Here is a 114,109-nt window from a genome sequence, read left to right as displayed (position 1 = left end):
CACCAGCATGTCTTCCTCCTTTTTCTAGCGTGCGCTTCCGCCGACCGGCTCGGGATGCGCTCCCGGGGCCGAGCGGAACGGCCACGCGTGGGCCGGAACCAGGTCGCCTGCCGCCTCCTGGCGGTGACGCCGGCGCCAGAGCGCCGCAACGGTCCACCCCAGTATCACGAAGTACATGACGTTGCGCACGGTCAGCACGGCGACCATCCCCGGGTCCGGCACGAGCAGCCAGTCGTACAGGAAGGGATAGAAGACCTGGGTGAGCCCCGCGGTGACCAGCACCAGGAGCGCCGGGATGCGGAACCCCCGGCCCTGATAGACCAACCCGATGACGACGGGCGCGGCCAGCCACACGACGTACTGCGGTGAGCCGACCTTGTTGAAGGCGATGAATGCGGTCACCAGAGCGAGCGACAGCTCCGGGAGGATCCGCGTGTACGGGGTGCCCCTCCGGTACGCCCGGACGCCGATCAGCAGCACGACGATCGCGGTCGCCGCGAACAGCGGGTTCATGAGCGCGCCGGCCGCGGCGGTTCCCTGACCGCTGACCTGGAACGTGAGCAGCTGGCGGTCGTAGTAGACCTCTGCACCCGGGACGTGGAACGCGGCCTGCCACATCCAGAACGTGCTAACGGGCGCCTCGATCTGGAGCCCGCGGTCGGTCTGCATGGTGATGAAGCTCAGGATGTGCCAGCCGGCACCGAAGATCAGAGGCACGGCCGCGATCACCGCGGAGGTGACCACGGCGACGAGCACGATGTGCCGGCGCGAGCGCAGGGCGACGACCGCGGCGAGCAGGACGGCGGCCGGCCACACCTTGATCCACGTCGCCGCGGTCAGCACGACGACCGCCGCGCGCTCGTGCAGGGTCAGCCAGAGCAGCCCGACGATCGCGAGGGAGGCGGAGACCGAGTCCAGGCGCCCGACGGCGATCGGCCCCAGCAGGAGCAGGAAGGCCAGCCACCACCAGGCCGCGATCAGACGGCGCGGCTCGCGGCCGACGATCAGCACGGCGAAGGCCGCCGCGTTCAGCAGCAGCACCATGTTGAGCCACGCCCAGACATAGCCGTCCGCGCCGAACAGCAGCGGCAGCATGACCGGCACGATCGCGCCGAAGGGATACACCCAGTCGGAGTCGACGCCGACGATCTGGGTGCCCTGCGCCGCGAGCTGGGCCCAGGGCTTGTAGACGAGAAAGACGTCGCCGAGGCCCTTGCCCTGGTCGAGGGCGAGGCCGCTGATGATCAGGTGGACGGCGAGGAACGCGATCCACAGCGACAGCGGGCTGTAGGCCACCCGCTGCAGCAGGCCGGGCTGTGCCCGAGGGGTCGGCGCGGCGCTCAGCGGCACCGCATCCATCCCCATAGCGCCACATCCTAGGGGATGCGGTGGGCGCCTTCCTGAACCGCGCTGCGCGGTCTCTCAGCCCGCCGCACGCACCAGCTCGCGCACCACCCCGGGGAGCTCCCCAACGATGTCGAGGGCGACGATCGGCCCGCCGTCGGACGCCCGCTCCCCCGCCCGACCGTGCACCCACGCGGCGGTCGCGGCGAGCGCGGCGAGCGCCGTGTGGCCGTCCTCGTCGATCTCGCGGGCATGCGTCGCCACAAGGGCGCCCAGCACGCCGCCCAGCACGTCGCCGCTCCCGGCCGTCGCAAGCCACGCAGGACCGGCGGTGACGGCGTACCGCGGCCCGCCGGGCGCCGCGACGTACGTCGTGTGTCCTTTGAGCAGGACGGTCACGCCCAGGCTCTCAGCGGCACGGATGGTCCAGCCGGCCGGGTCTGCCGCGATGTCGTCGGCGGTCACCGCATCCGAGTCGTCGTCCGCCCCGGCGGCGAGCACCGTCGCCAGCTCGCGGAAGTGCGGCGTGACGACGACCGGCGCGGAGGCGCGACCGACGAGGTCGAGGGCTCCTGCGTCGATCACGAGCGGCGTCCCGTCGCGGAGGGCCGAACGCAGGCGCTGCGCGTCGTCCGCTGGACGGCTGGCCGCATCCATGCCGGAGCCGATCAGCCAGCCCTGCACGCGTCCGGGGGCGGTCACGACCTCAGGTCGGCGGCGCATCACCTGCTCGGCCGGGCGGTCGGCGCCGAGGTAGCGGATCATGCCGACACCGGTGCGCGAAGCGCCCTCCACCCCGAGCACCGCCGCGCCGGGGTAGCGGTCGGATCCGGTCACCACCCCGAGGACACCGCGCGAGTACTTGTCACTCGACTCCTGCGGCACGGCGATCCATGCCGCGGCATCCCGTTCGTCCCAGTTCTGCCAGTCGGTCATCGGCGCCTCCCGTCGTCGCTCCTGTCGGCCGCACACCGGCCCAGGCCCATCGAACCCCTACCGACCTCACGATAGGTTGTGAGCATGGCGATCAGCATCCCCGGAAAGGTGATCGTGTTCGACTACGGCGAGGTCATCTCGGTGACCCCGTCCGACGAGGACCGCGCTGCCCTGACCGAACTCGCGGGCGGCGACCCGCACGTGTTCTGGCCGGCGTACTGGCGACACCGGGATGCGCTCGACCAGGGCACACTGAGCATCCAGTCGTACTGGCGCGGCATCGAGCGCGAGCTCGGCGAGAACTGGGGCGACGCGAAGATCCACCGGCTGTGGCTCGCCGATTTCCGGAGCTGGCTCACGATCGACCACGACACCCTCCAGGTCCTCCTCGACCTCAAGGAGGGCGGCACGCGGATGGCGCTGCTCTCGAACGCGGGCCGCGACTTCGGCTCCTACTTCCGTCACGGGACCCTCGGCGACCTGTTCGAGAAGGTGTTCGTCAGCGGAGAGCTCGGCACCATCAAGCCCAGCGCGGAGATCTTCCAGCACGTCCTCTCCGAACTCGGGGTGACGCCGGAGCAGACGGTCTTCATCGACAACAAGGAGGCGAACGTCCGCGGCGCCGAAGCGCTCGGGATCTCCGGGCACGTGTTCACATCGCCGAGCGGCCTCCGGGCATATCTGGAGGGTCTCGGCGCTTAGATGGAGGTATGCCCTCTCTCTTCGATCCCCTGACCCTGCGCGGCGTCACCGCCCGCAACCGCATCTGGACCTCGCCGATGTGCCAGTACTCGGTGCTCGACCAGTCGGGCGTCCCCGGCACGTGGCACCTGATCCACCTGGGATCGTTCGCGACCGGCGGCAGCGGCATCGTCTTCACCGAGGCGACCGCGGTCAACCCGGAGGGGCGGATCAGCCCGCGCGACACCGGCATCTGGACGGACGAGCAGCGGGACGCCTGGAAGCCGATCACCGCGTTCATCGAGAGTCAGGGCGCCGTTCCCGGCATCCAGCTCGGGCATGCCGGCCGCAAGGCGTCGTCGTGGCCGGCGTGGGGCTTCGAGGGCCGCACCGGCTCCGTCCCCGAGGCGGAAGGCGGCTGGCGGACGGTCGCACCGTCTCCCATCGCTTTCGACGGGCTCGACACTCCCGACGAGCTGGATGCGGCCGGTCTCGACACGATCGTGGACGACTTCCGCTCGGCCGCGCGCCGGTCGGTCGAGGCGGGCTTCCGGGTGATCGAGCTGCACGCGGCACACGGCTACCTGCTGCACCAGTTCCTCTCCCCGATCTCCAACCGGCGGACCGACGAGTACGGCGGATCGCTGGAGAACCGTGCACGGCTGCTCCTTCGCATCATCGCGGCGGTCCGCGAGGAGGCGCCGGACGCGCCTCTCTTCGTCCGCTTCTCCGCGAGCGACTGGACCGAGGGCGGATGGGACGAGGACCAGACCGCGACGGTGGCCGCGTGGGCCGAAGAGGCCGGAGCCGACTTCTTCGACATCTCCAGCGGCGGCATCCAGGCCGGCATCCGCATCCCGCTCGGCCCCGGCTACCAGGTGCCGTTCGCCCACCACGTGCGCAGCACCTCCGACGTGGATGTGAGCGCGGTCGGGCTCATCACCTCGCCGCAGCAGGCGGCGGAGATCGTGGAGAGCGGCCAGGCGGACGCGGTCATGCTTGCGCGCGAACTCCTGCGCGACCCGCACTTCCCGCTGCGGGCCGCTCACGAGCTCGGCGTCGAGATCGGCTACTGGCCGCCGCAGTACCTCCGCGCACGCTGGCGCTGAGCTGCGCGCCGGCCGTCGCGCCGGTCGTTGCGTCGGCGGTCAGGCCGGTTCTGTGAGGCAGAGGTAGTTGCCCTCGCTGTCCTGGAACCACGCCGACCGGCCCATGTCGTCCGTCGCGATCCCGTTCTCGGTGTGCAGACCGGGGAAGTCGTAGTCCGCGAACGTGACTCCCCGCTCCCTCAGGTGGGCCATCGTGGCCTCGATGTCCGGCGTCAGCCAGCACATCGCCGTGTTCTGTGCGGTGCCGGCGTTCCCGGTCTCATACACGAAGATCTTCGCCTCAGACCCGGTGCCGTACAGCACACCGCCCTCGGTCGTCCGCTCCGGTTCGAGTTCCAGCTTGTCGCGGTACCACTCGATGGCCCGCTGCAGGTCGGAAGCAGGAAGGACGGAGTACGTCACATAAGACTCCAACATGGGGATCCTCCTTCATCCAGGCGGCACCATACGCGCGTGCGACGCGTTCGGGGCCACTGGAATCGAGGGTCTACGCCGGCTGGGAATCCGCCCCGGAAACCCCGGCTCCAGCGCATCCCGCCTCGATATACTGGCGGGCAAATGGACGACCCTCCCTCTGCCAGCCCGTTGCCCGTGTCGAGCCCGCTGGGATGCGAGCGAGGTGACGGCCGTGCTCTATGAGTGGATCATGCTCGCCGTCGGCCTGCTGCTGACCGTCGGGACCGGGCTCTTCGTCGCCAGCGAGTTCGCCCTCGTCAACCTCGATCGCGGTGATCTGGAGGCACGTCGCGAGCGGGGCGAGTCGCGCCTCAGCATGACCATCGCCGCGCTGAAGATCACCTCGACGCACCTGTCGAGCGCACAGCTCGGCATCACGCTGACAACGCTGCTCACCGGTTACACGATGGAGCCGGCCATCAGCTCGCTGCTGCGCGGACCGCTCACGGCGACCGGGCTGCCGGAGGGCGCCGTCACGCCGATCGCGTCCGTCGTGGCGATCGCCGTCGCGACGCTGCTGTCGATGATCCTCGGCGAGCTCGTGCCCAAGAACTTCGCCCTCGCCCTTCCGCTCGCGACGGCCAAGCTGGTGATCCCGTTCCAGACGGTGTTCACGACGGTGTTCCGGCCGTTCGTCGCCCTGCTGAACGGCACCGCGAACGGGATCCTCCGTCTGCTCGGCATCGAGCCGAAGGAGGAGCTGTCCGGTGCGCGCACCGCCGACGAGCTGTCGTCGCTGGTGCGCCGGTCGGCGAGCGCCGGTGTCCTCGAGGAGGACACCGCCACCCTGCTCAGCCGCACGCTGGCCTTCTCGAGCCGCACCGCTTCGGATGTGATGACGCCCCGGCCGCGCATCGAAGCGGTGCAGCGCACCGACCCGGCCCAGGCCGTCAGCGAGCTGGCCAGGAAGACCGGGTACTCGCGGTTCCCGGTGATCGGCGACGACATCGACGACGTGCTCGGCGTCGTCCACGTCAAGCAGGCCGTCGCCGTCCCCCGGCAGCGACGCTCGCGTGTGCCCGCTTCCGCCCTGATGACCGACCCGCTGCGCGTTCCCGAGACGATGGGTCTCGACACGCTGCTCGGCGAGCTGCGCGCCCGCGGGTACCAGCTCGCGGTCGTCGTCGACGAGTACGGCGGCACCTCGGGCATCGCGACGCTGGAGGACCTCGTCGAGGAGATCGTCGGCGAGGTGGCGGACGAGCACGACCGCACGCGAGCGGGCGTCATCCGCGGGCGTGACTCGATCACCTTCCCCGGCATCCTGCGCCCGGACGAGCTGGAGGAGCGCGCCGGCGTCACCGTCCCCGAGGAGGGGCCGTACGAGACCGTGGCCGGCTTCGTCATGAACGAGCTCGGCCGGCTGCCGAAGGTCGGCGACGAGGTCGCGATCGACGGCGGCACCCTGCGCGTCGAGCGCCTGGACGGCCGCCGGGTCGACCGCATCCGCTACACGCCCGATCCGGTGCCCGTCACCGAGGGCATGAACGGAGAGGGGGGCGGCTCATGAGTGACTGGGCCGGAATCGCCTGGCTGGTCGTGCTGCTCGCGGTCAACGCCTTCTTCGTCGGCGCCGAGTTCGCCGTGATCTCCGCACGCCGCTCCCAGATCGAGCCCCTGGCGGAGCGCGGGAAGCGCAGCGCCAAGACCGCTCTGTACGCCATGGAGCACGCGACGCTGATGCTCGCCACGACGCAGCTCGGCATCACCGTGTGCTCGCTGCTGATCCTGAACGTCTCGGAGCCGGCGATCCACCACCTGCTGGAGGTGCCGCTGCACGCGACCGGGTGGTCCGAGGAGGTCATCGGCACCATCGCGTTCATCGTCGCGCTGATCGTCGTGTCGTTCCTGCACGTCGTGTTCGGCGAGATGGTCCCGAAGAACATCTCGTTCTCGATGCCCGACAAGGCCGCGCTGCTGCTGGCTCCGCCGCTCGTCGGCATCGGCCGTGCCGTCCGCCCGATCATCGTCGCCCTGAACGCGACGGCGAACGCGGTGCTGCGCCTGTTCCGGGTGGAGCCGAAGGACGAGGCGGCCAGCACCTTCACCCTCGACGAGGTCGCGACGATCGTGTCGCAGTCGACCCGGGAGGGCGTGCTGACGGACCGCACCGGCGCCCTGACGGCGGCATTCGAGTTCACCGAGAAGAAGGTTCGGGATGTCGCGGTCGCGCTCGACGCGCTCGTGACCCTTCCGTCCGCCCCGACTCCCGCCGACGTGGAGAAGGCCGTCGCCAAGCACGGTTTCTCGCGCTACGTCGTGCCGGACGCCGACGGCGAGCCGACCGGCTACCTGCACCTCAAGGACGTGCTCGACCTGGAGGAGACCGGCTTCGAGCTCCCGGTGCCGGCCAAGCGCATCCGTCGCCTGGTGACCGTCTTCGCCGGCAGCGATCTGGAGGACGCCCTGGCCACCATGCGCCGGTCCGGCAGCCACCTGGCCCGGGTCGTCGACGCGGAAGGCGCCACCGCCGGAGTGCTGTTCCTGGAGGACATCATCGAGGAGCTCGTCGGCGAGGTCCAGGACGCGACCCGGCGCACCTGAGCCGGCTCTCCCCCACAAACTTCTTGACCTCGTCGCAAGAGTGAGTGTACAGTCACTCACATGGCACGAACACTCTCCACCGCAGACGACCGACGCGAGGCGGTGCTCGACAGCGCTATCGCCGTCTTCGCCGTCGGCGGTTACCTGGGCACCCCCATCGCGGCGGTCGCCAAGGACGCGGACATCTCCCCGGCTTATGTCTTCAAGCTCTTCCCGAGCAAGGAGGGTCTGTTCGTGGCCGCGCTGGAGCGCTGCTTCGAGCGGATCGAGAACGCGCTGGAGTCCGGCGCCCGGAGCGCCGACGGCGAGACGCCGACGGTGATCCTCGACCGGATGGGCGACGCGTACGCGGAGCTCATCGGAGACCGCTCGCTCCTGATGCTGCAGGTGCACGCCCAGTCCGCCTCGGACGTCCCGGAGATCCGGGAGGCGCTCCGGCGCGGACTCGCCCGGATCACGCGCTTCGCCACGATCCGATCAGGCGCCGAGCCCGACGCCGTCCAGCGCTTCATCGCCTACGGGCAGCTGTGCCACCTGGTGGTCACGGCCGGCCTGGAGGACGTGCCCGAGGAATGGGCACGAACGCTCACGAACGGCATCCAGCACCCCTGATCCCCCCTTCGACCCCACCGCCATCACCCGGCTCCCAAGAGTGATTGATCGATCACTCACAACGAAAGGACAGTCCCATGGAAACGTCTCTCGCCACCGCGGCGGCACCTGCCGCCGCGACCACTCCCCGCAGCACGCACCGCTGGTGGGCGCTCAGCGTGCTCGCCCTCGCACAGTTCCTGGTGGTGCTGGACGCATCCATCGTCAACATCGCGCTACCGACCGTCGGCACCGCCCTCGGTCTGGACACCGCAGCGCTCGCCTGGGTGGTGACCGCCTATGTCCTGCCTTTCGGCGGTCTCCTCCTGCTCGGCGGACGTCTCGCCGACCGGTTCGGGCACCGCCGGGTCTTCCTCATCGGCGTCGCCGGCTTCGCATTGGCGTCGCTCGCGGCCGGTCTCGCCGTGAACGGCACCATGCTCCTGGGGGCACGAGCCGTTCAGGGCGCGTTCGCCGCCCTGCTGGCGCCCGCATCCCTCGCTCTCCTCACGCAGCTCTTCCCCGACGCCGAGGCGCGCGGGAAAGCACTGGGCCTGTGGGGTGCGGTGGCCGGGATGGGCAGCGCGGCCGGCGTCCTGCTCGGCGGTGTGCTCACCGCGGCCTTCGGCTGGTCCGCCGTCTTCTTCGTGAACGTGCCCGTCGGCATCCTCGTGCTCGCGGTCATCCCGTTCCTCATCAACCGCGACCCGGCCGGCGATGCCGAGCGGATGGATGCGGCAGGGGCCGCGACCGCGACCCTCGGACTCGCGGCGGCCGTCGCAGCCCTCAGCGAGGGCGGCACGCTCGGCTGGACGAACCCGATCGTCCTGGGGCTCGCTGCCGCCGCGGTCGTCCTCCTCACCGCGTTCGTGCTGATCGAACGCCGTACCGCCCACCCCCTGCTGCCGTTCTCCTTCTTCCGCAATCGCGACGCCCTCGCCGGCGACATCGTGATGCTGCTGGTCGGCGGCGCCACGGTCGCGCTGTTCTTCGCGCTCTCGGTCTACCTGCAGGAGGTGCTGCACCTGGATGCGCTGTCCGCCGGACTCAGCCAGCTGCCCCTCGCCATCGCGCTCGTCGCGATCGCCGGTGTGATCCCGGCCGTCGTCGCCCGGGTGGGTCTGCGCACGACGCTCGCCGGTGCGCTCGTCGTGCTCGCCGCCGGGGTCGTGTGGTTCGCCCTCGCCGGGAGCACCGGATTCATCGCCGGGTTCATCCTGCCGAGCATCGTGATCGGTCTCGGTCTGGGCGCCTCCTTCGTCACTGTCACCCAGCTCGCCGTCCGTGGTGTGCCGGAGTCGGAGTCCGGCCTCGCCAGCGGTCTGGTCAACACCGCGCAGCAGATCGGCGGCGCGCTCGGCCTCGCCGTCCTCGGCGGCATCGCCTCCGCCCGCACCTCCGCGCTTCTGGACGCGGGAAGCACCGGGTCCGACGCCGCCGCCGGCGGATTCCTCCTGCTGTTCCTGGGCACCGCGGTTCTCGCGGTCGTCGGTGCGGCGATCACGGCACTGGTCCGCTCCCGCTCCAACTGACCCTCCGGCCTCCGACCCTCCGACCCTCCGTCGAGTACGCACAAACTGCACGCCAGCCACACGCTCGGCGTGCAGTTTGTGCGTACTCGACGGTGGGGGGATGGAGGCGCCGGGGGCTACCAGCTGACGGGGAGCGCCTTGCCCTCCTCGTAGCCGGCGGCGGACTGGATGCCGACCAGTGCGCGCTCGTGGAACTGCGCGAGGGTGCGCGCGCCGGCGTACGTGAACGAGCTGCGCACGCCGGTCGTGATCATGTCCAGCAGATCCTCGACGGACGGCCGCAGCGGGTCCAGGTAGATGCGCGAGCTCGAGATGCCCTCGGCGAAGAGCTCCTTTCGGGCGAGCTCGTAGGCGTCGAGCCGCTCGAACCGGCCCTTCACCGCCTTCGTGGATGCCATGCCCCAGCTCTCCTTGTAGAGGCCGCCGTTCGCGTCGCGGTCGAGCATGCCGGGCGCCTCGATCGTCCCGGCGAACCAGGAGCCGATCATGACGGATGCGCCACCGGCGGCGAGCGCCAGCGCGACGTCGCGGGGGTAGCGCACACCGCCGTCCGCCCAGACGTGCGCCCCGAGCTCGCGCGCGGCGGCGCTGGTCTCGAGCACCGCGGAGAACTGCGGACGGCCGACGGCCGTCATCATGCGCGTCGTGCACATCGCGCCGGGGCCCACGCCGACCTTCAGGATGTCGGCGCCCGCCGCGACGAGGTCGCGGACGGCCTGCTCGGTTACCACGTTCCCCGCGACGATCGGCAGGCCGAGACCCAGCTCCTTGACGGTGCGGATCGCGCGGATCATGCCGTCCTGGTCGCCGTGCGCCGTGTCGATGACGAGCACGTCGACGCCCGCTGCGGCGAGCGCCTTCGCCTTGCCTGCCACGTCGCCGTTGATGCCGACTGCCGCGGCGACGCGGAGCCGGCCGTGCGCATCCAGCGCCGGCGTGTAGATGGTGGAGCGGAGGGCGCTGCGCTTCGACAGCGTTCCGACGACACGGCCGTGGTCGAGGACCGGCGCGAAGTCGATGCCGGCCGCATCCATCACCTGGAACGCCGCGCGCCCGTCGGACAGGTCCTCCGCATCGAGCGAGGTCAGGGCGCCGTGCAGCAGATCGCCGACCCGCGCGTCGGCGAGCGCCGACCCGAGCTGGACGGCCGCGAGGCAGCCGAGGTACGCGCCGTCGTCGCCCGTGACGACGATGCCGTGCCCTTCGACAGCCGGGATGCGGCGGAGCACGTCGGCGACGCTCTCATCGGGGTGGGCCTCGTACGGGGTGTCGAACATCACCGGCTGCGCCTTCACCCAGCGGATCGCCTCGTCGAGGTCCTGCAGGTGCATGTCCTGCGGGAGGACGCCGAGACCGCCGCGGCGAGCGAGGGTGGCGGCGAGCCGCTTCCCGGTGACCGAGTTCATGTTCGCGGACACGATCGGGATGGTCGCACCGGTGCCGTCGTTGGGAGCGAGGGACACGTCGAGACGGCTCGTGACGTTCGACCGCGACGGCACGAGGAAGACATCCGAGTAGGTGAGATCGTGGCGCGGCGATGTTCCATAGAACTGCATGGGAATAACGCTATCCCGCTCGGCTGAGCGCCCGCACGCGAGTACCGATGGGATTAGGCTTGAGGATCGGATGGAAGCGGGCGGTGACAGGCCGCCCGCTCACGACGAAATCGATGGAGAGAGTGGGCGATCGGCTGTGTCGAGCCAATTGACCGGAGTAGGGACCGAAGACGGCGCCGCGGGCGAATTCGGAGCCAACGAATGGCTGGTGGACGAGCTGTACGAGCAGTTCGTGCACGACAAGAACTCGGTCGACAGGTCGTGGTGGCCCATCCTCGAGAACTACCACCCGGCGGTGAAGGACGAATCGATCCCGTCGCCCGGTGAGACCCCGACGGAGACGCCGTCGGAGCCCACCATCCCGTCCCCGTCGGAGCCGACGGCCCCAAGCCCGGCCGAGCCGACGGTCCCGACCCCGTCGGAGCCGACGGCGCCCGGCCCGTCCGAGCCGTCGACACCGGCTCCCCCGACGGGCGGTGCCCCGGCCCCGCACCCGAACGAGCCGAAGCCCGTCACCACGCCCATCCCGGTGATCGGACAGCAGCCCGTCGCCCGCACGACCTCGGTCGCGCCCAAGCCGCAGCCGGTTCCCGCCGACGCCCCGGTGACCGCCCCGAACGCGACCGTCGAGGCCGCCGAAGAGGACAAGGTCACCCCGCTGCGCGGCATGTCCAAGACGCTCGCCACCAACATGGATGCGTCGCTCACGGTGCCCACCGCGACCAGCGTCCGCACCATCCCGGCGAAGCTGATGATCGACAACCGCATCGTCATCAACAACCACCTGAAGCGCGCCCGCGGCGGCAAGGTCTCCTTCACCCACCTCATCGGCTGGGCGCTCATCCAGGCGCTCAAGGAGTTCCCGAGCCAGAACGTCTACTACGACGAGGTCGACGGGAAGCCCTCCGTGGTGGCCCCGGCCCACATCAACCTCGGCATCGCGATCGACATCCCGAAGCCCGACGGCACGCGCGCGCTGCTCGTCCCGAGCATCAAGCGGGCCGACACCATGCGCTTCGGCGAGTACCTCGCCGCGTACGAGGAGCTCGTCAGCAAGGCCCGCAACAACAAGCTCGCCGCCGGCGACTTCGCGGGCACCACGCTCTCGCTCACCAACCCGGGCGGCATCGGCACCGTCCACTCGGTCCCGCGTCTCATGAAGGGGCAGGGCTGCATCATCGGCGCCGGCGCCCTCGAGTACCCGGCCGAGTTCCAGGGCTCCAGCGAGAAGACGCTCGCCGGCCTCGCGATCGGCAAGACGATCACGCTGACCAGCACCTACGACCACCGCGTCATCCAGGGCGCCGGCTCGGGCGAGTTCCTCAAGATCGTGCACGAGATGCTGATCGGGAAGCGCAACTTCTACGAGGACATCTTCGCCGAGCTGCGCATCCCCTACATGCCGATCCACTGGAACCCGGACATCAGCGTCGACCTGGCCAGCGCCGTCGACAAGACGGCCCGCGTCCAGGAGCTGATCAACTCCTTCCGGGTGCGCGGCCACCTGATGGCCGACATCGACCCGCTCGAGTACAAGCAGCGGTCGCACCCCGACCTCGAGATCGAGAGCCACGGCCTCACCTTCTGGGACCTCGACCGTGAGTTCGTCACCGGCCAGTTCGGCGGCGACAAGCGCAAGATGAAGCTGCGCGACATCCTCGGCGTGCTGCGCGACTCCTACTGCCGCACCGTCGGCATCGAGTACATGCACATCCAGGACCCGGCGCAGCGCAAGTGGTTCCAGGACAAGCTGGAGCGGCCGTACGAGAAGCCGACCCACGACGAGCAGCTGCGCATCCTCGGCAAGCTCAACGAGGCCGAGGCGTTCGAGACCTTCCTGCAGACCAAGTACGTCGGCCAGAAGCGCTTCAGTCTGGAGGGCGGCGAGTCCACGATCGCGCTGCTCGACTCCATCCTGCAGGGCGCTGCGGAGGCCGGGATGGACGAGGTCGCCATCGGGATGGCGCACCGCGGCCGCCTCAACGTCCTCACCAACATCGCGGGCAAGACCTACGGTCAGATCTTCCGCGAGTTCGAGGGGACGCAGGACCCGCGGACCGTCCAGGGCTCCGGCGACGTCAAGTACCACCTGGGCACCGAGGGCACCTTCAAGGGTGCCGGCGGCGAGGAGATCCCGGTCTACCTGGCCGCGAACCCCTCGCACCTGGAGGCCGTCGACGGCGTCCTGGAGGGCATCGTCCGCGCGAAGCAGGACCGCCGCCCCGCAGGCACGTTCCTGACCCTGCCGATCCTCATCCACGGCGACGCGGCGATGGCCGGTCAGGGCGTCGTGGTCGAGACCATGCAGATGTCGCAGCTGCGGGCGTACCGCACCGGCGGCACCATCCACGTCAACATCAACAACCAGGTCGGCTTCACGACCCCTCCCGGCGAGGCCCGCAGCTCGGTGTACTCGACCGACGTGGCCAAGACCATCCAGGCGCCGATCTTCCATGTGAACGGCGACGACCCCGAGGCCGTCGTCCGTGTCGCGGAACTCGCGTTCGCCTACCGCCAGGAGTTCAAGCGCGATGTCGTCATCGACCTCGTCTGCTACCGCCGCCGCGGTCACAACGAGGGCGACGACCCCTCGATGACCCAGCCGCTGATGTACAGCCTCATCGAGGCGAAGCGGTCCGTCCGCCGCCTCTACACCGAGGCGCTCGTCGGCCGCGGCGACATCACCGAGGAGGAGTACGAGCAGGCGCACCGCGACTTCCAGGACCGCCTCGAGCGCGCGTTCATGGAGACGCACGCGGCTCAGACCAACTCCACGCCGGTGCTCGACTCCGACGAGTCCGCAGACCTGGAGAAGCCGGCGCAGTCGGACGCCAACGACAACGTCGGCGAGCCGGAGACGACCGCGGTCAGTGAGCAGGTCATCGGCATGATCGGCGACGCGTTCAACAACCCGCCTGCCGGCTTCACCGTCCACCCGAAGCTGCAGCAGCTGCTGAACAAGCGCAGTGAGATGAGCCGCAACGGCGGCATCGACTGGGGCTTCGGCGAGCTGCTGGCCCTCGGCTCGCTGCTGGTGGAGGGCACGCCGGTGCGCCTCGCCGGACAGGATGCGCGCCGCGGCACCTTCGTCCAGCGCCACGCGGTGCTGCACGACCGGGTCAACGGCCAGGAGTGGCTGCCGCTCGCGAACCTCAGCGACAACCAGGCGAAGTTCTGGATCTACGACTCGCTCCTCAGTGAGTACGCGGCGATGGGCTTCGAGTACGGCTACTCGGTCGAGCGCGCGGACGCCCTCGTGCTGTGGGAGGCGCAGTTCGGCGACTTCGCCAACGGCGCCCAGACGATCATCGACGAGTTCATCTCCTCCGCCGAGCAGAAGTGGGGCCAGCGCTCGTCGCTGGTGCTGCTCCTCCCCCACGGCTACGAGGGACAGGGACCGGACCACTCCAGCGCCCGCATCGAGCGCTACCTGCAGATGTGCGCCGAGAACAACATGACCGTCGCGCGTCCGTCGACGCCCGCGTCGTACTTCCACCTGCTGCGCCGACAGGCGTACGCCCGTCCGCGCCGGCCGCTCGTCGTCTTCACCCCGAAGGCGATGCTGCGACTGCGCGGCGCGGCGAGCAACGTGGAGGACTTCACCAACGGCCGCTTCGAGCCGGTGATCGACGATGCGCGCATCAGCGACAAGGGCTCGGTGAAGCGGGTGCTGCTGATGGCCGGGAAGCTCTACTACGACCTCCTCAACGAGCTCGAGAAGAATCCCAACCCGGAGATCGCACTGGTGCGGGTGGAGCAGTACTACCCGCTGCCCGCCGCCGAGCTGAAGGCGGTCGTCGACTCGTACCCGAACGCCGAACTGGTCTGGGTGCAGGACGAGCCGGAGAACCAGGGCGCCTGGCCGTTCATGATCCTCGAGACGTCGAAGCTCGGCCCGCGCCCGCTCGGTGTGGTGTCGCGTCCGCCGTCGGCATCGCCCGCCGCCGGGTCGGCGAAGCGTCACGCTCAGGAGCAGCAGGTGCTGATCCAGCGGGCGCTCACGCTGTAGTCCGCACGCGCGTCACGGGAGCCCCGGTCCGATCAGGACCGGGGCTCCCGCCGTTGCGCCGCGTGCCGGCGACTCAAACGTCGGCCGCACAGCGGAACCCGATATGGGTGGTCGCCGTGTCCTCCGCCTGCGGCGACCGTGCCGCCGGCCGGAAGCGGAGGCAGTACTCGGGGCTGCACAGGTACGAGCCGCCCTTCAGCACCCGACGAGGGATGTCCGACCCGGGCTCCGCACTGCTCGCCCCGAGCAGGTTCAGCCGTCCGCCGGCGTCCGGTGCGCTCTGGCCGGGGATGACATGCCGCGGCGTGTAGTAGTCGCTCGTCCACTCCCACACATTGCCGATCAGGTCGTGCAGCCCGTAGCCGTTCGCCGGGTACGACCCGACGGGCGCCGGGGTCGCCCCGAAGCGTCCCTGGTTGTCGTAGGGGAAGTGCCCGATCCACGAGTTCGCCTGCGCCTCCCCGCCCGGGTAGGCCTCGTCGCCCCACGCGAAGCGCGCGCCGTCCACGCCACCTCGGGCCGCGTACTCGTACTCCGCTTCGGTCGGGAGGCGCTTCCCGGCCCAGGCGGCGTAGCGGACCGCATCCTCATAGGCGACCTGCACGACCGGCCGGTCCATCCGCTCGTCGATGCCGGACGTCGGCCCCTCGGGATGCCGCCAATCCGCTCCCGGCTCCCATCGCCACCACTGCCGCCAGTCGGAGAGGTCGACCGGCCCGGCCGTCGCCGTGAACACCAGAGCACCCGGGAGGAGGTCGTCGTCGGGCAGCTCGGGGAACTCCGCCGCGTCGAGGGGACGTTCGGCGACAGTGACGTAGCCGGTGTCGGCGACGAACGCGGCGAAGTCGGCGTTCGTCACCTCGAACCGGTCGATGCGGAACGCGGCGACAGAGCGCTCGTGGACGGGCTGCTCGTCCGGATAGAACTCGGCGGAGCCCATCCGGAACCGTCCGCCCGGCAGGGGAACCATGTCGTCCATGGCCTCACGCTATCGACCCCGGAGACTCGCGGACAGACCGCCGTCACCGCTGGCCGGTCCGGCGGCCTGCGGCGTATGGTGAGCGCATGACCGTCGTCACCACCCACCGCCTCGGCGAGCCCTGCTGGGTCGACTACACCAGCTCCGATGTGCCGCGCGCGACCGAGTTCTACACGAGCCTGTTCGGCTGGACGGCCGAGACCGCCGGCGAGGAGTACGGCGGCTACGTGACGTTCCGGCGAGACGGACGTACGGTCGCGGGCCTCGGTCCGACGATGGGCGACGCCCAGGCGAACACGTGGCTCACCTACCTCCTCGTCGAGGATGCGGACACGGCCGAGAAGGCCGCGCTGGATGCCGGCGCACAGGTGATCGCACCGACCATGACGGTCGGCGACCAGGGCCGGCTCGCGGTCATCGCCGACCCGGGCGGAGCGGTCGTCGGACTGTGGGATCCCGAGCAGCACCGGGGCTTCGAGCTGGTCGCCGAGGTCGGGGGCATCGCCTGGCACGAGCTCTATGCGCGCAACTACGCTGCGCAGGTCGATTTCTACACCCGGGTCTTCGGCTGGAGGACGCAGGTGCTCGGCGACACCGCCGACTTCCGGTACGTCACCTTCGGCGACCCGGACTCGCCCGCCGGCGGCGTCTACGACGCGGACGGGATGCTCCCGCCGGGTGTCCCGTCGCACTGGGTCGTCTACTTCGGGGTCGCGGACGCGGCGGCCGCCTCACAGCGCGTGATCGAGCTGGGCGGGACCGTCATCCGCGATCCGTGGGACAGCGAGTTCGGCCGCTTCGCGCAGGTCACCGACCCGCTGGGCGGTCTGTTCTTCCTCCACGAGGTCGGGACGGGCGGCTCCGCTTAGGCGATCGCCGCCGGGCGCACCGCGCTGACAGCGCTGAATGCGCTCAGTGCACGCTCGCCTGGAACGAGCGGATGCGCAGCAGCACCTCGGTGCGCAGCGTCTCGGGCGCCGTCTCCTTGCACGCCCGCTGCACCACCTCGGTGAGCACCACGTTCAGGTGCGCCTCGTCGGAGCACCCGGTGCAGTTCGCCAGGTGCTCGCGCACGTCGGCAGCATCCTCGCTGCACAGTTCGTTGCGCAGGTACTCTTCGAGTTCGGCCTTGGCCTTCTCACAACCGCAGTCGGTCATCTCGTGCTCCTGGGGGTCTGCACGGCCCGGTCCCCCTGGACGGCGGAGAGACCGCGCTCGTGCGCGTAGTCGGTCAGAAGCTCCCGGAGCATCCGGCGGCCGCGGTGGAGGCGGCTCATGACGGTGCCGATCGGGGTCTTCATGATGTCTGCGATCTCCTGGTAGGAGAATCCCTCGACATCGGCGAGGTACACGGCCAGCCGGAAGTCCTCCGGGATGGCCTGCAGCGCGTCCTTGACGGCGCTGTCCGGCAGGTGGTCGATCGCCTCGGCCTCAGCCGAGCGGCTGGACGACGAGGACATGGACTCCGCGCCGCCGAGCTGCCAGTCCTCGAGCTCGTCGATCGTCCCCTGGTAGGGCTCACGCTGCTTCTTGCGGTACGTGTTGATGAACGTGTTGGTGAGGATGCGGTACAGCCACGCCTTCAGGTTCGTGCCCTGCTGGAACTGGCCGAACGCCGCATAGGCCTTCACGAACGTCTCCTGCACGAGGTCCTGCGCGTCGGACGGGTTGCGTGTCATGCGCAGGGCAGCCGCGTACAGCTGGTCCATGAAAGGCAGGGCCTGATCCTCGAAGAGGTGGCCCAGATCCTCGGTCTCGGTGCTCATCACCGGCCAGTCTAGTTGCGACGCCAGCGACGCGCTGAGAAGGCCTTCGGGGTCGACGAGGTCGTGCGATGCGACGCTGGGGGCGTCGAGCACGGCGGTGGCGGCCACGGGCGGATCCTTCCTGATACCGGGAACACGGATAATCTGGACAACAATGCTGATCTCGAAATATTCCGCCCCCGACTTCGACCCCTACGGCGACAACCGCGTCGAGGAGCCGAACACGCTCTGGCCCGCCCCGGTGGCCGGCGGTCCGGTCGCCGCGACCGTGTCCCTGCCCGGCTCGAAGTCGCTGACCGCGCGGGAGCTGGTGCTCGCCGCCCTCGCCGACGGACCGTCGCTGCTGCGGGCGCCTCTGCACTCGCGCGACAGCGCCAACATGGTGGAGGCCCTCCGCGCCCTGGGCGTGACGGTCGAGGAGAAGCCGGGCGACGGCGAGTTCGGCGCGGACCTGCTCGTCAGGCCTGCGGAGGAGCTGCTCGGCAGCACGACGATCGAATGCGGTCAGGCCGGCACCGTGATGCGGTTCGTCCCGCCGATCGCGGGGCTGGCGCTCGGTCCGACCATGTTCGACGCCGACGACTCGGCCCGCGGCCGTCCGATGGGCGCGATCATCGCCGCCCTGCGCGCGCTCGGCGTCGACGTGAACGACGACGGCCGCGGCTCCCTCCCGTTCACCGTGCACGGCACCGGCCGGGTCGCGGGCGGCGCGGTCGAGGTGGATGCGTCCAGCTCCAGCCAGTTCGTCAGCGCGCTCCTGCTGTCGGCCAGCCGCTTCGACGACGGTCTCGATCTGACACACGCCGGCGAGCGGCTCCCCAGCCTCCCCCACATCGAGATGACGATCGCGGCCCTCGCCGCCCGCGGTGTGACCGTCGAGTCGCCGGAGGTCGGCCGCTGGATCGTCTCGCCGGGCACGATCGCCGCCCGCGACGTCGACATCGAGCCGGATCTCTCCAACGCCGCCCCCTTCCTCGCCGCGGCCGTCGTGACGGGTGGGACGGTGACCATCACGGGATGGCCCGCGTCCACCACGCAGGTCGGTGCGGACCTCGCCGACCTGCTGCCTCTCTTCGGGGCGACGGTCACACGCGAGGGCGACCGCCTCACCGTCACCGGGCCCGATCGCCCGACGGGCATCACGCTCGACCTCACGACGGGCGGCGAGCTCGCGCCCGCCCTCGTGGCGATCGCCGCCCTCGCCGACGGCCCGAGTGAGATCACCGGCATCGGCCACATCCGCCACCACGAGACGGACCGCCTCGCGGCCCTCGCCGCCGAGATCAACGGCCTCGGCGGCGCCGTCACGGAGCTGGAGGACGGCCTGCGCATCGACCCGCGCCCGCTCCACGGCGGCGTCTGGCGCAGCTACGAGGACCACCGCATGGCGACGGCCGGCGCGATCGTCGGGCTCGTCGTCCCCGGCGTCGAGATCGAGAACGTGGCCACGACGGCCAAGACGCTCCCGCAGTTCACCCAGCTGTGGAGCCGGATGCTGCAGAAGGGCGCCGACGTCGCGTGACGGACAACAGCGGCTCCTGGTGGGCGGACGACGACGAGGACGACGACGAGCTCGACCTCTACGACGAGTCCAGCATCCGCAGCCGCCCGAACCCGAAGGGCAACCGCCCGCGGACGAAGACCCGGCCGGAGCACGCCGACGCGCAGATCGCTCGCGTGCTGGGCGTCGACCGCGGCCGGTACACGGTGCTGCTCGACGAGGACACCCCTGAGGAGCGGCAGGTCACCGCGGCCCGCGCCAGCGAGCTGCGGCGGAACCCGATCGTCACCGGCGACCGCGTGGCCGTCGTCGGAGACACCACCGGAGAGGAGGGCACCCTCGCCCGCATCGTCCGGGTGGAGCCGCGCACGACCCTGCTCCGGCGGAGCGCCGACGACACGGACGAGGTGGAGCGCATCGTCGTCGCCAACGCCGACCAGATGCTCATCGTCGTGGCAGCAGCCAACCCGGAGCCGCGCACACGCCTCGTCGATCGCTACCTGGTCGCCGCCTACGACGCCGGCATCGACCCGATGCTGTGCGTGACGAAGACCGACCTGGCCGACCCCGAGCCGTTCCTGTCGAACTTCGCCGGCCTCGACCTGCCCGTCTTCACCAGCCGCCAGGACGACATCCCGCTGCACGACATCACGGCGGCGCTGATCGGGCACGACACGGTCGTCGTCGGGCACTCCGGGGTGGGCAAGTCGACCCTGGTCAACGCGATCGTCCCGAGCGCGCACCGCGCCACCGGTCACGTCAACGTGGTCACCGGTCGCGGACGGCACACGTCCTCGTCGACCGTGTCCCTCCGCGTCGAAGACGACGAGGGACGCCACGGCTGGGTCATCGACACCCCGGGCGTCCGCTCGTTCGGGCTCGGGCATGTGAACACCGACAGCATCCTGAAGGCCTTCACCGATCTCGCGAAGCTCGCCGAGGACTGCCCGCGCGGGTGCACACACCTTCCCGATGCGCCGGATTGCGCGATCATCGAGGCCGTCGAGGCCGGGAAGCTCGGCGAGGCCGGGCGCGCGCGCCTCGACTCGTTGCAGCGCCTGCTGGAGACCTTCGCGCGCTGAACCGGCGACTCAGGGCGTCGAACTGGACTGAGCGTCCGTCCGCGACCCGCGGAACGCCGCGCGGTGTACCCAGACGCCGCGCGCGAGTCCGGCCCAGAAGACCGCACCGAACGGGATGACGTAGAGCAGGAACGACAGCACGGCGCGCCCCGCCGCCGCTCGCGCCGCCGAGACGAGCACCAGGGCGAGGATGCCGGAGACGGCCAGGGCCAGCACGACGATCACCAGCCACCAGAGGCCGAACGCGATCGCGAGCACGAGCAGGATGAGCGCGACGACCGGTGCGACGACCAGAGCGACGAGGACCAGGTTGCGGAGGAGGCCCGTGCCTGCGTAACTGTCGACGAACAGCGTGCCCCGCACGAAACCGTGACGGAGGAAGCCGCCCACCGTGATGCGCGGACGGTAGAGCGCACGGAAGCCCGGGTCGATGCGGAGGGCGCCGTGGTCGGCGACGTACCGCAGCAGCCGCGTGTCGTCCGATACGAGATCGGCGTTCTCCTCCGGCCAGGCCGCACGGCAGGCGTCGGCGAAGGCGGCACGGTCGATCACCAGGCACCCGGTGCCCTTCGGCACGCGGTCGAAATTCTCCGGAGTGATGTCTGTCGGCGCGGGATGCGCCAGGTACCCGCCCCAGAAGACGTGGGTGGGCACCTCCCAGAAACGTCCGACGAGCGGTGCCGCAGGGTCCGTCGGCACGTGCCCGACCCACGCGCGGGCGTCCGGGCGGAGCGCATCCACGCTCTCGAGGTAGGCGAACGCGTCCGGAGCCATCAGGAGCCGCGAGTCGAACAGCAGGATGCGGTCGGCTCGCGCCGCCTGGACGCCCTCCCAGCGCGCGAGGAACCGCCCCTTGTTGGGCTGGGAGATCACGCGGAGCGGAACAGGGGACGACGCCGCGATGCCGGCGAGCACGGCGGCCGTGTCGTCGGTGGAGCCGTCATCGACGACCACGATCTCCGCATCCACCGAGCTGTTGCCGAGGGCGGTCGTCAGCGATCCGATCGTGGTGGGGAGCCAGGGCGCCGAGTTGTATGACGCGATGACGATGCTGAGGGCAGGCGAGGTCATGGCGCGGGCTGCTCCTCGACGACGGCCGCCCGGCCGGTGCGCCTGCTGCGGAGCAGGAGCGCCCAGTGGATGCCGTACAGCGCCAGGAAGGTCACCAGCCCGATGAGGCCGTTGCCGACCAGCCAGGCATCGACGTCGGGCAATGTCGCGGAGGCGACGAGCCACTGGGCGACGGCGGCGAGCAGGAAGACGGCGAGCGCCGCCTTCGACGCCGCGGCCGTGATGCGCACGAGCACGCCCTGCGCCAGCGCCCACGGGATCCACGCCAGAGAGAAGCCGACCACGATCTGCGCCGTCGCGGCGTAGTGTGAGCCGAACAGCAGGCCGACGATCCACGGCCCGAACAGCACGACCAGGAGGAACATCGCCACCCCGGTCAGCAGCGTCACTCCGAGGATCACGGTCACACCGAGGTTCGTCAGCGCGGCATTGCCCTTGCTGCGGACGAACCGCGGCAGCAGGTACAGCGAGAACGTCGCCGGGATGATGAGGGTCGTCTTCACCAGCACGGCGGCCGCTGCGTACGCTCCGGCCAGCTCCTCCGGCGTTCCGGCCCGGACCAGCACAACGTCGGCGTTCGTGAGCCACGCGAACCCGACGGTGAGCAGCAGCACGACGGTGCTCTGCATCGTGAACGGCGACCGGCCGACCGCCAGGGACCGGCGACGGGCCACGGCACCTGCGCCGATCGCGCCGGTGAGGGCGGTCAGGACGAGGATGGCAAGGATGGCCGCGGAGCCCGCGTGGGCGAGCATGGCGATCAGGGCGAGCACCGCCTGCGCGACCTGGGCACCCGTCGACCACCAGACCACGGAGCGGGAGTCGCCTGCCCCCTGCAGGCGCCCCTGAGCGAGCGCGAACAGGAAGTTCGGGATCATCGCAGCGGCCGTGAGGACGACGGTCAGGACACCGGTGGCGCCGGGAGCAGCGAGGGTCGACGACAGGGCGAAGACGCCGAGCGTGCCGATCCCTCCGAGCACGAGCGCCTCGACCAGGGCGCCGTCCACCCGGCGGACGCGATCGCCGGGGATGCTGCGCGGCGCGTGCAGCGCCTCGGCCGTCGTGACCGCGACGGAGTTGCGGAGCGCCGAGCTGCCGATCGCCGCGACGTTGATGAGTGCCAGGGCCGCAGCGAGGAGGCTGTACGAAGCGGGCCCGAGACCACGGATCGTGATGAGCTGGAACGCGGTCGTCGCCACGATCCCCACGATGCTGACGCCGGCGATCTCGGCGAGCGCGCGACCGTGACGGCTGATCATCCCCGGCGCCCGACGCTGCGGCTGCTCGCCGCCCCCGCTAGTCGGCATACCCTCGGCTGATCAGGTCGTTGACGATGATGTCCGACGGCGACCGCTCCGGGCGGTCGGGCTCGTGCCGGAGAGATTCGTAATCTCTCAGGAACGAACGCAGCCGGCCGAGGTCCCATTCGGACAGCACGATGTTGCGGCCGATGCCTTCACCCTGCTCCGTCGTCTTGCGGTGGATGAGCGTCGGGACGCCGAGCAGCGCCGACTCGGCCTGGATTCCGCCGGAGTCCGTGACCACGAACGCGGCGTTCTCCAGCAGGGCGACGAACTCGTCGTGCCGCAGCTTGGGGAGGACGGTGATGCGGTCGCCGCCCTGATTGGCGAGCAGCTTCTCCAGCGTCTCCCTGTTGTAGGCGTCGACGATGAGCCGCAACGGGACCTCGCTGGTCGCGAGCACCTCGAGGGTGTCGTCGACGAGCTGGCTGTTGGAGATGAACTCGAACCGGTGCAGCAGCACGACGCCGTACGGCGCGTCCGTGCCGGCAGCGCGCATCCCGTGGTCGAGCACAGCGTCGAGGGCCGTGTTGCCGTGCGTGTACACGACGTTTGAACGCTTCTTCAGGTTCTCGGTCGCCTCGATCGACGGCGTATAGTGCACCGTCGCCATGGTCCCGACGATGCGCCGGTCCAGCTCCTCCGGGAAGGGGTGCCGCCAGTTGCCGCTGCGGAGACCCGCCTCGATGTGGGCGCAGTCGAAGCCCATGCGCTTGGCGATCCAGGCGCCGACGACGCTCGTCATGGTGTCGCCGTGCACGACGATGACCGTGTTCTTCGGCAGCGATGCCGCGACCCGCTTGCGGTTCTTCCGCAGCCAGCCGAGCACTGTCATACCCCAGCGGACCACGTCACCGGTGCCCCGGAGCGGCTTGCCTGCGGCACCGTGGGCGATGACCTGATCGGGAGTACCGAGTCCCAGCTGCTCCATTGCGGTCATCAGAGCCTCGGTGTGCTGCATCGTCACCCACTGCTGGGTCGCAACACCTCGCTCACGGAGCCGGCGGATGACCGGGGCCAGTTTGATGGCCTCCGCCGTCGTTCCGTAGATGAACACGATCATGGTCGAGTGTTGCGCCTTCTGGGTCGGAGAGCTTCATGTCGCGAGCTGACCGCTCCACCGTTGGGATCGGCGCTGTGACACCTGGGTGATCCCACACCATCCGCCTGCGTCCGTCCGACCGCGCAGATGCTGTGGAGAGCCCGAGCCTCCAGCCGAACCGGAAGCCACTCGATGATACATTCTATTTGGTCTGCCCGACGTGGCCGGACGACGCGCGCCGAGACGGAAGACTCCCCCAGGGAGCCCGGGCGCAGGGGAGGAAGAAACTCGTTGTTTGTTGCCGAGAATGCCGATGTCGCCGTGTCCGCCGCGGTCGGTGACGGAACGAAGATCTGGGACCTCGCACAGGTGCGAGAGAACGCCACGATCGGCGAGGACTGCATCGTCGGGCGAGGGGCGTACATCGGTTCCGGCGTGAGCATCGGCAGCAACTGCAAGATCCAGAACCAGGCGCTCGTCTACGAGCCGGCCGTGCTCGAGGACGGCGTCTTCATCGGGCCGGCCGTGGTCCTGACCAACGACACGTTCCCGCGCGCCGTGAACCCGGACGGCACGCTCAAGTCGGCCGCCGACTGGGAGCAGGTCGGCGTCGTGGTGCGCTCCGGAGCATCCATCGGCGCCCGCGCTGTCTGCATCGCGCCCGTGGTGATCGGCTCCTGGGCGACCGTGGCCGCTGGGGCGGTCGTGACGCGGGATGTGCCAGACTTCGCCCTGGTCGCCGGCGTCCCCGCACGGAGGATCGGCTGGGTGGGCCGCGCGGGCATCCCGCTGGTCCAGGACGCCGATGGATGGGTCTGCCCGACGACCGGCGAACGCTACCGCGAGAACGACGAGAAGCTGGAGGTGGTCGCGTGACCGATCTGGAGTTCATCCCGGCCGCCCGGCCGCTCATCGGCGACGAGGAGCGCGCGGCGGTCGACGCCGTGCTGCAGAGCGGGATGCTGGCGCAGGGCCCCGAGGTCGCCGCCTTCGAGCGCGAGTTCTCCGACGCTCTGGTAGCGGGCCGCCCAACGGCGGCGGTGAACTCCGGCACGTCCGGTCTCCACCTCGGCCTGCTCGCCGCGGGCATCGGCCCGGGCGACGAGGTCATCGTCCCCTCCTTCACCTTCGCCGCGACTGCCAACGCCGTCGTGCTCGCGGGCGCCGTTCCGGTCTTCGCTGACATCGAGCCGAACTCGTTCAACCTCGACCCCGATTCCGTGGCGCGAGCGATCGGTCCGAACACCGCGGCGATCATGCCCGTGCACCTTTACGGCCACCCTGCGGACATGGGCCGCCTGTCCGCCCTCGCAGCCGAGCACTCGCTGGCCCTGTTCGAGGACGCCGCGCAGGCCCACGCCGCGACCATCGACGGACGGCAGGTCGGCACCTTCGGCGACTGGGCGATGTTCAGCCTCTACCCGACCAAGAACATGACCTCGGGCGAGGGCGGGATGGTCGTCTCCGCCTCCGCTGCCACCGACGAGCGCGTCCGCCTGCTCCGCAACCAGGGCATGGCCCGGCCGTACGAGAACGAGATCGCCGGGTTCAACGCCCGCATGACCGACCTGCACGCCGCGATCGGCCGTGCCCAGCTCCGAAAGCTGGCCGGCTGGACGGAGCAGCGGCGCAGGAACGCAGCCCGCTTCGACGCCGAGCTGACGGGCGTGGTCACACCCCCGGTCGCCGAGGGTGCAGAGCACGTCTACCACCAGTACACGATCCGCGTCGCAGAGGACCGCGACGGGTTCGCTCGAGCGCTCCGCGAGGAGCACGGGATCGGCACCGGCGTCTACTACCCCACTCCTGTGCACCGGCTCCCGGTCTTCGGGCTGGAGCTCGACCTGCCGGAGACCGAACGGGCCGCTCGCGAGGCGCTCTCGCTCCCGGTGCATCCCTCGCTCAGCGAGCGTGACGTCGACCGCATCGTGTCCGCTGTGAACACGCTCGCGAAGGCGGGAAGCTGATGGCCGCGCTGCGGGTCGGCGTCGTCGGCCTCGGGGTGATGGGATCGCACCACGCGCGCGTGGTCCGCGAGTTGGACGGCGTCGAGCTCGCCGGCGTGGTGGAGACGGCCCCCGAGCGCGCCGCCTCCATCGACGCCCCGGTCTACCGTTCCGTCGCCGAGCTCATCGAGGCGGGCGTCGACGCCGCCGTCGTCGCCGTGCCGACCACGCTGCACGAGTCGACGGCACTCGAGCTCGCCGACGCCGGCGTCCACGCCCTCGTCGAGAAGCCGATCGCCGCCGATCTGGATGAAGCACGCCGGATGGCCGACGCCTTCCGCCGGAACGGTCTCGTCGGAGCGGTCGGACACATCGAGCGGTTCAACCCGGCCCTGCAGAACCTGCGGAGCCGCGTCGAGGCCGGCGAGCTGGGCTCGGTGTACCAGATCGCCACGCGCCGACAGGGACCGTTCCCGATCCGCATCGCCGACGTCGGCGTCATCAAAGACCTCGCGACGCACGACATCGACCTCACCTCCTGGCTGGCGCAGAGTCCCTTCCGGGCCGTGCACGCCAACACCTCCCGCCGGAGCGGCCGACCGCACGAGGACATGGTCGCCTTCAACGGCCGCCTCGACGACGGGATCATCACCAACCACCTGGTGAACTGGCTGTCGCCGATGAAGGAGCGCATCACGGTCGTCACCGGCGAGCGCGGCGCGTTCGTCGCCGACACGCTCAGCGGCGATCTGACCTACTACGAGAACGGCACCGACGCGACCGAATGGGACGCCGTCTCTAATTTCCGTGGGGTCGCCGAGGGATCCGTCATCAGGTTCGCGCTGAAGAAGCGCGAGCCGCTGCGCATCGAGCACGAAGCCTTCCGCGATGCCATCCTCCACGGCCGACCCGGCATCGTGACGATGGACGAGGGTCTCACCACGCTCGCGGTAGCCGAGGCCGTGATGCGGTCCGCCGACGAGCAGCGGGAGGTGGAGATCGACCCGGAGACTCTGCCCAGCGCTCTCGCCGGCCGCCTCGCCGGGAACGGCACGACACGATGAGGCCGGCGTGGAGGCCGTGGCGGATCGTCGTCGCAGCGCTCATCCCCGTCGCACTTCTGATGAGCCTCGTCAGCTGGGCATTCGCTTCGCCCGTCGGTGCAGCGCCCGACGACGACTACCATCTGGCGAGCATCTGGTGCGCCCAGGGCGACCGCCCGGGGCTCTGCGAGCCGGGAGCGGACGCGAACGAGCGCTCGGTTCCGCGCGGGACCGTTCTGGCGTCGCTCTGCTACGCGCATCACTCCGAGATCCCGGGCGACTGCCCCGTGGCGAAGTCCGATCAGCTGGTCACCACCGACCGCGGCAACTTCAACGATCACGGCTACCCGCCGATCTACTACGCCGTCATGAGCGTCTTCGCTTCGACGCATGAGGCCACGGCCGTCCTGACGATCCGCATCTTCAATGCGTTCCTGTACGTCGCGATGCTCACCGCGCTTTTTCTCCTGCTCCCAGCACGGCGGCGCGGTCTCCTCGTGTGGTCCGCTCTTGCCACGCTGATCCCTCTGGGGTTCTTCCTCATCGCCAGCACGAACCCCAGTGGATGGGCGATCACATCGGCGACGACGCTCTGGCTCGCCCTCCTGGGCTACTTCGAGGTGAGGGGGCTCGGCAGACGGATCGGACTGGGGGTGCTCGCCACGGTCAGCGTGCTGATGGGCGCAGGCGCCCGAGCGGATGCTGCCACCTACGGTGTCCTGGCGATGATCCTGGTCGTCATCCTGAAGGCGGAACGCACCCGGGCGTTCTGGCTGCGCACAATCCTGCCGGCCGCCCTCTCCCTCGTCAGCGTGCTGCTGTACTTCAGCGCTTCGCAGGGCGGGATCGTCACGCGGGCCACGACCGCGCTCTCCCCCTACGACTTCGTCTGGCTGCTGTGGAAGGACCTGCTCGACCTCCCCTGGTTCTACGTGGGGGCGTTCGGCTACGCGCCGCTGGGGTGGCTGGACACCTTCATGCCGGTGACCGTCTGGGGCACGATCTCGCTGGTGGTCTGCGGTCTCATCTTCTGGGGCATCGGGCGGATGACCCGCCGAAAGCTCTGGGCAGTGGGGATCGCGGCATTCGCCCTGGTGTTCGTGCCGATCTACATCCTGATGCACGACCAGATCTGGGTCGGGACCGGCGTGCAGCCTCGCTACCTCTACCCCCTGCTCATTCTGCTCGTAGGGCTCTGCCTGTACGGACTCAATCGGTTCGACCTCGGTCTCGGCCGCACTCAGCTGGTCCTCATCGGAGGCCTACTGATCGCGGGCTTCACGATCGCGCTCTACGTCAACATCCACCGCTACACGACCGGGACGGACGTCAAGACGCTGAACCTGAACACCAACGTGGCCTGGTGGTGGGACATCCCGCTGCACCCGATGCAGTGGTGGGTGCTCGGTGCCTTCGCCTTCGCCGTCGCGGTCGCGGCGGCCGTGGTGCTCGGGCTCTCGACCGCGCGCCGCAACGCGCTGCGCGGCTTCCGGTACCGCGCGCTCGAGACCACCGTGGCAGGAGAATAGACCCATGACTGACGCTCGACTCGAGGCCGGCACTCCGGCCCCCGCCTTCACACTCACCGACCAGGACGGCACCGCCGTCTCGCTCTCCGACTTCGCCGGCGAGAACGTGATCGTGTACTTCTACCCGGCGGCGATGACCCCGGGGTGCACAACCGAGGCCTGCGACTTCCGCGACAACCTGAACTCGCTCAAGTCGGCCGGATACCAGGTGATCGGCATCTCGAAGGATGTGCCGGCCAGAAATAAGGAGTTCCAGGAGCAGGAGGGCCTCAACTTCCCGCTGCTGTCCGACGAAGACCTGGCCGTCCACCGCGCGTACGGCGCCTACGGCGAGAAGAAGCTCTACGGCAAGACCGTCGAGGGTGTCATCCGGTCGACGTTCGTCGTCGACCCGGACGGCACGCTCCGCCTGCCGCTCTACAACGTCAAGGCGACCGGACACGTCGCCTCGCTGCGCAAGAAGCTGGGGATCGACGCCTAAGCCGGCAAGCGGGGCACCGACGCCAGCAGGCGGCGGGTGTAGTCGTCGCGCGGCGTCCTGAGCACCTCGCTCGTGGCGCCCTGCTCGACGACGTGCCCGCCGCGCAGCACGACCGTCTGAGCGCAGAGGGCTGCGACGACGCTGAGGTCGTGCGAGACCATGACGACGGTCATCCCCTCGTTCGCCGCGAGTTCGCCGAGCAGGTCGATGATCTGGATGCGCGTCGTCACATCCAGCGCGCTCACCGGCTCGTCGGCCAGCAGCACGCGCGGCCGTGACACGATCGCCCGGGCGATGGCGATGCGCTGTCGCTGGCCGCCGGAGAACTCGTGCGGGTAGCGACGCGCCGCGTCGGCAGGAAGGGCGACGGAGTGAAGCGCCTGCGCGACGCGTTGCCGCGCCTGTTCGCCGCCCGCGAGGCCGAGGGAGGCGAGTGGTTCGCCGACGATCCGGCCGACGCTCTGCCGCGGGTCGAGGGAGGAGTACGGGTCCTGGAAGACCGGTTGTACGCTCCGGCGGAAGTCGCGCACCTGGGTGCGATCGCGAGGGTTCAGCGGCCTGCCGTCGAAGAGCACGCTGCCGCTGGTGGGCGTCGTGAGCCCCAGGAGGAGCGAGAGAGCCGTCGTCTTGCCCGCCCCGGACTCGCCGACCAGGCCGAGGCTCCGTCCCGCCTCCACGGCGAAGGAGACGTCGTCCAGCGCCGGGCTCGCCGACCGGCGGTACCGGAAGCCCGCGTCGCGCAGTTCGAGGATGGGCGTCATGGCAGCTCCAGCGCGGAATCGAGCTCGCGGGCGCTCCGCACGAGTTCGGCGGTGTACGGGTCGTGCGGGTCGGACAGCAGGCCGTCGATCGCACCCTCTTCGACGACGCGACCCTGACGCAGCACGAGCGCCCGCTGCGCCATACGGGAAACGACGGCGAGGTCGTGGCTGACGAACAGGAGCGCCATCCCGCGTTCTGCAACCAAGCGTTCGAGCAGCGCCAGCACGTCTGCCTGGACGGTCACGTCGAGCGCCGTGGTCGGCTCGTCGGCGATCAGCAGCTGCGGTCGGCAGGCGAGGGCCGCAGCGATCGCGACGCGCTGCCGCTGACCCCCGGAGATCTCCCAGGAGTAGGCGTGCGCGATGCGCTCCGGTTCGGGGAGGCCCACGTCGGCGAGCGCGTCATGCACCGCCTGACGCAGGGCATCGCCGCGCAGCGCGAGGTGCCGGCGGAGCGGCTCGGCCACCTGACGCCCGAGACGCATCAGCGGGTCGAGGGCGGTCATCGGCTCCTGGAAGACGGTCGACGCCACCCGGCCGCGCAGCGCGACGAGCTCGCGCTCCCGCGCGCCGATGACCGGCACGCCGTCGAGCAGGACGCTGCCGGTCGCGTGCAGTCCTTCGGGCAGTAGACCGGTGAGGGCGAACGACGTCAGCGATTTGCCCGAGCCGGACTCGCCGATCAGGCTGAGCCGCTCCCCCGCGTCGAGACGGAACGACACGTCGCGTACGAGCACGTCGCCGTCCCGTGTCGCGATGCTCAGGCCGTCGACCTCGAGGAGGCCGCGCGCCGCATTGTTGTGGGCACTCATCGCGACCTCCTGCGGGTCGGGTCGGCCACATCCCGGAGGCCGTCGGCCACCAGGTTGACGCCGATCACGAGCACGACCAGGGCCACGCCAGGGGCGATCGCACCGGCAGGAGCCGTGGACACCGTCCCCTGAGCCTCCTGCAGCAGGCGCCCCCAGGAGGCGTTGGGCGGCGGCGCCCCGAGCCCCAGGTACGAGAGGCTCGCCTCGGCGAGCACGGCCACTCCGAACTGCAGCGCGAGGTTCACGCTCAGCGTCGGCCAGATGTTCGGCAGGATGTGCCGTGCGATGATCCCCGGCGACGAGGTGCCGGAGGTGCGCGCGGCCGTGACGTACTGCTGCGACAGCACCCGCTTGGCGAGGACGCGCGTCAGCCGGGCCACGACCGCCGACATGGCGAGCCCGATCGCGACGATGGCCGTGCCGAGCGACGCCCCCTGGGCGGCCACGATCAGCATCGCCAGGAGCAATGTGGGGAAGGCGATCAGGATATCGAGCACGGCCGACAGCGTGTCGTCCAGCCATTTGGTCGCGAACGCGGCGAGCAGGCCGAGGGTGCCGCCCACCACCGCACCGATCGCGACGGAACCGAGGCCGACGGCCAAGGCGATGCGCGCCCCGATCATCAGCTGGGTCACCAGGTCGCGCCCGAACCGGTCCGTTCCCAGCCAGTGCGCCGCGCTCGGCTGCTCGAGCCGCGTGCCGGAGGTGTCGGACTGCGCGTACGGCAGCCAGAAGAACGACACGACGGCGACGATCACCACCAGGCCGACCAGGACGAGCCCGATGCCGAGCGTCAGCGAACGGCGGGCGCGGCGCCGCCCCCGCGCTTCTGGTGCGGCCGCCTCGGCCGCCTGCTCGACGATCGCGCTCATGTGTTCCCCGAGATGCTGCGACGGAGGCGCGGGTCGACGAGCCGCTGTGCGATGTCGGCGAGGAAGCCGACGATCAGCACGAGCAGCGTCGAGACGAACAGGATGCCCTGGATGTTCGGGTAGTCGTGCTGCTCGATGGCCTTCAGCAGCATGCTGCCGAGCCCGGGCAGGGTGAAGACGCTCTCGACGACGACCGCTCCGAGGAACGTCGTGGCGAGCTCGATCCCCAGCACGGAGATCACGGGCACAGCGCCATTGCGCAGACCGTGGCGCCACATCGCTCCCGCGAAACCCGACCCCAGTGCGCGGGCGTTGCGCAGATAGTCGCTGCCGATCACATCCAGCGTCGCGCTCCGAACATAACGGGAGATGGAGGCGCTCATCACGATCGCGATCGTCACGACCGGCAGGGCGAGAGAGGTCAGGGCCTCGGCCGGATCGGACCAGTCGTCACGCGGGAATCCGCCGGACGGGAACCACCCGAGGGTGATCGCGAAGACATCGACCAGCAGGATGCCCACCCAGAACACGGGCACGGCGATGCCCAGCTGAGAGAACGCGGACAGCAGGACGCCGTACCAGCGGTCGGCCTTCCACGCCGCGACGAAGCCGATCGGCAGCGCGAGCACGAGCGCCAGGACGAACGAGAGGAGCGTCAGCGGGATGGTCACGGACAGCCGCGCGGCGATCTCGGGGCCGACGGGCAGCGAGCTGATGAACGACTCGCCGAGATCGAGCGACACCAGGCTGCCGAACCACGAGAAGAACTGCTGCAGCAGCGGCTGATCGCTGCCGACCTGGTGCTGCGCCGCCGCGATCTGCTCCTTCGTGGCTCCGACGGAGAGCAGCGCGTTCGACGGGTCGCCCGGCAGCACACGGAGTAGGAAGAACAGCACGACCATGGCCAGCAGCAGCGACACCACGAGGAACGCGGTGCGACGCAGGAGGTAGAGAGCCATGGTGGTTTTCAGCGTAGATGCTCGGGGAGCCGGTCGGCTCCCCGAGCATCAGGGTTGTGGGAAGAGCGGTCCTTGTGGAGAACCGGCCTACTTCTTGACGATGTCGTACGCGAAGAACTGCGAGTTCAGTCCGTTGACCGGGTAGCCGCTTACGTCGCTGTCAGCGACGACGATCTGCGGGTACAGGTACAGCCAGGCGCTGGCGGCATCCTTCGCGATCTGTTCGTTGACCAGCTTCAGCTTGGCGGTCTGATCGGCCGTCGTGCTCGCCTGCTCGGCCTCGTTCACCCACGCGGTCACCTGCGGGTTGTCATAGCCCCAGTAGAAGTCCGGGTTTCCGTACCAGACCACATCGCGGTCGTTGACGTGCTCCTGCAGCGTCGCGGTGAAGTCGTGGTTCTTGAACACCTTCGTGTACCATTCGTCCGCCGAGATGGAGTTGATGTTCACGGTGACGCCGACCTTCGCCAGCTCGCTCTTCAGGAACTCGGCGACCGCGGGGTGCGGGTCGTACGTGGGCGTGTCGAGCGTGAAGGTGAACCCGTTCGCGAGACCGGCCTCGGCCAGCTCCTTCTTGGCGAGGTTCACGTCGTACGGGTTGACCTTCGTGAGGTCCTCGTACCAGGGGTCGCTCGGCGGAACCATCGAGCCGATCAGCGTTCCGTAGTCGCCCCAGATCGAGTTGAGCAGCTTCTTGGTGTCGATCGCCGAATAGACCGCCTTCCGGACCTCGACGTTGTTGAAGGGGGCCACCTTGTCGTTGAACGCCAGGAGCTCCTTGGTCGTCGACTTGCCGTCGGAGATCGTGTAGTCCTTGTTTCCCTTGAAGGTGCTGAGGGCGTCGGGGCTCTGGATGCTCGTCACGATGTCGACCTGCTTGGTCTGGAGCGCGTTCGACAGGGCGGAGGCGTCGGTGAAGTAGTCGAACTCCACCTCCTTGTTCTTCGCCTTGTCGCCCCAGTAGCCGCTCCAGCGCTCGAGGCTGAGCGAGCTGCCGCGCTTCCAGGTGCCGAGCGTGTACGGGCCGGTGCCGTCCTCCGCGGTCTTGTAGTTCGACGTACCCGGGCCGTAGATCCACACGTAGCTGAGGTTGTACGGCAGCGAGATGGACCGCGAGGACAGGGTGATGGTCACCGTCTTGTTGTCCGGGGTGTCGATGCTCTTGATGACCTCGAGCTGCGACTTGCGCGCCGACTGCGAGTCATCGGACGTGACGCGCTCGATGCTGCGCTTCACGTCGGCGCTGGTGAGCGGCTTGCCGGAGTGGAACTTCACCCCGTCACGCAGGGTGAACGTGTACGTGAGGCCGTCGGCGCTCGTGGTGTACTTCGTCGCGAGCAGCGGCTCCACCTTGCCCTCGTCGGTGAGCTTGAACAGCCCCTCGTAGACGTTGCCGTTGAGCGCCTCGGTGACGCCCTGGCCGCCTCCGGCGGTGTTGTCGAGGTTGACCGGCTCATAGAGCGAGCCGATCGCGATGGTCGCGCCGTCACCGCCAGCGGACGACGAGCCGCCCGCGCAGCCCGCGAGCGTTAGGGCCGACGCCAGGCCGATCGCGAGCGCAGCGAACAAGGGGGTCTTTCTCACGGTGGTTCTCCAGTGCTGTGGGGGGGTGGATGCTTCGGTGCTTCGGTGCTTCGGTGCTTCGGTGCTTCGGGCGCTCGGCCCGCTCAGTGCTGTGCGCCGCCGCGGAAGGTCACGCGCTTCTCCCCCGCGGTGACCGCGACGGGGAAGCGGTTGTTGCGCGGCGGCAGCGGACAGTTGTACTGGTCCGAGAACCCGCACGGCGGTACGAAGGCGCGGTTGAAGTCGAGGACGACGTGGTCGTCGACGTGCTCGACGAAGAGGAAGCGGCCGGACGCGTAGGTCCCGTCCTTCCCCTCGGCGCCGTTGGTCGGGTCGCCGAACACCAGGAGCAGCGTCCCATCGTCGTCGAAGGCGCTCAACGTGTACGCGACGCCGTCCCGTTCGAACGTGATGTCGCCGGGCACCACCAGCTCGCGGGTCAGCCCGTTGTCACGGATGTGCTCGAACGGAATGGTGCGGTCGTCGCTGACGGGCGTGAACGTCGCCTCGATGACCCAGCTGGGGTCGAAGGGGAAGACCTCGATGGTCTCGAAGTCGCGGATGGCGGGGGATGCCGCATCCCAGAGCCGAATGCCGCGCTCGACCTCTCCGGTCTCCAGGCTGCGGCGCGTGAGCTCTGTGGCGGTGACCGTCGCCGGATGGCCGGCCAGGGCCTCCTCCGGAGTCGTGGTGTCGCCCTCCTGCAGCCACCGCGTCTCGATGAGAGCGAGGTTGCCGGTGGGCGCCGTCACGCTGCTCAAGCGGTTCGCACGCCAGGCGTCCCAGCCTGCGCGGGCGCGCTCGATGGTCGCGGAGGAGGCGGAGGTCTGTGTGGAGATATCAGTCACGATGCCGGACATAACCATCCGAGTCTCCGCCTTGTTCCCGGTGGACGCTATTCGTGTTGCTCCATGTTGCGGGCCGTGGCCCGGACCACCGCCGGGGAGACGGCGAGGACGCCCGCGACGACCGCCGGCACCAGGAGCGCCCAGCCGACGTCCGGCCGCGCATAGAACCCCTGGAAGCATCCGATGGCGACGGCGAGCTGGAGGATCTGGATGGTCAGCGCCGACGCGCGTGCCCAACTCCGCAGCCGCAGGATGCCGACGAGTGTCGCGATCAGCCAGGCCGCCGCGAGCAGGACGAGGACCACGATCGCTACCGCGGACGGGTACGACTCGGGCTTCTGCGTGAGCAGTTCGTACACCAGCCAGCAGGCGACACCGACCACGAGGACCGTCTCCAGGGCGAGGATGACGGTCAGCACCGTGAGGAGGCGCGGACGCGACGGGCGGCGCTCCGTGGCCGCCTCCGGGGCGTTCTGGGGGTCGGGCACTATAGCATCCTGACGTTTCCGGCTCGTGTTCTCAGCGTTATCCCATACAAAACTATTGATTCGCAATAACCGCTATGGGAGCATATTCAACGGTCGAGTTAACGCTCACAGGGTCGTGGGCAGGTCTGATTCCCCACGGATCTAAGCACCCTGCAACCCGACTGCTTATCTGCATTCTATGGCCCTCTCGGGTCAGGAACCCCAGTAAACAAGGAGCACATCTTCATGGATTGGCGCGACAAAGCCGCCTGCCTCACCGCGGACCCCGAGCTTTTCTTCCCGGTTGGCAACACCGGCCCTGCGGTCGACCAGATCGACAAGGCCAAGGCGGTCTGCGCACGCTGCACCGTGACCGAGATCTGCCTTCAGTACGCCCTCGAGACCGGTCAGGACTCGGGTGTCTGGGGCGGGCTCTCCGAGGACGAGCGCCGCGCCCTCAAGCGCCGCGCTGCGCGCGCACGCCGCGCGTCCTGACGCTCCACCCGCTTCTCACTCGTCGGCGCGGGCCATACCCTCCCGCGCGTCCGACACAGCCGAGGCGGCGCTCACACACCTAGCATCGAGCGCCCCTCGGCATTTTTCATGCCCGGATTCCTACGCGGCTTGGTCGCCGTTCAGATCTTGGTGAGGTAGCGCAACGGGACCTCGATGGTCACCTCGGTGCCCTGCCCCATCATCGTGTGCCAGTCGATCGCACCGCCGAGCTCGCCCTGGATGAGCGTGCGGACGATCTGCGTCCCCAGGCCGGTCCCGACCTTGCCCTCCGGGAGGCCCGAGCCGTTGTCGACGACCTTGACGGTCAGCGACTCCTCGGACCGGTGGGCGACGATCTCGACCTCTCCTTCGCGCCCGGCCAGCCCGTGCTCGACCGCGTTGGTCACGAGCTCCGTGAGCGCCAGTGCGAGCGGCGTCGCGTACTCCGACGGCAGCTGGCCGAAGGTGCCCGACTTCTTCGGGTGCACGGTCGTGGTGTGGCTCGCCGCGACCTCGGCCACCAGCAGCAGCACGCGATCGAAAACGTCGTCGAAGTCGACGATCTGCGCGAGCCCGGTCGACAGGGTGTCGTGGACGACGGCGATGGCCGCGACCCGGCGCATGGCCTGACTGAGAGCCTCGCGTGCCTCCTCCGAGTGGGTGCGGCGCGCCTGGATGCGCAGGAGGGATGCCACGGTCTGGAGGTTGTTCTTCACCCGGTGATGGATCTCGCGGATGGTCGCATCCTTCGTGATCAGCTCGCGCTCCTGGTGGCGCTGCTCCGAGACGTCGCGGCAGAGCACGATGGCCCCGACGCGCTCACCGCGGTTCCGGATGGGGATGGCGCGGAGCGATACCGTGACGCCGCGGGCCTCGATGTCGGTGCGCCAGGGGGCGCGGCCGGTCACCACCAGCGGCAGCGACTCGTCGACGGTGATGGTGCCGGCGAGGAGACCGGTCGTCACCGTGGCGAGGGACTCCCCCTCGAGCTCGCCGGTGAAGCCCATCCGGTTGAAAGCGCTCAGCGCGTTGGGGCTGGCGAACGTGGTGACCCCGTCGACGTCGAGCCGGATGAGACCGTCAGCCGCACGAGGCGCCCCTCGGCGAGGCGCGGCCGGGGCACCGAGGTCCGGGAAGTCTCCGGTCGCGATCATGTTGAAGAGATCGTTGGCGCACTCGTTGAACGTCAGCTCCTGCCGACTCGGCGTACGCGCCTCGCTCAGGTTGGTGTGGCGCGTGATCACCGCCACGGGTTCCGGCGCGGTGTCCGGGGAGTGGACGGTCAGGCGGCGGATCACGGGAACGGCGCGCACCCGCGTCGGGGTCTCCTCGTACCAATCCGGCGCTGACGTGTCGATGATCTGCTTCGACCGATAGGCGTCGGTCACCTGCTGGCGCCACTCCGGCTTGATGCGCTGACCGACGAAGTCGCGGTAGAAGAGTGTGGCAGCCGAGGACGGACGGGCGTGCGCCACCGCGACGAAGTCGTCATCGGCGGTCGGCACCCACAGCACGATGTCCGCGAAGGCGAGGTCGGCGAGCAGCTGCCAGTCGCCGACGAGGCCGTGCAGCCACTCGACGTCCTCTTCCGAGGAGCGGCCGTGAGCGTGAACGAGATCGCTGAGGGTGGACATCACCCCATCCTAAACGGCGCTCCGACAGGCATGACGAGAGTTATCCACAACGCGTTTATGCCCTGGTCCGCCGCGCGCCAACCTGTTTGAGTGAGGCATCGTACATATCACGGGTCTATTTCAGCACCGACCACCGACACACCCCCTCGGGAGAAAAAATGCACCACCTCGCCCTCGCACCCGCGACCCCGTCCACCACCGGAATTCCCGGTGATCGGGCCGCGGATCCCGGCCGTTCCGGCATCCGACCCGGAGACCGCTCCGTGGCCTATCCGGCTCCCCATCCGGGGTTGCCCGAGGCCGTTGTCGCGTTGCCGAACGAGCACCCTGCCGGGCGGCTGACCCCGGGCCGCGCTGACCGCCGTACCCCAATTGCGGTCACCGGGCTCGGACGGCCTCGGACGGTCGGAGGGGCCATCGTCGAGTTCCCCGCGGGCGACGAGCCGAGTCCGGCGACGCTGTGCTCCAACCTCGCGAGATCGGTCGTGGAGATCCTCGCGGGCGCGCGCCCGCTCGATCAGATCGGCCGCTGGGTGAGCGACTCCGTCTACGTCCATCTGCTGCGACGCACCATGCTCACCGTCCAGGCGCGGACCACGGCGGCCGAGAACCCGTTGCGACCGCGCATGACCATCGGCGATCCTGTCCTGGCGTTCCCGGTCGATGGCGTCGTCGAAGCGGTCGTCATGGTCCACCAGCCCGCTCGTTCCCGCGCCGTGGCGATCCGCCTGGAGCGACACCGCGCCCGCTGGCGCGCCACGGCCATCAACGTCCTCTAGCCGGGAAGACGACGATGGCGGCCCCGCAGGGCCGCCATCGTCATGGTGATCGGTTGCGCGATCAGCGCTTCTTCGCCTGCGCGCGACGCTCTGCGCGGTTCGCGGGGGCCTCGTCCGAGGACTCGACGCGCTGGCCGAAGGCACCGCGCTGGTTCGACGCCTGCGCGGGCGGAGCGGCCGGGGCGGCCTGCTGCTGAGCGCGCTGCGCACGGGCGGTCGCTGCCTGCTCGAGCTGACCGCGCTGGTTGCGCACCTCGACGCCGCCCTGCTCGGCGGGAGCCGAGTAGCTGAGCTTCGTGTCGCTCTCGCCCCGCGCGAGGCCCTTCGCGGCGACGGCAGGAGCCTCGACCTCTCCGGGGGCCTGATTGACCTCGACCTCCAGGTTGAACAGGAAGCCGATGGTCTCCTCGCGGATGGCGCCCATCATCTGCTGGAACATGGCGTAGCCCTCGCGCTGGTACTCGACCAGCGGGTCGCGCTGAGCCATCGCACGGAGGCCGATGCCGTCCTTCAGGTAGTCCATCTCGTAGAGGTGGTCGCGCCAGCGGCGGTCGATGACCGAGAGCACGACGCGGCGCTCCAACTCGCGCATCGCCGGAGCGCCCAGCGACTCTTCGCGACGCTGGTAGGCGATCCGGGCGTCAGAGAGGATCTCGCGGCGCATGAACTCGCGGTTGATCTTGCCCTTGTTGCCGGCCTCCGAGATCACCTCGTCGATGCTGACACCGACCGGGTAGAGGGTCTTGAGCTCGGCCCACAGGGCGTCGAAGTCCCAGTCGTCGCCGCTCCCCTCGCCGGTGTGCTGGTCGAGGATGTCGTCGATCACGTCGGTGAGGAACTGCTGCACGCGCTCGTGCAGGTCGTCGCCCTCGAGCACGTGACGGCGGTCGCTGTAGATCGCCTCGCGCTGGCGGTTCAGGACGTCGTCGTACTTGAGCACGTTCTTGCGGATCTCGGCGTTGCGGGCCTCGACCTGCGACTGCGCGCTGCGGATGGCGCGGCTGACGACCTTCGACTCGATGGCCATGTCGTCCGGGACGCTGCTCCGGCCCATGAGGCTCTCCGCCGCGCCCGCGTTGAAGAGGCGCATCAGGTCGTCGGTGAGCGACAGGTAGAACCGGCTCTCGCCCGGGTCGCCCTGACGGCCGGAACGACCGCGGAGCTGGTTGTCGATGCGCCGGGACTCGTGGCGCTCGGTACCGAGCACGTAGAGACCGCCGGCCTCGATGACCTTCTCGGCCTCCTCGGCGACCTGCGCCTTGACGTTCTCGAAGACGCCCTCCCAGGCGGCCTCGTACTCGTCCGGTGTCTCGACCGGCGACAGACCGCGGGCGTTCATCTCGGCGACGGCGAGGAACTCGGAGTTGCCGCCGAGCATGATGTCGGTACCGCGGCCGGCCATGTTTGTGGCGACGGTCACGGCGCCGAGACGCCCGGCCTGGGCGACGATCGCGGCCTCGCGCGCGTGGTTCTTCGCGTTGAGGACCTCGTGTCGGACGCCCCGCTTGGCGAGCAGACGCGAGAGGTACTCGCTCTTCTCGACCGAGGTGGTGCCGACCAGCACCGGCTGGCCCTTCTCGTGACGCTTCACGATGTCCTCGACCACCTGGTCGAACTTCGCCTTCTCGTTCTTGTAGACGAGGTCGGACTGGTCGATGCGCTGCATCGGCTTGTTGGTCGGGATGGGCACGACGCCGAGCTTGTAGGTGCTCATGAACTCGGCGGCCTCGGTCTCGGCCGTACCGGTCATGCCGGAGAGCTTCTTGTAGAGACGGAAGTAGTTCTGCAGCGTGACGGTCGCGAGGGTCTGGTTCTCGGCCTTGACCTCCACGCCCTCCTTCGCCTCGATCGCCTGGTGGATGCCCTCGTTGTAGCGGCGGCCCACCAGGATGCGGCCGGTGTGCTCGTCGACGATGAGCACCTCGCCGTTCATCACCACGTAGTCCTTGTCGCGCTTGAACAGCGCGTTCGCCTTGATGGCGTTGTTGAGGAACGAGATGAGCGGGGTGTTGGCCGACTCGTAGAGGTTGTCGATGCCGAGGTAGTCCTCGACCTTCTCGATGCCCGGCTCGAGCACACCGACGGTGCGCTTCTTCTCATCCACCTCATAGTCCACGTCGGGCGTGAGGCGCTTCGCCAGGTTGGCGAACTCGTTGAACCAGCGGTTCGCCTCGCCGGAGGAGGGACCGGAGATGATAAGTGGCGTGCGCGCCTCGTCGATGAGGATCGAGTCGACCTCGTCCACGATCGCGAAGAAGTGGCCGCGCTGCACCATGTCGCTCGCCTGCCAGGCCATGTTGTCGCGCAGGTAGTCGAACCCGAACTCGTTGTTGGTGCCGTAGGTGATGTCGGCCGCGTACTGCTCGCGGCGCTCCTCCGGGGTCTGGCCGGCGAGGATCACGCCGGTCGTCATCCCGAGGGCGCGGAACACGCGCCCCATCAGCTCGGACTGGTAGCTCGCCAAGTAGTCGTTCACGGTGACGATGTGGACGCCGCGGCTCGCGATCGCGTTGAGGTAGGCCGCGGTGGTCGCGACGAGGGTCTTGCCCTCACCGGTCTTCATCTCGGCGATGTTGCCGAGGTGAAGGGCCGCGCCGCCCATGATCTGCACGTCGAAGTGACGCATCCCGAGGGTGCGCTTGGCCGCCTCGCGGACGGCCGCAAAAGCTTCGGGGAGCAGGTCGTCGAGTGATTCGCCGTTGCCGTAGCGCTCGCGCAGCTCGACGGTCTCGTGCGCGAGTTCCTCATCGGTGAGTTCGCTGAAGTCGTCTTCGAGGGCGTTGACCGCCTTCGCGTACGCCTCCAGCCGACGGAGGGTACGGCCCTCGCCAACACGGAGGACCTTTTCCAGAACTGAGGCCACTGATGCACTCCACTTACGCTCGGTCGGGCTGACAGCCCGGCGCCCCGGCGGACGCACGCCGGACGGCATACTCCGCCGACGCTAGAGACATGCTACTTGTTCCGCCCTGACGTTCGACCTGCCCGGCCTGGGAGGACTCTGGATGCCGGCGGCGAACGCGGTGAGGAGGTGCGCTCCTTCCTCCCAGTCGCCGAGGTTGCTCGCCGAGTTGAGGTGTCCGCGTGGGCCGAGGGAGACGCTGGCGGCACCCCACTGAGCCGCGAACCGCTCCGCGCGCTCCGGCGAGCAGTACGGGTCGTCGCTGCTGTTGATCATGAGGACAGGGGCGGCGGGCGTGACATCGAGCCCTGCCGAGAACGATTCGGCTTCCCGGGGGAACCGGGGACCTGCCGGATCTGGGGCTGCCACCAGGAACAGGCCGGCGACGTTCTCCGGATGGAGATGCGCCCAGCGGACTGCGAGCAGGCAGCCGAGGCTGTGGGCGACCAGGACCGCCCTGGCCCCGCCGACCGCCCGATCGAGAGCACGGGACCAGTCATCCGCATCCGGTTCGTCCCAGGAGGACGGCTCGATGCGGCGCATCCCGGGATGACGGGACTCCCAGATCGATTGCCAATGCTCGCGATCCGAGCCTCCGATGCCCGGCACGATGACTGTTCGCATGCACGCCCTTCCGGTTGTTGTGGATGGTGGAGAGTGCCGTTCGACCGGTCGCTGACCACGATCGTAGGAAACCGTGCGCGTCGGCTGCAATCTCGACGTCGTCTATGCCGGAGGGATGAGTCAGCTCCAGGCGCGTCGACGGAGCTCGTCATGCAGCTCGCGGGCGACGCGCCCCAGGAGCGCTTCGGCGGCGGGCTGCTGCACGGCGGCGACGCTCGACTCGGTCAGCGCCACGACGGCGAACGCCGAGCCGTCCGCGTGCTCCACGGCGCCCGCTTCGTGGCGCAGGGTGAGCAGCGTGCCCGTCTTGGACCACCAGGTCGACGCGTCCGACACGAACTCGGGTGCGAGGCGCGCGCGGTGGACGTTCGCGGCCATGAGCTCGCGCATCCGCGACGCGACGGCCTCCGGCACGCGGGGACGCCAGAGGTCCTCCAGCCAGTCGGCCAGATCGCGTGCGGTCGCACGCGTGGCGTCGGCGGCACCGAGACGGGCGACGGTGTTCCCCCCGCCCGGCGTGCGGCCAGCGATGGCGAGCCGGTGCGCGAGGTGCGCATCCGTCGGCGGGAGCTGCTCCGCCAGCGTCCGCGAGAGCTCCCCCGCATCGTGCCGGATGATCAGCCCGGGACGGCCGAGCTCGGCGAGGAGTTCCGCGACGCGTTCCGGCGGGGTGAGGGCGAAGAGCGCGTCGGAGGCGGACCCGTCGCTCAGGGCGACGCTGAGGTAGACGAGGTCTTCGAGGGCGACGGTCGCGGGATGCCGGAACCGGGAGATCCCGGTCGGACCCGGTGTGGAAACGCGGCCGGGCGGCACGGTGACCGGCTGGTCGGGCGCGAGCTCCCCACGTCGCATACGCTCCAGGGTCGCGATGCCGAGGGGGATCTTGACCAGCGACGCGATCGGACGCGGTGTATCGGCGTCGATCGCGAGTTCGTCTCCGGTGGCCAGGTCGCGCACCAGGAACCCGCCGCTCAACCCGCCCGCCTGCAGCTGCGAGACCAGCCGATCGATGAGCTGCTGCTCGTCGATCACGGGCGGCCCTGCCCGAGGGCGCGTGCCAGCGCACGCTCGGCACGCGAACCGAGGCGGCCGATGAGGTCTGGCTCGTCCGAGGCCAAGCCGTAGCCGCGTTCCAGGTCGAGCTCGGCGAGCAGGCTCCAGGACAGCCCGAGTTCCGCCGCGCGGGCCTCGGTGCTCAGCAGCAGGTCGCCGGCGAGGACATCGGCGATCGTGCTGGAGAGCGACCCGGCCTTCCCGAGCTGGTGCGGCAGGAGCGCGTGAGCGTCCCGGAGCGCGGTGAGGGGGTCCCGGATGGCCGGGATGTCGTCCTCGGCCTCGTAGAGCAGGCGCGTCGGGGCGTCGGCGTCCGACCGCCGGGGTCGGATCGAGCCGAAGAAGAAGGGGCCGGGATCCGCGTGTGCTGAGGCGACCCCGAGTCGGACGCGCCACCGCGCCTCCTCCCGGGGCACGGACAGGACGGCCGCCTGGACGGCCCCCGATCCGAAGGCGTCGGCTCGCGCCTCGGGATCTCCGGACATCGTCTCCACCGCAACGCCGCTCCCCCGGCTCGCCGCGATGAAGGCGCCGACCGCGGTGGGCGCGCAGCCCTCGGGGACTGCGATCCGGAGAACGGATGCGCGCGAGCGGCGCGCCTGAGCCTCGAGTTCGCCGGCCGCCGCGGTGACCTGCCGTGCGGCGCCCAGCACACCGCGTCCGAACGGGGTCAGCTGCGGACGGCGGGTCGAGCGGTCGAAGAGCGCCTCACCGAGGTGTGCCTCGAGCGCGGCGATGCGTCTGCTCGCGACCGACTGCTGCATCCCCGCGGCGGCGGCTCCGACCGTGAAGCTGCCGCGGTCGCTGACGCTCACGAACGCGCGGCAGGCGGCGACGATATCCATGGGGCCGGATACTAGCGAGCGGGGCTTCGTGGGAGCAGACAGAGGTCGGCGGCGACTCATGCCAGATCGTCATCGAACTGCGCGCGGGCGTCTGAGCGCCGCCGGCCGGGCTGCGGTTGCCTGGGAGCAGCACCTCCCGTGAAAGGACTCTTTGTCATGATCCATCGCCCGATCCGCTCACTCACCGCGCTCGTCATCGCCGTCGTCGCGCTCACCGGTTGCTCCACCACCGGTGTCGCGTCGCCGTCGACGTCGCCTCACTCGGCGTCGCCTCACTCGCCGTCGACGCGCGCCGCCGATCCACGCTCCGAGGCGGCGGCGCGCGCGCTGGCCGAGCTGGAGTCGCAGTACGGGGCGACCATCGGCGTGTATGCCGTGGACACCGGCACGGGCCGGTCTGTGGGCTACCGCCAGGACGACCGCTTCGCGTACGCGTCGACCTCAAAGGTACTGCTCGCCGGCGCGGTCCTCGCGCGGTCGTCGGACGAGCAGCTGGATGCCACGGTTCCGTACACCAGCGACGATCTGGTCTCCTACTCTCCTGTCACCGAGACCATGGCGGGCGCCGGGATGCCGCTGCGCGACGTCATCGCGGCGGCGCTGCAGAAGAGCGACAACACCGCGGCGAACCTGCTGTTCCGTCAACTGGGCGGGCCGGCCGAACTCGAGAAGTCACTCCGTGCGCTGGGCGACGAGACGACGGAGGTCGAGCGCACGGAGCCCGACCTCAACGAGGCCGCTCCGGGCGACCCGCGGGACACGAGCACTCCCCGCGCCCTCGCCGCCGATCTGCGCGCGTACGCCCTCGGCGACGAGCTCCCCGCAAACAGGCGGAAGCTCCTCGTCGACGACATGACCGGGAACGCCACGGGCGATCCGCTCATCCGGGCAGGGGCGCCGACCGGATGGACCGTGTCCGACAAGTCGGGTGCCGCGTCCTTCGGAACGCGAAACGACATCGCGGTGTTGACGGCACCGGGCCATGCACCGGTCGTGATGGTCGTACTCTCCCGCAAAGCGGACAAGGACGCCGCCTACGACAACGCGCTGGTCGCGGACACCGCGAAGATCCTGTCGACGGCGCTGGGGCTGTGACGCCGCAGCCGTGACGGAGTCGATGGCGGCCGCCGCCCGGGCGGCCGCCATCGACGCTCCCGCGGATTCGCCGCGGTCAGCCGAGCTTGCGTGCCGCGGTCGCGACCTCCTGCAGCTCTTCGGCCGCCTCGTCGAGAGAGATCACGCCGTAGTCCCAGCCCTTGCGCCGGTAGACGACGCTCGGGCGCATGGTCTCTTGCTCGACGAACAGGTAGAAGTCGTGACCGACGAGCTCCATGTAATACAGTGCGTCGTCCACGGTCATCGGTACGGAGGCGAAGACCTTCTTCCGGATGACGACAGGGGAGTACTCCTCCTCGGCCTCCGATTTCTCCTCCGTCTCATCGGACACGGCGGGCAGTGCGCCGGTTCTCACCTGGTCCAGCACCGCGACGGGAGCCGCCGCGAGGCCGACCGCGCTGAAGCCGTCGGTGCTCGCCTCACGCAACGAGGTCGGTCTGTGCTGACCGCGATGGACCTTCCGTCGGTCCTTCGCCCTGCGCACCCGTTCGAGGAGCTTGCCGAGCGCGATGTCGAAGGCCGCGTACTTGTCCTGTCCGGTCGCCTCGGACCGCACGACCGCCTTCGGGCCGACGAGGGTCAGCTCGACCCGGTCGTCGCCGTTCTGGCTGCCCAGCTTCTCGTTGTGCCTGCTGACCTTGATCTCGAACGAGATCGCCCTTTCGGCCAGGTGCGCCACTTTCTCAGACTTCTCGGTGGCGTACTCCCGGAAGCGATCAGTGATACCCAGGTTGCGTCCGATGATGTTGATGTCCATGGAGACCTCCCTGTTCCGGCGTGACGACCGCCCGGATCACGAAGGGCGGATCGACCACACCTTTTCGACTACCGTAGTGCCGCCGACCTCATTAAGAAACCGGAAAACATACGGCATCCCCCCTGGGTCTTCTGGGTGCTCCCTGAAGACGTCCTCCGGCTCGGAGCGGCGTCCGCGCGATCGCTGCCGCACCCGCTACGCGGCCACCTGCCGCATGGATGGCTCTGGCCGCCTCGGCGATGGTCGCCCCGGAGGTGACGATGTCGTCCACGATCAGGCAGGTGCGGCCCGCCAACCCCTTCGAAGCCACGAAACTGCCCCGCCGGTTGCCGGATCGCTGCGCTGCATTCAGCCCTGCCTGGTCGGCCGTCTGACGCGACAGCCGGAGCGCTCGCCAGAGCGGCGGGACCAGGATGTGCGCACGGGCGAGCACCGAACGGCTCGGGTGGTAGCCCCTCCGGCGCCACGCGGACCGGGTGGAGGGAATGAGCACCGGCAGCAGCGCCGCACCGGCGACGGCAGCGCCTGCTGCATCACCGACTCCGCGGGCGGCCTGCCGTTGCGCCTCGGCCACCGCGGACCGCAGGGCACGCGCCAGCGCTCGCACCACATCCACTCGCCCGCCGTCTTTGTAGGCGAGGAGCACGCGTCGGGCGACGCCCTCGTAGCTGAGCGCCGACCAGACCGGGATGTCGCCGACGGCGTCGAGCCGAGTGACCGGACTCAACTCCGCTTCGCACTCGTCGCAGAGCGAGCGATCGGGGCGGCGGCAACCGGCGCATCGCACGGGGAGGACGATCGCGGCGGCGTCGAGCAGAGATTCACGGACCAGGGTGTGAGCTGTCATGGTTCGAGCATCCCGGTGATGCCGTGTCGGCCGACCTCCGACCACCCGATCTGTGGAGAACCCCCGCGTCGCCGAGGCTGTGAGCACGTGATGGTCGGCCTACGGCTGACCGAGCTGCACCGCCACGGCGCCCACCTTGTCCGTCTGCGCCTGCCAGCCCGTGCCGGTCGGCGCCAGAAGCGTGCCGTCCGCGCTGAGGACGACGTAGGGAGCCAGGCCCGACGCTCCGACGATCGCCCGCCCGCCGGCCGGGCCCGAGGTCGTCGTCTGCTCGCCGCCGACCGTCTGCTGCGCGATGCTGGTCGCTTCGCCGTTCGTCGAGCTGAGCACCGCGATGGTGAGATCGGAGGTCCAGGCAGCTGATCGCGGCTCCGACGTCGGCACCGCGAGCTCGACCGGTTCGGTGAGAGAAGTGGGCGACATGTTGCCCCCTCGCACGATCCCCGCGGCCATGAGCGAATAGCCGGTCTGGGTCCTGAGGAGCGCTGCGATCCGCGTGCCGTCCCGGGAGACCGCGAGCGAGAGGATGGCGGTCGCGTTCGGCCAGACGGCCGTAACGGCATGCGGCTCTGCGCCGGTCGCCGTGGCGACCTGGATGGCGTTCGGCGTGGCGGCGGGCACCGACCAGACCCAGCCGTCGGCGTCGAGCGACGGTCCGATGAGGCCGGGCCGCGCATCCACCCGCACTGGATCGCCGTTCTTGCGCACCGAGTACGCACCGGCCTGCGACAGCACAGCAGCCTGATCGTGCGAGGCGCTGAGGGTGATCGCCGAGGGGTGCAGCGACGCGACCTTGTCGCTGAGGCCGCTCAACGCGCTCACGGTGTCGCCGTTGAGCGGGCCGAACACGTCTCCGCGGTCCACGAACGGATGCGAGTCGACGGACGGATTCCGGATGGGCAGAGCGGCGGCACTGAGCGACGGGACCTGCTGGACATTGCCCTCGATCGACAGCTGGACGCTCTGAGCCAGACTGCCGAGGGACTGCTCCAGCTGGAACTGCATACGCTGCAGCTGGGTGGGATCGGCCTGGGCCGCCTCCGAGCTGAGGTCGACCCTCGCCACTCCGCCCGCGGTCGTCACCGAGGGCACGGCGAGTTGGGTCCCCTTCGGGAACGCGGTCGTCACCGCCCCCGTCAGCCACGGCGCAGGGCCGGCGAGCAGGGAGCTCGCGACGCGTGTCGCGGCCGATGCCACCCGCGCCGGGAACCAGCGCGCGTCCGGGACGAGGTAGGCGTAGCCGGGACTGAAGAAGTACAGGGTCTGCTGCGTGTAGACGGCCCGGAACGTGGGATCGTCGATCACCACGCCGTTCGGAGCGACGGAGATGCGCCACTCCCCGTTCTCCTTGACCAGCTGGTAGTTCAGGCCGACCGGGGCCGTGCTCCCTACGGGGTGGAACGCACCGACGGCGTCGATGTTCGCGACGGGGGTCACATCCACGCGCCACAGCGTGCCCTGATCGTCGTAGCTGCGGTTGCGCCCGTCGTCGACGGTGACCGACTCGTCCGGGTTCCAGTTGGCCGCCATGGACCGGGTCAGGTACTCGCGGGCGATGGCGAAGTTGTTCTTCGGGCTCGAGGCGGCATCGATGAAGCCCTGCACGATGCGCTGCTGGGTCGCGCCCTTCTCGGGCGGCGACGGGTTGAAGTCCAGGTCGAGCGGGTCGTTGACCTGCGCCACCGGCGCTCCCTGACGCACCGGGCCGGAGTCCGGGATGCTCGCGCACGCGGCGAGCGCCACCAGCACCAGTGCCGTCGCCGACGCCACCGCGGCACGCACGCCCCATGACCGCCTGCGCCCGTTCATGCGTGGGCCTCGCTCCCGGTCGTGGCCGGGTTCGCCGCCGGCATGGTCGCACCGGCGTCCACCGGGGGAAGAGGCAGGGGCGACGCGGTGATCTCGCGTCCGACGACGCGCGGAAGGGTCAGCCGGAAGCACGAGCCCGCTCCCGGTGCCGACCAGACCTGCAGCCAACCGGAGTGCAGCGTCGCGTCCTCCAGCGAGATCGCGAGTCCGAGACCGGTGCCGCCGAGGGTCCGCTTGCGCGACGGGTCGGCCCGCCAGAACCGGTCGAACACGTGCCCCGTGTCCTGCGGGCTCATCCCGATGCCGTAATCGCGCACGGTGAGGGCGACCGCGCTCTCGTTGCTGTCGACCATGATGACGACCGGGCGTCCCTCACCGTGCTCGATCGCGTTGCCGATCAGATTGCGCACGACGCGGCGGATGCGGCGGGGGTCCATCGGCACGTCGAAGTAGCCGCCGGGTGCGTCGAGGGTCAGTTCGGATCCGTTCTGCTCGGCGAGCGTCCTGAGCTCGTCGACGCAGTCCTCAGCCAGCCGCACCAGGTTGGTCGGCTCGGCGTCGAGCACGACCGACCCGGCGTCGTACCGGCTGATCTCGAGCAGGTCGGAGAGCAGGCGGTCGAACCGCTCGATCTGGGTGTGCAGCAGCTCGGCCGTCCGGGCGGTGGCCGGGGCGAACCCCTCCCGCTGGTCGAAGATGACGTCACCGGCCAGCCGGATGGTCGTCAGCGGGGTGCGCAGCTCGTGCGACACGTCCGAGACGAACCGCTGCTGAAGTTGCGACAGCGTCGCCAGCTGGTTGATCTGGCTCTGGAGGCTGTCGGCCATCCCGTTGAACGACCGCGCCAGGGTCGCGAACACGTCCTCCCCGCGCTCCGGGATGCGGACGGCCAGGTCACCGGCGGCGAGCCGCTCGCTGGTGCGCGCTGCGACGCGGATCGGCTCGACCACGAACCGAACGATCACCCAGGTGATGGCGCCGATGAGCAGGATGAGGGCGAGGCCGGCCAGCAGCAGCGTGTTCTGCACGAAGAGCAGCGTGTTCTCCGAGTCGCGCAGGTTGTAGCCGATGTAGAGCTCGTATTTGCCGTACGACGGCAGTGTGAGCTGGGATCCGACCACGATCCCCGGGTCTGTGTCGCCCGCGGCGGGCAGAGCGACCGACTGGTAGTACTGCTTCGATCCGCCGTTCTGCACCTTCTCGCGTAGTTCGGGCGAGATGACCGAGTTCATGGCCGGGCTCCCGCGGTCGGGAGGGGCGAGGATGCCGGTGTCCTGCCCGGGCACGCGGTATGCCGCGACGAGGCGGCTCGAGGTCGAGGCCTGCACGCTCTGCAGGACGGTGTTGAGCAGATTCTTGCCCGCATCCCCCGACGACACGTCGGAGGCGTTCAGAGTCGACTGCGCGGTGGTGGTCGCGCGACTGGAATCGCGGAGCGCCTGGTCGAGCCGCGACTGGTACAGGTCGTTGCTGATGCTCAGCGACATGTACACGCCGGTGACGAGGATGGCGACGCCGGTGAGCAGCAGCGTGATGGCGACGGTCCGCAATTGCAGCGAACTGCGCCACAGGCGCGCGAGACGGGTGGGCGCCTGGCGCCACCAGTCCCGAGTCGGCCACCGCGCGCCCATTCGTGGCTCCGGTCGCTAGGCCGCAGCGCCGGCGCGGTAGCCGACGCCGCGCACGGTCATGACGATCTTCGGGTTGTCCGGATCCTGCTCCACCTTGGCGCGGAGGCGCTGCACGTGCACGTTCACCAGACGCGTGTCCGCCTTGTAGTGGTAGCCCCAGACCTGCTCCAGCAGCATCTCGCGCGTGAAGACCTGCTGGGGCTTGGATGCGAGCGCGAGCAGGAGGTCGAACTCCAGCGGCGTGAGCGCGATGCGGGTGTCTCCGCGGCGCACCTCGTGCCCGGCGACATCGACGACCAGATCGCCGACGGTCAGCTCGTCGGTCGGCGGGGTGGCGGGCGCGGGCCGCAGCCTGGTGCGGATGCGGGCGACCAGCTCCTTCGGGTTGAAGGGCTTCACCATGTAGTCGTCGGCCCCGGACTCGAGCCCCTTCACGACGTCGGCGGTGTCGGACTTCGCGGTGAGCATGATGATCGGGGTGCCCGACTCTGCCCGGATGCGACCGCACACCTCGATGCCGTCGAGGCCGGGGAGCATCAGGTCGAGAAGGACGAGGTCGGGCTTGGACGACCGGAAGGTGTCCACTGCGAGGGATCCGTCTTCGCAGAAGACGGGGTCGAATCCCTCGGTGCGGAGGACGATGCCGATCATCTCCGCAAGCGCGGTGTCGTCGTCGACAACCAGGATGCGACTAGTCATGTGCGAAGTTCCCCGAACCCCTCTCGAGCGGCCTCTGGCCGTGAAGTGACATGACCAGCGTAATGGAGCAGTCTGCTACCAGCTTGAATGAAACCATTACGTGCCCTGTGGATGGGACAGCGCGCGCGGGAGCACTGTGCCAGCATGGGAGCAACGCACGGGGGGAACGAAAGGTACGGCGTGAGCGACGAACAGAACTGGCAGGCGCCCGGCTCGAACGGGTCTACGCCGGAGGGCGGGCCGCAGCAGCCACCGCAGTACGGGCAGCAGCAGCCGCAGTACGGGCAGTACGGGCAGCCGCAGTACGGGCAGTACGGGCAGCAGCCGGGATGGCAGCAGCCGCCGGCGGGCCAGCCCGGATGGCAGCAGGCCTACCCGCAGGGTGGCGCGCAGCCGGCATGGACTCCTCCGCCGAAGCCCGGTCTGATCCCGCTGCGGCCGCTGACGCTCGGTCCGCTCCTCGCGGCGCCCTTCCAGGCACTGCGTCGCAACCCGCGCATCACGGTCGGTTCGGCGTTGCTGCTGCAGGGCATCCCGTCCATCCTGGTCAGCGTCGTGCTCGCCGGCGGCATCGGGCTGCTGGCCGTCCGCGTCTTCTCGGGCGAGGCCCAAGACCAGCCGGCGCTCCGGGCGGGCCTCGTCGGAGGCGCGATCCTGCTCGGCGTGCTCTCCCTCGTCATCTCGACGGTTTTCAGCGCCCTGCTGCAGGGGGTGATCGTCGGCGACGTCGCCCGCGAGTCCCTGGGCGACAAGCTGACGTTCCGTGCGCTATGGCAGCTGGTGCGCGGTCGGATCGGGGCCTTGATCGGCTGGACGCTGCTCTATGCCCTCGCCTGGATCGTCGCGATCGCCCTGGTGGTCGCCGTCGTGGTCGCGCTGGGTGCCCTGGGCGGCTCCGCCGGCGCCATCGGAGCCGTGCTCGTCGGCGTCGTCGGCGGCCTCGCCCTGATCCCGCTGGCCTTCTGGATCAACACCAAGCTCGCGATGGTGCCGAGCGTGATCGTGCTCGAACGCCTGCCGCTGACGCAGGCGGTCGCACGGTCGTGGCGCCTCACCACCGGCTACTTCTGGCGGACGCTGGGCATCATCCTGCTTGTGTGGGTGATCGTCTACGCCATCACGCGGACCGTCGCGATCCCCTTCGGCCTGATCGGCGGACTCGCAGGCGGGGTGTTCGCGCCGACGTCGGCGACCTCGGCGGATCCCATGCAGGAGGTCCTCGTCACGCAGCTGAGCGTCAATGTGCTCTCCAGCATCGTGACCTCGATCATCGGAGCGATCGGCAGCGTCATCCAGACGGCGGCCGTCGCCCTCCTCTACATCGACCTCCGTATGCGCAAGGAGGGACTCGACCTGCAGTTGGTGCGCTTCGTCGAGGGGCGGCAGACCGGTCAAGACCTGCCCGATCCCTATCTTCCGCAGGCGCAGCAACCGCAGCAGCACCAGCCTCCGCAGCCGCCCGCCGGGTGGCCGAACGCCTGACCGTGATCCGCTTCGACGTCCCGGTCGACCCCAGCTCGCCGGAAGCGCAGAACTGGCTGCGCGACGAACTGTCGCGCCCGGAATACCAGTCGGCGAAGCCGACGTGGTTCGATCTCGCCTCCAAAGCGGTGCAGGACTGGATCGGGTCGCTGTTCCAGGGCGCGGGCGGTGACGCCGCGCCCGTGCTGCTCCTGGTCGTCGTCGTGGTGATCGCCGGCCTGATCGTGGCCGCATTCTTCCTCTTCGGGCGGCCACGGATCAACCGCCGCTCCGCTCTCGATCGGCGCGCGTTGTTCGGAGCGGACGAGGCGCGCAGCGCCGCCGACCTGCGTGCATCCGCAGAACAGGCGGCACGTCAGGGCGACTGGGTGACCGCTGTCGAGGAGCAGTTCCGTGCGATCGCCGTCTCCCTCGACGAGCGCACACTCGTCCACGTGACGCCGGGAACGACGGCGAACGAGTTCGCCGTGCATGCCGCCCGGATCGCGACCGACGAGGGCGAAGCGCTTCGGCAGGCCGCCCGCGCGTTCGATGAGGTCCGCTACCTCGACCGACCCGGCACCGAGGCGGCGTACCAGCACCTCGTCGCGCTGGATCAGCGGCTCCAGCGCGTGCGCGTCGCCCTGCCGGCGGTGAACGCATGAGCGCACCGACACCCGTCCGAGGCCCGGAGACGGCCCAGCCCGAGACGACGCGCGACCGCCAGGCGACGCCACAGGCGGCGACGGCACAGACCCTGACGGTCCGGCAGACCGCACGCCGAGCGCTCCCCTGGATCGTGCTCGCCGTGATCGCCATCGTCATCGCCCTCGGCGGCGCGCTGCTCACCGGCGGACGCGTCGCGCCGGGCACGACGCTCGACGCGACCAACCCCGCGCCCGCCGGAGCGAAGGCCGTCGCGCAGGTCCTGCGCGGGCAGGGGGTGGATGTGCGGAACGTGTCGACACTCGACCGCGCCACGGCGGCCGCGGCGGACGGTGCCACCGTGCTGGTCTACGACCCGCTCGGCAACCTGACCTCGGACGGTTATCGCGCCCTGACCGGCGACGGACGGACGCTGGTCGTCGTCGAACCGGACTTCGAGGCGCTGCAGACCCTCGATCGCGATGTGACGGCGGCGGGCGCACCCCGCGGGCCCGCTCCCGCCGACTGCACGGTGCCGGCCGCAGAGCGCGCCGAGCGCATCGACCCGCGCACCACGTCCACGACGGAGGATGTCGTCGTCCCCGGGACCTTCCGGGTGGCCGACGATGCAGCCGCGTGCTTCTCGGACACCGGCGGTCGCGCCTCGCTCGTGCGCACCTCCTTCAACGCCTCACCCGTCTACCTGCTCGGGTCGGCCGCCGTGCTGACCAACGACGGCGTCGACCGCCTCGGCAACGCGGCGCTCGCCCTCAACCTCCTCGGCGGCCACAGCACTCTGGTCTGGTACCTGCCCTCCCTCGACGACCGCCCGGTCAGCGGACCACCGGACATCGCCGAGCTCACACCCGGGTGGGTGACCCCGGTGATGCTGCTGCTCGTCGTGGTGTTCATCGCGGCGGCCATCTGGCGCGGCCGCCGCTTCGGCCCGCTCGTCGTCGAGAGTCTGCCGGTGGTGGTGCGCGCCGGCGAGACCCGCGAAGGCAGGGCGCGGCTCTACCAGCGGTCGTCCGCCCGGCTCCGTGCGGTGGACGCTCTGCGCGTCGGCACCATCGGCCGACTCTCCGCCCTCGCGGGTCTGCCGAGTACGGCAACCGTGCCGGAGGTCGCCGACGCCGTCGCCGCGCTCACCCGCCGTGACCGGCTGGCCGTCCGCGACCTTCTGGTCGAGCGCATCCCCCAGACCGACCGCGACCTGATCGCGTTGTCCGACGAACTCGCGGAGCTCGAGAGAGCCACCGCATCCGCCGTTACGCCCTCCACGGGCCCGACCGGAAGAATGGATGAATGACAGACGTCACGACGGGGACGGCGTTCCCCTCCTCCCCCGGCGCACCCGCTGACGCGGCGCGCCTCCGCTCCGCCCTCTCCGCCGTGCGGACCGAGGTGGGCAAGGCGGTCGTCGGCCAGGACGGCGCGGTCACCGGGCTCATGATCGCTCTGCTGGCGCGCGGCCACGTGCTGCTGGAAGGCGTGCCGGGCGTGGCGAAGACCCTGCTGGTCCGCTCGCTCAGCCACGCGCTCAGCCTCGACACCAAGCGCGTGCAGTTCACCCCCGACCTGATGCCGGGCGATGTCACCGGATCTCTTGTCTACGACGCCCAGACCGGCGGTTTCGTGTTCCGAGAGGGCCCGGTGTTCACGAACATCCTGCTCGCGGACGAGATCAACCGGACGCCCCCGAAGACCCAGTCGGCCCTGCTCGAGGCCATGGAGGAGCGCCAGGTCAGCGTCGACGGCGTCAGCCGCCGCCTGCCGGACCCGTTCATCGTGGCGGCGACGCAGAACCCGATCGAGTACGAGGGCACGTACTCCCTGCCGGAGGCGCAGCTCGACCGCTTCCTGCTCAAGCTCACGCTCGACGTGCCCGAGCGGGACACCGAGGTGGAGGTGCTCCGCCGCCACGCCGCCGGTTTCAACCCGCGCGATCTGGCTGCCGCCGGGGTGACGCCGGTGCTCAGCGCCGCCGAGCTCCAGGCGGCCCGCGAGTCCGCCGCCCGCGTCGGCGCGAACGCCGACGTGCTGGCCTACATCGTCGACCTCGCGCGCGCGACCCGCCGCAGCCCCTCCGTCCGCCTCGGCGTGAGCCCGCGTGGCACCACTGCGCTGCTCGCCGCGGCCAAGGCCTGGGCGTGGCTCTCGGGCTACGACTCGATCACCCCGGACCACGTGCAGGCGATGCTCGTGCCGGTGTGGCGCCACCGCATCCAGCTCCGCCCCGAGGCCGAGCTCGAAGGAGTGGGCGCCGACGCGATCCTGCGGTCGATCGTGCAGCAGGTCCAGGTTCCGATCTAGGCCCCGCTGTGACCGTATCCGGACGTTTCGTCGCCCTGCTCGCGCTCGGCGTGCTTCCCGTCGTGCTGCTCGGCGGTGCGACGGGGATGGCGTACGCCGCGCTCGGCGGCTGGCTGCTGCTCTGCGTCATCCTCGGGCTGCTCGACCTCCTGCTGGCAGCGTCCCCGCGTACGGTCGCGGTCGAGCGCACCCTGCCCGGCCGGGTGCGTCTCGGCGCCGAGGCCGTCTCGGAGCTGTACGTGACGAACACCGGCCGACGGACGCTGCGCGGAACCGTCCGCGACGCCTGGGAGCCGTCGGCCGCCGCGGAACCGACGCGGACGAAGGTCGACATCCCCTCGGGCGAGCGGCGCCGGATCGTGGCGTCCCTGCGCCCGTGGCGTCGCGGCGAGCGTCGCGTGAGGAACGTGACCGTCCGGTCGTGGGGCCCTCTGCACCTGTGGGCGCGCCAGGCGACCCTCGACGCTCCCGGCCGCATCCGCGTGCTTCCGCCGTTCACCGCCAGAAAGCACCTGCCGTCCCGGTTGGCCCGGCTGCGCGAGCTCGAGGGCAGCACGAGCGTCCTCCTCCGTGGCCAGGGCACGGAGTTCGACTCGCTGCGCGAGTACGTGCGCGGCGATGACGTGCGCTCCATCGACTGGCGAGCCACCGCACGGCGGCACGACCCCAACGGCGGACACGGCGCACGCGTCATGGTGCGGACGTGGCGCCCCGAGCGCGACCGCCGCGTCATCGTCGTGATCGACTCCGGCCGGACCTCCGCCGCTCGGGTGGCCGACGAGCCGCGCATCGACACCGCGTTCGAGTCGGCGCTGCTCCTCGCAGCCCTCGCCACCCGCGCGGGCGACCGCGTCGACATGGTCGCCTACGACCGCATGGTGCGCGGTCGCGTGCAGGGCGCGACGGGTCCGGAGCTGCTCTCACGGATGGTGGATGCGATGGCCGGCATCGAGCCGGCCCTGATCGAGATGGACTGGTCCGCCATCCCGGCACAGGTCTCCGCCCTGACCTCGCAGCGCTCACTGGTCGTGCTGCTCACCTCGATCGAGTCCCCGGGGGGCTCGCGGGGGCTGCTCTCGGTTCTCCCGCAGCTCACGGCGAAGCACCTGGTCGTCGTGGCCAGCGTCACGGATCCGGACACACTTGCGGCCACCAGCGAGCGCCATGACCGCACCGAGGTGTACCGCGCCGCTGCGGCGGAGCGTTCGCTGCTCGATCTCAGCCGGGTCGCCGCGGCGGTGAAGCGCCTCGGCGGCGACGTCGTGACGGGTTCGCCGGCCGATCTGCCGCCCGCACTGGCTGACCGCTATCTGGCCCTGAAGGCGGCCGGCCGGCTCTGAAACGCGACCGTCGTCAGGCGGCGACGATGCGGCGCGCGCCCGCCTCGAACTCCTCGAGGTCGCCGGTCTCCCCCGCGCGCACCGCGCGCCGGCCGAGCACCAGCATGTACGCGAGGAACGCCGCGAGTGCGAGCGCGCCGATGCTGATCTTCGCCCACACGGGCAGGCCGGACGGCGTCACGAAGCCTTCGATGAGCCCCGAGACGAACAGCGAGATCGCGCAGCCGACGGCGACCGTGAAGAGGGCCCGACCGTCCTCGGCCAGCGCCTGTCCGCGCGTCCGCGCCCCCGGGGCGATCCACGCCCAGAAGATGCGGAGCCCGGCCGCGGCCGCCACGAAGACGCTCGTGAGCTCGAGCATGCCGTGCGGCAGGATGTACGAGAACATCACGTCGCCACGCCCGTAGGCGAACATCACTCCCGCCGCCGTGCCGACGCCCACGGCGTTCTGGATGAGCACGTAGGGCACGTACAGCCCGGTGATGCCGAAGGCGATGCACTGGGCGGCGATCCAGGCGTTGTTCGTCCACACCTGCCCGGCGAACGACGCCGCCGGGTTGTTGGAGTAGTAGTCGATGAAGTCGTGCTCGACGTACTTACGGAGGTTCGCGTCGTCGCCCAGGTTGCGGAGCACATCCGGGTTGCCGGTGATCCACAGGGCGTACAGGGTCGCGATCACGATCGTGGCGACTGCCACCGCGAGCACGATCCACCGCAGCCGGTACAGCGCGGCGGGCAGCTGGAGCACGAAGAAGCGGGGCAGCTGCGTGAACAGGTTGGCTCCGGCGCCGGTGAAGCGCAGCCGCGCGGAGGAGAGCGCGAGCGACAGCCGGTCGCCCGCGGCCGTCGCGCCGGCACTCGTCTGAATGGCCGACAAGTCGGCCGCTCCCGACTGGTAGAGATCGATCAAGCGATCCGCCTCAGGGCCGTCGAGGCGTCGCTTCGACGCCAACCGGGAGAGTTCCTCCCAGTCGGCGCTGCGCGCGGCGGTGTAGGCGTCGAGGTCCATCTGCTTAGATGATATCTATGATGCAGGCCGGGGCGGGGAACGTGTCCCAGGACGACCGCGAACTGGTCACGGGTGAGGCCGTCGCACTCGACGTGAAGCCCGCCAGTTACATCCTCCGGGCCGCCGGCACCATCATCGACTGGCTCACGTACCTGCTCGTCATGTTCGGGTGCATCATGCTTCTCGTCTCCACGGGCAGCGGGCTGGATGAGGCCCTCGCGCGGGCGCTGATCATCCTCATCCTGGTGTTCGGGATGGTGATCCTACCCACCACGGTCGAGCTGCTGTCGCATGGCCGATCCCTCGGCAAGCTGGCGGTCGGGGCACGGATCGTCCGCGACGACGGCGGGGCCACCGGGTTCCGCCACGCGTTCATCCGCGCCCTGGTCGGCGTGCTCGAGATCTTCCTGACGTTCGGGTCGATCGCAGCACTGACCGGCCTCCTCAACAGCCGCTCCAAGCGCCTCGGCGACCTCCTCGCGGGCACGTACAGCCAGCTCGTCCGTGTGCCGCGGCCGACACCGCTCCCCCTCTACCTCGCGCCGCACCTGAGTGCCTGGGCGGCGACCGCGGATGTCGCCCGCCTGCCCGACCGGTTGTCGCGCCGCATCGCCCAGTTCGTCCGCCAGGCGCCCGATCTGACCCCTGCGGCTCGTCACGGGCTCAGCACCGAGCTCGCCCGCGAGGCCGCGCCGTACGTCTCTCCCCTGCCCCCGGTCGATGCCGAGACCTTCCTCGTCGCGGTCGCCGTGCTGCGCCGCGACCGCGATGCCCGCGGGCTGGCGCTCGAGAAGCAGCGTCTCGACCGGCTGGACCCGGTACTCGGCGCCCTCCCCCACGGTTTCCCGGACCGCTGACCGCGCGCCCCGTCGCCGCCCGCCCACCGACTGGAGACGCCATGACGCACCGCCGCCGCATCGTCGACCTCAGCCACCGCATCCACGCGGGTCTGGTGACGTATCCCGGCCTGCCGGCGCCGACGATCCAGCCGCACCTGACGCGCGAGGCGTCCCGGTCCGTGTACACCGCGGGGACCGAGTTCGCGATGGATGTCATCACCATGATCGGCAACACGGGCACCTACCTGGACAGCCCCTTCCACCGCTATGCCGACGGTCCAGATCTCGCCGGCCTCGACCTCGACACTCTCGTCGGTCTGCCGGCGGAGGTCGTCCACCTGACCGGGCGGGAGGAACGCGGCATCCCGGCGTCCGCGCTGGAGGGCCGAGCGGACCCGGGTTCCGCGGTGCTGCTGCGCACCGGCTGGGATGCGCACTTCGGGACGCCCGCGTACGCCGCCGGAGCGCCCTTCCTCACCGAGGAGGGCGCACGGTTGCTCGCCGATGCCGGTGTCTCGCTCGTCGGCATCGATTCGCTCAACATCGACGACACGGAGTCGGGCGGCAGCCGGCCGGCGCACAGCATCCTGCTCGCCGCGGGCATCCACGTCGTCGAGCACCTCACCGGGCTGGGCGCGCTTCCGGAGCGCGGAGCCCTGTTCACGGCGGCGCCGCCCGCGGTCGAAGGGTTCGGTACCTTCCCCGTGCGGGCCTTCGCGGAGCTGCCGACGGCCGAGTGACGCGCGAGCGCGTTCAGTCGTGCAGGATGCGCTGGAACAGGACGTGGTCCTGCCAGCGGCCCGCGATCTTGAGGTAGTTCGGGGCGACCCCGATCCGCTCGAATCCGGCGCGGGTCAGGACGGACTGCGAGGCGTGGTTGGCGAGCAGCGTCGCCGCCTGGATGCGGTGCAAGCCGTACTCGTCCCGCGCCGCATCGATGAGCGCACCGAGCGCCGCAGAGGCGAGCCCTCGGCCCACGTGGTCGCGGTCGAGCCAGTAGCCGACATTCGCCGACTGGAACGCGCCGCGGACGAGGTGGCTGAGCGTGACACCGCCGGCGATCTGGTCGCCGTCGGCGATCACGAGCGGGAGGGCCGCATCCACATCGCGCAGGGCCAGCAGTTCACGGGTCTGCGCGAGCTGCCCGGCCTCCGTGAAGAAGTCCTCGGTGCGGGTCGGGTCCCACGGGGCCAGGTGCCCGCGATTGCGCTGGTAGGCGGCGGCGAGCGCCTCGGCGTCCTGCTCTCTCCGCACCCGGAGGATCAGGCCGCCGGGGAGCTCCCGGTCGGCGAAGTGGAGGGCCATCAGTAGCGGTAGTGGTCGACCTTGTAGGGACCGTCGACCGGCACGCCGATGTAGGCGGCCTGCTCGTCGGTGAGCGTCGTCAGCTCGACGCCGAGGGCGTCGAGGTGCAGGCGCGCGACCTTCTCGTCGAGGTGCTTGGGGAGCACGTACACGCCGATCGGGTAGTTCTCCGGCGACACGTACAGCTCGAGCTGTGCGAGCACCTGGTTGGTGAACGAGTTGCTCATGACGAAGCTGGGGTGGCCGGTGGCGTTCCCGAGGTTCATCAGACGACCCTCCGAGAGCACCAGGATGCTGCGACCGGTCGGCAGGCGCCACTCGTGCACCTGGGGCTTGATCTCCACCTTCTCGGCACCGGGCAGCGCCTCCAGCGACGCCATGTCGATCTCGTTGTCGAAGTGGCCGACGTTGGCGACGATGGCGAGGTGCTTGAGGCCGAGCAGGTGGTCGAGGGTGACCACGTTGACGTTGCCCGTCCCGGTGATGAGGATGTCGACCTGGTCGATCACCGACTCGAGCCGGGCGACCTGGTAGCCGTCCATCGCCGCCTGCAGCGCGTTGATCGGGTCGACCTCGCTGACGATGACGCGGGCGCCCTGGCCGCGGAGCGCTTCCGCCGCGCCCTTGCCCACGTCGCCGTAGCCGGCGACGAACGCGACCTTGCCGCCGATGAGGACGTCGGTCGCGCGGTTCAGGCCGTCCGGGAGGGAGTGGCGGATGCCGTACTTGTTGTCGAACTTGCTCTTGGTGACCGAGTCGTTGACGTTGATCGCCGGGAACAGAAGCTGGCCTTCCTTGGCCAGCTCGTACAGGCGGTGCACGCCCGTGGTGGTCTCCTCGGTGACGCCGAGGATGTCGGCGGCGATGCGGGTCCAGCGGTCGGTGGAAGCGGCGAGCGACTCGCGCAGAGCCGCCAGGATGACACGGTACTCGTGGCTGTCGGACGCGGCGTCCTCCGGCACGGCTCCCGCGAGCTCGAACTCGCGGCCCTTGTGAACGAGCAGGGTCGCGTCACCGCCGTCGTCGAGGATCAGGTTCGGGCCGAGGTAGTCGGCTCCGTCGGCGGCGGCCTCCGTCGACCAATCGAAGATCTGCTGGGTGCACCACCAGTACTCCTCCAGCGTCTCGCCCTTCCAGGCGAACACGGGGACGCCCGCGGGCGCCTCGGGCGTGCCGGTCGGACCGACGGCGATCGCGGCGGCCGCCTCGTCCTGCGTGGAGAAGATGTTGCAGCTGGCCCAGCGCACCCGGGCGCCGAGCGCGACCAGGGTCTCGATCAGCACGGCGGTCTGCACGGTCATGTGCAGGGAGCCGGCGATGCGCGCACCGGCGAGCGGCTTCGCGTCGCCGAACTCGGCCCGGAGGGCCATCAGCCCGGGCATCTCGTTCTCGGCGAGCCGGATCTGGTGCCGCCCGGCGGCGGCGAGGGAGAGGTCGGCGACCTTGAACGGCAGGGCGGTGGTGGCACTAGCAGGCATGGCCTCTATTGTGGCATGCCCTCCCCGCTGCGTCCCGGGGATGACGCTCAGGCGCGGATGAGCGCGAGCACCTCGTCGCGGATGCGCGCCATCGTCGCCTGGTCGGCCGCCTCGACGTTCAGTCGGAGGAGCGGCTCGGTGTTGGACGGGCGCACCGAGAACCACCAGAACGGCTCGTCCTGCCCGACCCGGCCGGTGACCGTGAGCCCGTCGAGCTCGTCGAAGTCGGCGCGCGGCGTGAACGCCTCCACGATGCGGGTGAAGGCGGCGGGCACGTCGGCGACGGTGGAGTTGATCTCCCCCGACATCGCGTACGGCGTGTACCGGGCGGACAGCTCGGACAGCGGGCGGTCCTGCGCGCCGAACTCGGCGAGGAGGTGCATCGCCGCGAGCATCCCGTTGTCGGCGCTCCAGAAGTCGCGGAAGTAGTAGTGCGCCGAGTGCTCGCCACCGAACACGGCGCCGGAGCGGCGCATCGCATCCTTGATCAGGGTGTGGCCGACGCGGGTCCGCAGCGGGACAGCCCCCGCGGCCTCGATCGTCTCGGGGACGATGTTCGACGTGATGAGGTTGTGGATGACGGTGATCTCCGCGTCCGGATCCTCTGCTCGTGCCCGCGCGATCTCCCGCAGGGCGACGATCGCGGCAACTGCGGACGGCGTGACGGCCGAACCGCGCTCGTCCACGACGAAGCAGCGATCGGCGTCGCCGTCGAAGGCGAGACCGAGGTCGGCGCCGTGCTCGACGACCGCGCGCTGCAGGTCGACGATGTTCTTCGGCTCCAGCGGGTTGGCCTCGTGGTTGGGGAACGTCCCGTCGAGCTCGAAGTACAGCGGGATGACGGTGATGGGCAGCGCGGGGAGCCCGGCGGCCTCTCCGAGCACGGCCGGAACGGTCAGGCCGCCCATCCCGTTGCCCGCGTCGACGACGACCGTGATCGGCCGGATGCCGCTCAGGTCGACGAGCGAGCGCAGGTAGGCGGCGTAGCGCTCGAGCACATCCTCCTCGCGGAAGGTCCCCGGGCGGTCGACGGCCGGGATCCCGTCGTGCAGGTACTCGGCGGCACGGTCGCGCACCGCGCCGAGGCCGGTGTCCATGCTGAGGCCCTGGGCGCCGGCACGGGAGAGCTTGATGCCGTTGTAGGTCGCGGGGTTGTGGCTCGCGGTGAACATCGCGGCGGGCGCCTGCAGGTAGCCGGAGGCGAAATACGACTCGTCGGTGGAGCACAGCCCGATCGACACGACGTCGGCACCGCGCGCCTGTGCGCCGCGGGCGAAGGCGGCGGCGAAAGCCGGAGAGGAGTCGCGCATGTCGTGGCCGACGATGACGTCGGTCCCCGCGGCCTGGACCTCGTCGACGAACGCCGCGGCGATGGCCTCGACGACCTCCTCCGTGAGGTCCTTCCCGACCAGTCCACGGATGTCGTAGGTCTTGACGACGGACTGCAGACGCGGGTCGGTGATGCTCATGGCCCTAACCTATCGCGACGGCCGCCCTGGATGCCGGAGCCGGGCGCCGGAGTCAGGCGCCGGAGTCAGGCGTCGGCGACGCTGACGTGCCGGACGATCTGCCAGCCCTGCGGTGCGGACAGCCGCTCGGCGTGGATGGCGCACAGGTCGTACGAGTGCGGCTCGTGCTTCAGGCTCAGCGGTCCGAGCACGGCCATCGAGTCGGCGTAGACGTAGGTGAGCGTCTGAACGGCATCGCGAGGACACGCGACACGGGAACAGGGACGGCTCAACATCGGGCTCAGACTACCCGACGGCGGCCGACGTAGGATGGCGACATGCCCCGCAACCGCCGCACCAGCAGTCAGACCCCGGCGACCAGCCGCTGGCGGAGCAGGCACGGCCGAGGCGCGCGGGGTCCGGTGACCGGCCCGCACCTGCCGATGCTGCAGAACCGGATCGACTTCTTCGACATGACCGTCGCATCCACCGCCGACTACCTCAAGGGCGTCTGGCCGGAGGAGCTGGCGAACGTGCACTTCGAGGTCGCTGCGACTCCGATCGGCAACTCGGGCGCCGACGGCGTCGACCGCTGGCGGGTGGATGCGGCCCACCGGCGCATCGTGCTCTACCGGGTGCCCATCCAGCGCCTGACCAAGCTGCACCACGACGACGAGCTGCACCGGCGCATGTACATCGAGGGATGCGTCTTCCGCGCGGTCGCCGAGCTGCTCGGCAAGGACCCGTGGGACCTCGCCCCCGACCGCTACCGGCACTTCTGATCCGGCACGTCTGATCGGCGAGGGGCAATCCGCCCCTCCGGTCAGTTCGGGTAGACCGTGATAGGTGCGGCGAGCGGACCGGGCGGAGTGAGCGCGAAGCTGCTCGCGCGGCCGTCCGCGGCGAAGCTGATGCTGCCGCGCAGGCCGTCCGCGCCCGTGATGCGGTAGCTGTCCGGTGCGACGCGGAGCAGCGCGCCTCCCTCGGCCGGGACCGTCAGCGTCGCGGGCTTGCTGCCGGGCGCGAGCCCCTGCACCGTGACCGTCTTGTCGGCCTCGCCCGAGTTCGCGAAGTGGAAAGTCGCGGCGCCGTCGGTCGGGACGGCCGCGAGGAGATCCTTCTGAAGCGGCTGAGCCGACGAGAACCAGGTGAAGTCGCGCGTCCTGGTCCCGATGACCGAGGTGCGGACCGCGGCGACGACGGGGACGTTGGCATTCACGGTGACCGTGTAGTTGCCGTCCTTGAGGTGGTCGAGCGGGACCTCGGCGACCGTTCCTGCCTTCACAGTGGTCGCGTAGGAGTCGCCCGCGGCCGTGCCGGCCTCGCCGACGGCGCCGATCGTGATCTGGGCGTCGGTGTCGCCGGGAACGAGGAGACGGACGACCGGGTAGGTGAACCCGACGCCCTCCGCCGACTGCTCCGCCTGGACCGCCGCCATCGAGGCGATCGTGACCCCTGGGATGATCTGCTGGCGTGCCGGGGCACCGGTCGGCCCGGCGAGCTCGGCTCCGCGCGGCTGGATGCCCTGCTCGAAGCTCTGCTGCAGCGATGCGGCGACCTCGCCGCCGGTCGTCTGGACACGGACGACCGGTGCTGATGCCGACGGGACGAGCCCCGCGAGCGGGACGACCTTCTGGGAACCGGCCGGGACCAGGATGCCGGCGGCACCCGGTGCGCTGACCGGGCCCGTCTCGGTGTACAGCGTCAGGTCGACCGTTGCGTCGACCTCGCTCGCGTTCGAGAGCATCACGAGGCTCGTCTGGCCGAGGGAGGTCGAGCCGGCCGCGAGCCAGGTGTCGGCGCTCGGCTCGGCGCAGGCTGCGGCGGCGAGCCCGAAGAGGTCGTCCGCGGCGGCCGTCTGAGATTGGGCGGCGGCGAACAGCGGAGGTTTGGTGGCGCCCTGCGGAGTGGACACGGTCGCCACCAGGGGCGACTCGTCCGACGAGGACGTGTCGGCATCCGATTTCAGGGTGCTGGTGCTCACCTCTGCGTCCTCCGCGTGGGAGGTGTAGGTCGGAGCGCCGACAGCACTCGGGCGGGTCGCCTCCCCCGCGTCGGCCGCCAGCTGCAGGAGCGGTCCGGGGCAGATGCGCTGCTGATCCGCGGGGACGGGCGTCACAACCTGGGCGGGTGCTCCGATCGCGAAGTCGGGAAGGGGGAGCAGGGTGGCTCCGGCGACCGCCACGACGGCGATGCCGACGCCCACCAAGCCGCCGACGGCGCGTGCACCGATACGGGCGATGCCTCTGCGGTCAGCCACGGTCGCCTCCCTCGAAGCTGCGTCGGGGTCGGATGATGGTCTCCTCCAGTCCGTCTTCGAGCGTCGTCGGCGACGGCGGCGTCGTCACGCGCTCCGTTTCCCGCTCGAAGGGGCGATCGGTGTCGTCGCTGCCCATGTCCACGGCCTCATCGCGGCTCGGTTCCGGATCCCCGTCCGACGCGGGCGGCAGCTCGGGCTCAGGCTCCGCGACCGGCTCGTTCTGCGCGACCGGCTCGCTGTCCGCGACCGGCTCGACCTCCGCGACCGGCTCGCCGTCCGCTACCGGCTCGACCTCGGGCACGTCCTCCTCCTCGGCGGACTCCACGATCGCCTCGTCGTCGGGCTCGGCCTCGTACTCATCCAGGCTCTCGTCCGCCACGCTGTCGGCGGCGGCCGGCTTCTCCGGCTCGTCGTCGGGCTCGACAGCGGCCTCCTCGCGGCGTCGACGGTCGGGCCGGCGGGCGGAGAGCTCGGAGATGCGGTCCGCGGACCGGGTGGTCGGGATGGCCATCAGCACCGTGAGGCCGATGACGATGCCCTGCACGAGAAGCACGATGACGCGCCAGATACCTCCGGCGTCCGCGGGGATCTGCGCGGCGGCCGGGACATCGGACGTTCCGCGATCGAACGCCCAGAGCCGGCCAGTGGAGGTGACGCCCACCGGCGCGAGAAGCGGGTTCGCATCCATCGCCACGGCCGCGCGGGTCCGTGTGGCGTCCCCCTCTGTAGCGTCCTGCCCCGGCAGAGCGGTCTGCGGAGGCGTCAGCAGTACGAAGTCGATGCCGAGGCGCTTCAGCTCTGCCGAGGCGTCGTATCCACTGCGGGAGGAGAGGTTGCCAGCCAGCTGTGCCAGCGCCCGCTGGTCGGCCGTGAGCGTGCGCTGCGTGTCCGCGAGCGTCGACTGGTCGTCGAGGGTCTGACCGCTGCCCCGCACGATCTCGGCGCGGATGCCGCCCTCGCCCTGCGGGATGATGCGCAGCGTCCCGGTGCGCGGCTGCGTGGCCGCCTTGGCCGTGACGACGGCGGGCATGGTGCGGCCGTCGCTCTCCGCGACGTCGGCGTGACCGGTGAGGCTGACGATCCCGACCGGCACGACGGCGATCGCGAGCGTCACGATCGCGACCCAGGCCGGATAGACGGCGGCGCGTCCGATGGCGGACAACGCGAGAACGGCGGCGCCGATGAGCCCGAGCCAGTAGAGGCTCACCGCCGTGCCCGGCCAGATCGGGACGACCGTGCCACCGGAGACCGCGACCTGGACGTGGAGGGCGGCGACAGCGGTCAGGAAGCCGACGAGGGCGACCAGGAGGGCGACGATCGCCCGGACCGTACCCCGCAGGAAGAGAGCGAGGATCGCCAGCACGCCGAGCGGCGCCAGCAGGATCGGGACGATCAGGTTGGCCGACGCCGTCGGCAGCTGCAGGGCGGTGGCGAGAGCATGCCAGCCACCGAGGGTGCCGTCCGGGAATCCGAGCGCGAGCTGCCAGGCCGGCGTCTGCCGTGCGTCCAGCGGGACGCCCGGGTCGGCGAAGATCGAGAACCAGGCTCCCCGTGCTCCCTGCTGCGCCACGAGCGGCGCGAACAGCACGAGGGCGGGCAGCGGGATGAACGCGATCCGCGCGGCGCGACGGCCGGCGAAGACCAGGGCTGCGATCCACGCGATGACGAGCGCCGGGATGAGGATCGGGGCGCACGCCGCCGTCGCTGCGGCGAGCAGGGCCGTGGTGGCGCTGGCCGCCCAGGACCGGCGGGCGGCGAGGCCGGCGAAGAACAGCCACGGCAGCAGGATGTGTGCGAGCACCGCCGACGGGCGGCCGCCCTGCAGAGCCACCAGCAAGGTCGGTGCGAACGCGTAGGCGAGGGCGGCGAAGGCGCGCAGCGTCGCGCGGGTCGTCAGCCGTGCGGCCGCGAGCCAGGCGCCGAGCGCCGCGAGCGGCACGGCGAGGATCCAGAGCAGCACGAGGGACTGTGACGGCTGCCAGAACGTGAGCGTCCCCAGGACCGCGAGCACGGCGGAGAACGGGTCCGCGGCGCCGACGAACCCGAGGCTCGTGTCGCGCCACCCGTAGCCGAGATCCGCCCAGAGCTGGCCGACCGACGAATCGAGCGGCAGGAGTCCGCCGCCGGAGAGGGCACCGGAGCCGATGAGGGGGAAGAACAGGGCGACGCCAACCAGGAGCGCGGCGAGCACCGCCCATCCCCCGCCGGTTCCGAAGAAGTCGAGGTCCTGCTTCTCGCCCTGCTGGCGGACCATCGCCGCTTCGCGTTTCAGCGCGCGGGCACGGCGCACCTCGGCGAACGGGATGCGCAGCGGGGCGACGGCGGCCCAGCTCACCTCACGCGCCGCCGCGAGCCGCCTCCGGGCGCTGCTTACCGCGAGGCCGGAGAACGCGACCCGGAACGCAGCCCCGAGCTCACCGCCGACCGAGCCCGGCTCCTTGCGCAGCAGCCGCAGGAGCCCGCGCAGGATGCCGAGCGGCACCAGAGTCAGCCAGTGCAGCGGGACCGCCCATCCCGGGGCGTACACCATCCGGCGATGCAGCTGCGCGCGGCGCCGCTCGCCCGAGAGACGACGGCGCACCGTCCACTTCGACGAGAGATTTGGCCCGGCGACGCCGTCGCCCGCGATGGCGATGCGCGCCTGAGCAACCAGGGTGACGCGGAACCCGGCCAGGCGCGCCCGCGTGCAGAAGTCGAGGCCGTCGTCGACGGTCGGGAGCGCGGGGTCGAAGCCCTCCAGCCGCTCCCAGAGCGCCTGGCGGACGAGCATCCCGGCGCTCGACACGGCCAGGACGTCGCTCAGGCCGTCGTGCTGGGCCTGGTCGAGCTCGTTCTCGACCAGCGGCACGGAGGCGCCGAACGGGGTCATCGCCTCGCCGAACTCGCGGATCAGGGCCGGGTCGTCCCAGTCGACCAGCTTCGGGCCCACCACGGCGACCGAAGGAGACACCTCGAGCGCCGCGAGAAGCGCCTCCAATGCCTCCGGCTCCGGGGCGGTGTCCTGAGCCAGGAGCCAGAGCAGCTGCCCCGAGTCGGACGCGGGAGGGAGGACGCGCACGGCCGTCGCGACCGCGGCGCCGAACGGGAGCTTCTCGGGGACGTTGAGCAGCTGGGTGGGCTGGGCTTCCGAAAGCAGACGAGCGGCGTCGTCGGAGGTCGCACAGTCGACGGCGATCACGGCGTCCGGTCGACGGGTCTGCTCCGCGAGGGCGTCGAGAGTGCGCTGCAGGCGGGGGCCGCCGCTGTGGGCGACGACGATGGCGGTGACTCTCGGATACATCGCCAGTCAGCCTAGGTCGGGCTCGCGCCGATCCCGTCTTTGGGTCGGGCGCGGCGCGGTTTCAGCGAATGAGTCAGCCGGCGCGCTTGCGGAGCTTGCGGCGCTCGCGCTCGGAGAGGCCGCCCCAGATCCCGAACCGCTCGTCGTTGGCGAGAGCGTATTCCAGGCACTGCGACCGCACCTCGCACGAGGTGCAGATGCGCTTCGCGTCGCGGGTCGAGCCGCCCTTCTCGGGGAAGAACGCCTCCGGATCGGTCTGAGCGCACAGAGCGTCGGTCTGCCAGGCCAGCGGGTTGTCTTCTTCGACCTCCGCCGGTCGGACGCCCGGGACCCCGAGGCGGACCGGGTCGATGAACCAGTCGTCGGGTACCCCAGAACGATATTCAGGAACTGGCATATCGGTCTCCCCACCCATGAACTGCTGAAACACGAGATTCCCGCGTTGCCCTAATTACACCGTTGTCATTCGCTCACGTCAAGTCGCGAATCGTAAAGCCTTGACCGCAGGTCGAGAGTTCGCGACGCGCCGGAGAACGACAACAATCCCGACACGCCCGGTCGACCGGGCCTGTCGGGAACGGTGTCAGGACGCCGCCTGGCGTGCTTCCCAGGCGCTGCGCACCATGTCCTCGAGCGAGTGACGCATCCTCCAGTCGAGATCGCGCGCTGCGAGCTCTCCCGATGCCACGATCCTCGCGGGATCCCCTGCGCGTCGAGGCCCCACTTCTGGGGTGAAGGCGATTCCGGTCACCTCGGCCACCGTCGACATGATCTGGCCGACGGAGACGCCGTCGCCGCTCCCCAGGTTGTAGACGGGCTCGATCGCCTCGCCGGCGTCGAGGCGCTTCGCGGCCGCGACGTGCGAGACCGCCAGGTCGGCGACGTGGATGTAGTCACGGACGCAGGTGCCGTCGGGGGTCGGGTAGTCGTTCCCGTTGATGCGAGGGGTGCGGCCGGCGACCAGGGCGTCGAAGACGAGCGGGAACAGGTTGTGCGGGCTGGTGTCGCGCAGCGCCGGGTCACCCGACCCGACCACGTTGAAGTAGCGCAGGGAGGTGTGGCGGAGGCCCGCGGCGACGCCCTGGTCGCGCAGCAGCCACTCGCCGATCAGCTTCGACTCGCCGTAGGGCGACTCGGGGTTCTTGGGCGTCGTCTCGGTGACGATGTCGACATCCGGCGTGCCGTACACCGCGGCGGACGAGCTGAACACGATGGCGTCGACGCCCGCATCCTGCATCGCCGCGAGCAGCACCGCGGTGGCGGTCACGTTCTGCTCGTACGTGTGCAGCGGCCGCTGAACGGACACACCGGCGTACTTGAAGCCGGCGACGTGCACGACGCCGGAGACCGTGTTCTCGGTGAAGATGCGCGACAGCAGCTCGCCGTCGAGGATGGTGCCCCGGTAGAACGGCACATCCGCCGGCACGAACTCCTCGTGACCGCTGGACAGGTCGTCGACGACGACAACGTCGATCCCCTCGTCGCGGAACGCCCGCACGACGTGCGCTCCGATGTAGCCTGCGCCTCCGGTCACCAACCACGCCACGGCGGTCCTCCTGATCGTTCGTTAACGGGATGCCGCCAGACTATCGTCCGCTCGACGGACGCGACGGGGGCCCGCCCCGTCCTACGGTCGGAGCATGCGCACCATCACGGCCGTCCGGGTCTGGCTCGTCGTCTTCGTCGTCGGACTCGTCCTCAGCGGACTGACCGCGTTTCCGCTGGAGGCGGAGGTCCGTTGGGCGTCGCAGGTCCTGCACTCCACTCCGGCGCCCGCGCTGCTGCCCGACCTCGTCCACTGGGTGGACCGCGTCCGCGATGCGCTCACCGACACTGGGACGCGCTACCCCTTCCTCGCCTACGGGACGGACTGGCTCGCGTTCGCGCACCTCGTCATCGCAGTGGCGTTCATCGGGCCGCTGATCGATCCCGTCCGCAACATCTGGGTCATCCGGTTCGGGATGATCGCCTGCGCCGGCGTCATCCCGCTCGCGTTGATCGCGGGTGCTGTGCGCGGTATCCCGATCGGCTGGCAGTTGATCGACATGTCGTTCGGGGTCTTCGGGGTCATCCCTCTGCTGTTCGCCCACCGGCTGACGATGCGGCTGGAGGCCGCGGAGGAGCTCACACGAGGCTAGGCATCCCCCAAGGCTTACCGCTCATTGAGGACATCCGCTCGCTCCATCGCAATGAGCGCTGCCCGCGAGGTTCCTATCCAGACAATCAGGGGCGTTCGTCCTGTCCTACAACTTTCGAAAGAAGCGGCCAGCCGGATTCGGGATAGCTTCGACAACCGCGCGTCCAGCGTCGGTGATCTGGAGCCAGCATGCCCAGTACCAGTCATCCTCGGGACCGTCAGGCTTGTACACCTCGGCCAGGCGATCCATCTGTTCGTCGAGTGTTCCTGTCCACTCCACCCAGCCGCTGTTCTCAAGGTGGTCGGAATCCCGGATCAGTTCGCCGATCCTGAGGTAGCCAGCTTCGGCGAGCGCGCGGACGACACTGAGGACCAGCACGCTTCGGCGTTCCAGGTCATGCTCAAAGAAGCCCGCGTAGTAGTTCGGATTGCCTATCTCAAGCCAGTCATCGTCTGCCTGATGAAGCACCAAATGTGCCAATCCGTCCAGTTCGACGATCAGGCCGCCCGATGTCGCGAAACCTGCATTCTCATTGCTCACCAGTCTCTAAACCGCTCATCGAGCTCTGGGAGCAACGCCTCCGCCTGGCGCCCCTCGTCGGTGATCTCCAGCACGCAGGACCAACCCCACGCGTTCGAGTCCTGTTCCGGCGTGTACACCTGAGAGAGATGCTCAAGCCGGTCATTCACCGTTCCGGGCACGGCTAGATGAGACCCTCGAAAAAGTGGGCATCGGGCGCAGGGAGCGCCTGGACCACCTGTTCACCAGCGTCGGTGAGATCGAGCCAGCACCCGTAGTACCAGTCCTTGTCGTCCTTCACCTCTGGCGTATAGACCTTCTCGAGGCGTTCCATCTTGCCGGCCAAGGTGCCCGGCCACCCCACCCAGTGAAGGCCGGTCTTCGTCGCCGGATTTCGATACTCCAGATCACCAATGCGGATGTAGCCTTCCGCCGCCAAGGCTCTTATTACCGCCAGGAGGCGAGCTTTCCTCTTCGGGATGTCCGATTCGAAGTCGGCTGCGTGGGCGCTGGCGTTACCGATTGGCAACCAATCGTCTTCGGCCAGGTAGAGGACCAGATGTTCCAAAGTGTCCGGCTCGATCTTCACTTTCCCCATCCCTTCGGCAAGTGCACTTTGATTTCCGGGCCTTTAGGCGACTTGATATCGATGGTGAGGCCGCCCGACTTGCTTTCGTCTCGGATTCCGATCTCCGTGCCGTCGGGAAGCCTGCGCTTCTCGCCTTTGTAAGTGCCAACGTCCTCGACGGGTTCGCTGCCGCTAGTGATTTCGTCGTACACGTCGCGGACTTCCTCGGGGGTGTCCACTTCTCGTACGCCGGAGTTCTTGCCTTTTCGGGTTTTCTCCTTGAGGATCGCGCCAACGTCCTCGAACGTTGGCGACTCGTTGAGGTACTGGTCAAACGGCGAGATCGGCCCGATGTGCTGCCGCACACTGCCGTCCAGGTTGTGCGTGCGGTAGTAGATGTCCAGCCGCGCACGCCGGACTCGCTCTTCCGGCGTGTAGAACCGAGATCCGCTCGTGGAACCGGTCATCGTGATGAGGGTGATTGCGGCCATGACGGCCGCTCCCCCGCAAGCTGCGGTCAGGGCGCCGATACTGTAAGCCCCGGTGATCAGCCACTGCGCGATCTGCTGGGCGCTGGCCCCCGGTGCGGGCGCGACCAGAGACGCCGGCTGGACGCTTCCGTTCTGCGGACTTCCTACCCTGGCGCCGCGTGGCGACCGCCGGCGCGACTCGGTGTCGACCAGGTCGTTCTGGAAGAGCCTTTTGGTCGCAGCGTCGAAGGCCCGCAAAGCGAGCAGCCGGTCTTCCAGGTCTCGGATGTCGTTCTCCAGCTGCCCTAGCGCAAGTTCCAACCGGCGATTCGCCACCCCCAACGCCTCGCCCAACGCAGGCACAGCAGACAGCGCAGTCGCTGCCTCGCTGTTGAGCTCGATGAGGCTTTCCGTCGCATCCCGCTGCGCCTTCGTCGCTTTCAGCTGCGCCGTCAGCTCGTCCTCCTTGAGCACACCGAAACGGCTGACCTTCGAGTCTTCCCACCGGTAGGTCTCGAGGTCCTTCTGGAGGGATGTCAGCTGACCCTGTGTCGTCGTCAAAGTCGGCACAATGGCCTGAGAGAACAACGATCCGACTGCCGCATAGCCATTCCCGGACAGCTCGCCGGTGCCCAGAGCGCCCACCAGACGGTGACAGGCGTTCTCCGTGTCTTCCACCATCGACCGAGCAGCCGACAGATTCGCGGAGAGGGCCGTCATCATGCCGCTCGAGTCGGCAGAATCGTAGATCAGGCCCATGCCACCGGCTCTCTCGTGCTATACCCGCCGGCCCCTGTCACCGGGTCGCGCGAAATCTCGTCGATGTGTCTGAGCGAGACTAGCGAGCCGAGCGCCCCGGCCGCTGATTGAGGACAGCAGCCGCCGAGGAGCTCAGACGAACGCCGCTTGCCCCGTGATCGCGCGGCCGACGATGAGCGTGTTCATCTCGCGCGTGCCCTCGTAGGAGTAGAGGGCTTCGGCATCCGCGAAGAAGCGGGCGACGTCGTAGTCGAGCACGATGCCGTTTCCGCCGAGGGCCTCGCGACACCAGGCGACCGTCTCGCGCATCCGCGCCGTTGCGAAGGCCTTCGCCAGGGCCGAGTGCTCGTCGCGCTGCTCGCCGTCGTCGAGCATCTGCGAGACGCGGGTGCACAGGCCGATCGAGGCCGTGATGTTGCCGATCGACTTGACCAGGAGGTCCTGGATGAGCTGGTGGGAGGCGATCGGCTTGCCGAACTGGACGCGCTCCTTCGTGTAGCGCAGGGCGGCCTCGTAGGCGCCGACCGCGACGCCCACGGCCGCCCAGGCGACCTCGGCGCGGGTGAGGCGGAGCACCCGGGCGGTGTCCTTGAAGCTGTTCGCGTTCTGCAGGCGGAACGACTCGGGGACGACGACGTTCTCGAGCGTGATGTCGGCGTTCTGCACGATCCGGAGGGACTGCTTCCCCTCGATCTTTGTGGCCGTGTAGCCCGGCGTCGAGGTGGGGACGATGAAACCCTTGACCTGGCCGTCCTCCGCGCTCTTCGCCCAGATCACGGTGATGTGGCTGAACGTGGCGTTGCCGATCCAGCGCTTGGAGCCGTTCAGCACCCAGTTGTCGCCGTCTCGGGTCGCCACGGTCTTGAGGCCTTGCGCCGAGTCGGAGCCGGAGGTCGGCTCCGTGAGGCCGAAGGCGCCGAGCACCTCGCCGCTCGCCAGCTTCGGCAGCCACTCGGCGCGCTGCTCGTCCGAGCCGCAGACGCCGATCGCGCCGAGGGCGAGACCGTTCTGCACGCCGACGTAGGTGCTCACCGAGGCGTCCACCCGTGCCAGCTCCAGAGCGACCCAGCCACGGAACACGGCGGAGTTCTCGAACGGAGCGGTCTCCGGGAATCCGAGTCCGATGGCGCCGTTCCTGTGCAGGACGTCGATGATCTGGTGCGGAAACTCCGCCTTCTCCCAGTACTCGTTGACGATCGGCTTCACCTCGGACTCCAGCTGCGCGCGCAGCGTGGTGATGAAGTCCTTCTCGCGGTCGGAGAGGAGGTTCTCGAAGCCGTAGAAGTCGCCGGCGATGGTCTCGAAGGGCATGTCTGCTCCATTGCGTCCACAGGGATGGTCGGGCCGCCGTCAGCCTAAGGAACGCGCGCGGCGCGGACAAAGCGATTGGTAGTTTGGTCCAACGGAACGAAAGGGATGGCGACGGATGTTTGTGCGCATCGGCAACACCCCACGCGACTACGCGTGGGGCTCCACGACCGCGATCGCGGGCCTCCTCGGCACGGAGCCGAGCGGCGGACCGGAGGCGGAGCTGTGGCTCGGTGCGCATCCCGGCTCCCCCGCCCGGGTGCTCGACCCGGCCCTCGCCGGCGGCGCGCAGGATCTGGCCGCCTGGGAGCGCACGAGCGACCTCCCGTACCTGCTGAAGGTGCTGGCCGCTGCAGGGCCGCTGTCGCTGCAGGCGCATCCCTCGCCCGAGCAGGCCCGCGCCGGTTTCGAGCGGGAGAACGCGGCAGGGCTCGCGCCCGACTCTCCTGAGCGCAATTACAAGGACCCGTTCCACAAGCCGGAGCTCATCTTCGCGCTGAGCGATCCCTTCGAGGCCCTGTGCGGGTTCCGTGACCCCGAGGAGTCGCGCCAGGCCTTCGAGCGCCTCGCGGCCGCCACCCCCGGCGGCGCAGTGCTCGCCGGATTCGCCCGCACCCTCGTCGGCGAGCCCGGCGCCGTCCTGCGGCGTGCGACAGAATGGCTGCTCGGCGAGGACCCGGAAGTCGACCTGCTCGTCGCGGAGGTGGTCCGCGCGGCGCGCGCCCTGCCGGACGACCGCGACGCCGACACGGTGCGGATGCTCGACGAGGCCTTCCCGGGCGACCCGGGGATCGTCCTCGCCCTGCTGCTCAACCGTGCGACCCTGCGCCCGGGCCAGGTGCTCTACCTGCCCGCGGGCAACATCCACGCCTACCTCCGCGGTCTCGGCATCGAGCTGATGGCGGCGTCCGACAACGTTCTCCGCGGCGGACTGACCCGCAAGCGCATCGACGTGCCCGAGCTGGTGAGCGTGCTCGACTTCACGCCGATCGAGGCCACTCCGCTCGCCCCGGAGCACCCGGCCGCCGGCGTGGAGACCTTCCGGACGGATGTGCCCGACTTCGCCCTGGAGCACATCGTCGTCGACGACGGAGGACCCACGACGGTCCGCCTCCCCGGCACCGCCATCGCCCTCGTCACCGACGGAGAGGTGGAGCTGAGCGGCGCGAACGACACGGTGACGCTCGCCCGCGGCGAGTCGGCGGTCGTCGTCGACGAGACCGAGCTCACGGCCAGCGGTCACGGCACGGTGTTCGTCGCGCACCCGAACTCCTGAGCCGCCGACGGGATCGCGTGGCGCGGTCGGCTATCCTTCCCAGGTGACATCGCCCCGCGCCACGCTCCCCGCTCGCATCGCCGTCGCGCGCACCGCGACCGGCACGGCGGAGAACGCGTTCGCCGCGCTCGTGCTGTTCACCCTGTTCGCCGGCGACTTCTGGCGCAACACGATCAGCTGGCCGGGGTACTTCGTCCTCGCCGGCGTGCTCGGCGTCGGCAGCGCAGTGCTCATCGTGCGGTCGCGGCCGCGCTTCCACTGGCGGACCACGCCGAAGACGCTGGTGCTGTTCCTGGTTCTGGCGATCGCATCCATCGCGTGGTCGGCGTACCCGGGGGCGAGCGCGCTCGGCGTCGTCTCGACGCTCGTCACGACGCTCGCCGGCGTCTTCCTCGGCGTGCGGCTGGGCTGGCCGGGTCTGCTCAGCGCTCTCGGCAACGCGTTCCGCTGGATCCTGGGCCTCTCGCTGGTCTTCGAACTCGTCGTCGCCCTCTTCGTTCGGCAGCCGGTGCTCCCCCTGACCCCGGTGTACGCGGTGCCGGAGGGGAAGCTCCCCCAGGCGTTCTACTGGAGCCGCGACCTGCTCTTCCACGGCGGCCCGATCCAGGGCATCGTCGGCAACAGCAACCTGCTCGCCATGATCGCGCTGCTGGCCATCGTGGTGTTCGCCATCCAGGTCGCCGACCGGACAACACGCCACGGCTCGGCGCTGGGCTGGCTGATCGTGGCGGTGCTGACCCTCGCCCTGACCCGCTCCGCGACGGTCATCGCCGCCGCGCTGGTCACCGCCGTCGTGCTGGCGTTCGCGCTGTGGGGCCGCCGTGCCGGCGCCGAACGACGGGGTCCCGTCTACCTGGTGGCGATCGTCGTGGTGGCGGCCGTGATCGTCGGCGTCTCGCTGTTCTCCTCGCGCATCCCGGCTCTGTTCGGGAAGAGCGAGGACCTCACCGGGCGTCTCGACATCTGGGCGGCGGTCACACGTCTGGCCCAGGAACGCTCCGCCTTCGGGTGGGGATGGGTCAGCTACTGGGCGCCGTGGGTGAAGCCCTTCGACGGGCTGGCCACCCGCAACGGCGTCGAATACCTGCAGGCGCACAACGCCTGGCTCGACGTGTGGCTGCAGCTCGGAATCGTGGGGCTCGTCGTCTTCATCCTGCTGGTCCTCACCACGTTCGGACGCGCCTGGTTCCTCGCGGTGGACCGCCCCCGCTCCACGATCGTCGACGACCAGCCGTACCGCGCGGTCGCGCTGCTCCCTCTGCTGCTCCTCGGTGCTCTGATCGCTCAGAGTTTCGCCGAGAGCCGCATCCTGATCGAAGGCGGCTGGGCTCTCCTCGTGGCGCTCTCGGTGGCCACCAAGCGGGCCGCGAACCTGACGGCCCCGTAGTCTGTGAGCATGGCAACGCCCCGTCGAACCCTGGTGCCGCCCGCGGCCATCGAGTTCCTCGGTTCCGCCCGTTTCACCTCGACGCTCGCCCTGCTGGCGGTGATCACCGGGTTCTCGACGCACGCCATCCGCGGTCTGATCGGCTGGCCGGGCCTGATCGGCGCTCTGGCGGTGCTTGTGGTGCTCGCGGCCCTGTCGTTCGCTGCGCAGTGGCGGCTGATCGAGTGGCACGGCCTGCTGCCCATCTCGGCCCTGCTGTTCGTCGGATGGTGTGCCGCGTCCATCCTGTGGAGCCAGTACCAGTGGGCGACGCTCACCGGGGTGGTCTACCAGCTGATCTTCGCCTTCCTCGCCGTGTACATCGCCCTCGTTCGCGACGCCATCCAGATCGTCCGCGTCGTCGGCGACGCCCTGCGCTTCCTGCTCACGCTGTCGCTGGCGCTCGAGGTGCTGAGCGGACTGCTGCTGGATGCGCCGATCCGGTTCCTCGGCATCCAGGGCAACATCGCCCTCGGCGGCCCGATCCAGGGGCTGTTCGGCACCCGCAACCAGCTCAGCATCGTGGCCCTGATCGCGTTCGTGACGTTCCTCGTCGAACTCCGCACCCGATCGGTGCGCCCTCCGGTCGCGGCCTACTCGATCACGCTCGCCGGGCTGTGCATCCTGCTCGCCCACTCCCCCGTCATCGCGGCGGTCTCGGTGGTCGTCGGCCTCGCCACCCTCGCGCTCTACCTGCTGCGAAAGGCCCCGACGAACCAGCGCCCCTACTTCCAGTGGGGACTGGCGATCCTCACCGTCGCGGCACTCGTGACGGCTTACATCTACCGCACGCGGGTGATCGACCTGCTCAACGCGCGCTCCGACTTCCAGGTGCGCTACCAGCTGTGGATCCAGATCTGGCAGCTGATCCCGGTGCAGCAGACGGTCGGGTGGGGATGGATCGGCGCGTGGCCGACGGACCTCTACCCGTTCACGGCCATCCAGGCGAACACCGGCGTCTATCACTCGGACGGATTGAACGCGTACCTCGACGTCTACCTCCAGGTCGGCGTGATCGGCCTGCTGCTCTTCGTCGCCCTGATCGCGCTGGCGTTCAGCCGCTCCTGGCTGCTCGCCTCCAACCGCCGCAGCGTGGTCTACGCCTGGGCGCCGCTCGTGCTCGTCGCGCTGCTGGTCACGAGCGTCTTCGAGAGCTCGATCCTGGTCGAGTCCGGCTGGATGGTGCTCGTCATCTGCACGGTCAAGGCGTCGCAGGGGATGAGCTGGCGCCTCCGTCTGCCGCATCGCGACGCGAGCTGAGCCCGCAGCGCGAGCGTGCCCCCCGCGTCGGAGGTCAAGCCGCGGGAGGCGTGCCCGCGTCCGACGCGCGATCGTCGTCGGCGCCGAGCCGACGTTCGAGCTCTTTGACGCGCAGCTGCAGCAGCACCGTCTGCTCGGCGAGCGACCGGGTCTTGTCCTCGAGGGTCGTGAGCTCGGCGCTCGCCTGGATGCAGACCAGGAACAGCACGGCGATGCTGACGAAGAACACGAGGTTCGTGCCGACCCCGACACCCAGGAGTTCGGCCGTCCAGTTCAGGATGCCCGGGAACACGCCGATGATGAGCGCCAGCGTGCCGGCGAGCAGCCACCAGATGGCGTGCCGTTCGCGCATCCTCTTGCGGCGCATCATCTCGATGACGACACCCAGGGTGAGCAGTGCGGCGAGGATGCCGAGGATGTAGGCGGTGAGACTCACGACGCGTTCAGCTGCCTCTCGGCGGGGGCGATCGGGCGGAAGAGGGCGAAACCGAGAGCGAGGAAGGCACGGCCGAGGTAGGTCGCGGCCTTGAGCGGGTTGTGCGACGGGACGCCCGCGGCTCGCGGCCGCATGATCACCGGCACCTGCACGATGCGGCAGCCGGCGCGAGCCGCGATCACGAGCGCCTCGATGGTGTCGCCGAGGTACTCCGCAGGGTAGTTGCGGGCGAAGAGGGCGACGGCGCGCGGACCGCTCGCCTTGAACCCGGACGTGGTGTCGCTGAGCGTGGTGCCGGCCGTGCGGCTCAGGGTGCGCGACAGCATCCGCATCGCCCACTTGCGCGGGCCGCGGACCGTGTAGTCGCCGGCGCCGGCGAAGCGGGCGCCGATCGCCAGGTCCGCGTTCTCGAGCGCCGCGAGCAGTGCGGGGACGTTGCCCGGGTCGTGCTGGCCGTCCGCGTCGATCTGGATGACGTTGCTGAAGCCGTGCTCCAGCGCGTACTTGAAGCCGAAGCGCATCGCGCCGCCGACCCCCATGTTGAACGGGAGCCGCGCCACCTCGGCACCGGCCTCGGCCGCGACGACGCTGGTCGTGTCGGCCGATCCGTCATCGACGACGAGCACGCTCACGCCGGGCAGCTTCTCGGCGATCTCGTGGACGACGGCACCGACGGAGGCCTCCTCGTTGAAGGCGGGCACGACGATCAGCGTCTGTGCGAGCGAGGTGGGCATGATGAGGGATTCTAGCAGTCGGGGGTGTCCGGAATCGTCGAAGGCGGCGCCGTCACCAGCCGCGGAAGACGTGCGTGAGCAGCGAGCGGATGCCGGCACCGTCGCGTGTGGAGAGGGCCGCCGGGAGCCGGGTGGCGGCATTCAGCCGACTGGAGACGTGCGCGGAAGCCACCCGCGCGGCGCTCCGCCAGCCGCGTGCGCGGAGTCGTCGCTTGACGTCGAGGAAGAATGCGCGCTCCTCGTCGAAACGGGTCCCGTCCTGCGCCGTCCACGAAGAGACGCTGCCCTCGTGCCTGCGGTAGCAGAAGGTGTGCTCGGGGAGGAGGACGAGGTCGCCGCCGTCGAGCACGATGTCGAGCTGCAGAGCGAGGTCGAGCACGACGTCGAATGACGCGTCGAACCCGTACTCGCGCACGGTGTCGGTCCGCCAGCAGATCGAGGGGAAGTACGTCCAGTTGCCACGCAGGAGGCTCACGGCGAGCCGCTGCCCGGTCAGGACGGTCGCCTCGCGTCGGCGCGGCCGGTACCAGGACTTGACCCGGTCGGCGAGGGGCATCGCCGCCGCTCCGTCGTCGTCGATCACTGTCACGCCGGGCTGCAGGTAGGCGGCTCCCGGATGCGTCTCGATGGCCGCGAGCATGGACGCCACGTACCCGGGCTCCATCAGGTCGTCGCAACCCATCAGCACGAAGTAGTCGGCACCGACGAGCCGGACGCACTTGGAGAAGTTGCCGTTGACCCCGAGGTTCACCTCGTTCCGGACGTACTCCACCCGGGGATCGCCGAGCGATGCGACCCATTCGCCCGGCGCGGTGTCGGGATAGACGTCGTCGACGACGACCAGTCGCCACCGCGGGTCGGTCTGCGCCAGGACGCTCTCCACGGCGGCGCGGAACAGGCCCGGGTCACCGTAGAACGGCATCATGATGTCGATCGTCACTGCGTAATGGCTTTCGTCGTAGGGTAAGCGTGCCGCGCGCCGCGGTCGACCTCCATCCTTTCATGTGCTCAGGGGAGCCACCCATCACCGCTTTCGAACCGCTGAACGAACCCATACCCGATCCCGAGGAGCCGGGGGCCCCCCGATCCGCCCGGTCGTCGGTCGTCCTGATCCTCGCCGCGACCGCGATCTCGGGGGTTGCGGGGTACGTGGTGACCTGGCGCGTCTACACGGAGGCGGGCGCCGCGGGCTACGGCGTCTTCTCGGTGTTCTGGTCCGCGCTCTTCCTCGTGGTGGGCGTGCTGTTCGGGCTCCAGCAGGAGGCGACGCGGGCGACGGCACATACGGAGAGGGAGCGCGCCGCGAACACAGAGCGGCATGCCACGGTATCCGCCGCTCGCACGCGCTCGACGTCCCTCTGGATCTTCGCCGCGGCCGCGGCGCTGCTGGTGGGTCTGCTGGTGCTCGCGACGAGCCCGCTCTGGGCGGTCCCGAGCCTGGGCGCCCAGAACGCCGGGCTGGCCTGGTTCGTGGCGGCGGGGGCTGCGCTGAACTGCGTCGTCGCGGCGGCATCCGGCGTCATGGCGGGGAGCGGGATGTGGCGCCAGCTGGCCGCCACCGTCGCGCTGGACGGCATCCTCCGGGTGGTCGGCGTGACCGCCGTCCTGAGCGTGACAGACGACATCGTGCCGCTCGCGATCGCGGTGATCGCGCCCTTCCCGCTGTCTCTCGCGATCGTCTTCCTCAGCGCACCGCGTGCCCTCGTGGCGAACGCACGCGTGCCGATCACCGCTCGCGAGCTGGTCGTCAACACGGGCCGGACGATGCTCGCCGCGTCGGCCACGGCCGTCCTGATCAACGGCTTCCCGCTCGTCCTCTCGTTCTTCGCCGGGCCGGACAACCATGCGCAGCTCGGGTCGCTCGTGCTCGCCGTCACGCTCACGCGGGCGCCGATCCTGGTGCCGCTCACCGCGCTGTCGAGCTTCCTGGTGAGCCGCTTCTCGCACCATCCGGAGCGCACGGGCCGGACGGTCGCGTACCTCCTGCTGCTGATCGCCGCCGTCATCGCCGTGCTCTGCGCGGCGGCCTGGCTGTGGGGTGAGCCGGTGATGCGGTTCGTGTTCGGCCCGCAGTTCGACCTCGACGCCGGCGTGCTCGCCGCTCTGATCGCCTCGTCAGGCCTCATCGGAGGTCTTTTCGTGAGCGGCTCGGCGGTTCTCGCACGCAACCTGCACGGGCTCTACGCCGCGGGCTGGGTGGCGGCGTCGCTCGTCACGCTGGCGCTGCTGTTCCTACCGCTCCCGCTCCCCCAGCGCGCCGCGCTCGCCCTGGCCGCCGGCCCGGCGGTCGGACTCGCCACGCACCTCGTGGCGCTGCGGATGCTGGGCGGATCGCGGTCGACCGCGCTGGCCTGATGGCCTCGGCCGACGGGCGTCGGTGTCGGTCTGTAGCGGGATCGCTAGACGTGCATCCGGGCCGATCATGACGCGATCGCGGGTGTGAATCCCCTATGGTGTTGATGTGCAACCTGGGCGTACGGCGGTGACATGACGGTCCTCCAGCGACGAGCCGGCGGCACGGATGAGACGGATCTCGTGACCGATCGACAGGAACCCGCCGCCCGGACGCGCCTCCCGGTACGCGCCTTCCTTGTGTCGTGGGCCCTCCTGAGCCTTCTCTGCCTCTGCTGGAGCTTCGCCACCCCGATCTCCGGTTCGCCCGACGAGCCCGCCCACATCGTGCGAGCGGCCAGCGTCGTGCGCGGCGAATGGGTCGGCACCCCGAGCCCGGTGGGGAACGTCGTCACCGTTCCCGCCTACATCGCCCGGTCGCAGGCCGTCACGTGCTTCGCCTTCCACCCCGCCGTCGACGCCGACTGCGGCATCCAGGAACCCGCCGACCCGGACGCCGACACGCGGTCGACCACCAGCGCCGGCCTCTATAACCCGCTCTACTACCTCGCCGTCGGATGGCCGACGCTCGTCGTCCACGACACGGGCGGCATCTACGCCATGCGTGCGGTCAGCGCCCTCCTGACGGCGCTGTTCCTGGCCCTCGCCTTCGCGGTCACCACGACGCTGCCGCACCGGCGCCTCGCGATGCTCTCGTACGCCCTGGCGATCACGCCGATGATGCTGTTCCTCGGCGGCACGGTCAACCCGAACAGCCTGGAGGCGGCCGCGACTCTCGCGGTCTTCGTGGCGATGCTCGCGATCGCGTTCGATCGGACCGCCGCCGGATTGCGCTCGAACCTGTGGGTCGTCGGCGCCGGAATCGCCGTGGCGGTGAACGCTCGCGGACTCTCTCCCCTGTGGCTGGTGGTCGCCCTCGGCGTCCCCCTCGTGCTGATCCCCGGGCCACGCCTGCTCGCACTCCTGCGCCGCCCGGCCACGATCGTCACCATGGCGGTCTCCGCGCTCTTCGTCATCGGGGCGCTCGCCTGGACCCTCGGCTCCAACTCGCTGGCCAACGCCATCGTGAAGCCGGATGAGGCTCTCCAGTTCCCGGGCGTCGGCGCGTCCCCGCTGACCGGCTTCCTTCGCGTCCTCACCGGCACAGTGGGCTACGGTCAGGGCCTCGTCGGCCTCTTCGGCTGGCTGGACACTCCGGCGCCGGACGTCGTCGTGTATCTCTACGGCGCGGGGATCGCCGCTTTGGTCGTCGCGGCGCTTCTCGTCCTCCGCGGGCGGCGGCTTCTGGCCTTCGCCATCCTCCTCGCCGCCTTCCTGCTGCTGCCGGCAATCGTGCAGGCTGCCTACATCCACGGCGGGGGCCTCATCTGGCAGGGCCGTTACAACCTGCCGCTGTTCCTCTGCCTCATCGTGGGCGCCGCCGCGTTCCTCGGCCCGCGTGTCGAGCTGGTCGCCCCGACGACCATGCGGCGCCTCATCCTGCTCGTGTCCGTCCTCGCCGTCGGCGCGCAGTGGTGGGCGTTCGAGGCCACATTGCGCCGCTACGCGGTCGGCGGCAACGGCACCATCCGGCTGTTCCTTCTCGGAGATGCGCCGTGGTCACCGCCCGGCGGGAACCTGCTGTGGCTGATCCTGAGCGCGGTGCTGATCGCCGCCTCCGGCGTGCTCCTCGCCGTGGCGACGTGGCCTCGCCGGGAGGCGGAGGTCGCCGTCGCGCCAGCCGTCCGGTGAACGCCGGCCGAGGGCGGCGGACAGGTAGACGGCGATCAGCGCGATGAACAGCGCCAGCAGCGAAAGCCCGTACCGCTCGCTGAGCGGGGTGTAGTAGCCGACCGTCACGCGGGTGAAGAACGCCAGCCCGGGGCCGAGGAGCAGGGTCACAGCGAGGAGGCACGAAGCGAGCACGAGGTTGCGTCCGCCCCAGAACCGATAGCCGACGATCAGTCCGACCAGCGATCCGATGGTGAGCACGACGAGTGCGCTGGAGACGGCGAGCCCGAACGCCCCGGAGAAGCTGACCGGACCGCCGACCGTCGTGAGGAACCGGAACGCCTCCGTGACGAGGGCGCGCGGCGACAGCTCCTGTCGCACGGTGTCGACGCCGGGAGAGGTCGACGGCAGGGTGAGAGCCGCTCGCAGCGCCAGCCAGCCGACCTGCGCGCACAGCGCGAGAATGACCGCCGCGATCGCCGAGAGCGAGCGCCCGTCGGTGAGGATCCGGGCCAGACGGTTGTTCCGCAGCGGGCGGTCTGCGGTCGAGCGCTCGACGATCACTCCCACCAGCAGTGCCAGTCCGACGGCGCCCACCGCCGCCAGGTTCTGGACCTTGAGCAGCACGGCGACGATGGCGGCGACCGGGAACAGCAGGATCGCGGGCCGCCGGCGTCGCCACGCCCACACTCCGAGACAGCCGAGCCAGGCGCCGACGGCCAGCGAGGGCGCGTCCGTGCTGATGTACGTGGTCGACCAGTACGCCGCGGGGGTCGCGATCACCACGAGCCCGGCGACCAGGCCGTAGAGCGGGTCCACGCGGAGCAGCCGGATGAGGAGCCAGACCCCCACGGTCCCGAGCGCGAGCCAGAAAGCCCCCACCAGTCGCCCGGCGTGGACGAGATCCATCCCGGTCCACACGAACGGCTGGGCCAGCGCCCACGTGACGGCGAAATAGACGGGTGTGTAGATATCGGCGCCGGTGTGGCCCGCGTACGGGTAGAGGGAGTCCTTGTCGAAGTCGGTGCCGCGGCACGACTGGACGACGATCGTGTACTCCTGAACGCCCAGGCAGGCCAGCGCCTGCCGTGCGACGTCGCCGGTCTCCTCACCGTTCCGGACGACACCCTCGGTCGGCACCTTGGCCAGGTAGTCGACGTAGACGTACTCGTCGTAGGGCGACAGAGCCCGCGCGTGAGAGTTCTGCCAAGCGACGAAGCCCGCGCTCGCCACGATCAGGATCAGGATCGGAGCGATCACTCCCCTGAGCACACTCAACGCTCGCGACACGACACTCCGTGAGCCAGGCACAGGCTCCGCCCTTCCCCTCCAGCTGGGCGCGGTGCGTTTCGACCTCCCGCGCCGGCGGCGATCGACCGCCCGGACATCGTATCAGCGCAGGTCTCGCCGACTCCGCGCGACGGGCTCAGGCGGGCTGCAGCAGGTCGCGGACGATGTCCGCGTTGCCACGGCTCGCGAACCGCGCATAATCGCCGCGTGCGGCCCGTCGCAGCACGGTCGGAGCACGCAGGACGCGCGCAGCGGGCATGGCCGCACGTGCGGCCTCGAACTCCCGCTTCCGTCTGGCGAGCTCCAAAGCATCCTGCGGGATGCGCTCCCCCAGCGCTTCGAGCCGGGTCACGAGGACCTGGGCGCGCCGCGCGAGGCCGCGGTTGCGGTCGCCGCGAGCCTGCAGGACGCGCGCTGCCTTGCCGCGCAGTGTCGGGTCGGCGACACCGATCTGGTTCGAACCGTGGCGCCGGTAGTCGGTCAGCGGCTCCTCGATCAGGTCGGCGCCCGAGAGTGCCGCCGCGATGATCGCCAGCCACTCGTCGTGCACCCACTCCTCGGGGAACGGGAGCGCCGCCTCCAGCAGCTCCCTCCGGAAGACCACCGTCGCGCCCGTGGCCAGGTTGCGGCGCAGGTAGATCCGGAACGCATCCCCGGCATGGATGCCGTCGTGGTCGGCCCGCGACACCTCGAGCGACTCGAAAAGCGTCGTCCCCGCCGGCCGGCCCACGCCGTCGATCAGCCGCGCGTCGGTGTGGAGGAACAGGAGCGACGGGTCGTCGGCGAAGCGCGCGGCCATCCGCTCGAGCTTGTCGGGCATCCACACGTCGTCCTGGTCACTCAGCGCGATCAGGTCTCCGTGGGTGGCCGTGACCGCCTGCTCGAAGTTGCGGACCACGCCCAGGGCGACCTCATTGCGGAGGATTCGGGCGTCCGGGAACCCGGCCAGCGCCGTCTCCGCGACGGCGACCGTCGTGTCGGCCGAACCGTCGTCCGAGACGACGATCTCGGCCGCAGGTCGCGTCTGCGCCCGGATCGACCGAAGCTGGGTGTCGAGGAAGGCCGCGCCGTTGTACGTGCACAGCGCGACCGAGACCGACGGCCCGGTCACAGCGACCGCTTGACCCGGCTGGTGATCTTCTTCGCGACGACCTTCGGTCCGCCGTTGCTCAGGTAGTGGAAGAAGAGCCCGACGTCGTGGCGGATGCCGTGCTTCTTGCGACGCGCAGGGCGCCCGGCAACCGGTCGCGCCGACCGCACTGCACCGCTCTCGACGAGGTCCGGCGCGTGCCGCGCATCGGCGACGAACGCGGTGAGCGGACGCAGCACGTTCTCCCAGAAGTACCGCTCGCGCACGCGACGGATGTTGCGCTTCGCGGCCTTCACGAACGCCTCGTCGTAGAGGATCTTCTCCAGCGCATCGCGCAGGGCGGCGACATCACCGGACGGGACGACGATGCCGAGCTTCTCCTCGCGCACGAGGTCGGCGAAGTGGTCGCCCTCGGTGACCACCATGGGCAGCTCGGCCCAGAGATAGTCGAGGATGCGCGTCCGGAACGAGAAGGTCGTCTCGATATGGGCGAAGTGCGTGCTGACGCCCGCATCCGCCTCGGTGAGGTAGTTCTGCCGGTCGGCGTAGTCGACCCACGAGTCGTTGAAGAACACCGCGCTGTCGAGCACGCCGAGCTCGCGGGCGAGCGCCCGCGACTCCGCCACGATGCCCATCTCCGGGACACCGGGATGCGGGTGCTTGGTGCCCTGGAAGAACAGCCGGACGTCGGGGTGCGTCTCGTTCAGTGCGGCGACGGCCCGGATGAGGGATGTCGGGTCGAACCAGTTGTAGAGTCCGCCGCTCCAGAGCAGCACCTTGTCGTCCACTCCGATTCCCGGGCGAACGCCCTTGAGCACCTCTCGCTCGTGACGCGGCGGGGTGCTGGAGAGTCCGAACGGGACGACGTCGATCAGCCGCTCGAGGTCGGGGTCGGTCTCGTACACGGACGGGTTGATGCGGCCCAGGGCCGCCAGCTGGCCGAGGTAGAAGTGACGCTGGCGCTCTGACGCGCACAGGAAGAAGTCGCCGCGCTCCAGCTGCTCGTTGAGGACGTCCGTCGCGTCGCCGACCTGCTTCTTCCACTGCACTGCGCCGAGCTCGCGGCCCTGCTCCAGCTGCTCCAGGTGCATAGGGTCGTAGATGTCGGCGACGATGATCTTGTCGGTGGTGCGGATGCTGTCGAAAAGGGCCATCGCCAGACCCTGGAAGACGATGACGTCGGTCTCGCGCTCGAACGGCCTCATCGCGCGGTCGTCTCCCGGCCGGACGTGCGCGACACGGAACGGCGCGGAGACCGGCTCGACGCCGGCGAGCGAGACGAGGGTGACCTCGTTGTCGGCGGAGAGCGCCTCGGCCATGTGCCAGGCGCGGATGGCGGGACCGGCCATCTTCTCGCCGATGGGGTCGCCGGTGATGATGAGCACGCGGGTCACCTGCGGCGGCTCGGTGACGGCGAACGCGGTCGCGAGCTTGTCGTAGCCCTCGAGGTAGTGGTCGTTCTGGAACGACGGCGCATCCGTCTCGCCGAACAGCGACCACAGCCGCGCGTCCGAGACGACCCGAGATGCCTGGATCTCGCGCCGCGACTCGGCCAGCGAAGGAAGGTTCTCGACGAACTGGTCGATCGCGAAGACACCGGCCAGGGTCTCGCGCGACACCTCCTGCGTCGGCGCGTCGTCGCCGCCCTTGCGGAGGTCGAAGGAGGCGGAGTCGAGGTCGCCCTTGGCGACGGCACGACGGACCGCCAGTGCGAGCGTTGCGGGGAGCGCGTCGGCGAGCGCCTCATCCCCGAGGTTCTTGTACTGCGTGTACAGCGCGTTACGCTCCAGCAGGTAGGTCTCTTTGAACGCCCCGAACTTGCTCATCGAGGCGTGGTGCTTGTGGTACGCCAGCGAACGCGGTTCGTACACATAGCGCCAGCCGCGCAGGTTGAGCCGCCAGCCCAGGTCGACGTCCTCGAAGAACATGAAATAGCGCTCGTCGAATCCGCCCAGCGCGTCGTAGACGTCGCGGCGGACGAACATCGCCGACCCGGTGCCGAACAGCACATCGGCGGGCTCGTCGGCGCTGGACGGCACGGGCTGGGCGGTGAGCGGCTTGTAGCCCTGACCGAACCAGGTCAGCGCCGAACCGATGTAGTCGACCAGCTCGCCGTCCCAGTCGAGCACCTTGCTGGCGACCGCACCGATCGCGCTGCTCTCGCCGAAGCGCTCGACGGCCGCCGCGATCCATCGCGCATCCGGGCGGGCGTCGTTGTTGAGGAACGCGACGATGTCGCCGGTGGACGACCGCACACCGAGGTTGCACCCGCCGGCGAAGCCGAGGTTCTTCTTCGAGACGACCAGCGTGATCCCCTCGATCGCGCGCAGCCGCTCGGCGCTGTCGTCCCCTGAACCGTTCTCGACGACGACGATCTCGAGGCGCTCGGCAGGCCAGTCCTGCTCACGCAGATGACGGATCGCCTGGAGGGTGTCGTCGGTCCCGCGGAAGTTCACGAGGACGACGGAGACGACGCCGGGACGGAGGTTCGGCATAGAGGCCTTCCTGTTCGCTTGCGGAAACCGATCTTAGCAATCGGCCCCTCGGCGACGGCTGCGCCGCGACCGTCAGCGGACGGTCACGGAGCGGCAGCCCATCTGGGTGAACCCGGTGCTCGTCTGCACGCAGACCGAGTACGTGCCCGGAGACCGCGGGATCGTCACGTCGAACCCGTGGTAGGGCCCGGCGCCCGGATACAGGTTGTTGAACCAGCTCAGCGGCAGGTTGGCCTTCGCGGCCGCCCCGGCGCCGCTCACGTCGATCCAGACGTAGGACGGAACGCTGCGCTGCGTGAGGTCGACGGCCCAGCCGTGCACCCGGAGACCGCCCGGCACCGCTTCGACGCCGTCGAGCGAACCGGAGTCGGACTGCGTCACCGTGACCGTCTTGCAGCCGAGGAGCTGTGTGCCGCCGACCCCGTAGACGCAGACCTGGTGCGTGCCCTTGGTCGCGGGCAGGAAGAGATCGAATCCGTTGCCCGTACCGATTCCGGGGAGGAGGTTGGGCAGCCAGCTCAGGCTCTTGTTCGTCTTGTACGGACCGCCGGCGCCGTCGACGTTGACCCACAGGTACGACTGGCTCGGCGACGTGTAGTCAGCGGACCACCCGCCGATCTGCACCCCTCCGGGCACCGCTGTTGCCGAGTCGAACGACCCGGTGCCGCGAGGCACCGTGAGGGTGACACTGCGGATGAGCACGTTCTGCGTCCCGTAGACGCCGTAGACGTCGAACTTGTGGGCGCCTGGCGACGCGGGCACTGTCACGTCGAAGCCGTGCGCAGTGCCGGAACCCGGGTAGTAGGTGTTCAGCCAGTTGGTCGGGTTGCCCGCCTTGTACGGACCGCCCTGCCCGTCGACGTTCACCCAGATGTAGGCCGGCGCCGTGGTGGCGAAGTCGACGGCCCAACCGGTCAGGCGCGCTCCGCCCCAGGTCGCCGTCGCCGTGTCCAGGCTTCCGGAGCCGTACGGCACGGTGACGTACTTGCAGCCGAGGAGCGAGTTCGCGGACCCGCGGACGTTGTAGACGCAGATTTGGTGATCGCCCGGTGCCGCCTGGATCAGCTCCGAGAAGCCGTGGTTGGGGCCGTAGCCGGGGAACATGGCGTTGAACCAGCTCAGCGGCTTGTCGGCCTTCGACGGGCCGCCCTGCCCGTCGACGTTCACCCAGATGTACGAGGATGCCGTGGTCGACGGGTCGTAGGACCAACCGCTGATCTGGATGCCCTTGTAGGTGCCGACCGCGCTGTCGAACGAGCCGTAGTGCGGCGCGGTGGTCGAGCCGAACCAGTCGGTGTACATGCGGAAGAAGTTGCGGTTTCCGTAGGCCGAGCATCCGTCGCCCGTGCCGTAGAGGTTCGCGAGGGCTGCCGCATTGGGCGTGTACGGCGTGTAGTAGTAGAGCGCCGCGGTCGCGGCGTTCTGGATCTGGACCGCCTTGGTGCCGCAGGCCGCGTTCGGGCTGTACTGGATGTTCGCGACACCGCCGACCGGGATCCAGGTGAAGAAGTTGCTGGTGCCCGCCGGGTTTCCGTAGCGCTTGAACTGCCACGCGGCCTTATAGACCTGGTTGTAGAAGCCGAAGTACTCCGAGTCGCACGGCGCGGTGTCGGGGCAGGCGTAGCCCATCGCGATCTGGTAGCGGGATGCGGTCGGAGCGGTCGAGGAGACGAGCCCCTGCTCCTTCTCGAGGGTGACCAGGATCGCCTTGGCGCTGATGCTGCACGCCTGCTGGACCTTGAAGATGATCTGGGCGGCCGACTCGTTCGATGCTCCGCTGTACGCCCGGCACATCGGGTCAGCGCCACGGCTGTACGTGCTCTGCGTGTAGCTCTTCAGACAGGTGTACCCCGACTGGCAGCTCGGCACGCGGGAGTTGAGGAACGACTGGATCTCGGCGGTCGTCATCGCGGCCGGATCGTAGAAGTTCTCATCGCTGATGATGTAGCCCGGCTGGAAGTCGCTTCCGCTCGCAGCCTCGGCCGACGGAGCCGGCAGCAGCTGGGTCACCGGAACGAGCACGGCGACGGCGAGCAGCAGCGTCCCGAGGATGGAGAGGACTCGCTTCATGGTTGGGGGTTCCCTGGTCGGCGGGAGCGCTCCCCAGCGCACTGTCGCGGCGCCGGGCGGCCCGGATGCACCGGGTCGGCGGGCGCATCCGCCCCCAGAGTACGTCAGCTCTCGGCGCTTTCCCAGCATTTGAGCGGGTTGTCGCGCTCCGTTGACTGCCCCTCTTTGAGGGCCACGGAGGCTGCCCTCGTAAGATGGCAGCGGCATACGCACGGCAGAGAGAACGGTTCCGATGGCTTCCACCACTTCCCGTCCATCCACGGAGGACGAGCTGGCCGCCGCCCGGCGCGAGATCCGCGCGCTGCGCGCCGAGCTCGCGTCCAACGCGCCAACGATCGACGACCTCCGGCGTCAGGTGACGGCAGCCGAGGAGCAGGCGGAGCGCTATAGGAAGCAGGTCACCGCGATGCGCTCGTCGATGTCGTGGCGCATCACCAAGCCGCTCCGCATGCTCGCGCGCCGAGGCTGACGGGTGGCCGGAAACCGCGCCTCCGAGCGCGTCCTCGATCTCGTCCGCCGCGATGTCACCGTCGAGCGCGGACCCGCCCGGCCGCCCGCCGGTGACCGCATCGCGATCGTCGCCAGCTGGGGCACCGACGCCCGGGTGAGCCGTTCGCTCAGCGAACTCGTCCGCGCACTCGACCAGGCCGGGTACCCGTCCATCGTGGTGCGCGCCTCCGACGACCACGCCCCCCTGCGCTGGCCGACCGCTCTGCCCGAGTCGACGATCGTGGTGCGGAAGCCGAACATCGGCTACGACTTCGGCTCCTGGGCCGTCGGCCTCGACCGGTTCCGCTCCGTCGCGAAGCGCCGCAATGTGATCCTCGTGAACGATTCCATGCTCGGCCCGTTCGCACCGCTGGACGGCATGATCGACTCCTTCGAGGGCACCGGCGCCGACGTCTGGGGCGCCACGAACACGCGGCAGATCGTGCCGCACCTGCAGAGCTACCTGCTCGGTTTCCACGGTGGCGTGCTCGCCGACCCGGCGATCCGGCAGTTCTGGCGCAACATCAAGCACCTCGACGACAAGACCAGCATCATCGGCGACTACGAGCTGGGCTTCAGCCGCTTGCTGCGAGCGGAAGGTCTGACCTCCCGTGCGTGGTTCGACTCGGAGCGCGTCGTCTCCCCCACCGACAACCCGGTCATCACCGGGTGGCGGCGACTGGTCGAACTCGGATTCCCGTTCGTCAAGCGGGAACTGGTGCGCGACCCCTCCGTCACGCCGGACGCCCGTCTGGCCCCCGAGATCATCCGCGAACGGTTCGGCGCCGACGTCGGCGAGTGGCTGTGAGCGGCCAGGAAGGAACGCCCGTGGCATCCAGAGGACGGCAGATCCGCCGCAACATCAGCGCAGCGTTCCAGATCGCCGCGAGCGGCATCGCGCCGCGCGAGACGGTCATCCCGCCGCAGCCGCACCCGGCGGACCACGCGGCCTGGGTGGACCGCCGCACCGGGAAGCTGCGGCCGACGCTTCCCGACGCCTGGGCCTCCCGGTACGAGTACCCGGCGGCGCCCGCCCGCATCGGCGTGCTGATGCACGTCTTCTACACGGATCTGGTTCCCGAGCTGTGCGAGCAGCTGCGGAACATCCCTGTGCCGTTCGACCTCATCGTCACCAACGCGAGCGGCGAGGAGCTGGACCTCCCCCTGGAGGACGTTCCGCTGGCCGGGCACGTCGCCGTGCTGCCCGTCGCGAATCACGGCCGCGACATCCTGCCGATGATCGAGGTCGTCAACGCGGGACTCCTCGACCCGTACGAGCTCGTCCTCAAGGTGCACACGAAGAAGAGCACCTGGCGGGAGGAGCACGCCGAGCTGTCCGGCACGGGCGACGACTGGCGCTCCTCTCTCTACGGCACCGTGCTCGGCTCGGCCGACAACGTGCAGACCGTGCTCGGCGCTTTCGCGGAGGACCCGAGCATCGGGATCGTCACCGCGGACGAGGACATCGTCGGCACCGAGTTCTGGGGCGGCGACCTGGAGCGGACGCGGGCACTCATGCGCCGCCTCCAGCTCTCGGTCAGCGAGCACGACCTCCGCTTCGCCTCCGGCTCGGTGTACTGGATCCGCGGCTTCCTGCTCCAGGGGCTGCGCGCGTTCGCCATGGATGCGGAGGACTTCGAGCCCGAGGCCGGTCAGGTCGACGGGACGACCGCACACGCGGTCGAGCGAGCGCTCGGGCTGGTGACGCTCGAGGCGGGCTACCGGATCGCCGGCCGCGGAACCGTCGATGCCCCCGCCGACGACAGCTGGCAACACTTCGAGCTGGACGCCGACCGCACTCCGCGCGCCCGCGTCATCCCCTTCTACCTGCCGCAGTTCCACACGTTCCCCGAGAACGACCAGTGGTGGGGACCGGGCTTCACCGAGTGGTCGAACGTCACGGCGGCTCGGCCCGTCTTCGAAGGGCACAACCAGCCGCTGCTCCCGTCGGAGCTGGGCTTCTACGACCTCTCGGTGGAGGGTGTGCGAGACCGGCAGTACGACCTCGCCCGGTCCGCCGGCATCGAGGGTTTCATGTACTACTACTACTGGTTCTCCGGGAAGAAGCTCATGGACCTCCCGGTGGAGCGGCTGCACGCGGCCGACGGGGACCAGCCGTTCTGCCTGATGTGGGCCAACGAGAACTGGTCGCGCCGGTGGGACGGCAGCGAGTCCAGCATCCTCATCGCCCAGGACTACGACCAGGTGCCGGCGGAGCAGTTCATCGAGGACGTCATGCATCTGCTCCTCGATCCGCGGTACATCCGCGTCGACGGCAAGCCGCTGGTGGCCGTGTACAAGATCGCCCAGCTGCCCGACTTCCCGAAGACGCTGCAGCGCTGGCGGGAGCGCGCCGTCGAGGAGGGCCTGCCCGGCCTCCACATCGCGACCGTCGACGTCGGGCGCGAGATGGACGGCATCGACGGAGCCCTCTCGGACTACGGGATCGACGCCTTCCTGGAGTTCGCTCCGCACAACCGCCGCTGGACCACCGTCGACCTGGAGAAGCTCGACCGTTTCGACCCGCGCTTCGAGGGTCACGTGCTCAGCTATCCCGAGATGGCGGTCACCTCGGAGCTCGTCCTCCGCGAGCCCGTCGAGGAGGAGCGGTACCCGGGCGTGATGGTCAATTTCGACAACACGGCGCGCCGCCAGTGGCGACCCGACCTCTGGTATGGTTCCAATCCGTACACGTTCCGGCGCTGGTTGAATTCGGCCATCTCCGCCGTCGCCGACCGTGAACCCGAACATCGCATCGTCTTCGTGAACGCATGGAACGAGTGGGCGGAGTCTGCTGTGCTCGAACCGTCGCAGCGCTTCGGCCGGACGTTCCTGCTCGCCGTGAAGGATGCGCTCCTCAGGTAAGGAAACCCGTGAAACTCGCTATGACGGTGATGGTCCGCGATGAGGCGGACATCATCCGGCCGATGATCGAGCACCATCTCGATCAAGGGGTCGACGTCCTGATCGTGACGGACAACGGCTCCGTCGACGGCACCGCGGAGATCCTCGGCGAGTTCGCCGAGCGCGGCCTGATCGACCTGCGCCACGATCCCGTGCAGCGCAAGCAGCAGAGCTCCGTCGTGACGGGCATGGCGCGCGACGCCGCCACCCGGTACGGCGCGGACTGGGTCGTCAATGCCGACGCCGACGAGTTCTGGGTCACCCGCGACCCGGCGCTCACGCTCAAGCAGGCGTTCGAGCACATCGATCCGGCGCTCCGTGCGTTCACCGTCCCGGTCGTGGACATGACCGGACCGGCCGCGCTGGCCGGCACCGGGCTCCAGCGGCTGATCTATCGTGACGAGCGGACGGTCGAGCAGCTGAACGCCGTCGGCCTCCACGCCCACTCCACGCCGGACGCCGTGCACGTCGGCGATCCCGACATCGAGGTCGCGCAGGGCAACCACTTCGTCAACCTCGAGAGCGCGGGCGAGCCCGACCCCGCCTACGCGGTGGAGGTGCTCCACTTCCCGTGGCGGTCGTGGCGGCAGTTCGCCCACAAGGTCGAGAACGCCGGCCGCGCGTACGAGAGCAACCCGGAGCTCACGCCGAGCCCGAACCATCACGGGATGCGCGACTACCGCCGTCTTCGCGCGGGCACTCTGCTGGCGTCGTACCTGGTGCGCAATCCGACCGCCGACGAGCTCGAGCGCGGGCTCGCCGACGGCTCTTTCCGGCTGGAACGACGCATCGCGGACCGCTGGCCATCGCCCGTCGCCGACGAGCTCGTGGACGAGCAGGCGTACGCGCAGGAGTACGCCTACGGCCGGGAGCTCGGTGCGATGGAGCTGCGCATCCGCGAGCTGGAGCGCCAGGGCGTGCGCGAGCGCGACATGATCTTCGACCTGAGCGATCAGGTCGGAGCCCTCAACGCGCACATCGCCGAGCTCTCCACGGCGGTGACGGAGGCCCGGCAGCGGGCCGACGAACGGCTCTCGGCCAAGGTCGCACGGGTCGTCCGGCAGCGCTCCAGCCGCCGCGACCACGCCTGATTCAACCGTCCCGGGCACTCAGGCGGCGCACGGCCGGGTCCGGGAGCGGCCGACTATACTTGCGAGGTCCCCCGCCCCCGACGAAAAGAAGTGCATGTCAGCCCAGGCGCGATTCGAGGCTCTCTCCCGCCAGAAACTGGCGCCGGTCGGAGCCGCCTCGCCCACCGGCCGACGGTCGATCGCCGCGTTGAAGGAGATCTTCTCGCACCGCGAGATGCTCTCGCTGCTCGTCCGCCGCGACCTGAAGTCCCGCTACAAAGACAGCGCCCTCGGCTTCGTCTGGACCTTGATCCGTCCGCTGACGCAGCTGTTCATCTACTACATCGTCATCGGCAAGTTCCTGTCGGCCGAGCGCGGCATCCCCGAGTTCGCGGTCTACGTCTTCACCGGCCTGACGGCCTACGGCCTCCTCAGCGAGATCATCGGAGGCGGCACCGCGTCGATCGTGGGCAACGCCGGACTGATCAAGAAGGTGTACCTCCCCCGCGAGGTGTTCCCGCTGGCGAGCGTCGGCTCCGCGCTGTTCAACTTCGCCATCCAGCTCGGGATCCTGCTGATCTTCACAGCGATCCTCGGCTCCTTCCCGTGGTCGCCCGACTTCTTCTACTTCTTCCCGGCGCTGCTGGTGCTGCTGGTCTACGGCACGGCCTTCGCCCTGCTGCTCTCCGCCCTCAACGTCTACCTGCGCGACATCCAGTACCTCGTCGAGGTGCTGCTGCTCCTCCTGCTCTGGGCCTCCCCCATCGTCTACTCCTGGAGCATGGTGAAGGGCATCCTCGGCCCGGGTCTCGCGCTCGAGATCTACACCGACAACCCGATCACGCTGGCGGTCCTCGGCTTCCAGAAGGCGTTCTGGATGGGCGGCCAGGCGACCGCGGAGTACCCCGCCGGCCTCGCTCTGCGCCTCGGCATCGCCTTCGTCATCGGTCTGGTGCTGCTGGTGTCCTTCCAGCGGGTCTTCCAGCGCCTCCAGGGCAACTTCGCGCAGGCTCTCTAGGAAGCACGGTATGACGGACAAACTCACCACCCGCCCGGAGCCCCGCACCGCGGAGAGCTCGCCGGAGATCGTCGTCATCGACGACGTCTCCAAGCGCTTCGTGCTGCGCAAGGACAACTCGCTCAAGGAGCGCCTCGTCGCCTTCGGCCGCGGCCGGAAGCACCGCGAGGAGTTCTGGGCGCTCCGCAACGTCTCGGCGACCATCACCGCCGGTCACACCGTCGCCCTGATCGGTCATAACGGCTCCGGCAAGTCGACGCTGCTCAAGGTCATCGGCGGCATCGTCGACCCGACGAGCGGGACCGTCAGCCGGCGCGGCCGCATCGCCGCACTCCTGGAGCTGGGAGCCGGGTTCCACCCCGACCTGACCGGCCGCGAGAACGTCTACCTCAACGCCTCGATCATGGGGCTGAGCCGCGCGGAGACCGAGGCCCGGTTCGACGACATCGTGGCGTTCTCGGGCATCGGCGACTTCATCGACACGCAGGTGAAGTTCTACTCCTCCGGTATGTACGTCCGGCTGGCCTTCGCCGTCGCCGTGCACACCGACCCCGACCTTCTGCTCGTCGACGAGGTCCTCGCTGTCGGCGACGAGGCGTTCCAGCGCAAGTGCCTCGACAAGATCCGCTCGTTCCAGGAGGAGGGGCGCACCATCATCCTGGTGACGCACACCCTCAGCCAGGTGATCGAGCTGTGCGACCGCGCCATCCTCCTCAACCAGGGCGAGATCGTGTTCGACGGGGAGCCGCGCGACGCGGTGTCCCAGTTCCGCGACATCCTCGAGGAGCGCCGCGTGACGGAGGTCGACGCCAACGGCCGCCTGACGGCTCCGGAGCGTGAGGCCCGCATCAACGTCGTCTCCGCGAAGCCGGACGGCAAGACCGTCGGCTCCCCGCTGGAGCGCGACGACGACCTCCTCATCACGATGCAGATCGACCACTACCAGCCCGTCGAGGGCTGGACTTGCGGCGTCCAGATCGACAACGCCATGGGCCAGGTCGTTCTGGGCACCTCGACGCCGCGCGCCGGGACGGAGCTGCCCGCGTCGAGTGGTCCGCAGACGCTGCAGCTACGGTTGCAGCAGCCGCAGTTCGGCCCGGGCAAGTACTTCGTCAACGTGTCCCTGATGGACCCGACGGGCCGCCACTTCGCCGACCTCCCCCAGGCGACGAGCTTCGATGTCGCTCAGGACCCGTCGACAGTGGGGATGCTGTACGCCAAGCCGACCTTCTCGATCGTCGACGACTGAGGCCCTGCGCTGAGATGCCCGGAGCCGACTCCCCCTCCGTCCTGATCGTCACCGTCACCCACAACACCGGCGAGGTGCTGCGCGCATTCCTGCGCTCGGCACGGACGGCGACCGCCGAGCCCGCCGAGATCGTCGTCGTCGACAACGCCTCGGCCGACGCGACCGTCGAGCGGGAGGCGTGCGCCGAGTTCGGCGCGGAGTTCCTGGCCCTCGACGAGAACCTGGGCTACGGCGGCGGGATCGAGGAGGGCGTCCGGCACGGATCGCCCGACGCGGAGTTCCTGGTCATCGCCAATCCGGACGTCGAGTTCTCCCCCGGATCGGTGGACGAGCTGGTGCGTGTGCTGCGCGAACGGCCGGCCGCGGGCTCCGCCGGGCCGCGCATCCTCAACGTCGACGGCACCGTGTACCCGTCCGCCCGGAGCCTCCCCTCGCTCCGCACGGGGGTCGGTCACGCGATCTTCGGCCGCATCTGGCCCGGCAACCCGTGGACGAGACGCTACCGCGGGGTCGACTACGAGAGCGACGCGGTTCGCCCGGTCGGCTGGCTCTCCGGCGCCTGCTTGGTCGTGCGCCGCGACGCCTACGAGCAGATCGGCGGTTTCGACACCTCGTACTTCATGTACTTCGAGGACGTCGACCTGGGCGCCCGCCTCAGCAAGGCCGCCTGGGCCAACCTCTACGCGCCGACCGCGAGCGTCGTGCACACCGGGGCCCACTCGACGAGCACCGCCTCCCGACGTATGGAGGCCGTCCACCACGAGAGCGCGTACCGCTACCTGTCGCGAAAATACACCGGCTGGTACCTGCTGCCTGTTCGCGTGGTCCTGTGGGTCGGCCTGCGCGTCCGGCAGTGGTGGGTCACCCGATGAGAGGAACGACCGACTGATGGAGAATCGCGCGAAACGCATCCTCATCGTGACACCGGACACGATCGGCGAGCGGATGGCGGGTCCGGCCATCCGGGCGTGGCACGTCGCCCAGGCGCTCAGCGCCGTCGGAGAGGTACGGCTCGCCTCAACGGTCGGCGCTACGGTCACCTCGCCCGAGTTCACCATCGTCCACGCCGGACAGGACGCCCTGAAGCCCCACGCGGAATGGGCGGACGTCGTGATCATCCAGGGCCACATCCTCCGCACGCACACCTGGCTGAAGGCCATGGACGTGCTGATCGTCGCGGACATCTACGACCCCGTGCACCTCGAGTGGCTGGAGCAGGGCCGCGACCTCCCCGAGGCCGACTACTACGCTTCCTCCGTCGACTCCGTCGAGGTCATGAACGACCAGATCGAGCGCGCCGACTTCATGGTCTGCGCCTCCGAGAAGCAGCGCGACTTCTGGCTCGGCCAGCTCGCGGCGATGACCCGGGTGAACCCGGCCACGTACGCGGCCGACCCGACCCTCCGGAATCTGCTCGATGTCGCGCCGTTCGGCATCCAGGACGCCCCGCCCGTGCAGAAGGCCCACGGCATCCGCGGCGTCGTCGACGGCATCGGAGCGGACGACAAGGTCATCCTGTGGGGTGGTGGCGTCTACAACTGGTTCGACCCGCTCACGCTGATCTCGGCGGTCGGCCGGCTGGCGAAGGACCACCCCGAGGTTCGGCTGTTCTTCCTCGGTGTGAAGCACCCGAACCCGGACGTGCCGCAGATGGAGATGGAGCGCGCAGCGCGCCGCCTCTCCGACGAGCTCGGCCTGACCGACTCCGTGGTCTTCTTCAACGAGACCTGGGTGCCCTACGACCAGCGCGCCGACTTCCTGCTCGATGCCGACCTCGGCGTGAGCACCCACCTCGAGCACATCGAGACGGCCTACAGCTTCCGCACCCGGGTGCTCGATTACTGGTGGGCGGGCCTGCCTGTCGTCGCCACCGACGGGGACACCTTCGCGCCGCTCATCCGCGACAACGGGCTGGGACGCGTCGTGCCGCCGCAGGACGTGGAGGCGCTGGAGGCCGCGCTCGGCGAGGTGCTGTTCGACGACGCGGAGCGAGAGCGGATCCGCGAGAACGTCCGGGCGTTCGCCGGCCGGATGCACTGGTCGACCACCCTGGAACCGCTGGTGCGCTATGTCCGTGCCCCCTACCCGGCGGCGGACCGCGTCCGCGGGGTCATCTCGCAGCGCAACCAGATCACCGCCGACCTGCGGAAGCGCATCGCGGGCATGGAGGCGAGCTCCTCGTGGCGGGTCACCGCTCCCCTGCGCCTGGCCGGCGAGTGGGTCGCGCGCCTCCGTGGGCGGGCGCCCGAACGGCCCGAATAGGCCGGTAGGGCCGTTACCGCCTGAGCAGGCTCAGGACTCCGCGGCGAGCAGCGCCATGATGTACGTGCCGTAGCCGCTCTTCACGAGCGGCTTGGCCAGCTCGGCGAGCTGCTCGTCGTCGATCCACCCGGCACGCCAGGCGATCTCCTCGATGCAGCCGACCTTGAAGCCCTGGCGGTCCTCGATCACGCGCACGTACTCGGACGCCTGCATCATCGACTCGAATGTGCCGGTGTCGAGCCACGCCGTGCCACGGTCGAGCACCTGCACCTGCAGCTTCGAGGCGTTGAGGTAACGTTCGTTGACAGTCGAGATCTCCAGCTCACCGCGCGCACTCGGCGTGATCGTCTTGGCGATCTCGACCACCGAGTTGTCGTAGAAGTAGAGGCCGGGAACCGCGTAGTTGCTCTTCGGCGAGGTCGGCTTCTCCTCGATGGAGAGCGCGGTGAAGCTGTCGTCGAACTCGACGACTCCGTATGCCCTCGGGTTGCTCACGTGGTACGCGAAGATCAGCGCGCCGTCGATGTCGTTGTGGTTGCGCAGCGACGAGCCGAGGCCGGCGCCGTGGAAGATGTTGTCGCCGAGCACAAGAGCGACGGACTCGTCGCCGATGAACTCCTCGCCGATGATGAAGGCCTGCGCAAGGCCGTCCGGCGACGGCTGGACCGCGTACTCGAGCCGGATGCCGAGCGACGACCCGTCGCCGAGCAGCGCCTGGAACTGCTCGTTGTACTCGGGCGTCGTGATGATGAGGATCTCGCGGATGCCCGCCATCATCAGCGTCGACAGCGGGTAGTAGATCATCGGCTTGTCGTAGATCGGCATCAGCTGCTTCGAGATGCCCTTGGTGATCGGCCAGAGCCGCGTGCCGGATCCGCCGGCGAGGATGATTCCGCGCATGGGTTACTTGCCTCCCTGGTTCGCTGCCTGGTCGAGTGACGCGTAGAAGGCGCGTGCGGCCTCCCACGTCGGGAGGAGCCCCGCCTCGGCGGCCTCGTGCAGGCCGGGGGCGTCGGTGTCCTTCGGAGAGAGCAGGGGCTCGCCCGCCTCGTCCGGGAAGCGCAGGGCGATGTCCGCGTCGAGGGGGTTGATGCCGTGCTCGCGGGTCGGGTTGTAGGTGTCGGTGACGAGGTAGCTGACGGTCGCGCCCTCCGTGAGTGCGACGAAGCAGTGCCCGAGACCCTCGGCCACGTAGATCGCGCGGCGGTCGACGTCGTCGAGCAGGACGCTGTCCCACTTCCCGAATGTCGGAGACCCGACGCGGATGTCGATGACGAAGTCGAGGACCGCGCCTTTGGGGGCGGTGACGTACTTCGCCTGGCTCGGCGGGATGTCCGCGAAGTGGATGCCGCGCACCGAACCGCGCTTGGAGACCGAGCTGTTGGCCTGGCGCAGGTTCAGGGGGTGCCCGACCGCCTCCTCCAGCCGATCGAAGCGGTACCACTCGAAGAAGACGCCGCGGTCGTCCGCATGCTGCTGCGGCGTCACTTCGTAGGCGTCAGGGATGGAGAGCTCGCGGATTTGCACCCGAGGAGTCTAGCAAGGGCCTCCTGAGCACCCGCGCCGTCTCGCGGGCGGCCTCGATCAGGACGTCCGCGCGGGCACCGAACGAGTGCTGCTGCCGGATACTCTCGACGATGCCGACCATCGCCTCCCGGTCGGGCCAGCCGGCGTCCGAGCCGATCAGCCCGCGCAGCTCGTCCACCGAGGTGTAGGCGCGGGCAGCACCCCCGAAGATCTCGAGGCCGTCGATCGGATCGGTCACGACGCGCGCCCCACTCGCGACCGCGTCGAACAAGCGGTTGGAGAGGAATCCCTCCGCCGCCATGTCGTGCCAGTGGTCGTTGAGCACGATCCGTGCGCTGGCGTAGGCGGCGGAGGCCCGGTCGTTGTCCAGGAACTCCGCCCGGATGTGCGACGGATCGATGAACCGCTCCCAGCCGTCGCCGTACACCGCCAGGTCGGCGCCCGCCTCGACGGCGTCGCGGACGACCGGGCGGAACACGTTGCGCGTCTTCCCGACGAAGAGCACGTCGGAGGCCAGCGCGGGGTCCGACCGCTCCGGGCTGAAGCGGGCAGGCGAAGTGGCCTGCAGCAGAGGGCGCACGGGGACCGCCGACAGCGCATCCATCCGCTCCGCCCAGCGCGGCCCGGCGGCGAAGACCAGGTCGTAGCTCTCGATCTCGTCGAGCGTCACGAGCTCGGGGTGGCTGATGACCCAGAGGATGTTGACGGCCGCCGGATTGGTCGGCAGCCGGTACAGCCCGCGCAGCGCGATCGACACGTCGTCGAGGTGGTCGGAGTCCGGCCGCACCATCGACTCCCGGGTGTCGATGACGACCTGCTGCCCGCGCTCGCGCAGGGCCGCGGCGAGGTCCTCCGCGAAGTAGGTGTCGCCCCAGACGCGCCCTTCCGGACCGAGCGGCGCGCCGCTGCGGATCGACCAGCGGAGCGCACGGGATGCGTCGGCCGTCCCCTGCTCGGGCTCGCGCACCAGGATCGGCCGGGCGCGGCGCGCCACATCGTCGAAGTCGTTGCGCACGATGCGGCGGCGCAGGTCGGGCACCGGATCGCCCGCCAGTCCGACGAGGGCGAGGCCGGCATGCCCGTAGACCGCCGACGGCGTCGGCTCGACCAGGCTCTCGCTCGGCACCCCGCTCCAGGCCGTACGGCTGGAGGGCGATGCGGCCAGCCTGCGGCTGTCGGCGTCGGCGATCTCGGCGCGGGCGCGCAGGGCGACGACGGCGCCGCTCCCGACGCTGGCCCGGGCGAGCGCGACGTCGGCCGGGGCTCCGGGCGCGAACCCGTCGAACACGGCGAGGTCGACGAGCACCGCCGGAGAGACGACCACCCGCGCGGGCAGGGACTCGCCCGCGGGCAGGTCGGCGGGGAGGTGCCCCTCGAACAGCCGGAGCGGCGGGGCGCCGCGTGAGGCGAAGACCGCTCCGGCGTCGACGACGGTCCCCGACTCCCGTACGATCACGGGCTGGACGAACGCGGCGCCGGTCGAGACCGCAACGCGCAGCAGTTCCGCGGCCGCGTCGTCGTCCAGCCGGACGGCGGGGTCGAGAAGGAGCGCGTGGCGCGTGGAGACCGTGGAGAGCAGGCGGTTGGCCTCCGACGCCCACGAGTCGCCGGATCCCCGGCTCGGGTCGACGGTCACGGTGGTCGACCCGGCGGTGCGATCGTCGGCACCGGCGGCGGGCCGGTACGGGACGGACTCGCTCACGGGCACCGGTGCCTCGACCTCGACGGGCCGGGCGCGCCGGCCGGATCGGGCGCCGAGCGCCGCGGCGACAGCGTCGACGACCTCGCCGAAGGGACGGCCGAGGGCCGCGGGCGCTGCCCACTCCCCCGGTTCCTCGGCGAGCGCCTGCCGGGCGGCGGTCACGAGCGCCTCCCCGAGCACGTCCGGTCGCGCCTCGACCGCACGGAGGCGCTCGTGGAGGCCGCCGCGCGCGCCGTCCACGTCGTTGGTGACGGACACGGCCCCGGAAATCGCCAGGTCGAACGGCGGGTGGCTCGGGTGCGGGCTGGCCTGCAGGCTCAGCCCGACGTCCACCTCCGAGAGCAGGGCGAAGTAGTCGTCGCGCGTCAGCACGCCGCGGTTGGCCAGCGTGGCGCCGTCGAGGTCGACATCGGGGCCGTCCTCACCGGCCATGACGAACGACGCCGGGATGCCCTCGGCGGCCAGGCGACGGGAGGCGTACCGCAGGGCCGCGAGTCCGAGCCCGTACATGTTGCGCGGGCGCGCGGTGCGGCCGTAGAAGAAGATGCGCACGGTGTCCGCCCGGCGACGCGCCTCGGCCGTCTCCCTCAGCGCGTCGAGGTCGAAGGAGGGCGCGAACACGAAGCCCGGATCCACCTCGGTCGCTCCGCTGCGGGCCAGGTAGGCGGCGACCGGCGTCGAATTCACCACGGGAGTGAACCCGGCCCGGTAGGTCGACTCGGCCACCGCGGAGTCCGTAGACCAGCCCACGAACCCCGGCTCGTAGTCCTGGATGAGGTACACGACGTCGGACGCGGCGATCCGGCCCGTGCGCGCGGCGACATCCAGGGCGTGCGCTGTCCACCAGTGCGTCGCGACCCAGAGGTCGGCCCGCGTGAACGTCGCGGAGTCGATCTCGTCGCCGGACACGATGGCGGCGTCGCCGATCCCGAACGCGTCGAGGCGCGCGCGGATCGCGTCCGCCTGGTCCGTCGGCTTGAGCAGCACGATCCGGACCGGCAGGCCGAGACGCCGGGCGAGGCCCGCGGCGAACTCGAGCGCTGTCTTCACCCCGGCGAAGATGCCGTCGGGATGCAGCTCGGGCAGCACCAGGTCGAGCGCGGCGTCGGCGTCGGCGATGGTGCAGTGCAGGAACGACTCCGAGAACGGCGTCAGCCCGCGATACGGCGACGACGGGCGGGCGGGCGCGGCCGGCGTCTCCTCGACGACGACGGCGGGCTCCGGCGCGTCCTGAGCCCCCCGCTGCGCGTCGTACGCGGCGGCCGCGGCCCGCAGCGCCTGCCGCTTCGCGGGGTCGCGCAGGAAGTCGCGCGAGAGCGCGAGCATGTCCATCAGGTCGACGCGGCGGGTCATCGGTCTCCAAGTCGTCGTGGGGTGCGCTGCAGAGTCTCAGGTGGCCCGGGAACACTTTCGCTAGGATTGCTCGCGACCATCGTAGGAGAAGGCACCCAACATCCCCATGAAGATTCTCGTCACCGGCGGCGCCGGTTTCATCGGCTCCAACTTCGTCCGTCGCACCCTGCAGGATGCCTACCCGGGCCTGGAGGGCGCCGAGGTGGTCGTGCTCGACGCGCTCACGTACTCCGGCAACCTCGCCAACCTGGCGCCGGTGGCCGACTCGCCCCGCTACACCTTCGTGAAGGGCGACATCCGCGACGGAGGCCTGCTCGACGAGCTGTTCCCCACGGTGGATGCGGTGGTCCACTTCGCGGCGGAGTCGCACGTCGACCGCTCGGTGCGCGACGCCTCCATCTTCGTCGAGACCAACGTGCTCGGCACCCAGCAGCTGCTCGACGCGGCGCTGCGCAACAACCTGAAGCGCTTCGTGCACGTCTCGACCGACGAGGTCTACGGCTCGATCGCCGAGGGCTCGTGGGCGGAGGACCGCCCGCTCGAGCCCAACTCGCCGTACTCGGCGTCGAAGGCCGGAAGCGACCTGCTCGCGCGCAGCTACTTCCGCACGCACGGGCTCAACCTCTCGATCACGCGCTGCTCGAACAACTACGGGCCGTACCACTTCCCCGAGAAGGTCATCCCGCTCTTCGTCACGAACCTGATCGACGACAAGCACGTCCCGCTCTACGGCGAGGGCAACAACATCCGCGACTGGCTGCACGTCGACGACCACACCCGCGGCATCGCGATGGTGCTCGTGAACGGCCGCGCGGGCGAGATCTACAACATCGGCGGCGGCACCGAGCTCACCAACAAGGAGCTCACCCAGCTGCTGCTCGACGCCACCGGCAAGGACTGGTCGTACGTCGACCGCGTCGCCGACCGGCTCGGCCATGACCTCCGCTACTCGGTCGACATCTCCAAGATCCAGTCCGAGCTCGGCTACGAGCCGCTGGTGCCGTTCCAGCAGGGTCTCGCCGACGTGGTGCAGTGGTACCGCGACAACCGCGCGTGGTGGGAGCCGCTGAAGGCCCGCGCCGCGCTCGACAACTGATGCGCATCCTCATCGCCGGCGCGGCCGGGATGCTCGGCCAGGACCTGCAGAAGGCTCTGGCCGGTCGGGACGTCACGGCACTGTCCCGTGCCGACCTCGACGTCACCGACCGCGACGCCGTGCTGGCGGCCGCCGTCGGCCACGACGTGATCGTCAACGCCTCCGCCTACACCAAGGTGGACGACGCCGAGACGCACGAGGACGACGCCTACGCCATCAACGCGCTGGGCACCGAGAACCTGGCGATCGCCGCCGCACGCAACGGCGCACGGTTCGTCACGGTCTCGACCGACTACGTCTTCGACGGCCACGCGACGGAGCCGTACGCCGAGGACACCCCGCGCGACCCGATCAACGCCTACGGCCGCACGAAGGCCGCGGGCGAGGAGCTCGCACTCGCGGCGCATCCCGACGGCACGTTCGTCGTGCGCACCGCCTGGCTCTACGGGGCCGGCGGCCCGAACTTCGCCAAGACGATGGTGAAGCTCGCGGGCAGCCACGAGACCGTCAGCGTGGTGGACGACCAGCTCGGCCAGCCGACGTGGACCGGCGACCTCGCCGCGCAGATCGTCGCGCTCCTCGACAGCGACGCCCCGGCGGGGGTGTACCACGGCACGAACTCGGGTCAGACGAGCTGGTACGGGTTCGCCCGTGCGGTCTTCGCCCAGGCCGGACTCGACCCGGAGCGCGTGAAGCCCACCGACAGCTCGACCTTCGTCCGGCCGGCTCCGCGTCCCTCATACTCGGTGCTCGGCCACGACGGCTGGGCCCGCGCCGGCCTCGCCCCCCTGCGTCCATGGGAGGACGCCCTCGCCGCGGCGACGACAGAAGGCCTCTTCGCGGAATGACCACTCTCCGTGTGATCGTCGACGAGCTCGTCGGAGACGAGCCTGGCGGCGCGCGCCGGTACACGGAGGAGCTGACCCGTCAGCTGATCGCCACGGCGCCGCGCGACTGCGTCGTCGAGGCCGTCATCTCGAACGTGGGCGACGAGCAGGTGCAGGCGGTCCGCGACCGCCTGCCGGGCGTCGCCGCGGTCACGCGCCTGCCTCTCGCCCGGCGGGAGCTGGCCCTGGCCTGGCAGTCGGGCCTCTCGGTGGGCGGCCCGCCCGGGATGCTGCACGCTCCGACCCTCCTCGCGCCGCTGCGGAAGCACGTGCAGCTGGACACTCCGCAGCAGATCGCGGTCACCATCCACAACACCCTGGCGTGGACGCATCCCGAATCGCTTGGCTCCGCCGCGACGATCTGGACGAAGACGATGGCGAAACGAGCCAGGAAGCACGCGGACGCGATCGTCGTTCCGACCCACGCCGTCGCCGACCGGCTCGGCGACTTCCTCGACTTCGGCGATCGCATCCGCGTCATCGGCGGGGCTCCTGCGACCGCTCTGCGCCTGCCGCCGGACGCCGACGAGCGCGCGGAGCGCCTCGGCCTCCCCGAGCGCTACGCGTTCACACTGGGGACGGTCGAGCCGCGAAAAGGGATCGCTCCCCTGATCCGCGCCATCGCCCGACCCGAGGCACAGGGCATCCCCCTGCTGATCGCCGGCCGTGACCGCGTCGGCGAGCGCTCCGCGACCGGGGTCGCCGCAGCGGCCGGGCTTCCGGAGGACCGCGTGCGGCCGCTCGGCCGCCTCGACGACGGAGACCTTGCCGTCGCCCTCGACCGCGCCACCCTGTTCGTGTACCCGAGCGTCGCCGAAGGGTTCGGCCTCCCGATCGTCGAGGCGTTCAAGTTCGGCCTGCCCGTCATCCACTCGAACGACGCCGCCCTCGTCGAGGTCGCCGCGGGTGCGAGTGTCGTCGTCGAGCGTCCGGAACCGGGTGAGGACGACGAGCCCTATGCCGAGCGTCTCGCAGCCGCGATCGGCCGTGTGCTGTCAGACGCCGAGTTGAGCGCCCGACTGCGCGTGCTAGCCTCGGATCGCGCTCGCGCGTTCAGCTGGCGGGATTCGGCAGAACGCGTCTGGCAGCTGCACGCCGACCTCTGAGCGACGACCTCGCTCCGACCACTCCGTCGCACCTCCCCTTCTCCTCATGCCAACTCCTTCCCTCCCATCCGCCCGGATGACGTCGCTCGACGGCCTGCGCGGCATCGCCGCATTGATCGTGCTCGCCCACCACGCCTCCCTGCTGAACCCGGCGATCTCCGGGGCGTACGTGCCGGTACCCGGGTCTTCCGGGCCGGCCGCCGGAAGCCTGGCCTGGTGGTTCACGTACACGCCGCTCAAGCTGTTCACCGCCGGCCCGGAGGCGGTGGTCGTGTTCTTCGTGCTCTCGGGATTCGTGCTGAGCCTGCCCGTGCTGTCTCCGCGGGCCTTCGACTGGATGGCGTACTACCCACGCCGGATCGTCCGGATCGGACTTCCGGTGGTGTGCTCGCTGGTCTTCGCCGCGGCCCTCGCCCTGCTCGTCCCGCAGATCGTCGCCAACGCCATGAGCGGCTGGGTCGCCACGACCTCGGTACCCGACCTGAGCGTCGAGACGTTCATCGGCCAGCTCGACCCCACCCGCACGTACCACCTGCTCAACAACCCGCTGTGGTCCATCTACTGGGAGGTCGCCTTCTCGGTCATGCTGCCGCTCTTCCTCGGGCTGGCCGTCTGGCTGCGGCGGGTGTGGCCGCTCATCCTGCTCGTCGCCACCGCGACCGTCTTCTTGGGCGTGGATTCCGGGGCGGACGGCCTGCGTTACCTCCCTCCATTCTTCCTCGGCGTCGTCGCGGCCGTGCTGCTCCCGCGCATCCGCCGCCTGGGCGCCACTGTCTCCGGCTGGCGTCTCGGCTGGGCGGTGTGGCTTCTCGCGCTGATCGGGTCCGCTCTGCTCCTGATCGCCCACTGGATGGTCGGGCCGGGGGTGGTGCCGCTCGCCCTCACCGCGCTCCAGCCGCTCGCCGCCCTCGGACTGCTGATCTGCTGCCTGGAATGGCGGCCGCTTGCGAGCCTGCTCTCTCACCAGCCGTTCCGCTGGGCCGGGAAGATCTCCTTCAGCCTGTACCTCGTGCACGTCCCGATCATCGTCACGCTGAGCTACGCCCTGCGCGACTGGGGGCCGACCAAGGTGGCCGCGCTCGCCATCCCGGTGGCGCTCATCGTCGGCACGCTGTTCTACCAGCTGGTCGAGAAGCGATCCCACACCCTGTCGAAGCTGTTCGGTGCCACGGTTGCTCGCGCCTTCGAGCGTCGCTCCGGCGCGGTCGCGGCGTCAGCGGAACCGACGGCGCCGGCCGAGCTACCGTCGCGCGCTTCGCGCTGACCCGGCTTCGACCGCCCGGCCGCCGCCGGTCACTTCGCCCTGGTCGCCGGACCGGCGCTCCTCGGCCTCCTCGTCGCGACCGAACCAGGTGCGGTACCGGTCGGACGCCCAGTTGCCGACGGCCTTCGACCAGCCGTGGCTGCGCTTCTCGATCAGCCAGGTGAAACCGACGGCCACGAGGACCGCGACCGGGATGCCGAACAGCAGCGGGACGTACCAGGGCTCGTCCGCGAAGAGGTAGGTGCTGAAGATCAGGATCGGCACGTGGACGAGGTACAGGCTGAACGAGATGGTCCCGGTGAACTGCACGGGGCGCGTGTCGAGCACGGCGCGGAGCGGCTTCCAGCCGAGCGCTGCCACCACGAGCCCGGCCGCGGCGAGCGGCACCAGGCCCTTCAGCACCGGCTCGAGTTCGGGGATCTCGCCGACGTTCGGCCCGACCAGCCACGGAGCGATCAGGAGCAGCAGACTGGCCACGGTGAGCCCGGCCCACAGCGGGTGTCGGTACCAGTGCGTGTTGATCCGGTCGGCGACGTTGCGCACCGCCTCCAAGCGGACCGCGATGACCGCGCCGACGAAGAACGCCGGGAGGTACTGCAGCGCACCGGAGTCCGCGTGCACGCCGAGGTAGGTGAGGGCGCACGCGACGGCCAGGCCGCCCATCCACCACTTCCGCACGGCGAGGGCCGCCACCGCGAAGATCGGCAGGGCGAGCGAGAACAGCAGCTCCCAGCGAAGCGACCAGAGCGGGTTGTTGATCTGCCCGTCGCCGCCGAGCAGGTCCCACGCCTTGACGATGTACTCCCAGCTGAAGTTCGGGGTGGAGGAGCTGCTCAGCCAGGTGCCCTTCGGCTGGGTGGACACCTGCGGGATGGCCATCACCCAGACGGCGGCCAGCACGACGGACGCCATGACCGGCACCAGAAGCCGGACGGCGCGGCGCGGGAAGTAGGCGACCCAGTCGAAGCCGCGGTGACGGATCACGGGAAGCGTGACCACCAGCCCGGAGAGCACGAAGAAGACGATGACCGACTCGACACCGGCGGTCGCGAGCTTCAGCGGCGTGTAGCTGATCCACCACATCGCGGAGCCCGTCGGCGCGGATCCTGTGCCGGGCGCGCCCGGGAAGTCCGGGTTCGTGTACATGGCGTGGTGGAGCAGGACGACCACCGCGGCGATGCCGCGCAGACCGTCCAGCGCGGCCAAGCGGCCGCCCGTCGTCTGTTTCGTCTTGTCTGCCACCGTTACACCTGTACCCGTCATAGGCGGGCGACGGTACCCATGCGCCCTGGGCAGTTCCTGTGACCCGTTCAGGGGTCAGCTGGATGCGAGAGAGCGGCCGTCCGCGTGGCGGCGCCGTCAGGCGCGAGGCGGCACCTAGCATGTTCGCTATGCCTGCATCCACGTCACCGCTGGTCTCCGTCGTCATGGGATCGGACTCCGACTGGACGGTCATGCAGGAGGCTTCGCGCCTGCTCACAGAGTTCGGCGTCGCGCACGAGGTCGAGGTCGTCTCGGCCCACCGCACCCCGGAGAAGATGATCGCGTTCGGCAAGGAGGCCGCCGGACGCGGCGTCCGGGTGATCATCGCCGGAGCGGGCGGCGCAGCCCACCTTCCCGGCATGCTGGCTGCGGTCACGACCCTCCCCGTCGTCGGCGTCCCGGTGCCGCTCGCCCGCCTCGACGGGCTCGACTCCCTGCTCTCGATCGTCCAGATGCCCGCCGGGGTGCCGGTCGCCACCGTCTCCATCGGCGGCGCGCGCAACGCCGGACTCCTCGCCGTCAAGATCCTGGCCACCTCCGACGACGCCCTCGCCGAGGCTCTCGCGCGCTTCGCCGCCGACCTCGAGGCGAGCGTCGAGCAGAAGAACCGGGCCCTGCAAGCCCAGCTGTGAGAACCGCCCCATGACGATCGCCACGCCGCTGCGCCACCCCGACGCCTCCTCGTCCCAGACGATGACGAAGCGGGGCTGGTGGCTGGTCACCATGAACATCCTGCTGCCCGGCTCCGCCCAGGTCGTCGCCGGAAACCGTGTCCTCGGCCGGGTCGGCGTGCTCGCCACCCTGCTGCTCTGGCTGCTCGGCATCGTGACGCTGGTCGTCTACCTGGTCTCGCCGTCGTCGATCTACACGCTGTTCACGCAGGCGGGCAGCCTGACCCTCGTCCAGACACTGCTGATCGTCTACACGGTGCTCTGGGTCGTGCTCACACTGGACACTCTGCGTCTCGTGCGCCTCATCCGCACCGCACCGAACGCCCGCGGCTGGATCGCCGCGTTCTCGGTGCTCGTCCTCGTCGGCCTCGCCTGCACCGCCGGCTACGCGTCGGTCGTCGCCGGGTCCGCCCGTGGCGCTCTCGGCGACATCTTCTCGGCAGGGCCGTCACAGCCTCCCGTCGACGGCCGCTACAACATCATGCTGCTCGGCGGCGACGCCGGCCCCGACCGCGACGGCCTGCGCCCGGACAGCATGTCCATCGTCAGCATCGACGCGAACACGGGTCAGGCCGTCACCATCGGCCTGCCACGCGACCTCGACCCCGTGCCGTTCCCGGCCTCGTCCCCGCTGCACGCCGAGTACCCGGACGGCTACGGCTACAACGACCGCTGCGACGTCGACGTCTGCCAGCTCAACTCCATCTACACCGAGGTGGAGCTGTACAAGCCGGACCTGTACCCGAACGCGAAGAAGAACAAGAGCGAGCCGGGCATCGAGGCCATGCGCGACGCCCTCGAAGGCGCGACCGGCCTGAAGATCCAGTACTACGTCCTGATCGACATGCAGGGCTTCGCCGACCTGATCGACGCCCTCGGCGGCGTCGACGTCACCGTCACGGACCGCGTGCCGATCGGCGGCGACGAGAACCTCAACGGGGTCGCCGAGTGGATCGAGCCGGGCAAGCGCCACCTCGACGGCTACCACGCCCAGTGGTATGCCCGCGCTCGCCACGGCTCCAGCGACTACGACCGCATGGCCCGTCAGCGGCAGCTGCAGGACGCCATCCTGAAGCAGGTCAACCCGGTCAACGTCGTGTCGAAGTTCCAGGGCATCGCGACGGCCGGCGCGCAGGTGATGAAGACGGACATCCCGCAGTCGATGCTCGGCTACTTCGTCGACCTGGGCATGAAGACCCGCAAGCTGCCCGTGCAACAGCTGGAGCTGGTGCCGCCGACGATCAACCCGACCGAGCCGGACTATGCGCAGATCCAGGAGCTGGTGCGCCAGGCGGTGAACCCCGCGACGGCGAAGCCGAAGGGGAGCTGACCGGCGGCCCGCCGCCCCTCGGCTCAGCCCTGCACGGCCTGGTCAGCCCTCGAAGAACGCGGCCGCCGCGCGGGCCCGGTACACGACGTCCTCGATGTCCTCGCCGCCCACGACGGTCACGTGACCGACCTTGCGGCCGGGCCTCGGCTCCTTGCCGTAGCCGTGGAACTTGGCCTCGGGATGCGCGGCGAGCGCTGCCGGGTAGCGGTCCTGGAGGCTGCCCTCCGACGGGCCGCCGAGGATGTTCACCATGACCGACCAGTCGGCGCGCGGCTCCGTCGACCCGAGCGGAAGGTCGAGGACGGCTCGCAGATGCTGCTCGAACTGGCTGGTGACGGCGCCCTCGATCGACCAGTGGCCGCTGTTGTGCGGCCGCATCGCCAGCTCGTTGATGAGCACCCGTCCGTCCGTCGTCTCGAACAGCTCGACGGCGAGGACCCCGGTGACGCCGAGTCCGTCCGCCACGCGGCGGGCGATGTCGGCGGCGACCTCCGCCACCCGGCCCGCTGCGCCTGGGGCCGGCGCGATCACCTCGGCGCAGACGCCGTCGCGCTGCACGGTCTCGACGACCGGCCACGCCGCGATCTCCCCCGACGGACGGCGCGCAACGAGCTGTGCGAGCTCCCTCCGGAACGGCACGAGCTCCTCGACCAGAAGCGCTCCGCCACGGCCGTCCTCGGCGAGCGCCAGGAACCAGTCGTCGGCCCCGCTCGCGTCGGACACCACGCGGACGCCCTTGCCGTCGTAGCCGCCCCGCGCCGTCTTCACGACGGCCCGGCCACCGTGATCGGCGAGGAAGGCGCCCAGCTCGTCCGCGGACTCCACCGCGGCCCAGTCCGGCACCGGCAGCCCCAGCTCGCTGAGCTTGGCCCGCATCTGCAGCTTGTCCTGCGCGTACAGGAGCGCGTCGGGTCCCGGGTGCACGGGGATGCCGCGGGACACCAGCTCGCGGAGGATCGCCTGCGGCACGTGCTCGTGGTCGAAGGTGATCACATCCACCGTCTCGGCGAACGCGAGCACGGTGTCGAGGTCGCGGTAGTCGCCGACGCCCGACGCGGCGATGTCGGCGCTCATGCCCTCCGCCTCCTCGAGCACGCGGATGTCGACCCCGAGCTCGATGGCCGGGGGGATCATCATCCGTGCCAGCTGACCTCCGCCGATCACTCCGACGATGTGACTAGCCATGGACCATCCGCTCCTCTGATACTTTTCATGCTGGCCGGGAAGACTCACAGGAACGCGAAACCTGGTCCGCGTACTGTGACGAACGTACTGACCATCTTCCCGCATCTCAGGCAGGGGCATGACGACCGAGACCAGCACACCGGCGCGACGCGCACGGCTCCTCCCGCAACTGATCAAGTTCGGCGCGGTCGGAGCCGTCGGCTTCGTGGTCAATCTGCTCGTGTTCAACGTGCTGATGCTCTTCGTGCTGGTGAACGTGCCGCACAAGACGCTCTTCTCGACGGCGATCGCGACACTGGTCGCCATCGGCACCAACTGGATCGGCAACCGGTACTGGGCGTTCTCCGGCAACCGCAACGAGAACGCCACGCGTGAGGGCATCGAGTTCTTCATCGTCAGCCTGGCGGGCATGGCCATCCCGCTCCTCTGCGTCTGGGTGTCGCACTACCTTCTCGGCTACCAGAGCCTGCTCGCCGACAACATCTCCAACAACGTGGTCGGTCTCGCGCTCGGCACGGTGTTCCGGTTCGCCTTCTACCGCTGGTGGGTGTTCTCACCTGACCGCGCGATCGCTCGCTCCGGCCGTCGTGGCGCCGTCTCGGCCAGCCGGCACGTGCCCGCCCGCGGCCGCGAGAAGGCGCCGATCACCGGCTCGACCCTAGCGAGCGCCCCAGACCGTGGTCTCGTCGGAGACTGACTGCGACTGCTGACGCCGCACGGCCACGACGGTCTGCGAGTGGTCCATCAGCTCGGACAACGCGCGCTGCACCTGGTCGGCCTTCGGCACATCCTTCAGGACGACGGGATGGTCGAGCCCCGAGTTGATCAGCACATCGCCGGAGCGGAACAGGCTCTGCAGCCACGTCCGCCGCACGCTCACGTCGTAGCCGCGGCTGTGCAGCAGCTCCTGGCGCACGCGCACGAAGAAGCCGTGCCGGATGATCAGACGGCGGTTGGTGATCGTGTAGCGGCGGCTCAGCCACGCCGCCAGCGGCAGGAGGAAGAGCAGGAGCACGACGGCAGCCGCGGCGGACCACAGCAGGACGATCTCCCAGACCTCACCGACCCGGCCCGCGAGGTACCCGACCGCGCCGGCGGTCGCGATCAGCACGAGGCTCGGGAAGAACAGCCGGCGGGCGTTCGAACGCAGCCGGGCCACCACACGCTCGGGCGGCTGGGCGGGTATCCCGTCCGGGCTGCTGCTCATGCTCCATTAATACCGCAGGTGCGTCACGTCGCCCGCCGCCACAGCGGTGCGGCCCGCATCCGACTCCACGATCAGCCTCCCGCTCTCGTCGATGCCGACGGCGGTGCCGAGGAGGTCGTCGCCCGACGGCAGCTGCACGCGGACCGGCCGGCCGATGGTGTGGCAGGCCTCGGCGACCTCATCGCGCAGCGCGCTGCGGAGCGGATCGCCGTCGGCGGCCAGGAACTCGCGGTACAACGTCGTCAACTGGATGAGGTAGGCCGAGAGCACCGCATCCGCGTCCACATCGTGCGCGCCGGCGAGTGCCAGCGAGGTCGAGGTCTCGGTCGGGAGCTCGTCGCGCGTCTGCATGAGGTTGACGCCGGCGCCGATCACCAGCCCCGACATCCCGGGCAGCAGTTCGGCGAGGATCCCGCACACCTTGTCGCCCTCGATGAGGACGTCGTTGGGCCACTTGACCTGCACACCGCCCGGGACGAACCGGCCGAGCGCGCGGCTCATCGCCAGGCCGCCGAGCAGCGGGAACCAGCCGAACGACTCCGGCGGCAGGCCGACCGGCTTGAGCAGAACGGAGATCGCCAGGGCTCTCCCTGGCGGCGTCACCCACACCCGGCCGAGCCGGCCGCGACCGCCGGTCTGGTTGCCCGTGATCACCACCGCGAGGTCCGGGAGGTCACCGGCACGGGCGCTCAGGACGTCGTTGGTGGAACCCGCCTCGGGGAGCACCTCGAGCACGGGGACGATGGTTCGGCTGCGTCGGAAGTCCACGGGGTCAGTCTCTCGCACTGGGCCAGTCTGCCAGCGCAGGCCGGTGGATTTGTAGGGTTTCGTCAACGGCACGGCCATTCGGCTGGCCGGTAGAGTGAACGACGTGACCGACACCGAACCTCGTCAGACCGATCAGCTCCCCGACCTGACCACCACCGCCGGCAAGCTCGCCGACCTGAAGGAACGGTTCCACGAGGCCGTCACCGCGAGCGGTCAGGCGGCGATCGAGAAGCAGCACGCCAAGGGCAAGCTGACCGCGCGTGAGCGCATCGACCTTCTGCTCGACCAGGGCTCCTTCGTGGAGTTCGACGAGTTCGTCCGCCACCGCACCCACGCCTTCGGCATGGAGGCCAAGCGCCCGTACGGCGACGCGGTCGTCACCGGCGTCGGCACCATCCACGGCCGCAATGTCGCGGTGTTCAGCCAGGACTTCACCATCTTCGGCGGCTCCCTCGGCGAGGTGGCCGGCGAGAAGATCATCAAGGTCATGGACCACGCTCTCAAGAC

Annotated in this window: 102 protein-coding genes (2 of these 102 running past the window's edge); 48 read left to right on the top strand and 54 right to left on the bottom strand. The window is 69.9% G+C overall.

The features are described from left to right. The 3 genes in view from ABIC47_RS09650 to ABIC47_RS09640 are tightly spaced (at most 57 nt apart) and all read right to left on the bottom strand, a layout consistent with a single transcriptional unit that may run on beyond the window. Positions 1–9: the start of a thiamine-binding protein gene (locus ABIC47_RS09650; RefSeq protein ID WP_018190136.1), read on the bottom strand. The gene continues 300 nt to the left of window position 1, outside the view; 9 of the gene's 309 nt are visible here — the first part of the coding sequence; the start codon lies at positions 7–9; its stop codon lies off the left edge, out of view. A 15-nt stretch (positions 10–24) separates the two neighbouring features. Continuing rightward, positions 25–1,365 carry a glycosyltransferase family protein gene (locus ABIC47_RS09645; RefSeq protein ID WP_354479787.1) on the bottom strand — a complete coding sequence of 447 codons (1,341 nt, stop codon included), beginning with the start codon at positions 1,363–1,365 and terminating at the stop codon, positions 25–27. A 57-nt stretch (positions 1,366–1,422) separates the two neighbouring features. Continuing rightward, positions 1,423–2,280 (bottom strand): ADP-dependent NAD(P)H-hydrate dehydratase, encoded by an 858-nt coding sequence (locus tag ABIC47_RS09640; RefSeq protein ID WP_089874907.1) that lies wholly within the window; start codon positions 2,278–2,280, stop codon positions 1,423–1,425. Between the two features lie 84 nt (positions 2,281–2,364). Between ABIC47_RS09640 and ABIC47_RS09635 the strand changes: the two genes are divergently transcribed. Both ABIC47_RS09635 and ABIC47_RS09630 read left to right on the top strand, forming a co-directional pair. Then, positions 2,365–2,982: an HAD family hydrolase gene (locus tag ABIC47_RS09635; protein WP_354479784.1), complete on the top strand. Its 618-nt coding sequence runs from the start codon at positions 2,365–2,367 to the stop codon at positions 2,980–2,982. Between the two features lie 8 nt (positions 2,983–2,990). Next, complete coding sequence (locus ABIC47_RS09630) at positions 2,991–4,070, top strand: NADH:flavin oxidoreductase/NADH oxidase (RefSeq protein ID WP_020075359.1); 1,080 nt, start codon at positions 2,991–2,993, stop codon at positions 4,068–4,070. A 39-nt stretch (positions 4,071–4,109) separates the two neighbouring features. Here the strand turns inward: ABIC47_RS09630 and ABIC47_RS09625 are convergent, their stop codons facing one another. Then, positions 4,110–4,487 carry a VOC family protein gene (locus ABIC47_RS09625; protein ID WP_018190131.1) on the bottom strand — a complete coding sequence of 126 codons (378 nt, stop codon included), beginning with the start codon at positions 4,485–4,487 and terminating at the stop codon, positions 4,110–4,112. Between the two features lie 229 nt (positions 4,488–4,716). Here ABIC47_RS09625 and ABIC47_RS09620 point away from each other — a divergent pair, with 229 nt between their 5' ends. From ABIC47_RS09620 to ABIC47_RS09605, 4 genes are all read left to right on the top strand, one after another. Then, a complete protein-coding gene (locus tag ABIC47_RS09620) occupies positions 4,717–6,036 on the top strand; it encodes a hemolysin family protein (RefSeq protein ID WP_354480140.1) in 1,320 nt (439 codons plus the stop codon). After that, complete coding sequence (locus ABIC47_RS09615; RefSeq protein ID WP_020075362.1) at positions 6,033–7,070, top strand: hemolysin family protein; 1,038 nt, start codon at positions 6,033–6,035, stop codon at positions 7,068–7,070. Before ABIC47_RS09620 ends, ABIC47_RS09615 begins: the two co-directional genes overlap by 4 nt. A 60-nt stretch (positions 7,071–7,130) precedes the next feature. Then, a complete protein-coding gene (locus ABIC47_RS09610; RefSeq protein ID WP_089874901.1) occupies positions 7,131–7,682 on the top strand; it encodes a TetR/AcrR family transcriptional regulator in 552 nt (183 codons plus the stop codon). Between the two features lie 77 nt (positions 7,683–7,759). Further along, on the top strand, positions 7,760–9,193 hold the full coding sequence (locus tag ABIC47_RS09605; RefSeq protein WP_354479779.1) for a DHA2 family efflux MFS transporter permease subunit: 1,434 nt from the start codon (positions 7,760–7,762) through the stop codon (positions 9,191–9,193). A gap of 116 nt (positions 9,194–9,309) precedes the next feature. Here the strand turns inward: ABIC47_RS09605 and guaB1 are convergent, their stop codons facing one another. Further along, complete coding sequence (gene guaB1, locus ABIC47_RS09600; protein WP_018190126.1) at positions 9,310–10,749, bottom strand: GMP reductase; 1,440 nt, start codon at positions 10,747–10,749, stop codon at positions 9,310–9,312. Positions 10,750–10,885: 136 nt separating this feature from the next. Here guaB1 and ABIC47_RS09595 point away from each other — a divergent pair, with 136 nt between their 5' ends. After that, on the top strand, positions 10,886–14,758 hold the full coding sequence (locus ABIC47_RS09595) for a multifunctional oxoglutarate decarboxylase/oxoglutarate dehydrogenase thiamine pyrophosphate-binding subunit/dihydrolipoyllysine-residue succinyltransferase subunit (protein ID WP_354479775.1): 3,873 nt from the start codon (positions 10,886–10,888) through the stop codon (positions 14,756–14,758). A gap of 73 nt (positions 14,759–14,831) precedes the next feature. On the opposite strand, the gene ABIC47_RS09590 is transcribed toward ABIC47_RS09595, so the two are convergent. Then, on the bottom strand, positions 14,832–15,737 hold the full coding sequence (locus tag ABIC47_RS09590; RefSeq protein WP_354479772.1) for a formylglycine-generating enzyme family protein: 906 nt from the start codon (positions 15,735–15,737) through the stop codon (positions 14,832–14,834). Positions 15,738–15,823: 86 nt separating this feature from the next. Here ABIC47_RS09590 and ABIC47_RS09585 point away from each other — a divergent pair, with 86 nt between their 5' ends. Beyond that, the gene (locus tag ABIC47_RS09585) at positions 15,824–16,606 is read left to right on the top strand and encodes a VOC family protein (RefSeq protein ID WP_354479769.1); all 783 of its coding nucleotides are present in this window, start codon (positions 15,824–15,826) and stop codon (positions 16,604–16,606) included. A gap of 43 nt (positions 16,607–16,649) precedes the next feature. Here ABIC47_RS09585 and ABIC47_RS09580 read toward each other — a convergent pair whose 3' ends face one another. After that, positions 16,650–16,895 carry a zf-HC2 domain-containing protein gene (locus tag ABIC47_RS09580; protein ID WP_018190122.1) on the bottom strand — a complete coding sequence of 82 codons (246 nt, stop codon included), beginning with the start codon at positions 16,893–16,895 and terminating at the stop codon, positions 16,650–16,652. Beyond that, positions 16,892–17,503 (bottom strand): sigma-70 family RNA polymerase sigma factor, encoded by a 612-nt coding sequence (locus ABIC47_RS09575; RefSeq protein ID WP_354480137.1) that lies wholly within the window; start codon positions 17,501–17,503, stop codon positions 16,892–16,894. The genes ABIC47_RS09580 and ABIC47_RS09575 overlap by 4 nt, the downstream gene beginning before the upstream one ends. A gap of 154 nt (positions 17,504–17,657) precedes the next feature. Between ABIC47_RS09575 and aroA the strand changes: the two genes are divergently transcribed. Further along, entirely contained in the window at positions 17,658–19,025 is a 1,368-nt protein-coding gene (gene aroA, locus ABIC47_RS09570; protein ID WP_354479767.1) for a 3-phosphoshikimate 1-carboxyvinyltransferase, read from the top strand. Continuing rightward, positions 19,022–20,086, top strand: coding sequence for a ribosome small subunit-dependent GTPase A (rsgA, locus tag ABIC47_RS09565; RefSeq protein ID WP_018190119.1), 1,065 nt, complete (start codon positions 19,022–19,024; stop codon positions 20,084–20,086). The genes aroA and rsgA overlap by 4 nt, the downstream gene beginning before the upstream one ends. 9 nt (positions 20,087–20,095) lie before the next feature. Here rsgA and ABIC47_RS09560 read toward each other — a convergent pair whose 3' ends face one another. Genes ABIC47_RS09560 through ABIC47_RS09550 form a run of 3 tightly spaced genes read right to left on the bottom strand, consistent with a single transcriptional unit; the run spans position 20,096 to position 23,521 of the window. Further along, positions 20,096–21,157: a glycosyltransferase family 2 protein gene (locus ABIC47_RS09560; RefSeq protein WP_354479764.1), complete on the bottom strand. Its 1,062-nt coding sequence runs from the start codon at positions 21,155–21,157 to the stop codon at positions 20,096–20,098. Further along, positions 21,154–22,464 (bottom strand): MATE family efflux transporter, encoded by a 1,311-nt coding sequence (locus tag ABIC47_RS09555; protein ID WP_354479761.1) that lies wholly within the window; start codon positions 22,462–22,464, stop codon positions 21,154–21,156. The genes ABIC47_RS09560 and ABIC47_RS09555 overlap by 4 nt, the downstream gene beginning before the upstream one ends. After that, positions 22,454–23,521, bottom strand: a complete 1,068-nt coding sequence (locus tag ABIC47_RS09550; protein WP_089874886.1) for a UDP-N-acetylglucosamine 2-epimerase — start codon at positions 23,519–23,521, stop codon at positions 22,454–22,456. Before ABIC47_RS09550 ends, ABIC47_RS09555 begins: the two co-directional genes overlap by 11 nt. Before the next feature lie 300 nt (positions 23,522–23,821). On the opposite strand from ABIC47_RS09550, the gene ABIC47_RS09545 reads away from it, so the two are divergent. From ABIC47_RS09545 to bcp, 5 genes are read left to right on the top strand one after another with little or no spacing between them, the layout of a single operon-like run. Then, a complete protein-coding gene (locus ABIC47_RS09545; protein WP_354479758.1) occupies positions 23,822–24,376 on the top strand; it encodes an acyltransferase in 555 nt (184 codons plus the stop codon). After that, complete coding sequence (locus tag ABIC47_RS09540; RefSeq protein ID WP_354479755.1) at positions 24,373–25,467, top strand: DegT/DnrJ/EryC1/StrS family aminotransferase; 1,095 nt, start codon at positions 24,373–24,375, stop codon at positions 25,465–25,467. Before ABIC47_RS09545 ends, ABIC47_RS09540 begins: the two co-directional genes overlap by 4 nt. Beyond that, entirely contained in the window at positions 25,467–26,510 is a 1,044-nt protein-coding gene (locus ABIC47_RS09535) for a Gfo/Idh/MocA family protein (protein ID WP_089874881.1), read from the top strand. The genes ABIC47_RS09540 and ABIC47_RS09535 overlap by 1 nt, the downstream gene beginning before the upstream one ends. Next, positions 26,507–28,018, top strand: a complete 1,512-nt coding sequence (locus tag ABIC47_RS09530; protein WP_354479752.1) for a DUF2142 domain-containing protein — start codon at positions 26,507–26,509, stop codon at positions 28,016–28,018. Before ABIC47_RS09535 ends, ABIC47_RS09530 begins: the two co-directional genes overlap by 4 nt. A gap of 4 nt (positions 28,019–28,022) precedes the next feature. Further along, entirely contained in the window at positions 28,023–28,499 is a 477-nt protein-coding gene (bcp, locus tag ABIC47_RS09525) for a thioredoxin-dependent thiol peroxidase (protein ID WP_354479749.1), read from the top strand. On the opposite strand, the gene ABIC47_RS09520 is transcribed toward bcp, so the two are convergent. From ABIC47_RS09520 to ABIC47_RS09490, 7 genes are all read right to left on the bottom strand, one after another. Beyond that, the gene (locus ABIC47_RS09520) at positions 28,496–29,260 is read right to left on the bottom strand and encodes an ABC transporter ATP-binding protein (RefSeq protein WP_354479745.1); all 765 of its coding nucleotides are present in this window, start codon (positions 29,258–29,260) and stop codon (positions 28,496–28,498) included. The two genes, bcp and ABIC47_RS09520, sit on opposite strands and share 4 nt — an antisense overlap. Beyond that, complete coding sequence (locus tag ABIC47_RS09515; RefSeq protein WP_354479742.1) at positions 29,257–30,072, bottom strand: ATP-binding cassette domain-containing protein; 816 nt, start codon at positions 30,070–30,072, stop codon at positions 29,257–29,259. Before ABIC47_RS09515 ends, ABIC47_RS09520 begins: the two co-directional genes overlap by 4 nt. Then, the gene (locus ABIC47_RS09510; protein WP_354479739.1) at positions 30,069–30,944 is read right to left on the bottom strand and encodes an ABC transporter permease; all 876 of its coding nucleotides are present in this window, start codon (positions 30,942–30,944) and stop codon (positions 30,069–30,071) included. The genes ABIC47_RS09515 and ABIC47_RS09510 overlap by 4 nt, the downstream gene beginning before the upstream one ends. Then, positions 30,941–31,903 carry an ABC transporter permease gene (locus ABIC47_RS09505; protein ID WP_089874871.1) on the bottom strand — a complete coding sequence of 321 codons (963 nt, stop codon included), beginning with the start codon at positions 31,901–31,903 and terminating at the stop codon, positions 30,941–30,943. Before ABIC47_RS09505 ends, ABIC47_RS09510 begins: the two co-directional genes overlap by 4 nt. 87 nt (positions 31,904–31,990) lie before the next feature. Continuing rightward, a complete protein-coding gene (locus tag ABIC47_RS09500) occupies positions 31,991–33,487 on the bottom strand; it encodes an ABC transporter substrate-binding protein (protein ID WP_354479735.1) in 1,497 nt (498 codons plus the stop codon). A gap of 83 nt (positions 33,488–33,570) precedes the next feature. Beyond that, positions 33,571–34,326 (bottom strand): DUF1684 domain-containing protein, encoded by a 756-nt coding sequence (locus ABIC47_RS09495; RefSeq protein WP_354479732.1) that lies wholly within the window; start codon positions 34,324–34,326, stop codon positions 33,571–33,573. A gap of 35 nt (positions 34,327–34,361) precedes the next feature. Beyond that, positions 34,362–34,802 carry a hypothetical protein gene (locus tag ABIC47_RS09490; protein WP_354479730.1) on the bottom strand — a complete coding sequence of 147 codons (441 nt, stop codon included), beginning with the start codon at positions 34,800–34,802 and terminating at the stop codon, positions 34,362–34,364. Between the two features lie 225 nt (positions 34,803–35,027). Here ABIC47_RS09490 and ABIC47_RS09485 point away from each other — a divergent pair, with 225 nt between their 5' ends. Then, positions 35,028–35,276 carry a WhiB family transcriptional regulator gene (locus tag ABIC47_RS09485; protein ID WP_018190103.1) on the top strand — a complete coding sequence of 83 codons (249 nt, stop codon included), beginning with the start codon at positions 35,028–35,030 and terminating at the stop codon, positions 35,274–35,276. 140 nt (positions 35,277–35,416) lie between these two features. Here ABIC47_RS09485 and ABIC47_RS09480 read toward each other — a convergent pair whose 3' ends face one another. Further along, complete coding sequence (locus ABIC47_RS09480; protein ID WP_018190102.1) at positions 35,417–36,910, bottom strand: sensor histidine kinase; 1,494 nt, start codon at positions 36,908–36,910, stop codon at positions 35,417–35,419. 290 nt (positions 36,911–37,200) lie between these two features. Here ABIC47_RS09480 and ABIC47_RS09475 point away from each other — a divergent pair, with 290 nt between their 5' ends. After that, positions 37,201–37,689 carry an Rv3235 family protein gene (locus ABIC47_RS09475; protein WP_354479726.1) on the top strand — a complete coding sequence of 163 codons (489 nt, stop codon included), beginning with the start codon at positions 37,201–37,203 and terminating at the stop codon, positions 37,687–37,689. 61 nt (positions 37,690–37,750) lie between these two features. On the opposite strand, the gene secA is transcribed toward ABIC47_RS09475, so the two are convergent. The 4 genes from secA to ABIC47_RS09455 form a co-directional block, all read right to left on the bottom strand. After that, complete coding sequence (gene secA / locus ABIC47_RS09470) at positions 37,751–40,552, bottom strand: preprotein translocase subunit SecA (RefSeq protein WP_018190100.1); 2,802 nt, start codon at positions 40,550–40,552, stop codon at positions 37,751–37,753. Between the two features lie 81 nt (positions 40,553–40,633). Beyond that, entirely contained in the window at positions 40,634–41,215 is a 582-nt protein-coding gene (locus tag ABIC47_RS09465) for an RBBP9/YdeN family alpha/beta hydrolase (protein WP_089874863.1), read from the bottom strand. A gap of 120 nt (positions 41,216–41,335) precedes the next feature. Beyond that, on the bottom strand, positions 41,336–42,247 hold the full coding sequence (locus ABIC47_RS09460; protein ID WP_354479721.1) for a serine hydrolase: 912 nt from the start codon (positions 42,245–42,247) through the stop codon (positions 41,336–41,338). Further along, positions 42,244–43,113, bottom strand: a complete 870-nt coding sequence (locus ABIC47_RS09455; RefSeq protein WP_089874858.1) for a LysR family transcriptional regulator — start codon at positions 43,111–43,113, stop codon at positions 42,244–42,246. Before ABIC47_RS09455 ends, ABIC47_RS09460 begins: the two co-directional genes overlap by 4 nt. Positions 43,114–43,269: 156 nt before the next feature. Here ABIC47_RS09455 and bla point away from each other — a divergent pair, with 156 nt between their 5' ends. Then, on the top strand, positions 43,270–44,208 hold the full coding sequence (bla, locus tag ABIC47_RS09450; RefSeq protein WP_354479718.1) for a class A beta-lactamase: 939 nt from the start codon (positions 43,270–43,272) through the stop codon (positions 44,206–44,208). 76 nt (positions 44,209–44,284) lie between these two features. Here bla and hpf read toward each other — a convergent pair whose 3' ends face one another. The 5 genes from hpf to mtrA all read right to left on the bottom strand — a co-directional run bounded on the left by hpf (position 44,285) and on the right by mtrA (position 49,972). Further along, positions 44,285–44,986, bottom strand: coding sequence for a ribosome hibernation-promoting factor, HPF/YfiA family (gene hpf, locus ABIC47_RS09445; RefSeq protein ID WP_018190095.1), 702 nt, complete (start codon positions 44,984–44,986; stop codon positions 44,285–44,287). A gap of 91 nt (positions 44,987–45,077) precedes the next feature. Beyond that, positions 45,078–45,833, bottom strand: a complete 756-nt coding sequence (locus ABIC47_RS09440; RefSeq protein ID WP_354479715.1) for a ComF family protein — start codon at positions 45,831–45,833, stop codon at positions 45,078–45,080. A gap of 99 nt (positions 45,834–45,932) precedes the next feature. Continuing rightward, positions 45,933–47,642, bottom strand: a complete 1,710-nt coding sequence (locus tag ABIC47_RS09435; protein WP_354479712.1) for an LpqB family beta-propeller domain-containing protein — start codon at positions 47,640–47,642, stop codon at positions 45,933–45,935. Beyond that, entirely contained in the window at positions 47,639–49,273 is a 1,635-nt protein-coding gene (gene mtrB / locus ABIC47_RS09430; RefSeq protein WP_354479709.1) for an MtrAB system histidine kinase MtrB, read from the bottom strand. Before mtrB ends, ABIC47_RS09435 begins: the two co-directional genes overlap by 4 nt. A gap of 15 nt (positions 49,274–49,288) precedes the next feature. Then, positions 49,289–49,972: an MtrAB system response regulator MtrA gene (mtrA, locus tag ABIC47_RS09425; protein WP_018190091.1), complete on the bottom strand. Its 684-nt coding sequence runs from the start codon at positions 49,970–49,972 to the stop codon at positions 49,289–49,291. Positions 49,973–50,152: 180 nt separating this feature from the next. On the opposite strand from mtrA, the gene ABIC47_RS09420 reads away from it, so the two are divergent. From ABIC47_RS09420 to ABIC47_RS09400, 5 genes are read left to right on the top strand one after another with little or no spacing between them, the layout of a single operon-like run. Further along, positions 50,153–51,454, top strand: a complete 1,302-nt coding sequence (locus ABIC47_RS09420) for a hypothetical protein (RefSeq protein WP_354479706.1) — start codon at positions 50,153–50,155, stop codon at positions 51,452–51,454. Next, the gene (locus ABIC47_RS09415) at positions 51,439–52,098 is read left to right on the top strand and encodes a DUF4129 domain-containing protein (protein ID WP_354479703.1); all 660 of its coding nucleotides are present in this window, start codon (positions 51,439–51,441) and stop codon (positions 52,096–52,098) included. The genes ABIC47_RS09420 and ABIC47_RS09415 overlap by 16 nt, the downstream gene beginning before the upstream one ends. Continuing rightward, positions 52,095–53,387 carry a DUF4350 domain-containing protein gene (locus tag ABIC47_RS09410; protein WP_354479700.1) on the top strand — a complete coding sequence of 431 codons (1,293 nt, stop codon included), beginning with the start codon at positions 52,095–52,097 and terminating at the stop codon, positions 53,385–53,387. Before ABIC47_RS09415 ends, ABIC47_RS09410 begins: the two co-directional genes overlap by 4 nt. Next, on the top strand, positions 53,384–54,391 hold the full coding sequence (locus ABIC47_RS09405; RefSeq protein ID WP_018190087.1) for an AAA family ATPase: 1,008 nt from the start codon (positions 53,384–53,386) through the stop codon (positions 54,389–54,391). Before ABIC47_RS09410 ends, ABIC47_RS09405 begins: the two co-directional genes overlap by 4 nt. 8 nt (positions 54,392–54,399) lie before the next feature. Then, complete coding sequence (locus ABIC47_RS09400; RefSeq protein ID WP_354479697.1) at positions 54,400–55,731, top strand: DUF58 domain-containing protein; 1,332 nt, start codon at positions 54,400–54,402, stop codon at positions 55,729–55,731. 13 nt (positions 55,732–55,744) lie between these two features. Here ABIC47_RS09400 and ABIC47_RS09395 read toward each other — a convergent pair whose 3' ends face one another. Then, positions 55,745–56,740: a stage II sporulation protein M gene (locus ABIC47_RS09395; RefSeq protein WP_354479694.1), complete on the bottom strand. Its 996-nt coding sequence runs from the start codon at positions 56,738–56,740 to the stop codon at positions 55,745–55,747. 17 nt (positions 56,741–56,757) lie between these two features. Here ABIC47_RS09395 and ABIC47_RS09390 point away from each other — a divergent pair, with 17 nt between their 5' ends. After that, entirely contained in the window at positions 56,758–57,597 is an 840-nt protein-coding gene (locus tag ABIC47_RS09390) for an RDD family protein (protein ID WP_020075398.1), read from the top strand. Positions 57,598–57,638: 41 nt separating this feature from the next. Next, positions 57,639–58,319, top strand: a complete 681-nt coding sequence (locus tag ABIC47_RS09385; protein ID WP_354479691.1) for a cyclase family protein — start codon at positions 57,639–57,641, stop codon at positions 58,317–58,319. A gap of 13 nt (positions 58,320–58,332) precedes the next feature. On the opposite strand, the gene ABIC47_RS09380 is transcribed toward ABIC47_RS09385, so the two are convergent. The 4 genes from ABIC47_RS09380 to ABIC47_RS09365 all read right to left on the bottom strand — a co-directional run bounded on the left by ABIC47_RS09380 (position 58,333) and on the right by ABIC47_RS09365 (position 62,106). Continuing rightward, entirely contained in the window at positions 58,333–58,884 is a 552-nt protein-coding gene (locus tag ABIC47_RS09380) for a GNAT family N-acetyltransferase (protein ID WP_354479688.1), read from the bottom strand. Beyond that, a complete protein-coding gene (gene ahcY / locus ABIC47_RS09375; RefSeq protein ID WP_018190081.1) occupies positions 58,884–60,362 on the bottom strand; it encodes an adenosylhomocysteinase in 1,479 nt (492 codons plus the stop codon). The genes ABIC47_RS09380 and ahcY overlap by 1 nt, the downstream gene beginning before the upstream one ends. Before the next feature lie 47 nt (positions 60,363–60,409). Continuing rightward, positions 60,410–61,831 carry a phosphomannomutase/phosphoglucomutase gene (locus tag ABIC47_RS09370; RefSeq protein ID WP_354479683.1) on the bottom strand — a complete coding sequence of 474 codons (1,422 nt, stop codon included), beginning with the start codon at positions 61,829–61,831 and terminating at the stop codon, positions 60,410–60,412. A 65-nt stretch (positions 61,832–61,896) separates the two neighbouring features. Further along, positions 61,897–62,106 carry a DUF3499 family protein gene (locus ABIC47_RS09365; RefSeq protein ID WP_026307082.1) on the bottom strand — a complete coding sequence of 70 codons (210 nt, stop codon included), beginning with the start codon at positions 62,104–62,106 and terminating at the stop codon, positions 61,897–61,899. A gap of 42 nt (positions 62,107–62,148) precedes the next feature. On the opposite strand from ABIC47_RS09365, the gene ABIC47_RS09360 reads away from it, so the two are divergent. After that, the gene (locus ABIC47_RS09360; protein WP_020075402.1) at positions 62,149–62,592 is read left to right on the top strand and encodes a metallopeptidase family protein; all 444 of its coding nucleotides are present in this window, start codon (positions 62,149–62,151) and stop codon (positions 62,590–62,592) included. A 41-nt stretch (positions 62,593–62,633) separates the two neighbouring features. On the opposite strand, the gene ABIC47_RS09355 is transcribed toward ABIC47_RS09360, so the two are convergent. The 4 genes from ABIC47_RS09355 to galE all read right to left on the bottom strand — a co-directional run bounded on the left by ABIC47_RS09355 (position 62,634) and on the right by galE (position 68,896). Next, the gene (locus ABIC47_RS09355; protein WP_354479680.1) at positions 62,634–64,070 is read right to left on the bottom strand and encodes a DUF5719 family protein; all 1,437 of its coding nucleotides are present in this window, start codon (positions 64,068–64,070) and stop codon (positions 62,634–62,636) included. After that, positions 64,063–67,350: a glycosyltransferase gene (locus ABIC47_RS09350; RefSeq protein WP_354479677.1), complete on the bottom strand. Its 3,288-nt coding sequence runs from the start codon at positions 67,348–67,350 to the stop codon at positions 64,063–64,065. Before ABIC47_RS09350 ends, ABIC47_RS09355 begins: the two co-directional genes overlap by 8 nt. 73 nt (positions 67,351–67,423) lie before the next feature. Beyond that, on the bottom strand, positions 67,424–67,747 hold the full coding sequence (locus ABIC47_RS09345; protein ID WP_018190075.1) for a WhiB family transcriptional regulator: 324 nt from the start codon (positions 67,745–67,747) through the stop codon (positions 67,424–67,426). A 186-nt stretch (positions 67,748–67,933) separates the two neighbouring features. After that, positions 67,934–68,896: a UDP-glucose 4-epimerase GalE gene (galE, locus tag ABIC47_RS09340; RefSeq protein ID WP_020075405.1), complete on the bottom strand. Its 963-nt coding sequence runs from the start codon at positions 68,894–68,896 to the stop codon at positions 67,934–67,936. A gap of 94 nt (positions 68,897–68,990) precedes the next feature. Here galE and ABIC47_RS09335 point away from each other — a divergent pair, with 94 nt between their 5' ends. Further along, positions 68,991–69,488, top strand: coding sequence for a hypothetical protein (locus tag ABIC47_RS09335; protein WP_354479674.1), 498 nt, complete (start codon positions 68,991–68,993; stop codon positions 69,486–69,488). A 105-nt stretch (positions 69,489–69,593) separates the two neighbouring features. On the opposite strand, the gene ABIC47_RS09330 is transcribed toward ABIC47_RS09335, so the two are convergent. From ABIC47_RS09330 to ABIC47_RS09315, 4 genes are all read right to left on the bottom strand, one after another. Further along, positions 69,594–70,028 carry a hypothetical protein gene (locus tag ABIC47_RS09330; RefSeq protein ID WP_354479671.1) on the bottom strand — a complete coding sequence of 145 codons (435 nt, stop codon included), beginning with the start codon at positions 70,026–70,028 and terminating at the stop codon, positions 69,594–69,596. 163 nt (positions 70,029–70,191) lie between these two features. Further along, positions 70,192–70,605 (bottom strand): hypothetical protein, encoded by a 414-nt coding sequence (locus ABIC47_RS09325; RefSeq protein WP_354479669.1) that lies wholly within the window; start codon positions 70,603–70,605, stop codon positions 70,192–70,194. Next, positions 70,593–71,804 carry a hypothetical protein gene (locus ABIC47_RS09320; protein ID WP_354479666.1) on the bottom strand — a complete coding sequence of 404 codons (1,212 nt, stop codon included), beginning with the start codon at positions 71,802–71,804 and terminating at the stop codon, positions 70,593–70,595. The genes ABIC47_RS09325 and ABIC47_RS09320 overlap by 13 nt, the downstream gene beginning before the upstream one ends. A 132-nt stretch (positions 71,805–71,936) precedes the next feature. Further along, positions 71,937–73,115, bottom strand: coding sequence for an acyl-CoA dehydrogenase family protein (locus ABIC47_RS09315; RefSeq protein WP_354479664.1), 1,179 nt, complete (start codon positions 73,113–73,115; stop codon positions 71,937–71,939). 115 nt (positions 73,116–73,230) lie between these two features. On the opposite strand from ABIC47_RS09315, the gene manA reads away from it, so the two are divergent. Genes manA through ABIC47_RS09300 form a run of 3 tightly spaced genes read left to right on the top strand, consistent with a single transcriptional unit; the run spans position 73,231 to position 77,074 of the window. Beyond that, positions 73,231–74,388: a mannose-6-phosphate isomerase, class I gene (gene manA, locus ABIC47_RS09310; RefSeq protein ID WP_354479661.1), complete on the top strand. Its 1,158-nt coding sequence runs from the start codon at positions 73,231–73,233 to the stop codon at positions 74,386–74,388. 43 nt (positions 74,389–74,431) lie between these two features. Next, on the top strand, positions 74,432–75,775 hold the full coding sequence (locus ABIC47_RS09305; RefSeq protein WP_354479658.1) for an O-antigen ligase family protein: 1,344 nt from the start codon (positions 74,432–74,434) through the stop codon (positions 75,773–75,775). A 9-nt stretch (positions 75,776–75,784) separates the two neighbouring features. Continuing rightward, complete coding sequence (locus tag ABIC47_RS09300; protein ID WP_089874819.1) at positions 75,785–77,074, top strand: O-antigen ligase family protein; 1,290 nt, start codon at positions 75,785–75,787, stop codon at positions 77,072–77,074. 34 nt (positions 77,075–77,108) lie between these two features. On the opposite strand, the gene ABIC47_RS09295 is transcribed toward ABIC47_RS09300, so the two are convergent. Genes ABIC47_RS09295 through ABIC47_RS09285 form a run of 3 tightly spaced genes read right to left on the bottom strand, consistent with a single transcriptional unit; the run spans position 77,109 to position 79,184 of the window. Next, complete coding sequence (locus ABIC47_RS09295; RefSeq protein ID WP_020075415.1) at positions 77,109–77,510, bottom strand: DUF2304 domain-containing protein; 402 nt, start codon at positions 77,508–77,510, stop codon at positions 77,109–77,111. Continuing rightward, a complete protein-coding gene (locus tag ABIC47_RS09290; protein WP_020075416.1) occupies positions 77,507–78,244 on the bottom strand; it encodes a glycosyltransferase family 2 protein in 738 nt (245 codons plus the stop codon). Before ABIC47_RS09290 ends, ABIC47_RS09295 begins: the two co-directional genes overlap by 4 nt. Before the next feature lie 52 nt (positions 78,245–78,296). Continuing rightward, the gene (locus ABIC47_RS09285) at positions 78,297–79,184 is read right to left on the bottom strand and encodes a glycosyltransferase family 2 protein (protein WP_020075417.1); all 888 of its coding nucleotides are present in this window, start codon (positions 79,182–79,184) and stop codon (positions 78,297–78,299) included. Positions 79,185–79,396: 212 nt separating this feature from the next. Between ABIC47_RS09285 and ABIC47_RS09280 the strand changes: the two genes are divergently transcribed. Continuing rightward, a complete protein-coding gene (locus tag ABIC47_RS09280) occupies positions 79,397–80,599 on the top strand; it encodes a polysaccharide biosynthesis protein (RefSeq protein ID WP_354479652.1) in 1,203 nt (400 codons plus the stop codon). 180 nt (positions 80,600–80,779) lie between these two features. Then, positions 80,780–82,327 carry a DUF2142 domain-containing protein gene (locus ABIC47_RS09275; RefSeq protein WP_354479649.1) on the top strand — a complete coding sequence of 516 codons (1,548 nt, stop codon included), beginning with the start codon at positions 80,780–80,782 and terminating at the stop codon, positions 82,325–82,327. 1,405 nt (positions 82,328–83,732) lie between these two features. Here ABIC47_RS09275 and ABIC47_RS09270 read toward each other — a convergent pair. The 3 genes from ABIC47_RS09270 to ABIC47_RS09260 form a co-directional block, all read right to left on the bottom strand. Beyond that, entirely contained in the window at positions 83,733–84,707 is a 975-nt protein-coding gene (locus ABIC47_RS09270) for a glycosyltransferase family 2 protein (protein WP_354479647.1), read from the bottom strand. Then, positions 84,704–87,181: a glycosyltransferase gene (locus ABIC47_RS09265; RefSeq protein ID WP_354479644.1), complete on the bottom strand. Its 2,478-nt coding sequence runs from the start codon at positions 87,179–87,181 to the stop codon at positions 84,704–84,706. The genes ABIC47_RS09270 and ABIC47_RS09265 overlap by 4 nt, the downstream gene beginning before the upstream one ends. A 72-nt stretch (positions 87,182–87,253) precedes the next feature. Continuing rightward, positions 87,254–89,251: a LasA N-terminal domain-containing protein gene (locus tag ABIC47_RS09260; protein WP_354479641.1), complete on the bottom strand. Its 1,998-nt coding sequence runs from the start codon at positions 89,249–89,251 to the stop codon at positions 87,254–87,256. Positions 89,252–89,483: 232 nt separating this feature from the next. Between ABIC47_RS09260 and ABIC47_RS09255 the strand changes: the two genes are divergently transcribed. The 8 genes from ABIC47_RS09255 to ABIC47_RS09220 all read left to right on the top strand — a co-directional run bounded on the left by ABIC47_RS09255 (position 89,484) and on the right by ABIC47_RS09220 (position 98,243). Continuing rightward, positions 89,484–89,720 carry a hypothetical protein gene (locus ABIC47_RS09255; protein WP_020075424.1) on the top strand — a complete coding sequence of 79 codons (237 nt, stop codon included), beginning with the start codon at positions 89,484–89,486 and terminating at the stop codon, positions 89,718–89,720. 3 nt (positions 89,721–89,723) lie between these two features. Beyond that, positions 89,724–90,548 carry a rhamnan synthesis F family protein gene (locus tag ABIC47_RS09250; protein WP_354479638.1) on the top strand — a complete coding sequence of 275 codons (825 nt, stop codon included), beginning with the start codon at positions 89,724–89,726 and terminating at the stop codon, positions 90,546–90,548. A gap of 20 nt (positions 90,549–90,568) precedes the next feature. Further along, positions 90,569–92,605: a glycoside hydrolase family 99-like domain-containing protein gene (locus ABIC47_RS09245; protein ID WP_354479635.1), complete on the top strand. Its 2,037-nt coding sequence runs from the start codon at positions 90,569–90,571 to the stop codon at positions 92,603–92,605. Between the two features lie 8 nt (positions 92,606–92,613). Next, complete coding sequence (locus ABIC47_RS09240; protein WP_354479632.1) at positions 92,614–93,735, top strand: glycosyltransferase family 2 protein; 1,122 nt, start codon at positions 92,614–92,616, stop codon at positions 93,733–93,735. Positions 93,736–93,829: 94 nt separating this feature from the next. Continuing rightward, complete coding sequence (locus ABIC47_RS09235; RefSeq protein ID WP_020075428.1) at positions 93,830–94,732, top strand: ABC transporter permease; 903 nt, start codon at positions 93,830–93,832, stop codon at positions 94,730–94,732. Positions 94,733–94,742: 10 nt separating this feature from the next. After that, positions 94,743–95,981, top strand: a complete 1,239-nt coding sequence (locus tag ABIC47_RS09230) for an ABC transporter ATP-binding protein (RefSeq protein WP_354479629.1) — start codon at positions 94,743–94,745, stop codon at positions 95,979–95,981. Between the two features lie 14 nt (positions 95,982–95,995). Further along, positions 95,996–96,853: a glycosyltransferase family 2 protein gene (locus tag ABIC47_RS09225; protein ID WP_089874806.1), complete on the top strand. Its 858-nt coding sequence runs from the start codon at positions 95,996–95,998 to the stop codon at positions 96,851–96,853. Positions 96,854–96,869: 16 nt separating this feature from the next. Next, complete coding sequence (locus ABIC47_RS09220) at positions 96,870–98,243, top strand: glycosyltransferase family 4 protein (protein ID WP_354479626.1); 1,374 nt, start codon at positions 96,870–96,872, stop codon at positions 98,241–98,243. A gap of 30 nt (positions 98,244–98,273) precedes the next feature. Here ABIC47_RS09220 and rfbA read toward each other — a convergent pair whose 3' ends face one another. Genes rfbA through ABIC47_RS09205 form a run of 3 tightly spaced genes read right to left on the bottom strand, consistent with a single transcriptional unit; the run spans position 98,274 to position 102,825 of the window. Further along, positions 98,274–99,143, bottom strand: coding sequence for a glucose-1-phosphate thymidylyltransferase RfbA (gene rfbA, locus ABIC47_RS09215; RefSeq protein ID WP_020075432.1), 870 nt, complete (start codon positions 99,141–99,143; stop codon positions 98,274–98,276). A gap of 3 nt (positions 99,144–99,146) precedes the next feature. After that, positions 99,147–99,770 (bottom strand): dTDP-4-dehydrorhamnose 3,5-epimerase family protein, encoded by a 624-nt coding sequence (locus ABIC47_RS09210; protein ID WP_089874802.1) that lies wholly within the window; start codon positions 99,768–99,770, stop codon positions 99,147–99,149. After that, positions 99,742–102,825 (bottom strand): rhamnosyltransferase WsaF family glycosyltransferase, encoded by a 3,084-nt coding sequence (locus ABIC47_RS09205; protein ID WP_354479623.1) that lies wholly within the window; start codon positions 102,823–102,825, stop codon positions 99,742–99,744. The genes ABIC47_RS09210 and ABIC47_RS09205 overlap by 29 nt, the downstream gene beginning before the upstream one ends. Before the next feature lie 106 nt (positions 102,826–102,931). Here ABIC47_RS09205 and rfbB point away from each other — a divergent pair, with 106 nt between their 5' ends. From rfbB to ABIC47_RS09185, 4 genes are all read left to right on the top strand, one after another. Continuing rightward, entirely contained in the window at positions 102,932–103,921 is a 990-nt protein-coding gene (gene rfbB, locus ABIC47_RS09200; protein WP_018190037.1) for a dTDP-glucose 4,6-dehydratase, read from the top strand. After that, the gene (rfbD, locus tag ABIC47_RS09195; protein WP_354479619.1) at positions 103,921–104,769 is read left to right on the top strand and encodes a dTDP-4-dehydrorhamnose reductase; all 849 of its coding nucleotides are present in this window, start codon (positions 103,921–103,923) and stop codon (positions 104,767–104,769) included. The genes rfbB and rfbD overlap by 1 nt, the downstream gene beginning before the upstream one ends. Beyond that, complete coding sequence (locus ABIC47_RS09190; protein WP_354479616.1) at positions 104,766–105,914, top strand: glycosyltransferase family 4 protein; 1,149 nt, start codon at positions 104,766–104,768, stop codon at positions 105,912–105,914. The genes rfbD and ABIC47_RS09190 overlap by 4 nt, the downstream gene beginning before the upstream one ends. 76 nt (positions 105,915–105,990) lie before the next feature. After that, complete coding sequence (locus ABIC47_RS09185) at positions 105,991–107,178, top strand: acyltransferase family protein (protein WP_354479613.1); 1,188 nt, start codon at positions 105,991–105,993, stop codon at positions 107,176–107,178. On the opposite strand, the gene ABIC47_RS09180 is transcribed toward ABIC47_RS09185, so the two are convergent. Continuing rightward, positions 107,155–108,420: an acyltransferase family protein gene (locus ABIC47_RS09180; RefSeq protein WP_354479610.1), complete on the bottom strand. Its 1,266-nt coding sequence runs from the start codon at positions 108,418–108,420 to the stop codon at positions 107,155–107,157. The two genes, ABIC47_RS09185 and ABIC47_RS09180, sit on opposite strands and share 24 nt — an antisense overlap. Before the next feature lie 149 nt (positions 108,421–108,569). Between ABIC47_RS09180 and purE the strand changes: the two genes are divergently transcribed. Continuing rightward, complete coding sequence (purE, locus tag ABIC47_RS09175) at positions 108,570–109,073, top strand: 5-(carboxyamino)imidazole ribonucleotide mutase (protein WP_026307075.1); 504 nt, start codon at positions 108,570–108,572, stop codon at positions 109,071–109,073. A 10-nt stretch (positions 109,074–109,083) separates the two neighbouring features. Then, positions 109,084–110,442, top strand: a complete 1,359-nt coding sequence (locus ABIC47_RS09170; protein ID WP_354479606.1) for an LCP family glycopolymer transferase — start codon at positions 109,084–109,086, stop codon at positions 110,440–110,442. A gap of 42 nt (positions 110,443–110,484) precedes the next feature. Here ABIC47_RS09170 and ABIC47_RS09165 read toward each other — a convergent pair whose 3' ends face one another. Continuing rightward, positions 110,485–111,627 (bottom strand): 5-(carboxyamino)imidazole ribonucleotide synthase, encoded by a 1,143-nt coding sequence (locus ABIC47_RS09165; protein ID WP_354479603.1) that lies wholly within the window; start codon positions 111,625–111,627, stop codon positions 110,485–110,487. Positions 111,628–111,745: 118 nt separating this feature from the next. On the opposite strand from ABIC47_RS09165, the gene ABIC47_RS09160 reads away from it, so the two are divergent. Continuing rightward, positions 111,746–112,324, top strand: a complete 579-nt coding sequence (locus ABIC47_RS09160; RefSeq protein WP_354479600.1) for a GtrA family protein — start codon at positions 111,746–111,748, stop codon at positions 112,322–112,324. On the opposite strand, the gene ABIC47_RS09155 is transcribed toward ABIC47_RS09160, so the two are convergent. After that, positions 112,286–112,834 carry a PH domain-containing protein gene (locus ABIC47_RS09155; protein WP_309857110.1) on the bottom strand — a complete coding sequence of 183 codons (549 nt, stop codon included), beginning with the start codon at positions 112,832–112,834 and terminating at the stop codon, positions 112,286–112,288. The two genes, ABIC47_RS09160 and ABIC47_RS09155, sit on opposite strands and share 39 nt — an antisense overlap. Positions 112,835–112,840: 6 nt before the next feature. Then, the gene (locus tag ABIC47_RS09150; protein WP_354479597.1) at positions 112,841–113,602 is read right to left on the bottom strand and encodes a biotin--[acetyl-CoA-carboxylase] ligase; all 762 of its coding nucleotides are present in this window, start codon (positions 113,600–113,602) and stop codon (positions 112,841–112,843) included. A gap of 94 nt (positions 113,603–113,696) precedes the next feature. Between ABIC47_RS09150 and ABIC47_RS09145 the strand changes: the two genes are divergently transcribed. After that, positions 113,697–114,109: the 5' portion of an acyl-CoA carboxylase subunit beta gene (locus ABIC47_RS09145; protein ID WP_018190027.1), read on the top strand. Its footprint extends 1,210 nt past the window's final position; only the first 413 of its 1,623 coding nucleotides appear in the window; it begins with the start codon at positions 113,697–113,699; its stop codon lies off the right edge, out of view.

Source organism: Leifsonia sp. 563 (genome assembly GCF_040545055.1).
In the GTDB taxonomy this organism is placed as follows: domain Bacteria; phylum Actinomycetota; class Actinomycetes; order Actinomycetales; family Microbacteriaceae; genus Leifsonia.
Note: the sequence above shows the minus strand (reverse complement) of the source record. Positions and strands in the feature narration are given on the sequence as shown.

Bases quoted from the DNA above. Each gene is read 5' to 3' on its own strand.
- aroA (WP_354479767.1), top strand. From the start codon at position 17,658: ATGCTGATCTCGAAATATTCCGCCCCCGACTTCGACCCCTACGGCGAC.
- ABIC47_RS09620 (WP_354480140.1), top strand. From the start codon at position 4,717: ATGCTCGCCGTCGGCCTGCTGCTGACCGTCGGGACCGGGCTCTTCGTC.
- ABIC47_RS09170 (WP_354479606.1), top strand. From the start codon at position 109,084: ATGACGATCGCCACGCCGCTGCGCCACCCCGACGCCTCCTCGTCCCAG.
- ABIC47_RS09555 (WP_354479761.1), bottom strand. From the start codon at position 22,464: ATGCCGACTAGCGGGGGCGGCGAGCAGCCGCAGCGTCGGGCGCCGGGG.
- ABIC47_RS09380 (WP_354479688.1), bottom strand. From the start codon at position 58,884: ATGGCCCTCCACTTCGCCGACCGGGAGCTCCCCGGCGGCCTGATCCTC.
- ABIC47_RS09580 (WP_018190122.1), bottom strand. From the start codon at position 16,895: ATGACCGACTGCGGTTGTGAGAAGGCCAAGGCCGAACTCGAAGAGTAC.
- ABIC47_RS09635 (WP_354479784.1), top strand. From the start codon at position 2,365: ATGGCGATCAGCATCCCCGGAAAGGTGATCGTGTTCGACTACGGCGAG.
- ABIC47_RS09335 (WP_354479674.1), top strand. From the start codon at position 68,991: ATGCGCACCATCACGGCCGTCCGGGTCTGGCTCGTCGTCTTCGTCGTC.
- ABIC47_RS09290 (WP_020075416.1), bottom strand. From the start codon at position 78,244: ATGCCCACCTCGCTCGCACAGACGCTGATCGTCGTGCCCGCCTTCAAC.
- ABIC47_RS09515 (WP_354479742.1), bottom strand. From the start codon at position 30,072: ATGAGTGCCCACAACAATGCGGCGCGCGGCCTCCTCGAGGTCGACGGC.
- ABIC47_RS09575 (WP_354480137.1), bottom strand. From the start codon at position 17,503: ATGAGCACCGAGACCGAGGATCTGGGCCACCTCTTCGAGGATCAGGCC.
- ABIC47_RS09260 (WP_354479641.1), bottom strand. From the start codon at position 89,251: ATGAAGCGAGTCCTCTCCATCCTCGGGACGCTGCTGCTCGCCGTCGCC.
- ABIC47_RS09265 (WP_354479644.1), bottom strand. From the start codon at position 87,181: ATGCCGAACCTCCGTCCCGGCGTCGTCTCCGTCGTCCTCGTGAACTTC.
- ABIC47_RS09550 (WP_089874886.1), bottom strand. From the start codon at position 23,521: ATGATCGTGTTCATCTACGGAACGACGGCGGAGGCCATCAAACTGGCC.
- ABIC47_RS09585 (WP_354479769.1), top strand. From the start codon at position 15,824: ATGACCGTCGTCACCACCCACCGCCTCGGCGAGCCCTGCTGGGTCGAC.
- ABIC47_RS09205 (WP_354479623.1), bottom strand. From the start codon at position 102,825: ATGACCCGCCGCGTCGACCTGATGGACATGCTCGCGCTCTCGCGCGAC.
- ABIC47_RS09390 (WP_020075398.1), top strand. From the start codon at position 56,758: ATGATGCAGGCCGGGGCGGGGAACGTGTCCCAGGACGACCGCGAACTG.
- ABIC47_RS09165 (WP_354479603.1), bottom strand. From the start codon at position 111,627: ATGGCTAGTCACATCGTCGGAGTGATCGGCGGAGGTCAGCTGGCACGG.
- ABIC47_RS09465 (WP_089874863.1), bottom strand. From the start codon at position 41,215: ATGCGAACAGTCATCGTGCCGGGCATCGGAGGCTCGGATCGCGAGCAT.
- guaB1 (WP_018190126.1), bottom strand. From the start codon at position 10,749: ATGCAGTTCTATGGAACATCGCCGCGCCACGATCTCACCTACTCGGAT.
- ABIC47_RS09625 (WP_018190131.1), bottom strand. From the start codon at position 4,487: ATGTTGGAGTCTTATGTGACGTACTCCGTCCTTCCTGCTTCCGACCTG.
- ABIC47_RS09350 (WP_354479677.1), bottom strand. From the start codon at position 67,350: ATGTATCCGAGAGTCACCGCCATCGTCGTCGCCCACAGCGGCGGCCCC.
- ABIC47_RS09485 (WP_018190103.1), top strand. From the start codon at position 35,028: ATGGATTGGCGCGACAAAGCCGCCTGCCTCACCGCGGACCCCGAGCTT.
- ABIC47_RS09405 (WP_018190087.1), top strand. From the start codon at position 53,384: ATGACAGACGTCACGACGGGGACGGCGTTCCCCTCCTCCCCCGGCGCA.
- ABIC47_RS09385 (WP_354479691.1), top strand. From the start codon at position 57,639: ATGACGCACCGCCGCCGCATCGTCGACCTCAGCCACCGCATCCACGCG.
- ABIC47_RS09370 (WP_354479683.1), bottom strand. From the start codon at position 61,831: ATGAGCATCACCGACCCGCGTCTGCAGTCCGTCGTCAAGACCTACGAC.
- ABIC47_RS09300 (WP_089874819.1), top strand. From the start codon at position 75,785: ATGGCAACGCCCCGTCGAACCCTGGTGCCGCCCGCGGCCATCGAGTTC.
- ABIC47_RS09220 (WP_354479626.1), top strand. From the start codon at position 96,870: ATGGAGAATCGCGCGAAACGCATCCTCATCGTGACACCGGACACGATC.
- ABIC47_RS09360 (WP_020075402.1), top strand. From the start codon at position 62,149: ATGCCCCGCAACCGCCGCACCAGCAGTCAGACCCCGGCGACCAGCCGC.
- purE (WP_026307075.1), top strand. From the start codon at position 108,570: ATGCCTGCATCCACGTCACCGCTGGTCTCCGTCGTCATGGGATCGGAC.
- ABIC47_RS09235 (WP_020075428.1), top strand. From the start codon at position 93,830: ATGTCAGCCCAGGCGCGATTCGAGGCTCTCTCCCGCCAGAAACTGGCG.
- ABIC47_RS09410 (WP_354479700.1), top strand. From the start codon at position 52,095: ATGAGCGCACCGACACCCGTCCGAGGCCCGGAGACGGCCCAGCCCGAG.
- rfbD (WP_354479619.1), top strand. From the start codon at position 103,921: ATGCGCATCCTCATCGCCGGCGCGGCCGGGATGCTCGGCCAGGACCTG.
- ABIC47_RS09530 (WP_354479752.1), top strand. From the start codon at position 26,507: ATGAGGCCGGCGTGGAGGCCGTGGCGGATCGTCGTCGCAGCGCTCATC.
- ABIC47_RS09190 (WP_354479616.1), top strand. From the start codon at position 104,766: ATGACCACTCTCCGTGTGATCGTCGACGAGCTCGTCGGAGACGAGCCT.
- ABIC47_RS09435 (WP_354479712.1), bottom strand. From the start codon at position 47,642: ATGAACGGGCGCAGGCGGTCATGGGGCGTGCGTGCCGCGGTGGCGTCG.
- hpf (WP_018190095.1), bottom strand. From the start codon at position 44,986: ATGGACATCAACATCATCGGACGCAACCTGGGTATCACTGATCGCTTC.
- ABIC47_RS09610 (WP_089874901.1), top strand. From the start codon at position 7,131: ATGGCACGAACACTCTCCACCGCAGACGACCGACGCGAGGCGGTGCTC.
- ABIC47_RS09615 (WP_020075362.1), top strand. From the start codon at position 6,033: ATGAGTGACTGGGCCGGAATCGCCTGGCTGGTCGTGCTGCTCGCGGTC.
- ABIC47_RS09185 (WP_354479613.1), top strand. From the start codon at position 105,991: ATGACGTCGCTCGACGGCCTGCGCGGCATCGCCGCATTGATCGTGCTC.
- ABIC47_RS09255 (WP_020075424.1), top strand. From the start codon at position 89,484: ATGGCTTCCACCACTTCCCGTCCATCCACGGAGGACGAGCTGGCCGCC.
- ABIC47_RS09630 (WP_020075359.1), top strand. From the start codon at position 2,991: ATGCCCTCTCTCTTCGATCCCCTGACCCTGCGCGGCGTCACCGCCCGC.
- ABIC47_RS09640 (WP_089874907.1), bottom strand. From the start codon at position 2,280: ATGACCGACTGGCAGAACTGGGACGAACGGGATGCCGCGGCATGGATC.
- ABIC47_RS09560 (WP_354479764.1), bottom strand. From the start codon at position 21,157: ATGACCTCGCCTGCCCTCAGCATCGTCATCGCGTCATACAACTCGGCG.
- ABIC47_RS09645 (WP_354479787.1), bottom strand. From the start codon at position 1,365: ATGGGGATGGATGCGGTGCCGCTGAGCGCCGCGCCGACCCCTCGGGCA.
- ABIC47_RS09480 (WP_018190102.1), bottom strand. From the start codon at position 36,910: ATGTCCACCCTCAGCGATCTCGTTCACGCTCACGGCCGCTCCTCGGAA.
- ABIC47_RS09440 (WP_354479715.1), bottom strand. From the start codon at position 45,833: ATGACAGCTCACACCCTGGTCCGTGAATCTCTGCTCGACGCCGCCGCG.
- mtrB (WP_354479709.1), bottom strand. From the start codon at position 49,273: ATGGGCGCGCGGTGGCCGACTCGGGACTGGTGGCGCCAGGCGCCCACC.
- manA (WP_354479661.1), top strand. From the start codon at position 73,231: ATGTTTGTGCGCATCGGCAACACCCCACGCGACTACGCGTGGGGCTCC.
- ABIC47_RS09225 (WP_089874806.1), top strand. From the start codon at position 95,996: ATGCCCGGAGCCGACTCCCCCTCCGTCCTGATCGTCACCGTCACCCAC.
- rfbA (WP_020075432.1), bottom strand. From the start codon at position 99,143: ATGCGCGGAATCATCCTCGCCGGCGGATCCGGCACGCGGCTCTGGCCG.
- ABIC47_RS09365 (WP_026307082.1), bottom strand. From the start codon at position 62,106: ATGTTGAGCCGTCCCTGTTCCCGTGTCGCGTGTCCTCGCGATGCCGTT.
- ABIC47_RS09160 (WP_354479600.1), top strand. From the start codon at position 111,746: ATGACGACCGAGACCAGCACACCGGCGCGACGCGCACGGCTCCTCCCG.
- ABIC47_RS09455 (WP_089874858.1), bottom strand. From the start codon at position 43,113: ATGGATATCGTCGCCGCCTGCCGCGCGTTCGTGAGCGTCAGCGACCGC.
- ABIC47_RS09535 (WP_089874881.1), top strand. From the start codon at position 25,467: ATGGCCGCGCTGCGGGTCGGCGTCGTCGGCCTCGGGGTGATGGGATCG.
- ABIC47_RS09495 (WP_354479732.1), bottom strand. From the start codon at position 34,326: ATGTCCGGCATCGTGACTGATATCTCCACACAGACCTCCGCCTCCTCC.
- ABIC47_RS09395 (WP_354479694.1), bottom strand. From the start codon at position 56,740: ATGGACCTCGACGCCTACACCGCCGCGCGCAGCGCCGACTGGGAGGAA.
- bcp (WP_354479749.1), top strand. From the start codon at position 28,023: ATGACTGACGCTCGACTCGAGGCCGGCACTCCGGCCCCCGCCTTCACA.
- ABIC47_RS09505 (WP_089874871.1), bottom strand. From the start codon at position 31,903: ATGGCTCTCTACCTCCTGCGTCGCACCGCGTTCCTCGTGGTGTCGCTG.
- ABIC47_RS09315 (WP_354479664.1), bottom strand. From the start codon at position 73,115: ATGCCCTTCGAGACCATCGCCGGCGACTTCTACGGCTTCGAGAACCTC.
- ABIC47_RS09320 (WP_354479666.1), bottom strand. From the start codon at position 71,804: ATGGGCCTGATCTACGATTCTGCCGACTCGAGCGGCATGATGACGGCC.
- ABIC47_RS09230 (WP_354479629.1), top strand. From the start codon at position 94,743: ATGACGGACAAACTCACCACCCGCCCGGAGCCCCGCACCGCGGAGAGC.
- bla (WP_354479718.1), top strand. From the start codon at position 43,270: ATGATCCATCGCCCGATCCGCTCACTCACCGCGCTCGTCATCGCCGTC.
- ABIC47_RS09155 (WP_309857110.1), bottom strand. From the start codon at position 112,834: ATGAGCAGCAGCCCGGACGGGATACCCGCCCAGCCGCCCGAGCGTGTG.
- ABIC47_RS09520 (WP_354479745.1), bottom strand. From the start codon at position 29,260: ATGACGCCCATCCTCGAACTGCGCGACGCGGGCTTCCGGTACCGCCGG.
- ABIC47_RS09605 (WP_354479779.1), top strand. From the start codon at position 7,760: ATGGAAACGTCTCTCGCCACCGCGGCGGCACCTGCCGCCGCGACCACT.
- mtrA (WP_018190091.1), bottom strand. From the start codon at position 49,972: ATGACTAGTCGCATCCTGGTTGTCGACGACGACACCGCGCTTGCGGAG.
- ABIC47_RS09345 (WP_018190075.1), bottom strand. From the start codon at position 67,747: ATGCCAGTTCCTGAATATCGTTCTGGGGTACCCGACGACTGGTTCATC.
- ahcY (WP_018190081.1), bottom strand. From the start codon at position 60,362: ATGCCTGCTAGTGCCACCACCGCCCTGCCGTTCAAGGTCGCCGACCTC.
- rfbB (WP_018190037.1), top strand. From the start codon at position 102,932: ATGAAGATTCTCGTCACCGGCGGCGCCGGTTTCATCGGCTCCAACTTC.
- ABIC47_RS09510 (WP_354479739.1), bottom strand. From the start codon at position 30,944: ATGAGCGCGATCGTCGAGCAGGCGGCCGAGGCGGCCGCACCAGAAGCG.
- ABIC47_RS09325 (WP_354479669.1), bottom strand. From the start codon at position 70,605: ATGGGGAAAGTGAAGATCGAGCCGGACACTTTGGAACATCTGGTCCTC.
- ABIC47_RS09590 (WP_354479772.1), bottom strand. From the start codon at position 15,737: ATGGACGACATGGTTCCCCTGCCGGGCGGACGGTTCCGGATGGGCTCC.